Origin of the sequence: Paraburkholderia aromaticivorans, assembly GCF_012689525.1 — a bacterium.
Classification (GTDB): Bacteria; Pseudomonadota; Gammaproteobacteria; order Burkholderiales; family Burkholderiaceae; genus Paraburkholderia; species Paraburkholderia aromaticivorans_A.
This window is the reverse complement of the sequence record NZ_CP051516.1, coordinates 115,343-230,685: the sequence shown is the minus strand read 5'-3', so window position 1 is coordinate 230,685 and position 115,343 is coordinate 115,343. Positions and strand designations below refer to the sequence as shown.

The 115,343-nt window shown below is 62.0% G+C and carries 101 protein-coding genes and 1 tRNA gene (2 of these 102 running past the window's edge); 58 read left to right on the top strand and 44 right to left on the bottom strand.

All coding sequences use genetic code 11. From position 1 onward, the window contains the following. From can to bioB, 10 genes are all read left to right on the top strand, one after another. Positions 1-223 carry the 3' end of a carbonate dehydratase gene (gene can, locus HF916_RS29030; protein ID WP_168792356.1) on the top strand. 554 nt of this gene lie to the left of the window's left edge, so the window shows 223 of its 777 coding nt (coding positions 555-777); its start codon lies off the left edge, out of view; its stop codon occupies positions 221-223. Further along, complete coding sequence (locus tag HF916_RS29025) at positions 216-1,409, top strand: acetyl-CoA C-acetyltransferase (RefSeq protein WP_168792355.1); 1,194 nt, start codon at positions 216-218, stop codon at positions 1,407-1,409. The genes can and HF916_RS29025 overlap by 8 nt, the downstream gene beginning before the upstream one ends. A 45-nt stretch (positions 1,410-1,454) precedes the next feature. After that, positions 1,455-2,132: an SDR family oxidoreductase gene (locus HF916_RS29020; RefSeq protein ID WP_168792354.1), complete on the top strand. Its 678-nt coding sequence runs from the start codon at positions 1,455-1,457 to the stop codon at positions 2,130-2,132. Positions 2,133-2,201: 69 nt separating this feature from the next. After that, positions 2,202-3,332: an acyl-CoA dehydrogenase family protein gene (locus tag HF916_RS29015; protein ID WP_168792353.1), complete on the top strand. Its 1,131-nt coding sequence runs from the start codon at positions 2,202-2,204 to the stop codon at positions 3,330-3,332. Positions 3,333-3,339: 7 nt separating this feature from the next. After that, positions 3,340-3,789 carry a YchJ family protein gene (locus tag HF916_RS29010; RefSeq protein ID WP_168792352.1) on the top strand — a complete coding sequence of 150 codons (450 nt, stop codon included), beginning with the start codon at positions 3,340-3,342 and terminating at the stop codon, positions 3,787-3,789. 573 nt (positions 3,790-4,362) lie between these two features. Beyond that, positions 4,363-5,640: a dienelactone hydrolase family protein gene (locus HF916_RS29005; RefSeq protein ID WP_168792351.1), complete on the top strand. Its 1,278-nt coding sequence runs from the start codon at positions 4,363-4,365 to the stop codon at positions 5,638-5,640. Positions 5,641-6,859: 1,219 nt separating this feature from the next. Continuing rightward, entirely contained in the window at positions 6,860-8,221 is a 1,362-nt protein-coding gene (bioA, locus tag HF916_RS29000) for an adenosylmethionine--8-amino-7-oxononanoate transaminase (protein ID WP_168792350.1), read from the top strand. After that, positions 8,221-9,405, top strand: a complete 1,185-nt coding sequence (gene bioF / locus HF916_RS28995) for an 8-amino-7-oxononanoate synthase (protein ID WP_168792349.1) — start codon at positions 8,221-8,223, stop codon at positions 9,403-9,405. Before bioA ends, bioF begins: the two co-directional genes overlap by 1 nt. Next, positions 9,402-10,145 (top strand): dethiobiotin synthase, encoded by a 744-nt coding sequence (gene bioD / locus HF916_RS28990; RefSeq protein ID WP_168792348.1) that lies wholly within the window; start codon positions 9,402-9,404, stop codon positions 10,143-10,145. The genes bioF and bioD overlap by 4 nt, the downstream gene beginning before the upstream one ends. A 34-nt stretch (positions 10,146-10,179) precedes the next feature. After that, on the top strand, positions 10,180-11,262 hold the full coding sequence (gene bioB, locus HF916_RS28985; protein WP_168792347.1) for a biotin synthase BioB: 1,083 nt from the start codon (positions 10,180-10,182) through the stop codon (positions 11,260-11,262). A gap of 92 nt (positions 11,263-11,354) precedes the next feature. On the opposite strand, the gene HF916_RS28980 is transcribed toward bioB, so the two are convergent. Then, a complete protein-coding gene (locus tag HF916_RS28980) occupies positions 11,355-12,380 on the bottom strand; it encodes a sulfate ABC transporter substrate-binding protein (RefSeq protein ID WP_168792346.1) in 1,026 nt (341 codons plus the stop codon). 135 nt (positions 12,381-12,515) lie between these two features. Further along, entirely contained in the window at positions 12,516-13,118 is a 603-nt protein-coding gene (locus HF916_RS28975) for an RBBP9/YdeN family alpha/beta hydrolase (RefSeq protein WP_168792345.1), read from the bottom strand. 336 nt (positions 13,119-13,454) lie between these two features. Between HF916_RS28975 and HF916_RS28970 the strand changes: the two genes are divergently transcribed. The 6 genes from HF916_RS28970 to HF916_RS28945 all read left to right on the top strand — a co-directional run bounded on the left by HF916_RS28970 (position 13,455) and on the right by HF916_RS28945 (position 17,643). Beyond that, positions 13,455-14,396: a 2-hydroxyacid dehydrogenase gene (locus tag HF916_RS28970; RefSeq protein ID WP_168792344.1), complete on the top strand. Its 942-nt coding sequence runs from the start codon at positions 13,455-13,457 to the stop codon at positions 14,394-14,396. Positions 14,397-14,503: 107 nt separating this feature from the next. Beyond that, a complete protein-coding gene (locus HF916_RS28965; protein WP_168792343.1) occupies positions 14,504-15,430 on the top strand; it encodes a hydroxymethylglutaryl-CoA lyase in 927 nt (308 codons plus the stop codon). 54 nt (positions 15,431-15,484) lie between these two features. Then, positions 15,485-16,006, top strand: coding sequence for a YbaK/EbsC family protein (locus HF916_RS28960; protein WP_168792342.1), 522 nt, complete (start codon positions 15,485-15,487; stop codon positions 16,004-16,006). 13 nt (positions 16,007-16,019) lie between these two features. After that, entirely contained in the window at positions 16,020-16,244 is a 225-nt protein-coding gene (locus HF916_RS28955; RefSeq protein WP_168795689.1) for a DUF1289 domain-containing protein, read from the top strand. Next, on the top strand, positions 16,241-16,726 hold the full coding sequence (locus tag HF916_RS28950) for a MaoC family dehydratase (protein WP_168792341.1): 486 nt from the start codon (positions 16,241-16,243) through the stop codon (positions 16,724-16,726). The genes HF916_RS28955 and HF916_RS28950 overlap by 4 nt, the downstream gene beginning before the upstream one ends. Then, the gene (locus tag HF916_RS28945) at positions 16,723-17,643 is read left to right on the top strand and encodes an MBL fold metallo-hydrolase (protein WP_168792340.1); all 921 of its coding nucleotides are present in this window, start codon (positions 16,723-16,725) and stop codon (positions 17,641-17,643) included. The genes HF916_RS28950 and HF916_RS28945 overlap by 4 nt, the downstream gene beginning before the upstream one ends. 302 nt (positions 17,644-17,945) lie before the next feature. On the opposite strand, the gene HF916_RS28940 is transcribed toward HF916_RS28945, so the two are convergent. Beyond that, positions 17,946-18,845, bottom strand: coding sequence for a DMT family transporter (locus HF916_RS28940; RefSeq protein WP_168792339.1), 900 nt, complete (start codon positions 18,843-18,845; stop codon positions 17,946-17,948). Positions 18,846-18,959: 114 nt separating this feature from the next. On the opposite strand from HF916_RS28940, the gene HF916_RS28935 reads away from it, so the two are divergent. Then, entirely contained in the window at positions 18,960-19,430 is a 471-nt protein-coding gene (locus HF916_RS28935) for an Lrp/AsnC family transcriptional regulator (protein WP_132376280.1), read from the top strand. Between the two features lie 48 nt (positions 19,431-19,478). On the opposite strand, the gene HF916_RS28930 is transcribed toward HF916_RS28935, so the two are convergent. Then, a complete protein-coding gene (locus HF916_RS28930) occupies positions 19,479-20,369 on the bottom strand; it encodes an alpha/beta fold hydrolase (protein WP_168792338.1) in 891 nt (296 codons plus the stop codon). A gap of 282 nt (positions 20,370-20,651) precedes the next feature. Between HF916_RS28930 and HF916_RS28925 the strand changes: the two genes are divergently transcribed. Further along, on the top strand, positions 20,652-21,611 hold the full coding sequence (locus HF916_RS28925; RefSeq protein ID WP_168792337.1) for an NAD(P)H-dependent flavin oxidoreductase: 960 nt from the start codon (positions 20,652-20,654) through the stop codon (positions 21,609-21,611). Positions 21,612-21,958: 347 nt separating this feature from the next. On the opposite strand, the gene HF916_RS28920 is transcribed toward HF916_RS28925, so the two are convergent. The 3 genes from HF916_RS28920 to HF916_RS28910 all read right to left on the bottom strand — a co-directional run bounded on the left by HF916_RS28920 (position 21,959) and on the right by HF916_RS28910 (position 27,873). Next, the gene (locus tag HF916_RS28920; RefSeq protein WP_168792336.1) at positions 21,959-25,561 is read right to left on the bottom strand and encodes a methylmalonyl-CoA mutase family protein; all 3,603 of its coding nucleotides are present in this window, start codon (positions 25,559-25,561) and stop codon (positions 21,959-21,961) included. 82 nt (positions 25,562-25,643) lie between these two features. Then, the gene (locus HF916_RS28915) at positions 25,644-26,582 is read right to left on the bottom strand and encodes a LysR family transcriptional regulator (protein ID WP_116143216.1); all 939 of its coding nucleotides are present in this window, start codon (positions 26,580-26,582) and stop codon (positions 25,644-25,646) included. 205 nt (positions 26,583-26,787) lie between these two features. Then, positions 26,788-27,873: a porin gene (locus tag HF916_RS28910; RefSeq protein ID WP_168792335.1), complete on the bottom strand. Its 1,086-nt coding sequence runs from the start codon at positions 27,871-27,873 to the stop codon at positions 26,788-26,790. Between the two features lie 124 nt (positions 27,874-27,997). Here HF916_RS28910 and HF916_RS28905 point away from each other — a divergent pair, with 124 nt between their 5' ends. Continuing rightward, positions 27,998-28,210, top strand: coding sequence for a hypothetical protein (locus HF916_RS28905; RefSeq protein WP_168792334.1), 213 nt, complete (start codon positions 27,998-28,000; stop codon positions 28,208-28,210). 388 nt (positions 28,211-28,598) lie between these two features. On the opposite strand, the gene HF916_RS28900 is transcribed toward HF916_RS28905, so the two are convergent. Then, on the bottom strand, positions 28,599-29,144 hold the full coding sequence (locus tag HF916_RS28900; RefSeq protein ID WP_168792333.1) for a hypothetical protein: 546 nt from the start codon (positions 29,142-29,144) through the stop codon (positions 28,599-28,601). Between the two features lie 339 nt (positions 29,145-29,483). On the opposite strand from HF916_RS28900, the gene HF916_RS28895 reads away from it, so the two are divergent. The 10 genes from HF916_RS28895 (at position 29,484) to HF916_RS28850 (ending at position 41,985) form a co-directional block, all read left to right on the top strand. Beyond that, positions 29,484-29,630, top strand: a complete 147-nt coding sequence (locus HF916_RS28895) for a hypothetical protein (RefSeq protein WP_168792332.1) — start codon at positions 29,484-29,486, stop codon at positions 29,628-29,630. Between the two features lie 79 nt (positions 29,631-29,709). After that, positions 29,710-30,738: a bile acid:sodium symporter family protein gene (locus tag HF916_RS28890; RefSeq protein ID WP_168792331.1), complete on the top strand. Its 1,029-nt coding sequence runs from the start codon at positions 29,710-29,712 to the stop codon at positions 30,736-30,738. A 282-nt stretch (positions 30,739-31,020) separates the two neighbouring features. Next, complete coding sequence (locus tag HF916_RS28885) at positions 31,021-32,871, top strand: EAL domain-containing protein (RefSeq protein WP_168792330.1); 1,851 nt, start codon at positions 31,021-31,023, stop codon at positions 32,869-32,871. Positions 32,872-33,067: 196 nt separating this feature from the next. After that, positions 33,068-34,054 (top strand): LacI family DNA-binding transcriptional regulator, encoded by a 987-nt coding sequence (locus tag HF916_RS28880; RefSeq protein ID WP_168792329.1) that lies wholly within the window; start codon positions 33,068-33,070, stop codon positions 34,052-34,054. Next, a complete protein-coding gene (locus HF916_RS28875) occupies positions 34,051-35,334 on the top strand; it encodes an AGE family epimerase/isomerase (RefSeq protein WP_168792328.1) in 1,284 nt (427 codons plus the stop codon). Before HF916_RS28880 ends, HF916_RS28875 begins: the two co-directional genes overlap by 4 nt. Next, positions 35,331-36,248 carry a carbohydrate kinase family protein gene (locus HF916_RS28870; RefSeq protein WP_168792327.1) on the top strand — a complete coding sequence of 306 codons (918 nt, stop codon included), beginning with the start codon at positions 35,331-35,333 and terminating at the stop codon, positions 36,246-36,248. Before HF916_RS28875 ends, HF916_RS28870 begins: the two co-directional genes overlap by 4 nt. Before the next feature lie 121 nt (positions 36,249-36,369). Then, on the top strand, positions 36,370-36,600 hold the full coding sequence (locus HF916_RS28865; RefSeq protein WP_168792326.1) for a hypothetical protein: 231 nt from the start codon (positions 36,370-36,372) through the stop codon (positions 36,598-36,600). Between the two features lie 72 nt (positions 36,601-36,672). Continuing rightward, a complete protein-coding gene (locus tag HF916_RS28860) occupies positions 36,673-36,918 on the top strand; it encodes a hypothetical protein (protein ID WP_168792325.1) in 246 nt (81 codons plus the stop codon). Positions 36,919-37,148: 230 nt separating this feature from the next. Beyond that, a complete protein-coding gene (locus HF916_RS28855; protein WP_168792324.1) occupies positions 37,149-38,120 on the top strand; it encodes an ion channel in 972 nt (323 codons plus the stop codon). Between the two features lie 277 nt (positions 38,121-38,397). Next, on the top strand, positions 38,398-41,985 hold the full coding sequence (locus HF916_RS28850) for an indolepyruvate ferredoxin oxidoreductase family protein (protein ID WP_168792323.1): 3,588 nt from the start codon (positions 38,398-38,400) through the stop codon (positions 41,983-41,985). Between the two features lie 96 nt (positions 41,986-42,081). On the opposite strand, the gene HF916_RS28845 is transcribed toward HF916_RS28850, so the two are convergent. Then, positions 42,082-42,777, bottom strand: coding sequence for a copper homeostasis protein CutC (locus HF916_RS28845; RefSeq protein WP_168792322.1), 696 nt, complete (start codon positions 42,775-42,777; stop codon positions 42,082-42,084). A 56-nt stretch (positions 42,778-42,833) separates the two neighbouring features. Then, on the bottom strand, positions 42,834-44,102 hold the full coding sequence (locus tag HF916_RS28840) for an EAL domain-containing protein (RefSeq protein ID WP_168792321.1): 1,269 nt from the start codon (positions 44,100-44,102) through the stop codon (positions 42,834-42,836). Positions 44,103-44,477: 375 nt separating this feature from the next. On the opposite strand from HF916_RS28840, the gene HF916_RS28835 reads away from it, so the two are divergent. After that, positions 44,478-46,133, top strand: a complete 1,656-nt coding sequence (locus tag HF916_RS28835) for a Na+/H+ antiporter (protein WP_168792320.1) — start codon at positions 44,478-44,480, stop codon at positions 46,131-46,133. Positions 46,134-46,256: 123 nt separating this feature from the next. On the opposite strand, the gene HF916_RS28830 is transcribed toward HF916_RS28835, so the two are convergent. The 8 genes from HF916_RS28830 to HF916_RS28795 form a co-directional block, all read right to left on the bottom strand. Further along, positions 46,257-47,564: a solute carrier family 23 protein gene (locus HF916_RS28830; RefSeq protein ID WP_168792319.1), complete on the bottom strand. Its 1,308-nt coding sequence runs from the start codon at positions 47,562-47,564 to the stop codon at positions 46,257-46,259. Between the two features lie 352 nt (positions 47,565-47,916). Further along, on the bottom strand, positions 47,917-49,482 hold the full coding sequence (locus HF916_RS28825) for a methyl-accepting chemotaxis protein (protein ID WP_168792318.1): 1,566 nt from the start codon (positions 49,480-49,482) through the stop codon (positions 47,917-47,919). A gap of 423 nt (positions 49,483-49,905) precedes the next feature. Beyond that, on the bottom strand, positions 49,906-50,520 hold the full coding sequence (locus HF916_RS28820; protein WP_168792317.1) for a DUF2239 family protein: 615 nt from the start codon (positions 50,518-50,520) through the stop codon (positions 49,906-49,908). 89 nt (positions 50,521-50,609) lie between these two features. Then, positions 50,610-52,142 carry a sensor domain-containing diguanylate cyclase gene (locus tag HF916_RS28815; RefSeq protein WP_168792316.1) on the bottom strand — a complete coding sequence of 511 codons (1,533 nt, stop codon included), beginning with the start codon at positions 52,140-52,142 and terminating at the stop codon, positions 50,610-50,612. Positions 52,143-52,308: 166 nt separating this feature from the next. Further along, a complete protein-coding gene (locus HF916_RS28810; protein ID WP_168792315.1) occupies positions 52,309-53,010 on the bottom strand; it encodes an NAD(P)H-binding protein in 702 nt (233 codons plus the stop codon). A gap of 127 nt (positions 53,011-53,137) precedes the next feature. Then, a complete protein-coding gene (locus HF916_RS28805; RefSeq protein WP_240975748.1) occupies positions 53,138-53,332 on the bottom strand; it encodes an SDR family NAD(P)-dependent oxidoreductase in 195 nt (64 codons plus the stop codon). Between the two features lie 65 nt (positions 53,333-53,397). Further along, on the bottom strand, positions 53,398-54,273 hold the full coding sequence (locus tag HF916_RS28800; RefSeq protein ID WP_168792314.1) for an SDR family NAD(P)-dependent oxidoreductase: 876 nt from the start codon (positions 54,271-54,273) through the stop codon (positions 53,398-53,400). A gap of 57 nt (positions 54,274-54,330) precedes the next feature. Then, the gene (locus tag HF916_RS28795) at positions 54,331-54,903 is read right to left on the bottom strand and encodes a TetR/AcrR family transcriptional regulator (RefSeq protein ID WP_168792313.1); all 573 of its coding nucleotides are present in this window, start codon (positions 54,901-54,903) and stop codon (positions 54,331-54,333) included. 411 nt (positions 54,904-55,314) lie between these two features. On the opposite strand from HF916_RS28795, the gene HF916_RS28790 reads away from it, so the two are divergent. From HF916_RS28790 to HF916_RS52115, 6 genes are all read left to right on the top strand, one after another. Further along, positions 55,315-57,072 (top strand): methyl-accepting chemotaxis protein, encoded by a 1,758-nt coding sequence (locus HF916_RS28790; RefSeq protein ID WP_168792312.1) that lies wholly within the window; start codon positions 55,315-55,317, stop codon positions 57,070-57,072. A gap of 549 nt (positions 57,073-57,621) precedes the next feature. Then, complete coding sequence (gene hsdR, locus HF916_RS28785) at positions 57,622-61,086, top strand: type I restriction-modification system endonuclease (RefSeq protein ID WP_168792311.1); 3,465 nt, start codon at positions 57,622-57,624, stop codon at positions 61,084-61,086. A gap of 74 nt (positions 61,087-61,160) precedes the next feature. Beyond that, the gene (locus tag HF916_RS28780; RefSeq protein ID WP_168792310.1) at positions 61,161-62,618 is read left to right on the top strand and encodes a type I restriction-modification system subunit M; all 1,458 of its coding nucleotides are present in this window, start codon (positions 61,161-61,163) and stop codon (positions 62,616-62,618) included. Beyond that, on the top strand, positions 62,615-64,042 hold the full coding sequence (locus HF916_RS28775; protein ID WP_168792309.1) for a restriction endonuclease subunit S: 1,428 nt from the start codon (positions 62,615-62,617) through the stop codon (positions 64,040-64,042). The genes HF916_RS28780 and HF916_RS28775 overlap by 4 nt, the downstream gene beginning before the upstream one ends. 461 nt (positions 64,043-64,503) lie before the next feature. Next, complete coding sequence (locus HF916_RS28770; protein WP_168792308.1) at positions 64,504-65,994, top strand: hypothetical protein; 1,491 nt, start codon at positions 64,504-64,506, stop codon at positions 65,992-65,994. Between the two features lie 168 nt (positions 65,995-66,162). Next, on the top strand, positions 66,163-66,405 hold the full coding sequence (locus tag HF916_RS52115) for a hypothetical protein (RefSeq protein ID WP_431311475.1): 243 nt from the start codon (positions 66,163-66,165) through the stop codon (positions 66,403-66,405). Between the two features lie 493 nt (positions 66,406-66,898). Here HF916_RS52115 and HF916_RS28765 read toward each other — a convergent pair whose 3' ends face one another. From HF916_RS28765 to HF916_RS28730, 8 genes are all read right to left on the bottom strand, one after another. Beyond that, entirely contained in the window at positions 66,899-67,798 is a 900-nt protein-coding gene (locus HF916_RS28765; protein WP_168792307.1) for a hypothetical protein, read from the bottom strand. 24 nt (positions 67,799-67,822) lie between these two features. Then, a complete protein-coding gene (locus HF916_RS28760; protein WP_168792306.1) occupies positions 67,823-68,110 on the bottom strand; it encodes a hypothetical protein in 288 nt (95 codons plus the stop codon). A gap of 509 nt (positions 68,111-68,619) precedes the next feature. Next, positions 68,620-69,795, bottom strand: coding sequence for a hypothetical protein (locus tag HF916_RS28755; RefSeq protein WP_168792305.1), 1,176 nt, complete (start codon positions 69,793-69,795; stop codon positions 68,620-68,622). A gap of 240 nt (positions 69,796-70,035) precedes the next feature. Then, a complete protein-coding gene (locus HF916_RS28750; protein ID WP_168792304.1) occupies positions 70,036-70,314 on the bottom strand; it encodes a hypothetical protein in 279 nt (92 codons plus the stop codon). A 409-nt stretch (positions 70,315-70,723) separates the two neighbouring features. After that, on the bottom strand, positions 70,724-72,856 hold the full coding sequence (locus tag HF916_RS28745) for a DUF5906 domain-containing protein (RefSeq protein WP_168792303.1): 2,133 nt from the start codon (positions 72,854-72,856) through the stop codon (positions 70,724-70,726). Continuing rightward, complete coding sequence (locus HF916_RS28740) at positions 72,849-73,253, bottom strand: hypothetical protein (protein ID WP_168792302.1); 405 nt, start codon at positions 73,251-73,253, stop codon at positions 72,849-72,851. The genes HF916_RS28745 and HF916_RS28740 overlap by 8 nt, the downstream gene beginning before the upstream one ends. Next, positions 73,250-73,480, bottom strand: coding sequence for a helix-turn-helix transcriptional regulator (locus tag HF916_RS28735; protein WP_168792301.1), 231 nt, complete (start codon positions 73,478-73,480; stop codon positions 73,250-73,252). The genes HF916_RS28740 and HF916_RS28735 overlap by 4 nt, the downstream gene beginning before the upstream one ends. Positions 73,481-73,580: 100 nt before the next feature. After that, positions 73,581-74,234, bottom strand: a complete 654-nt coding sequence (locus tag HF916_RS28730; protein ID WP_168792300.1) for a hypothetical protein — start codon at positions 74,232-74,234, stop codon at positions 73,581-73,583. 226 nt (positions 74,235-74,460) lie between these two features. Between HF916_RS28730 and HF916_RS28725 the strand changes: the two genes are divergently transcribed. After that, on the top strand, positions 74,461-74,820 hold the full coding sequence (locus HF916_RS28725) for a hypothetical protein (protein ID WP_168792299.1): 360 nt from the start codon (positions 74,461-74,463) through the stop codon (positions 74,818-74,820). Here the strand turns inward: HF916_RS28725 and HF916_RS28720 are convergent. The 6 genes from HF916_RS28720 to HF916_RS28695 all read right to left on the bottom strand — a co-directional run bounded on the left by HF916_RS28720 (position 74,757) and on the right by HF916_RS28695 (position 78,729). After that, the gene (locus HF916_RS28720; RefSeq protein ID WP_168792298.1) at positions 74,757-75,974 is read right to left on the bottom strand and encodes a tyrosine-type recombinase/integrase; all 1,218 of its coding nucleotides are present in this window, start codon (positions 75,972-75,974) and stop codon (positions 74,757-74,759) included. The genes HF916_RS28725 and HF916_RS28720 overlap by 64 nt on opposite strands. 164 nt (positions 75,975-76,138) lie before the next feature. Beyond that, a tRNA-Ala gene (locus HF916_RS28715) sits at positions 76,139-76,214 on the bottom strand. 76 nt (positions 76,215-76,290) lie between these two features. Further along, entirely contained in the window at positions 76,291-76,641 is a 351-nt protein-coding gene (locus tag HF916_RS28710; RefSeq protein ID WP_168792297.1) for a c-type cytochrome, read from the bottom strand. Further along, entirely contained in the window at positions 76,638-77,435 is a 798-nt protein-coding gene (locus HF916_RS28705; RefSeq protein ID WP_168792296.1) for a BON domain-containing protein, read from the bottom strand. Before HF916_RS28705 ends, HF916_RS28710 begins: the two co-directional genes overlap by 4 nt. A 26-nt stretch (positions 77,436-77,461) precedes the next feature. Further along, positions 77,462-78,049 (bottom strand): phosphoheptose isomerase, encoded by a 588-nt coding sequence (locus HF916_RS28700; protein ID WP_168792295.1) that lies wholly within the window; start codon positions 78,047-78,049, stop codon positions 77,462-77,464. Between the two features lie 215 nt (positions 78,050-78,264). Next, the gene (locus HF916_RS28695; protein WP_431311449.1) at positions 78,265-78,729 is read right to left on the bottom strand and encodes a YraN family protein; all 465 of its coding nucleotides are present in this window, start codon (positions 78,727-78,729) and stop codon (positions 78,265-78,267) included. A 37-nt stretch (positions 78,730-78,766) separates the two neighbouring features. Between HF916_RS28695 and rsmI the strand changes: the two genes are divergently transcribed. Then, positions 78,767-79,645, top strand: a complete 879-nt coding sequence (gene rsmI, locus HF916_RS28690; protein ID WP_168792294.1) for a 16S rRNA (cytidine(1402)-2'-O)-methyltransferase — start codon at positions 78,767-78,769, stop codon at positions 79,643-79,645. Between the two features lie 127 nt (positions 79,646-79,772). Here the strand turns inward: rsmI and HF916_RS28685 are convergent, their stop codons facing one another. Next, positions 79,773-80,375, bottom strand: coding sequence for a septal ring lytic transglycosylase RlpA family protein (locus HF916_RS28685; protein ID WP_431311448.1), 603 nt, complete (start codon positions 80,373-80,375; stop codon positions 79,773-79,775). A gap of 637 nt (positions 80,376-81,012) precedes the next feature. On the opposite strand from HF916_RS28685, the gene HF916_RS28680 reads away from it, so the two are divergent. The 3 genes from HF916_RS28680 to HF916_RS28670 all read left to right on the top strand — a co-directional run bounded on the left by HF916_RS28680 (position 81,013) and on the right by HF916_RS28670 (position 82,832). Then, on the top strand, positions 81,013-81,657 hold the full coding sequence (locus HF916_RS28680) for an MBL fold metallo-hydrolase (RefSeq protein WP_168792292.1): 645 nt from the start codon (positions 81,013-81,015) through the stop codon (positions 81,655-81,657). Continuing rightward, complete coding sequence (locus HF916_RS28675) at positions 81,654-82,283, top strand: exonuclease (RefSeq protein WP_168792291.1); 630 nt, start codon at positions 81,654-81,656, stop codon at positions 82,281-82,283. The genes HF916_RS28680 and HF916_RS28675 overlap by 4 nt, the downstream gene beginning before the upstream one ends. A gap of 90 nt (positions 82,284-82,373) precedes the next feature. Then, the gene (locus tag HF916_RS28670) at positions 82,374-82,832 is read left to right on the top strand and encodes an Lrp/AsnC family transcriptional regulator (protein ID WP_012431468.1); all 459 of its coding nucleotides are present in this window, start codon (positions 82,374-82,376) and stop codon (positions 82,830-82,832) included. Between the two features lie 56 nt (positions 82,833-82,888). Here the strand turns inward: HF916_RS28670 and HF916_RS28665 are convergent, their stop codons facing one another. The 3 genes from HF916_RS28665 to HF916_RS28655 form a co-directional block, all read right to left on the bottom strand. Beyond that, positions 82,889-84,142 carry a cation diffusion facilitator family transporter gene (locus HF916_RS28665; RefSeq protein ID WP_168795687.1) on the bottom strand — a complete coding sequence of 418 codons (1,254 nt, stop codon included), beginning with the start codon at positions 84,140-84,142 and terminating at the stop codon, positions 82,889-82,891. 308 nt (positions 84,143-84,450) lie between these two features. Then, complete coding sequence (locus tag HF916_RS28660) at positions 84,451-84,753, bottom strand: H-NS family nucleoid-associated regulatory protein (protein WP_132376344.1); 303 nt, start codon at positions 84,751-84,753, stop codon at positions 84,451-84,453. A gap of 396 nt (positions 84,754-85,149) precedes the next feature. Then, positions 85,150-85,812: a HugZ family protein gene (locus HF916_RS28655; protein WP_168792290.1), complete on the bottom strand. Its 663-nt coding sequence runs from the start codon at positions 85,810-85,812 to the stop codon at positions 85,150-85,152. A 193-nt stretch (positions 85,813-86,005) separates the two neighbouring features. Here HF916_RS28655 and HF916_RS28650 point away from each other — a divergent pair, with 193 nt between their 5' ends. Together HF916_RS28650 and HF916_RS28645 are read left to right on the top strand one after the other, a co-directional pair. Further along, positions 86,006-87,217, top strand: a complete 1,212-nt coding sequence (locus HF916_RS28650; RefSeq protein ID WP_168792289.1) for an MFS transporter — start codon at positions 86,006-86,008, stop codon at positions 87,215-87,217. A gap of 259 nt (positions 87,218-87,476) precedes the next feature. Then, the gene (locus HF916_RS28645; RefSeq protein WP_168792288.1) at positions 87,477-88,811 is read left to right on the top strand and encodes a collagen-like triple helix repeat-containing protein; all 1,335 of its coding nucleotides are present in this window, start codon (positions 87,477-87,479) and stop codon (positions 88,809-88,811) included. A 164-nt stretch (positions 88,812-88,975) separates the two neighbouring features. On the opposite strand, the gene HF916_RS28640 is transcribed toward HF916_RS28645, so the two are convergent. The 3 genes from HF916_RS28640 to HF916_RS28630 form a co-directional block, all read right to left on the bottom strand. Then, a complete protein-coding gene (locus HF916_RS28640) occupies positions 88,976-89,992 on the bottom strand; it encodes a cupin-like domain-containing protein (RefSeq protein ID WP_168792287.1) in 1,017 nt (338 codons plus the stop codon). Positions 89,993-90,125: 133 nt separating this feature from the next. Further along, positions 90,126-91,271, bottom strand: coding sequence for a branched-chain amino acid ABC transporter substrate-binding protein (locus HF916_RS28635; protein ID WP_168792286.1), 1,146 nt, complete (start codon positions 91,269-91,271; stop codon positions 90,126-90,128). 423 nt (positions 91,272-91,694) lie between these two features. Continuing rightward, on the bottom strand, positions 91,695-92,798 hold the full coding sequence (locus HF916_RS28630; protein WP_168792285.1) for an NAD(P)H-dependent flavin oxidoreductase: 1,104 nt from the start codon (positions 92,796-92,798) through the stop codon (positions 91,695-91,697). 252 nt (positions 92,799-93,050) lie between these two features. Between HF916_RS28630 and HF916_RS28625 the strand changes: the two genes are divergently transcribed. Together HF916_RS28625 and HF916_RS28620 are read left to right on the top strand one after the other, a co-directional pair. Further along, positions 93,051-93,749: a dienelactone hydrolase family protein gene (locus HF916_RS28625; protein WP_168792284.1), complete on the top strand. Its 699-nt coding sequence runs from the start codon at positions 93,051-93,053 to the stop codon at positions 93,747-93,749. A 266-nt stretch (positions 93,750-94,015) separates the two neighbouring features. Next, on the top strand, positions 94,016-95,536 hold the full coding sequence (locus HF916_RS28620) for an amidase (RefSeq protein ID WP_168792283.1): 1,521 nt from the start codon (positions 94,016-94,018) through the stop codon (positions 95,534-95,536). 96 nt (positions 95,537-95,632) lie between these two features. On the opposite strand, the gene HF916_RS28615 is transcribed toward HF916_RS28620, so the two are convergent. From HF916_RS28615 to HF916_RS28600, 4 genes are all read right to left on the bottom strand, one after another. Continuing rightward, positions 95,633-96,925, bottom strand: coding sequence for an MFS transporter (locus tag HF916_RS28615; RefSeq protein ID WP_168792282.1), 1,293 nt, complete (start codon positions 96,923-96,925; stop codon positions 95,633-95,635). A 255-nt stretch (positions 96,926-97,180) separates the two neighbouring features. Further along, positions 97,181-97,492 carry a high-potential iron-sulfur protein gene (locus tag HF916_RS28610; RefSeq protein WP_168792281.1) on the bottom strand — a complete coding sequence of 104 codons (312 nt, stop codon included), beginning with the start codon at positions 97,490-97,492 and terminating at the stop codon, positions 97,181-97,183. Between the two features lie 252 nt (positions 97,493-97,744). Then, complete coding sequence (locus HF916_RS28605) at positions 97,745-98,851, bottom strand: NAD(P)/FAD-dependent oxidoreductase (protein WP_168792280.1); 1,107 nt, start codon at positions 98,849-98,851, stop codon at positions 97,745-97,747. Between the two features lie 420 nt (positions 98,852-99,271). Continuing rightward, positions 99,272-100,249, bottom strand: coding sequence for an AAA family ATPase (locus HF916_RS28600; protein ID WP_168792279.1), 978 nt, complete (start codon positions 100,247-100,249; stop codon positions 99,272-99,274). 268 nt (positions 100,250-100,517) lie between these two features. Between HF916_RS28600 and HF916_RS28595 the strand changes: the two genes are divergently transcribed. After that, complete coding sequence (locus HF916_RS28595) at positions 100,518-101,045, top strand: hypothetical protein (RefSeq protein WP_168792278.1); 528 nt, start codon at positions 100,518-100,520, stop codon at positions 101,043-101,045. Between the two features lie 88 nt (positions 101,046-101,133). Beyond that, the gene (locus HF916_RS28590) at positions 101,134-101,931 is read left to right on the top strand and encodes an endonuclease/exonuclease/phosphatase family protein (protein ID WP_012431452.1); all 798 of its coding nucleotides are present in this window, start codon (positions 101,134-101,136) and stop codon (positions 101,929-101,931) included. A gap of 28 nt (positions 101,932-101,959) precedes the next feature. On the opposite strand, the gene HF916_RS28585 is transcribed toward HF916_RS28590, so the two are convergent. Next, entirely contained in the window at positions 101,960-102,892 is a 933-nt protein-coding gene (locus tag HF916_RS28585; protein ID WP_206002049.1) for an aldose 1-epimerase, read from the bottom strand. A gap of 389 nt (positions 102,893-103,281) precedes the next feature. Here HF916_RS28585 and HF916_RS28580 point away from each other — a divergent pair, with 389 nt between their 5' ends. From HF916_RS28580 to HF916_RS28530, 11 genes are all read left to right on the top strand, one after another. Continuing rightward, complete coding sequence (locus HF916_RS28580) at positions 103,282-104,334, top strand: LacI family DNA-binding transcriptional regulator (protein WP_168795686.1); 1,053 nt, start codon at positions 103,282-103,284, stop codon at positions 104,332-104,334. Positions 104,335-104,447: 113 nt separating this feature from the next. Next, on the top strand, positions 104,448-105,467 hold the full coding sequence (locus HF916_RS28575) for an ABC transporter substrate-binding protein (RefSeq protein WP_168792276.1): 1,020 nt from the start codon (positions 104,448-104,450) through the stop codon (positions 105,465-105,467). 433 nt (positions 105,468-105,900) lie between these two features. After that, positions 105,901-107,475 (top strand): sugar ABC transporter ATP-binding protein, encoded by a 1,575-nt coding sequence (locus HF916_RS28570; RefSeq protein ID WP_168795685.1) that lies wholly within the window; start codon positions 105,901-105,903, stop codon positions 107,473-107,475. Further along, positions 107,465-108,502, top strand: coding sequence for an ABC transporter permease (locus tag HF916_RS28565; protein WP_240975746.1), 1,038 nt, complete (start codon positions 107,465-107,467; stop codon positions 108,500-108,502). Before HF916_RS28570 ends, HF916_RS28565 begins: the two co-directional genes overlap by 11 nt. Before the next feature lie 36 nt (positions 108,503-108,538). Continuing rightward, on the top strand, positions 108,539-109,498 hold the full coding sequence (locus HF916_RS28560; protein ID WP_168792275.1) for an ABC transporter permease: 960 nt from the start codon (positions 108,539-108,541) through the stop codon (positions 109,496-109,498). 648 nt (positions 109,499-110,146) lie between these two features. Continuing rightward, a complete protein-coding gene (locus tag HF916_RS28555) occupies positions 110,147-110,917 on the top strand; it encodes a ferredoxin--NADP reductase (RefSeq protein WP_168792274.1) in 771 nt (256 codons plus the stop codon). 432 nt (positions 110,918-111,349) lie between these two features. Continuing rightward, a complete protein-coding gene (locus HF916_RS28550; protein WP_168792273.1) occupies positions 111,350-112,228 on the top strand; it encodes a sensor histidine kinase in 879 nt (292 codons plus the stop codon). Positions 112,229-112,238: 10 nt separating this feature from the next. Next, positions 112,239-112,895 carry a response regulator transcription factor RqpR gene (gene rqpR / locus HF916_RS28545; protein ID WP_168792272.1) on the top strand — a complete coding sequence of 219 codons (657 nt, stop codon included), beginning with the start codon at positions 112,239-112,241 and terminating at the stop codon, positions 112,893-112,895. A 302-nt stretch (positions 112,896-113,197) separates the two neighbouring features. Further along, positions 113,198-114,589: an amino acid permease gene (locus tag HF916_RS28540; RefSeq protein ID WP_168792271.1), complete on the top strand. Its 1,392-nt coding sequence runs from the start codon at positions 113,198-113,200 to the stop codon at positions 114,587-114,589. A gap of 21 nt (positions 114,590-114,610) precedes the next feature. Next, complete coding sequence (locus HF916_RS28535) at positions 114,611-114,922, top strand: hypothetical protein (protein WP_168792270.1); 312 nt, start codon at positions 114,611-114,613, stop codon at positions 114,920-114,922. 368 nt (positions 114,923-115,290) lie between these two features. Further along, positions 115,291-115,343, top strand: partial view of a tlde1 domain-containing protein gene (locus HF916_RS28530; protein ID WP_168792269.1) — the 5' end (the start) only. The gene runs 316 nt beyond the window's last position; 53 of the gene's 369 nt are visible here — the first part of the coding sequence; the start codon lies at positions 115,291-115,293; its stop codon lies beyond the right edge, outside the window.

The following is a 115,343-nucleotide window of genomic DNA, read 5'->3' as shown; positions in this document are numbered from 1 at the left end:
ACACGGCTGGGCGTATGGCGTGCATGACGGCAAGGTGCGCAATCTCGGCATGACGATCGGCGAGCCGGGCGCGCTCGATGCAACCTATCAGAAGTGCGTTGCGGCGGTGTCGGCCAGCGGCGCACATCAGGCAGAGAACGACGTGGTCGCCGCCGATGCGGCTCAGCTCGGCGACGTGCCGGCTATCGTCGAAGGCGTAATCAAGGAGCTTAAACATGAGTGAGACAAAGATTGATCCGATCGTCATCGTGGGCGTGGCCCGCACGCCGATGGCGGCATTTCAAGGCGACTTCGCCGCGCTGACGGCGCCGCAATTGGGCTCCGCGGCGATCCAGGCGGCCGTGCAGCGCGCGGGTCTGAAACCCGAACAGATCGACGAAGTGGTGATGGGCTGCGTATTGCCCGCCGGTCTCGGTCAGGCACCGGCGCGTCAGGCCGCGCTCGGCGCCGGCTTACCGCTCGCCACCGGCAGCACCACGGTGAACAAGATGTGCGGCTCCGGCATGCGCGCGGCGATGTTCGCGCACGACATGCTCGCGGCGGGCTCCGTCGACGTGATCGTCGCGGGCGGCATGGAAAGCATGACGAACGCGCCGTACCTGCTGCCCAAAGCGCGGAGCGGCATGCGCATGGGCCACAGTCAGGTGATCGACCACATGTTCTACGACGGCCTCGAAGACGCCTACGAAAAAGGCCGTCTGATGGGCACCTTCGCTGAAGAATGCGCGGCCTCGTTCGACTTCACGCGCGAGGCGCAGGACGCGTTCGCCGTCGAGTCGCTCAACCGTGCGAAGCGCGCCAACGAAGACGGTTCGTTCGCCTGGGAAATCGCTCCGGTGAAGGTGGAGAGCCGCAAGGGCGATGTCACCATCGATCGCGATGAGCAGCCGTTCAAAGCGAACCTCGAAAAAATTCCGACGCTCAAACCCGCGTTCAGCAAAACCGGCACGGTGACGGCAGCGAACTCGTCGTCGATTTCCGATGGCGCGGCCGCGCTCGTCATGATGCGCGAGTCGACGGCAAAGCGTCTGGGCGTCGAACCGATTGCCCGCGTGGTCGGCCACTCGACCTTCGCGCAGGAACCGGCGAAGTTCACCACCGCGCCGGTCGGCGCGATTCGCAAGCTGTTCGAGAAGAACGGCTGGCGCGCGGACGAAGTCGATCTGTATGAGGTCAACGAAGCATTCGCCGTCGTGACGATGGCGGCCATGAAGGAACACCATCTGCCGCACGAGAAGGTCAACGTGAACGGCGGCGCCTGTGCGCTCGGCCATCCGATCGGCGCGTCGGGCGCGCGGATTCTTGTCACGCTGATCGGCGCACTGAAGAAGCGGGGGCTGAAGCGCGGCGTCGCGACGCTGTGCATCGGCGGCGGCGAAGCGACGGCGATGGGTATCGAACTGGTTTAACCCGCGTTTTCACGGCGCTCTGTTTTTGACGGCTTGAGGTATTCGATGAAGACAGTGTTGATCGTCGGTGCGTCGCGCGGCATCGGCCAGGAGTTTGTACGGCAGTACAAAAAGAGCGGTTGGCGCGTGCTCGCCACTGCGCGCGACGGCGCCGCGCTCGACGCGTTGAACGCACTCGGCGCCGAAACTTTTTCGCTCGACGTGAGCGCGCCCGAGGAAGTCGCCGCGCTCGGCTGGAAGCTCGACGGTGAACGGCTCGATGCGGCGATCCTGGTGTCGGGCGTGTACGGCCCGCGCACGGAAGGCATCGAGACGATCACCGCCGACGACTTCGACCACGTCATGCACACCAACGTGCGCGGGCCGATGCAGTTGATGCCGATCCTGCTGCCGCTCGTCGAAGAGGCCGGCGGCGTGTTCGCGGTGATCTCGAGCAAGATGGGCAGCATCGGCGACGCGAGCGGCACGACAGGGTGGCTGTATCGTGCGAGCAAGGCGGCGTTGAACGACGCGCTGAAACTCGCGTCGCTGGAGGCAAAACGCGCCGCGTGCGTTTCATTGCATCCGGGCTGGGTGCGCACCGACATGGGCGGCGCGCAGGCGGCGATCGATCCGGCGCGCAGCGTCACCGGCATGCGGGAGGTGCTGGCGCAGGCCGCGGCCGCGCACGACGAGTTTAATGGCCGCTTCTATCAATACGACGGCACGCTGCTCGACTGGTAAGCAGTTGTGTTGCATGGGACCAGAGTAAGCGCTAAAGCGCTAACTCCGATCGACACAGGAGACGCACTCATGGTGCTTGATCAGGATCACTTGATGGTCCGCGATGCGCTGCGCACCTTCGTGCGCGAAGCGATCACGCCGCATGCGGCAGCGTGGGACCGCGAGCGTACTTTTCCGCAGGATGTGCATCGGCAACTCGCCGAACTCGGCGCGTACGGCGTGCTGGTGCCGGAAGCATACGGCGGCGCCGGCATGGACGCGCTGGCGCTCGCGCTGATTCTCGAAGAGATCGCTGCCGGCGACGGCGGCACCTCGACGGCCATCTCCGTCAACAACTGCCCGGTGTGCAGCATTCTGCTGACCTATGGCAACGACGCGCAGAAACGCGACTGGCTGACGCCGCTAGCGCGCGGCGAAATGCTCGGCGCGTTTTGCCTGACTGAACCGCAGGCGGGTTCCGACGCATCCGCGTTGCGCACCACCGCCACACGCGACGGCGATGCGTATGTGCTGAACGGCGTCAAACAGTTCATCACGAGCGGCAAGAACGGCAACGTCGCGATCGTGATGGCCGTGACCGACAAAGCCGCGGGCAAGCGCGGCATCAGCGCGTTCGTCGTGCCCACCGACACAAAGGGTTACGTTGTCGCACGAGTGGAAGACAAGCTCGGCCAGCATTCGTCGGATACGGCGCAGATCATTTTCGAGGACTGCCGCGTGCCGGCCGCGAATCTGATCGGTGCGGAAGGCGAAGGCTACCGGATCGCGTTGTCGGGGCTCGAAGGCGGCCGCATCGGTATCGCAGCGCAAAGTGTCGGCATGGCGCGCGCCGCGTTCGAGGCGGCGCTGAGTTATGCGAAGGAGCGCGAGAGCTTCGGTGCGCCGCTCTTTTCGCACCAGGCCGTGCAATTCCGCCTCGCCGACATGGCGACGCAACTCGAAGCCGCGCGCCAGTTGATCTGGCACGCCGCGTCGTTGAAGGATGCCGGCCAACCGTGCCTGACCGAAGCCGCGATGGCCAAGTTGTTCGCCTCCGAAGCCGCCGAGCGCATCTGTTCGGCCGCCTTACAGATTCATGGCGGCTATGGCTATCTGAGCGACTTCCCGGTCGAGCGCATTTACCGCGACGTGCGCGTGTGCCAGATCTACGAAGGCACCAGCGACATCCAGAAAATCCTGATCGCGCGCGGTCTTGGCTGAAAGTCTGATGAATAAGCAACTGTTCTCAATGCAACGACCGTCCGACTGTCCCTGCGGCGGCGCCGCGCCCGATCAGCGCAGCGGTGCCAAGGCGCCGCGCTTCGCGCAGTGCTGCGGCCGCTATATCGACGGCGGCGAAGCAGCGCCACGGGCGCTTGAATTGATGCGTTCGCGCTATAGCGCGTATGTTGTGGGTGCAACGGACTACCTGCGAACGACGTGGACACCGCAAACCTGCCCCGCCGATCTCGACGTGGACATCACCGCACCCGACGCGCCGCGTTGGCTCGGACTGCAAATCAAGGCATTCGCTGAAACCGACGCCGATCACGCGACGGTCGAATTCGTCGCACGTTATAAGGTGGGCGGGCGAGCGAATCGGCTTCACGAGCTGAGCCGCTTCGTTCGCGCCGATGACGGCCGCTGGCGCTACGTCGACGGCGACGTCCGCGAATAAAGTCCCTTTCTGCCCCTTACAAAACGCCGCAGCACCCGTACGCCGCGCTCGCATATGGCCCTGATAGCAGGGCCAATTTTTTGTTGGCTCGATGCCACAAGACCCGCGCCGCGCCTGATTGCTTCGTTGCGCCAAACACTGGCGAGGCCTGCATGCAGTGGTTTGAGGCGACTAATCAGCACGCCGCAATTGTTGAGTCGCGGGTTCTCCTTGATTGCACAAAACAAAATTGTCGTGCCAGGATGAGGCTGTAGCTCCATGACGTCACGTTGCGAGAGCCGGTCCATACCAACTCCGCAAAATGCGCAGGAAGCCCTGCCGGGCACCAGACAGTGTGGTTCCGGCGGCGGTTTCAGGCAGCAGACGTGACGCTCATCATCGGCGCGTGGGGTCGCGTCGGCCGTTTGGGTTCATCCCGTGCGATCTCGATTAGCGTGCGTGCGCCTCTGGCGCACTCCGTACGCGAGTGTGTTTTTGTTTGTCGAAAACCTGCCCGAAAGGCAAATGTCAGCAATGACTTCCGATAGACAGGCACCACGGTGTTCAGGGCAGCTTTTTGAGGCAGGTACGTGAATGGTGTTCAGCAAGGTTCTGACGAAGTGTGCGGTGATCTGTGCAGCGGCTACATGCGCTGTCGCACTCGCGCACGCCGACCCGCTCGCGGACACCCAGGCGGGACCGTTGACCCGCGCGCACGTGCCGCGCATCGCGCTCGACGACGACGTCTATCTGCCCTCAGCAGGTCTGAACGAACAGATCATCCGCGTACCGATTGACGCAGCCGGCACGGCCAGCCTCGAAACGACGATCTACAAACCGGACGGCGCAGGCCCGTTTCCGATGATCGTTTTCAACCACGGCAAGATCCCCGGCGATCCGCACACGCAGGAACGCAGCGACCCGCTGCCGTTCGCGCGCGAATTCGTGCGCCGCGGCTACGTGGTGGTGGCGCCGAACCGCCAGGGTTTCGGCCATTCGGACGGCACGTATCAGCAGGACGGCTGCGACGTCGAAAAGAACGGCGTCGGCCAGGCCGGCGACGTGGCTGCGACAGTCGACTTCATGTCGAAGCAGCCTTACGTGGACGCCACGCATATCGTCGTGGCCGGTACCTCGCACGGCGGTCTTGCGACGATGGCCTACGGCGCGCAGGCTGTGCCGGGCGTGCGGGCGCTGATCAATTTTTCGGGCGGCTTGCGGCAGGACGCGTGCAGCGACTGGCAGGGCAACCTGACGCGTGCATTCGGCGCGTATGGCGAGAAGACCAAGGTGCCGTCGCTGTGGATGTACGGCGATAACGATTCGGTCTGGAACGCGCCGTTGGTGGCGGGCATGTACGCCGCGTATGGCGCGCACGGCGCGAGCGCGAAGATGGTGGATTTCGGCAACTACAAGAATGACGCGCACCGTCTGGTCGGCGACCGCGACGGCGTGCATGTCTGGTGGCCGACTGTCGAGGCGTTCCTGGCGCAAGTGGGCATGCCGACTGGTGTGCAGTATCGCGTGTCGGATCCGTCCATGCCTAAGGCTAGCGGGTTTGCTGCTGTCGATGCTGTTGACGCCGTGCCGTTTGTCGATGAAGCCGGACGTAATGGATATCGGAATTTCTTGCATCAGTTTCCTAGCCGGGCGTTTGCTGTTTCTGACTCAGGGGCTTGGTCCTGGGCTGAAGGTGGTGATGATCCGATGTCGGTCGCGGTCTCGAATTGTCAGAAGCAGAGTTCGGCGCCTTGCCGGTTGTATGCGGTGAATAATGCGGTTGTTTGGGGAGATCAGTCTTCGCAGACGGCTGATGGTGGGTCTTCTGGCGGCGGCGCCGATGCGCGGCGGGCTATTGCTAGTCGGGAATAGGGGTTAAGGGCTTTTGCCTGCTCGGCTTGTGGTGGTTGGTTGTCGTTCTCTGCGGTGTTGGCCTTTCCTTGCGTTGTTAGTGGTCTATTAGCGTCGCCCCTGTGCGGGGCAGGCACCTACTTTCTTTGCCGCGGCAAAGAAAGTAGGCAAAGAAAGCCGCTTCACACCGCCAGCTTATAAGCGGGTCCCCTGGCTTGGAGGGGGCAGTGGTGCATCTGGAATCTGTGCCCTCGCACATTCAACCCCAGTGACACAGCCGTCATTCTTGCGGCGGCGCTGCGCGCGCCGTCGCGGTGCTTCATCAAACGGTCGGGTGGCTCTTGCGCCAACAGTACTTTTGACTGGCCGCCCGTTTCTGCGCGTCGACGATCTTCGCGTCACCCACCTTCAATGTAGCAGCGCACTGCTCAAACCCGTGGCGGTTTTCTGCGTCTGCAATACTTGTCCGAGCGCTAGTGTTTCGTTGTGCCGGCGACATTTATCACGCCGTCAGCTGTTTCTTGCGCCGGCAATCCTCATCAGGCTGCCCACTGTTTCTTGAGACAACAGTCTTCTTGAATGCGGGCTCGTTCACCGGCGCACGTCCCAAACCACTCTCCCCTTCGGCGCCACGCCGAGGCGAAGCCGACGGCCCCCACGGAACATAACTAAAGCATCTGGTTTTAAGCACACCGTTCCGGCGAGTGCGCAGCGCGAGGCGGGAAGTATGACGGCTGTGTCACCAGCGCGGCATTTGCGAGAACACAGATTCCAGATGCACCACTACCGCGACTGCGCGAGGGACCCGCCTATAAGCTGGCGGTGTAAAGCGGCTTTCTTTGCCTACTTTCTTTGCCGCGGCAAAGAAAGTAGGTGCCCGCCCCGCACAGGGGCGACGCTAATAGACCACTAACAACGCAAGGAAAGGCCAACACCACCGAGAGCACAACCCAAATTCCAGCCAGTAAGTCGCAACAACTTTGCCGTCGTCAACTCCGCCGATCAGCGAGCTTCGCACAGAAACAGAAACCACCTGCCCCAAACATCGCCAAACCCCAGCGCCGCAGGCAAAAACGCCCATCGAACCCCTAGTGCACAGCACGAAATAAACCGCTAATCTCGACCCCGCGAGCCCGTCAAGGGCCGCGTACAGCGCAGGAACACGATGCGCATCACGCTCGAAAAGGCCCCAAAAAAGCCACGCCGCGCATCGGCAAAAAAGCACCTCTGGAGTACCCCTTTGGACAACCCAGCACCACCGTCAGCAGCCCCCGAAGACTGGATCGCCCGCAGCCTCCGCGCCGTCTGGCACCCCTGCACGCAGATGAAGCACCACGAACGCCTGCCGCTCGTGCCCGTCGCGCGCGGCCAGGGTGCGTGGCTCTACGACCGCGCCGGTCATCGTTATCTGGATGCCATCAGCTCCTGGTGGGTCAACCTGTTCGGTCACGCCAACCCGCGCATCAACGCGGCGCTGAAAGACCAGCTCGACACGCTCGAACACGCCATGCTCGCCGGCTGCACGCACGAACCGGCCATCGAACTCGCGGAGCGGCTCAGCGCGCTCACGAACAACACGCTAGGTCACGCGTTCTTCGCGTCAGATGGCGCATCCGCCGTCGAAATCGCGTTGAAGATGAGTTTCCACTCGTGGCGCAATCGCGGTTTCGCCGACAAGCAGGAATTCGTCTGCATCGCCAACAGCTATCACGGCGAAACCATCGGAGCCCTCGGCGTCACCGATGTCGCGCTCTTCAAGGACGCCTACGATCCGCTGATCCGCCACGCGCACGTCGTGGCATCGCCTGACGCGCGCCTCGCGCAAGCCGACGAAACCGCCGCCGATGTCGCCCGCCGCGCGCTCGATCACGTTCGCTCGCTGTTCGAAGCGCGTGCCTCGAAAATCGCCGCGTTGATCGTTGAGCCGCTGGTGCAGTGCGCGGCCGGCATGACCATGCACGACGCGTCGTATATCGCGGGATTGCGCGCCTTGTGCGACCAGTACGGCGTGCATCTGATCGCCGACGAAATCGCCGTCGGCTGCGGACGCACCGGCAGCTTCTTCGCTTGCGAACAGGCCGGCATCTGGCCGGACTTCCTCTGTCTGTCGAAAGGCATCAGCGGCGGCTATCTGCCGCTCTCGATCGTGCTGTCGCGCGACGAGATCTTCGCGGCCTTCTATCACGACGACACCGCGCGCGGCTTCCTGCACTCGCATTCGTACACCGGCAATCCGCTCGCCTGCCGCGCGGCGCTCGCCACGCTCGATCTGTTCGCGAGCGACAACGTGCTCGCCGTCAACGCGCAAAAATCCGCGAAGCTGAAGTCCGCGCTCGCGCCGCTCGCGGAGCACGAGCAAGTCCGCAATCTGCGTCAGTGCGGCACGATCTTCGCGTTTGACGCCGTGATCGACGATGCTCAGCAAGCCAAAACATTCTCGCGCCGCTTCTTCGAAAACGCGTTACAGCGCGAACTGCTGCTGCGCCCGATTTCGACCACGGTATATCTGATGCCCCCTTATATCCTCGACGACGAAGAACTCGCGCTGCTCGCCTCGCGCACGCGCGAAACCTTCGAAGCCACGCTCGCAGAGACCCGCTAATGCATCTGCTCGACACACTCACCGAAGGCCTGAAGGACATCGACGCGCGGGGCCTGCGCCGTCGCCGCCGCACCGCCGACACGCCGTGCGCGGCACACATGACCGTCGATGGCCGCGAGATCATCGGCTTCGCCAGCAACGACTATCTCGGCCTCGCCGCGCATCCGCTGCTCATCGCGGCGATCGCTGAAGGCGCGCAGCGCTATGGCGCGGGCAGCGGCGGCTCGCATCTGCTCGGCGGCCACTCGCGCGCGCATGCGCAACTCGAAGACGATCTCGCGGAATTCGCGGGCGGCTTCGTCGACAACGCGCGCGCGCTCTACTTCAGCACCGGCTACATGGCGAATCTCGCCACGCTCACCGCGCTCGCGGGCCGCGACACGACGCTCTTCTCCGATGCGCTGAATCACGCGTCGCTGATCGACGGCGCGCGCCTGTCCCGCGCCGACGTGCAAATCTATCCGCACTGCGATACCGAAGCGCTGAGGGCGATGCTCGAAGCCTCGGAGGCCGACGTCAAGGTGATCGTCTCCGATACCGTCTTCAGCATGGACGGCGATATCGCGCCGTTGCCGCGTCTGTTGGAACTCGCGGAACAGCACGGCGCCTGGCTGATCGTCGACGACGCGCACGGTTTCGGGGTGCTCGGCCCGCAAGGCCGCGGCGCGATCGCGCAAGCCGCGCTGCGTTCGCCGAACCTCATTTCGATCGGCACGCTCGGCAAGGCGGCCGGCGTCTCCGGCGCGTTCGTCACGGCGCATGAGACGGTGATCGAGTGGCTCGTGCAGCGCGCGCGTCCGTACATCTTCACCACGGCATCGGTGCCGGCTGCGGCGCACGCGGTGTCGGCAAGCCTGCGCATCATCGGTGGCGAGGAAGGCGACGCACGGCGCGCGCATCTTCAGCAACTGATCGAACGCACGCGCGCCATGCTGAAGGCCACACCGTGGCTTCCGGTCGACTCGCATACCGCCGTGCAGCCGCTCATCATCGGCGCGAACGAAGCCACGCTCGACATCGCGGCCACGCTCGACCGCGCGGGTCTGTGGGTGCCGGCGATCCGTCCGCCGACCGTGCCCGCCGGCACGTCGCGCTTGCGTATTTCGCTGTCGGCCGCGCACTCGCAAGCGGACCTCGACCGGCTCGAAGCCGGCTTGCAGCAACTCGGAGCGAAAGCGGCATGAGTAGCGCAGTTCAACACGCACTGTCCTTATTCGTCACCGGCACCGATACGGAAATCGGCAAGACGTTCGTCTCGACGGCGCTGTTGCGCGGCTTCGTCCGCGAAGGCCTGCAAGCCGCCGCGATGAAGCCGATCGCCGCCGGCGCATTCGAACTGAACGGCGTGCTGCATAACGAAGACGCGGATCAACTCGACGCCGCCTCGAACGTGCTGCTGCCGCCCGCAATGCGCACGCCGTATCTGCTGAAGGAACCGGCCGCGCCGCACATCGCGGCCGCGCTGGAAAACGTCACATTTGATCTCGACCATATCGTCGATTGTCACGCGCAGGCTCTAACGCGCGCGGAGATCGTGGTCGTGGAAGGCGTCGGCGGCTTTCGTGTGCCGTTGACAGCGACGCAGGACACCGCCGATCTCGCCGTCGCGTTGAAGCTGCCGGTCGTGCTGGTGGTCGGCATGCGGCTCGGCTGCATCAGCCATGCGTTGCTGACCGCCGAGGCGATCGCCGCGCGCGGGCTCACGCTCGCCGGCTGGGTCGCGAATCGCATCGATCCGGACATGACGTTCCCCGACGAAAACATCGCGTCGATCCGCGAGCACCTGGCACGTGAATACGACGCGCCGTTGCTCGGCATCGTGCCGAATCTGAATCCAGCGTCGCCCGAACTTGCGGCGGACCAACTCGACATCAACCGGCTTTTGCAGACGCTGCGGCACACGCAATCGCATACGCAGCGCTGAAAAACTCACATATCCCTCCATGAGGATTGACGACATGACGCAACTGAACATCGCTCCCACGCCCGCCGACACGGCCTCGGCCAACAACTCTGCCAATGCGGCGGCAACGAAGCAGGTCGCGCGCTGGCGCGTCGCCGACATCGTCGCGTTGTACGAACTGCCGTTCAACGATCTGATGTTCAAGGCACAGCAAACGCATCGCGAGCATTTCGACGCAAACACCGTGCAATTGTCCACGCTGTTGTCGATCAAGACCGGCGGCTGCGAAGAGGATTGCGCGTACTGTCCGCAGTCGGTGCATCACGACACGGGTCTGCAAGCCGACAAGCTGATGCCGGTCGACGAAGTGCTCGCCGCCGCCAAGGTCGCCAAGGAAAACGGCGCGACGCGTTTCTGCATGGGCGCGGCGTGGCGCAATCCGAAAGACCGTCACCTCGAACCGATCAAGGACATGATTCGCGGCGTGAAGGCCATGGGTCTGGAAACCTGCGTGACGCTCGGCATGCTCGAAACGCATCAGGCGCAAGGACTGCGCGAAGCGGGCCTCGACTACTACAACCACAATCTCGATACGTCGCCGGAGTTCTACGGACAGATCATTTCGACGCGCACGTATCAGGACCGCCTCGACACGCTCGAACGCGTGCGCGACGCGGGCATCAACGTGTGCTGCGGCGGGATTGTCGGCCTGGGTGAATCGCGCCGTGAGCGCGCCGGTCTAATCGCGCAACTGGCGAACATGGAGCCGTATCCGGAATCGGTGCCTATCAACAATCTGGTGCAGGTGGAAGGCACGCCGCTGACTGGCACCGAAGCGATCGACCCGTTCGAATTCGTGCGTACGATCGCGATCGCGCGCATCACCATGCCGCGCGCGATGGTGCGTCTGTCGGCCGGCCGCGAGCAGATGAACGAAGCGTTGCAGGCCATGTGCTTCCTCGCCGGCGCGAATTCGATCTTCTACGGCGATCAGTTGCTGACTACCAGCAACCCGCAAGCGGAAGCGGACCGCAAACTGCTCGAACGTCTCGGCATTCGCGCCGAGGCCGCGCAACAGATGCCGCTCGATCAAAGCGGCTGCGAGCATGGCTGCGATAAGCACGCTGCGCCGAACTGAGCGTATGCATCGCGTGAGTTAGTGCACGCGCGATAAAAAAGGCTGCCTCGTTTTTCGAGGCAGCCTTTTTGCTGACTTACGCGGCAGAAAATTTACTTCTTATCCACGATGATCTGATCGAACGTCCCGCCATCGGAGAAATGCGTTTGCTGCGCTTTCTGCCAGCTACCGAACATCTCTTCCACGGTGAACGTCTTGATCGGCTTGAACTCCGCCGCGTGCTTCGCGAGCACGGTCTTGTCACGCGGCCGCAGATGATGCTGCGCGATGATGTCCTGCGCGGCCGGCGACCACAGATAGTCGAGATACGCCTGCGCTTCCTTGCGCGTGCCACGCTTGTCGACCACTTTGTCGACGATCGACACCGGCGGCGCCGCCAGCAAACTCACCGACGGATACACCGCCTCGAAATTGCCTCCGCCCACGCCCGTGTCCATCAGCGCGACTTCGTTTTCGAACGTCACCAGCACGTCGCCGATGCCGCGTTGCGTAAACGTGGTGGTCGCGCCGCGGCCGCCCGTGTCGAGCACCGGCACGTTCTTGAAGATCTCTTTTTCGAAGTCGAGCGCCTGCGCATCGGTGCCGCCGTGCTGCTTGCGATAACCCCATGCGGCCAGATACGCGTAGCGTCCGTTACCCGAAGTCTTCGGATTCGCGATGATCACCTGCACGCCCGGCTTGGCGAGATCGTCCCAGTCCTTGATGTGCTTCGGATTGCCCTTGCGTACCAGGAACACCATCGTCGTGGTGTACGGCGCGCTGTCGTCCGGCAGACGCGCGCGCCAGTTGGCCGGCACCAGTTGACCTTTCTCGGCGAGCAGGTCGATGTCGTTCGGCTGGTTCATCGTCACCACGTCGGCCTGCAGGCCTTGCAGCACCGACAGCGCCTGGGCGCTCGACGCGCCGTGCGACTGGCGGATAGACACGGTCTCGCCGCTCTTCTGCTTGTACGCCGCGATAAAGCCGGCGTTGATGTCCTTGTACAACTCGCGCGTCACGTCGTACGACACGTTGAGCAACGACGCATCCGCGTGCGCCGTCGACATGCCCGCCAGCGCGAGCGTGATTGCCGTCGTGCCGGCTGCCAGCCAGCGCGATGTCCCCGTCTTGCCTGCCATCTTGTCCCCGCCTATCGATGATGAAAACCAGTGGCCACACGAACGTGCAGCGTGAAGCGGGATTCTAACGGATCGCTTACTTGGCCAGTGGCCCGTTCGCGCGCCACTCGATGCGCGAACGACGGCCCTGACCACTCATACGAACGCGTGCTGTACGGCCTCGAACGACTCCTCGCGAAAACGCAGCGGCGCCGCGCAGTGCACCAGCGTATCGACGAAATATTTGGCGCGCGGCCACGGACCGAAGCCGGCCGCGGTGTTGATATGCCCCGCGTCCCCGAGATTGACGAACGCGCTGCCGAAACGCTGCGCGAGATCGCGCGAACCGGCAAGCGGCATCCACGGATCGGTTTCGCTGCCGATCAGAATCGAGGGCACGCCGAGACGCCGCGCGTCGAACGCTCCCGCGAAGGCGAATTTCTGCGGACTCGCGGGCGCCACGAACAGCACACCGACCACGTCGTTCGCATACGAGGCCTGCTGCAACGCATACGCGGTCGCGAGGCAGCCGAAGCTATGCGCGGCCAGCACGAACGGCCCGCGCTCGCGCGCCAGCAGATCGCGCAACGATTTCGACCACAGCGCGAGGTCCGGCGCGTCCCAGTCGGCTTGCTCGACGCGCAGCGAGCGCGCGAACTGCCGCTCCAGCCAGGTCTGCCAGTGCGCGCCCTCGCTGCCGTGCAGACCGGGAACGGTGACGAGCCGCGGCGGCCATGTCGATTTGGTGCATGAAAGCATGTGTGTGCCTCGCTGCGGGAATCCGGGTAGTGATTGTCCCGCCGCGTGCCGCAAGGGCGAACCAAGTTTTTGTGCTTTGTTTATCGGACAACGGTGCGGGCAAATGCGCAGGTAAACGCACCGCCGATAGGGGCCGCGCGGCGGAAAGCTCACCGCCGACCCGCACGCCCGTACGCAAACGCGCGCGATTCGCGTCGAAAAAGTAGAATGAAGCCTATCCATAAAAGGAGGAGGCCTCATGCCGCAAGCGTCGTCCGCCACGCCGCAGCCGTCGCGCCGGTCATGCCGTGGCTTCTTCGTCTCCAGACCCGATCTCGCAGGCGCCTTCCGGACCGTATGAAAATCCTCTTCTACATGCCGCATGCCGACGCCGCCGCGTGGCTGCACGACTTCGCCCGCGCCCTGCCGGACGCCGATCTGCGTGAATGGCAGCCGGGCGACACCGCGCCGGCCGATTTCGCGGTCGTGTGGCGTCCGCCGCGCGAGATGCTGGCCGGCCGCGACGATCTGCGCGCGATCTTCAATCTCGGCGCGGGCGTCGACGCAATCCTCGCGCTCGAACACGAGCAGCCCGGCACCTTGCCGCGTAACGCCCAGTTGATCCGTCTCGAAGACACCGGCATGGCGCTGCAAATGGCCGAGTATGTGACGCACGCGGTGCTGCGCTATCTGCGCCGTTTCGACGAGTATCAGACGCTGCAAGACGAGCGCCGCTGGGAAGTACTCGAGCCGCATCCGCGTGACACCTTCACGGTTGGCGTGCTGGGACTCGGCGTGCTCGGCGCGCATGTCGCACAAACGCTCGCGGTGTTCGGCATGCCGGTGCGTGGCTACAGCCGCAGCCCGCGGCAGATCGACGGCATCACGACATTCGCCGGTGATGCTCAATTCGACGCGTTTCTCGACGGCGTGAAAGTGCTGGTGAATCTGCTGCCGCATACTCCGGATACCGGCGACGTGCTGAACGCGCGCACCTTCGCGAAGCTGGCGCACGGCGCGTATCTGATCAACGTGGCGCGCGGCGCCCATCTGGTCGAACAGGATTTGCTCGACGCACTCGCGAGCGGACAGCTCACCGCCGCCACGCTCGACGTGTTCCGCGAGGAACCGTTGCCACCGGATCATCTGTTCTGGCAGGAGCCGCGCATCACGATCACGCCGCATGTGTCCGCGCTGACGTTGCGCGAAGAAAGCGTGACCCAGGTCGCGCTGAAGATCGCCGCGCTCGTGCGCGGCGACAGGATCAGCGGCGTGGTGAATATCGAACGCGGATACTGAACCCATCGAATCCCATTGAAGGAGCGCCGCCCCGCGCTCGGCAACAAGTTGCATGGGACCAGAGTAAGTGCTAAAGCGCCAACTCTGATCGACAAAGGAGACACATCATGGCCCTACCCCAGCAAGTGAAAATCGTCGAAGTCGGTCCGCGTGACGGACTTCAGAACGAAAAAGATTTCGTGTCCACCGCGACCAAGATCGAGTTGATCAACCGTTTGTCGGCGGCGGGCTTCTGTAACGTCGAGGCCGCTTCGTTCGTGTCGCCGAAATGGGTGCCGCAGATGGCCGACGGCGCCGACGTCATGGCCGGTATCCAACGACGCCCGGGAACGATCTACTCGGTGCTGACGCCGAATCTGCGCGGCTTCGAGGGCGCGCTCGCCGCGCGTGCCGACGAGATCGTGATTTTCGGCGCCGCCAGCGAAGCGTTTTCGCAGAAGAACATCAACTGCAGCATCGCGGAAAGCATCGATCGATTCGCGCCTGTCGCGCAGGCGGCGAAGGAACATGGCCTGCGGATTCGCGGCAGCGTGTCGTGCGCGCTGGGCTGTCCGTATCAGGGCGAAGTGCCGGTGGCATCGGTGGTGGATGTGGTCCAGCGCTTCGCGGCGCTCGGCTGCGACGAGATCGATATCGCCGATACGATCGGCGTCGGCACACCGAAGCGCACGCGCGAAGTGTTCGAGGCGGTCACGCAGGTATTTCCGCGCGAGCGTCTATCCGGCCACTTCCACGACACCTATGGCCAGGCGCTCGCCAACATCTACGCGGCGTTGCAGGAAGGTATCGAGATTTATCACGCGTCGGTGGCGGGCCTCGGCGGCTGTCCGTATGCGAAGGGCGCGACCGGCAACGTCGCAACCGAAGACGTGTTGTATCTGATGAACGGCCTCGGTATCGAGACCGGCATCGACCTCGCGCAAGTCGTGGCGATCGGCGATTTCATCTCGACGTCGATCGGCCGGCCCAATGTTTCGCGCGCCGGTAAAGCGCTGCTCGCCAAAGCGCGCAGCGAAGCGGCCAATTGCGTTTGATGGCAACTCGACGCGGCCGCTCACCACTCACGCAATCAATCAGGACCTGAAACGATGACGGACCACGCTTCTCTCGAATCCGACGATCTCACCGCGCTGCCCGACTCGGCACGCCGCGTCGCGCTGCTGTTGCGCGAACGCGGTCACGCGGGCCGGATCGTGATGCTGCCGGAAACAGGCAAGACTTCCGCCGAAGCCGCGGCGGGCCTCGGCTGCTCGGTCGCGCAGATCGCCAAGTCGATCCTGTTTCGCCGCCGTGAGGACGACGCGCCGGTATTGGTGATCGCGAGCGGCGCGAATCGCGTCGACGAAAAGAAAGTCGCCGCACAAGTTGGCGATATTGGTCGTGCGGACGCGAAGTTCGTCCGCGAAAAAACCGGCTATGCGATCGGCGGTGTCTGCCCGATCGGTCATGCGACCGAGCCGGTCACGCTGATCGATGCCGATCTGCTCGAACTCGACAGTCTGTGGGCCGCCGCGGGTCATCCTCATGCGGTGTTCAATCTGACGGCGCAGGAACTGATTGCGCTGACGGGCGCGCCGGTGATCGACGTGGCGCTGCGCGAGACGGCGTGACGCGATGACGATGATGACAGCGGGCCTCGATAACGAAGATCAGCACGCCGTGCCGTCGCCTTGCATCAACGTGTGCAGGATGGATGCGTCGACCGGATGGTGCGAAGGATGCCTGCGCACCATCGACGAAATCGCCGGCTGGTCGTTGTTCGACGACGAAGCGAAGCGCGCGGTGTGGGACGCGATCGAGGTTCGCCACGCGGAGTTCATCGCGAGCCAGCCGAAGGTGCGACGATGAACGCCGCACCGCGCATCGTCACGGTTGGCGAAACGTTCAGTTCGACGCTGGCGCTGTCGGCGGAGTCGGTGAAATCGTTCGCCGCGCTCGTCAACGACTACAACCCGCTGCATCACGACGAAGCGTATGCCGCGCAAAGCCGCTTCGGCGGCCTGATCGCGTCCGGCACGCAACCGACCGCGCATTTCATGGCGCTGCTGGCAACGCACTATTCGACCTACGCGCAACCGCTCGGCCTCGAGTTCGATATCAAGCTCAAGAAAGCCGTCCATGCGAACGACACGCTCACCATCACGTGGCGCGTGAAGCATGCTTACTGGAAGCCGAGCCTGAACGGCGATCTGACGCATCTCGAAGGCTCGGTCGTGAATCAGCGTGGCGAGACCATGTTGATCGGTTCGTCGACGATTCTCGTGATGCCGAAACCCGAAGCGTCCGCGAAGGCAGACGCTAACGCTAACGCAATGCCCAATTCGCCATGATCACGCTGCCGGAATCGATTCGGGTTTTCGAACGCGGCTGGCTCTCGTCGAACAACGTGCTGCTGATGGACGACGCCTGCGCCGCGCTGGTCGATACGGGCTATGCCACGCACGCACCGCAAACGCTCGCCCTCGTGCGGCAAGCGCTCGGCGCGCGGCCGCTCGATCTGATCGTCAACACGCATCTGCATTCGGACCATTGCGGCGGCAATGCGCTATTGCAGGCGACGTGGCCGTGCCGCACCGTCATTCCCGCCTCGGAAGCCGGCGCCGTGCGCGACTGGGACGAAACGCGCCTGACGTTTCGCGCCACCGGCCAGACCTGCGAGCGCTTCACCTTCACCGGAACGATTGCGCCCGGCGCGCGCTCGCGGCTCGGCGCGCTCGATTGGGATGTGCTCGGCGCGCCCGGCCACGATCCGCATTCGCTAATGCTCTACTGCGCGGACGAACGCATCCTGATCAGCGCGGACGCGCTGTGGGAAAACGGCTTCGGCGTGATCTTTCCCGAACTGGAAGGCGAAAGCGGTTTCGCCGAGGAGCAGGCGGTGCTGGAAGCCATTGCGAGGCTCGCCGTGCGCCTCGTGATCCCCGGTCATGGCTCACCCTTCACGAATGTCGACCAGGCGCTTGAACGCGCGTTTTCGCGTGTTGCGTGGCTACGCGCCGATCCCGCACGCAATGCCAAGAATGCGCTGAAGGTGCTGATCGTGTTCAAGCTGCTCGAAGTCCGCGCGATGCGCTTCGACACCTTGCTGCACATGCTCGACGACGCCAGCGTGATGGGCGCCGCCGCGTCGATGCTCAAGCCGCGTGGCGAATGGCCCGCGTTGCTGAAAGAGATCGTCGAGGAGCTGGCGGCCAGGAATGGGCCGCTGGAAGTGGATGGTGCGCGCATCGTCGCGCGCGCCGCCTGACGCGCCGCCGCTACCGTCGCTACAAAAAGAAAGCCGCTCGACCCTTGCAGGCGAGCGGCGGAAATTCTGTCGGACGTGATCAGCGTCAAGACGCATGATACGCGCGCCTGTTTTTTGACCGCATCGGTGATTTCCCTACAGAAGTTTGACGCCCGCTTTCAAAGCCGCCTACAACACGTCACGTTACGAGGCCCCGTAGTTGCGTATCTTTCGAATCATTAGTCCACAGATATGAGTAATTTGCGCATCCGGTTACTCTGGAATCCGTAGCATTGTCACTCATCGCAACAGCATAACGCCCGTCAGGTCGACGACAGGCGCTTTTGCGGCACGATCCGCCAGCCGAGATTGACGCCGGCCGCCGCCACCAGAATCAGCACCGCCCCCAGCACCTGAATCCACGCGAGCGTTTGCCCGAACGCAACCCGGTCGACGATGATCGCCACCACCGGATAGATGAACGAGAGCGCGCCCGTCATCGAAGTCGGCAGCTTCTGGATCGCGCCGTAGAGCAGCACGTACATGAGGCCGGTATTGACGACGCCGAGCACGACCAGTTCGAGCCACTGCACGCCGCTTGTGGGCAACGCATCGAAGCGCACGAACGGCGCGAGCATCAGCACGCCGAGCGACACCTGGATCAGCGCGATCAGATGGGGGGGCGTGCCCTTAAGCCGCTTCGTAATGATCGACGACACCGCGTACATCGCCGCCGCGCCCACCGCGTATGCGACGCCGACCAGATATTGCCCCGGCACCGCCAGCACCGCCGGCTCGACCTTCACGACGAACACGAGGCCGATGAACGCGACTACCAGCCACAGCACCGTCGAGGCGCTGATGCGCTCGCGAAACACCAGCGCGCCGAGCGCCACCAGCATGAACGGCTGCGTGTTATAGACCGCCGTCGCCATCGAGATCGAGGCGCGCGAATACGCGGCGAACAGCAACACCCAATTGATGACGATCGCCGCGCCGCCGAGCAACGCGAGGCCGAGCATCTTCCACGAGAAGAGCTTGCGCTGAAACAGCCCAAGTAAGGCGCACACGAGCGCGAGCGTCGCGCCGCCGAAAATGCAGCGGAAGAACACGACATTGAACGGGCTTTGCTGCGACGACACCACCAGCCAGCCGATGGTGCCGGACATCAGCATCGCCATGGTCATTTCCGCGGCTCCGCGGCGGATTTCATTTGACGCCATGATTCGATCCTCGAATTGATTCCTGCATGACGAGCAGTGTAATTAATCCGATCGTCCGAATACATGGCTAAACTTAAGCGTTCTCGCGATGCGACCTAATAATCGAAGGCCGTGATGACCAAACGCCTTACTCCTCCGACGCCCGCCCTGCTCGACGATACGGACCGGGCACTCCTCGCCGCGCTCGCGGAAGACGCCCGTCAGCCGGTCAGCGAGCTAGCGCGTCAGGTCGGCCTGTCGGCGCCAAGTACGGCGGAGCGCGTGCGCAGGCTCGAAGCGCAAGGCGTGATCGAGCGCTTCACGGTGCAGATCGATCCGCGCGCGCTCGGCTACACGCTGCAGGCCGTCGTGCGCGTGAAGCCGTTGCCCGGCCAGTTGCATCTGGTGGAAGAGGTGATCCGGCGGATTCCGGAGTTCGTCGAATGCGACAAGGTGACAGGCGACGATTGCTTCATCTGCCGCCTGTATCTCCATTCGATCGAGCAGCTCGACGAGATTCTGTCGAAAGTCACCGAGCGCGCTGAGACCAGCACCGCGATCGTCAAGTCGACGCCAGTCGCGCGCCGCTTGCCGCCGCTCGGTTGAGCGAGGCGCGGGCGCGGCGTCGCGTATGAATGAAACGAACGGAGAGGCTTACTGTTCGACCGCTTCGAAGAAGGACAGCATTTCGGCGACCAGTTCGTCCGGCGCTTCCTCAGGGATGTAGTGTCCGCAAGACAACGCGCGGCCGCTTACGTCGCGCGCCACGTGGCGCCATTCCACCAGCGCGTCGAAGCACTTCTCGATCACGCCTTTGTCGCCCCACAGCACGCGCAGCGGACAGCCGATCTTGTGACCGCGCTCGATGTCGGCGCGATCGTGCTCCAGGTCGATGCTCGCCGACGCGCGGTAGTCCTCGCACATCGCGTGCACCGCGCCCGGTTGCGCGAGCGCCAAGCGATAGGCGTCGAGCGCGGCGGGATCGAACGGCGCGAGACCCGCGTGACGGCTGCCCATCACCGCGTCGACATACGCCGCCGGGTTCGCGCCGATCAGCGTTTCAGGCAGCGGCTCCGGCTGGATCAGGAAGAACCAGTGAAAGTAGTGCGTCGCAAAAGCGCGGTCGGTTGCCTCGTACATCGCGAGCGTCGGCGCGATGTCGAGCAGCATCAGACGCTCGACGGCGTCGGCATGATCGAGCGCCATGCGATGCGCGACGCGCGCGCCGCGATCGTGCGCGCACACGAGAAAACGTTCGAAGCCGAAATGGCGCATCACGGCGACCTGATCGGCCGCCATCACGCGCTTGGAATACGGTGTGTGCACGGCGTCGCTCGGCGGCTTGCCCGATGCGCCGTAACCGCGCAGGTCCGTGGCGATTACCGTGAAATGCTGCGCCAGTTGCGCGGCGCACTTTTGCCAGATCAGATGCGACTGCGGATGACCGTGCAGCAACAGAAGAGGCGGGCCCGCCCCGCCCTTCACTCCGAAAATATCGACATCGCCCACGGCGACGCGAAAAGGCGTGAAATTCTCGAAGGCCATGGCGTCTCTCTCGTGATTTTGGAGTCCCTGCATTGTAGAAGCCCAATGTGTCCACGCGAGGTGGGAAAGCCCACGCAAGCATAGAACCTGAACACTCCTTCCAACTGTTGTAAACGACCCAATCGAACGCGCTCGTCGCGCTTCGCCTATAATCGAACGACCGTTCTTAAATTTTCGGATGGCTGTGGCGGATGAAAGCGCCACAAGCCATGTGCCGCTAAACTCAGTCATCGCCGGGCGCGCAACGACGCACCGGCCCGCTCAAATCAGGAGACACGCACTATGGCATTGCCCGCCGTCCTGCAAAAACTTGCGCTGCCCGTCGTCGCTTCGCCGATGTTCATCGTCAGCTATCCCGAACTCGTGTTGGCTCAATGTAAGGCCGGGATCGTCGGCTCGTTCCCCGCGCTGAATGCCCGTCCGGCTGAGCTGCTCGACGAATGGCTCACGCAGATTCAGGCGCAGCTCGCCGAGCACAAGGCGGCCAATCCCGATGCGGTCATCGGGCCGATCGCCGTCAACCAGATCGTCCATCAGTCGAATACGCGGCTCGAACACGACGTGCGCGTGTGCGTCGAACACAAGGTGCCGATTTTCATCACGAGCCTGCGGGCGCCGGCGCGCGAAATCGTCGATGCCGTGCACAGCTACGGCGGCATCGTGCTGCACGACGTGATCAATCTGCGTCATGCGCAGAAGGCGCTGGAAGCGGGCGTCGACGGTCTGATCCTGGTGGCGTCCGGCGCGGGCGGCCATGCGGGCACGACCTCGCCGTTCGCGCTGGTCGGCGAAGTGCGGCGCATGTTCGACGGCCCGATCGTGCTGTCGGGGTCGATCGCCAACGGTGGCTCGATTCTCGCTGCGCAGGCCATGGGCGCGGACCTCGCGTACATGGGCACGCGCTTCATCGCGACCCGGGAAGCGCACGCGGTCGACAGCTACAAGCAGGCGATCGTCAATTCCACCTCGTCGGACATCATCTACACGAACCTGTTCACCGGCGTGCACGGCAACTACATCCGCGAAAGTATCTTGAACGCGGGGCTGGACCCGGACGCGCTGCCGGAATCGGACAAGAGCGCGATGAACTTCGGCAGCGACAAGGCGAAGGCGTGGAAAGACATCTGGGGCGCGGGTCAGGGCGTCGGTTTGATGGACGACGTGCCGAGCGTGGGCGAACTGGTGCAGCGTTTGACACAGGAATATGACGATGCGAAGGCGCGACTGGGGATTGCGCGCTGAGGTTGTGCACCCCGGCGTGATGCGGTCGGGGTTGCACGCTGCGCGTTAGCTTGGAGCGCCTCGGCGAAGGCGCTTGCTTCGGGCGCTTGCTTCGGGCGCTTGCTTCGGGCGCTTGCTTCGGGCGCTTGCTTCGGGCGCTTGATCCGAGGTGCTTGATCCGAGGTGCTTGATCCGAGGTGCTTGATCCGGGGCCCTTGATCCGAGGTGCTTGATCCGGGGCCCTTGATCCGGGGCCCTTGATCTGAGGCGCTTGATCTGAGGCGCTTGATCTGAGGCACTTGATCAGGACGGTCTTGCGCTGCGGCCCAGCTTCAGGCCGAGCCGCAGCGATTGCCGCGCAGCCTGACTTACATATTGCGGCGGTACTGCCCGCCCACTTCAAACAACGCGTGCGTGATCTGCCCGAGTGAGCAGACACGCACGACGTCTATCAGCACCGCAAAGACGTTTTCATCGTCGATCACCGCGCGCTTCAGGCGTTCGAGCGCGACGGGCGCCGCGTCGCGATGCTGCGCCTGGAAAGCGCGCAGACGTTGCAACTGACTTTGTTTTTCATCGTCGGTGGAGCGAGCCAGCGCGATCGGCTGTGGCGCCTCGTGCGGATGCGCGCTCAAAAACGTATTCACGCCGACGATCGGATACGAGCCGTCATGCTTGCGATGCTCGTACAGCATCGACTCGTCCTGAATGCGCCCGCGCTGATAGCCGGTTTCCATCGCGCCAAGCACGCCGCCGCGCTCGGTCAGCCGGTCGAATTCGGCGAGCACCGCCTCTTCCACCAGATCGGTCAGTTCCTCGATCACGAAGCTGCCCTGATTCGGATTCTGATTCTTCGCGAGTCCCCATTCACGGTTGATGATCAACTGGATCGCCACCGCGCGGCGCACTGAATCCTCGGTGGGCGTGGTGATCGCTTCGTCGAAGGCATTCGTGTGGAGCGAGTTGCAGTTGTCGTAGATCGCGATCAGCGCCTGCAGCGTAGTACGGATATCGTTGAAGTCGATCTCCTGCGCGTGCAGGCTGCGGCCCGACGTCTGTACGTGATACTTGAGCTTCTGGCTGCGTTCGTTCGCGCCGTAACGCTCGCGCATCGCAACGGCCCAGATGCGTCGCGCGACGCGGCCCAGCACCGTGTACTCCGGGTCCATGCCGTTCGAAAAGAAGAACGACAGATTCGGCGCGAAGTCGTCGATCGACATGCCGCGGGCCAGATAGGCCTCGACATAGGTGAAGCCGTTCGCCAGCGTGTAGGCCAGTTGCGAGATCGGGTTCGCGCCGGCTTCGGCGATGTGATAGCCGGAGATCGACACCGAATAGAAATTGCGCACGCCGTGCTCGACAAAGTACGCCTGAATATCGCCCATCACTTTCAGGCTGAATTCGGTCGAGAAGATACAGGTGTTCTGGCCTTGGTCTTCCTTCAGGATGTCGGCCTGTACCGTGCCGCGCACGTTTTCGAGCGCCGCGCGGCGCGTCGCGGCGAGTTCGTCGTCCGAGAGCGGATGGCCTTGCTGTGGGGTCGCGCGTGCGATCTGCTGATCGATCGCGACGTTGAAGAACATCGCGAGGATGGTCGGCGCGGGGCCGTTGATCGTCATCGAGACCGAGGTTTCCGGCGCGCAGAGATCGAAGCCGTCGTAGAGCGTTTTCATGTCGTCAAGCGTCGCCACCGAAACGCCCGAATTGCCCACTTTGCCGTAGATGTCGGGGCGCTCGTCGGGTTCTTCGCCGTAGAGCGTGACCGAATCGAAAGCGGTCGACAGACGTTTGGCCGGCATCCCCTCAGAGAGCAGCTTGAAGCGGCGATTGGTGCGTTGCGGATCGCCTTCGCCGGCAAACATCCGCGTGGGATCTTCGTTTTCGCGGCGGAAGGGGAACACGCCCGCGGTGAACGGAAAGTAGCCGGGCAGATTGTCGAGCATCAGCCAGCGCAGAATCTCGCCGTGGTCGACGAACTTCGGCAGTGAGACTTTGCGGACTTCAGATCCGGAAAGCGTCGTGACAGTGAGCGCGGTGCGGATCTCGCGGTCGCGGATGCGGACGACGTGTTCGGCGCCCGAGTAGGTGGCGACGGTTTGCGGCCAGGCGTCGAGGAGCGTGCGTTCGCGTTCGCCGAGGGAGGCGGTGCGTTGGGAAATTAGGGTGTCGAGTTGCGAGAGATTTTGGTTGGCGGTAGCGGCGGGTGTGGTCGTTTCAGGGTTTGCGGTTGAGGCTGAGTTCGCAGTCGCGTTTGTGCCTGAACCAGCGTTTGCACTTGCGGCGGCACCTGAGCTTGCAACTGCAAATGCACCTGCACCTGCACCTGCAGCCACGCCCGCCTCCCCGAGCATCCGGCGCGCCTCGACAAGTTGCCAGCGCTCGCGCGCCACGCGCGCTTGCGCGTCGGCTCGCTCGCGATAAGCGTGGACCGTCTGCGCGATATCCGCCAGATAGCGCACCCGCGCCGGCGGCACGATCGCGTTGCGGCCGCTCGAAAAGCGCAGACCTTCGGGCGCGGCCAGCCGGCCGCCGCCGGATCGCAGGCCGTGCTTGCGCAGCGCTTCGGCGACGTGCCGGTAGAGCGCGGTCACGCCGTCGTCGTTAAAGCGCGAGGCGATCGTGCCGAACACCGGCATCGCTTCCGGCGGCTTCGCGAAGTCGCCGCGATTGCGCTGCACCTGCTTGGCGACGTCGCGCAATGCGTCCGGCGCGCCTTTGCGATCGAACTTGTTGATCGCGACGAAACCAGCGAAGTCGAGCATGTCGATCTTCTCCAACTGGCTGGCCGCGCCGAACTCCGGCGTCATGACATACAGCGATTCGTCGACGAACGGCACGATCGCCGCATTGCCCTGGCCGATGCCGGATGTTTCGACGACGATCAGATCGAAGCCCGCCGCTTTGCATAGCATCAGCGCATCGGGCAGCGAGTCGGAGATTTCGCTCGACGCTTCGCGCGTTGCCATCGAACGCATGTAGACGCGCGCGCCGCCGCCCCAGTCGCCGATCGCGTTCATGCGGATGCGGTCGCCCAGCAACGCGCCGCCGGACTTGCGGCGCGACGGATCGATAGCGAGCACGGCGATGGTCAGGGCGTCGCCGTAGTCGAGGCGAAAGCGCCGGATCAGTTCGTCGGTGAGCGAGGATTTGCCTGCGCCGCCCGTTCCCGTGATGCCGAGGACCGGGGTTGAGGTTGCTGCTTTGGCCTGAGCGGATAGCTTTTCGCGGGCGGATGCGTCAACGGCACCTGCTTCGAATGCGCTGATGAGTTGTGCGAGACGGCGGAAGGTGAAGGATGCTGGGTCGGCCGCGTCAACCTCGCCACCCATATGCTCTGCGCGCGCCGCCTCGCCCACATGACTCGCCTTGCTGGACCGCTCGCGCGCGGCGGCCGCAGGCTTACTGCCGCCGTCATTGCCGCGCAAATCAAACCGCGGGAACCCGCGCTCCGAAAGCTCGTCCACCCATCCGACAAAAGGACTCTGCCCACCCACCACCTCCGCGCGCGCACCTTCGGTGCAGCGCGCGATCATATCGTCGATCATGCCTTGCAGCCCGAGCCGCTGCCCGTCCTGCGGCGAATAGATCTTCTCGACGCCGTAACGCTCGAGTTCCGCAATTTCCTCAGGGACGATCACCCCACCGCCGCCGCCGAACACCTTGATGCGCTCGCCGCCGCGTGCCCGCAGCAGATCGACCAGATAGCGGAAGTATTCGTTGTGGCCGCCCTGGTAGCTGGACACGGCGACGCCGTCGGCGTCCTCTTGCAGCGCGGCAGCGGCGACTTCATCGACGGAGCGGTTGTGGCCGAGGTGAATCACCTCGATGCCGCTCGCCTGCAGAATGCGCCGCATGATGTTGATCGACGCATCGTGCCCATCGAACAAGGCAGCCGCCGTGACAAAGCGCAGGCGCCGGCCCGCGGGCAGCTTGTGGCTGCCGGCGCGCTGCGGCGTGGACAGATCGGTCATGTCTCCCCCAGATCGTTACGCGTATGGGTGCTGCCAACCAGTATAGCGAAACGGGTCGGGGTGCCTCGCTGGCCTGGGCGGCCTAGCGCACCGCCAACGCCTTGATCTGTTCGAGCGACGGCCACAGCGACTCGTTCGCGAACCGCTCGGCGAGAAAGTCCACAAACGAGCGCACCTTGGCCGACAGATGTCGGCGGCTCGCGTAGACGACGTGAATGGGCAGCTCGCGCGGCGGCACGTCGTCCACCAGCAGCGGCACGAGACGCCCCGCGGCCAGATCGTCGCCGATCACTTCGGTGCCGAGCATCGCGATGCCCGCGCCTTGCAGCACGATCACGCGCTGCGCTTCCAGATGATTGACGATCAGATTGCCCGTCAGACGCACGCGCGGTGAGGCATCACCCGTGGCGGGCGCGATTTCGAGCGCCGACACGCCCGCGTATTGCAGATAGTTGTGGCGCGCCAGATCGGCGACGGTCTTCGGCGTGCCGTGCCGCTTCAAATACGCCGGCGATGCGCACAGCACGAGGTGCGCGGTCGCGATTTGCCGCGCGATCAATGACGACGACTTCAGTCCGCTCGGCGAAGCGCGGATCGCGACATCGAAACCCTCGTCGATCAGTTCGACCACGCGGTCCGACAAGGTCATATCGACGGTGACCTGCGGATACTGCGCGGCGTAGTCGGCCACCGCGGCCATCACGTGACTCAAGCCGAACGCCGACAGCGACGACACCCGCAAGCGCCCCTGCGGCACGACGCTTGCCGCGCCGACCACCTGCTCGGCCTCTTCGAGTTCCGTGAGCACCTGGCTCAGACGCTCGTAGTACTCGCGGCCCGCCTCGGTCGGCGCGACCCGCCGCGTGGTGCGGTTCAGGAGACGCGCGCCAAGTTGCTGTTCGAGGTGCATCACATGCTTGCTCGCCATGGCCGCCGACATCTCCATCCGCTCGGCCGCGCCGACAAAGCTGCCGACTTCGACGACGTGGCGGAACACTTTCATGCTGACGAGGGTATCCATCTCAATCGCTCGCTTCAGGAATCAATCGACGTCATTTTGCCGGGTTTATCAAAGACTGGTCGGCAAAACAGCTTCCCAAGGCATGAATACCTAGGCGCACATGCAAAAAAACCCGCCTTCCGAAGAAGACGGGCTTGGGAGATCAAGCTGATGCGACTGTCGCGCGAAGCCCGCAAGCAGGCGTCGCGCCGCGTGGCCGGGACGCTTAGAACTTCGCGCGCAGGCCGACGCCGTAGGTGTTGCCGCTCGACACGTTGTAGATGTGGTCGTACATGTAGGCCGCGTAGATGTCCGTGCGCTTGGACAGCGGATAGTCGTAGCCGACCGCTGCCGTCTGACGGGTCTGGTCGAAGCCGCCGCCATCGCGCGAGTAGGCGAATGACGCCATCACCGAGCCCGGGCCGAACGGCACCGTCGCGCCGCCTTGCGCCGTGTTCACGTGCCAGCTCGTGACCTGCTGGTAGTTGTACGTGTACATGTACTGGCCGAAGAACTTCACGAACTTCAGGTCGTACGACACGCCGACTTGCGCGACGCTCTGGCTCTTCAGGCCAGGAACGCCCGACGTGCCGAAGCTGCCCAGGTCGCTCGGCACGTTGTTGAAGTTCACGTACTGATACACCGCCGTGGCCGCGAACGGGCCGTGGAAGTACAGCACCTGGCCGCTCCACTTCTTCGCGCCGTTCTCGGTCGTGTTGCCGAGCGCGTACATGGCCGTCGCGCTCAAACCGTTGAAGTTCGGCGACGAGTACGACACCGCGTTGCTCCAGCCCGAATCGCCGGTCACGCCCTGATCCGTCGAGTAGGTCGGGAACGTGCCGAGACCCAGGTACGTGTGCCAGATCATCGGCGAGAACTGATACGAGTCGATGAACGGGTTGAACAAAATCGTCGACACGAACAGCGGCGTCGTCAGACGGCCGGCCGTCACCGTGCCGTAGGGCGACTCGATACCGACGTACGCGTTACGCGAGAACATCGTGTCGCCCGTGAAGCGGCCGTACTGGCCGTTTTGCGCCAGGAAGAACCCTTCCAACGCGAAGATCGCCTTGTAACCGTTGCCCAGATCCTCCGCCCCTTTCAAGCCCCAGTACGAAGTCGACATGCCGCCGCCCGAGACCTGCACCGCAGTCTTGCCGCCCGGAAATTTCTGCGCGCCGACCCATTCGTCGACCTGACCATAGAGTTGCACGCTCGATTGCGCAAAAGCAGACGATGCACTGGCCAGCAGAGCGGCACACGCGGTTGCCTTGAGGGTGGTCTTCAGCGCACCGCTGATGCTTGTTTTCATGGGTTCTCCTGTCTTTGTCAAAAAGGGTGTGGCTGTGCGAAAGGGGGAGCTCGCGCGAATCATTGTTGTTGTCCGTTCGATCATCGAGCCAATCTGGGCGGGACCATCTTTGCGGACCATTTTTATGAACAAAAATATCGTTGGTTATTGCCGGTATATCGGTCTGATTAGTTTTGTCGCTTATCGGCCTGATAAAGCCTCGGCCGACAGCACGCTCGCCGTGCCGCCGCAAGATTTGCCGCACCGCGCAAAGCGTTGCTCACCTTGCGGCCGACGGGTTGATAACGCCTCAGATGACACGCGGATGACGCACCGCGGCAGAAACGACCAAATTTGACGATGGGAGAGGGTGTGCTGCCGAGTGTTTTCAAAAAAGTGTGGCGTCGAAACGTCACATTGACCGCGGGCTTTAGGGGTGAAGGCGAGGCGGAAGTCCGCTGTCAAGCGGTTTGAAAGGCAGACGAAGTGGTGCGGCGGGGCGAAGCGGTGAGAATTTGGGAGGACGAAAAATGGGCAGAGACGCCTCGCATCCGGTTCGGGATGAAGTGTGCGTGAAGGCGGAGTCAGATACGCAATGGCCAGCATTCGAACAATGTCGAAGCGGCATGTCGAACTCAGAGAAGGGAGAAGGGAGACAGAAGTAGATGTGTGCGTGCGCAGCCTAAAAGGCAAACACTGGTCGCTCACGCAACCAACGCAACGCACGGCGCACGCAGCGCGAACGCCTAGTTCCGGTAAGGCGAGCCTTCCGATTGACGCGGATCGTCGGACTGGCGCTGCATGGCGCGCGGCGAGCCGCGTTCTTCGTTGTAGCGGGCGACGTCGGCGCGAATCGAACCGGCGCGAACCGGCGCATTGGCCGGTGGCCGGGGAACCGTATGAGACTCGGCACTAACCGGGGTGATGGCGCCGGCGTACTGCATGCTGCCGCGGCTGTCGCCGGCGTATCCGGCCGGTCCGGCGACACGGCGCACGCCCGGCTTGTAGACGTCGAAGCCGTCGGCGTAAGTTGCACCCGCGAAGTTTGCTCCGCCACGCGGCAGACGCGCGTTGTGATCAGCCATCGTATTGCGCGCCGGCGCTGCCGCGGCGCCGCCGTAGTCGCGGCCACCGTTATGCATGTCGCCGCGCACGGCGTGATTCGCAGCGGCATGCGAATAGCCGCCACCGCCGCCGTGCGGCACGCCTGGCGCTTTCGCATAGGCGAACGAGCACAGCGCAGCGATGACCGCGCCCAACGCCCAATGCCTCGTTCTCGACAACCCGTCCACCCAGTGACTCTCATGCCCGAAGACTTGCCTGAAGCCCACCGTTCGAGCTGCGACGGACTTGTTTTGGGACTGGCACGGGCGCAGCGACGAGATCGCGGCGCGGGGCATCCCGACGGCCTTTGAACCGTAATTTATGGGTGCCGGCAAAGGGTGTCGAGCCAAAAAGTGTTAGGCCTCGGACGCGGATGTAACACCTTGTTACTGCGACGTTTTTCTGCGACAGGGCCCTTGCGTGAAAACCCTGAAGCCACTTGCTTTCAATGACTTGGAGAGACCGTTTACGAACTCTTGTGTATGACGAATCGCGGGTGCATTTTCACCCTCAATTGTCAAAACTGCATGGACCAAACAGATCACGTCGCCAATACTGAAACGTGGATCATGGCGCTGGCCGAAATTTTCCAGAACGCGCCTTTTGATGCACAACCCTCATTAATCGATTCGGCAAATGAATTTGCATATTCAATTGAAAATCAACAACAATAGCGGCTTCCCATAGGCTGGGACGGCGGCTTCACGCGCGTGTCCCGCGCGCTTTTCCGCGTCACCGAATCGAGATTCCGACATGGCTCGCCCGAAACTGCTTCCCGACAACTTCACCCTGTGCCTCGTCGGCACCGTGATCTTTGCCAGCTTGCTGCCGGTTCATGGGCAGGCCGGCGTCGGGTTCAACTGGGTGACGAACGTGGCAGTCGGCCTGCTGTTTTTCCTTCATGGCGCCAAGCTCTCACGCGAAGCGATTATTGCGGGCGCGACGCATTGGCGGCTGCATCTTGTAGTGCTGCTGAGCACGTTCGCGCTCTTTCCGCTGCTCGGCCTCGCGCTTAAACCGCTCCTTTCGCCACTTGTCACGCCGGCGCTCTATGCGGGGGTCCTCTTCCTCTGCACGCTGCCGTCTACGGTTCAGTCGTCGATCGCGTTCACGTCCATTGCCAAAGGCAACGTGCCGGCTGCCGTATGCAGCGCGTCGGCCTCGAGCCTGCTCGGCATCTTCATCACACCCGCGCTCGTCAGCCTCGTCATCACCAATCAGGCGGCCGGCAGCGGCGCTTCGCCGTGGCATACGGTAGGCAACATCGTGCTGCAACTGCTGGTGCCGTTTGTGGCCGGGCAGTTGCTGCGCCCGTTGATCGGCAAATGGATCGAGCGCAATCGCGGCGTGCTCAAGTTCGTCGACCAGGGGTCGATCCTGCTGGTGGTGTACGGCGCGTTCAGCGAGGCCGTCAACGAAGGCCTGTGGCATCAGATTCCGCTCTCCGCGCTCGGTGGCCTGCTGCTGCTGTGCGTCGTGCTGCTCGCGCTGGCCCTGGCCGTGACGATTTTCGTCAGCAAACGGCTCGGCTTTAGCCGTGCGGACCAGATCACCATTATTTTCTGCGGGTCGAAGAAGAGTCTCGCCGCCGGCGTGCCGATGGCCAAGGTGATCTTCGCCTCGCATGCGGTCGGCGCCGTCGTCTTGCCGCTGATGCTGTTCCACCAGATCCAGTTGATGGTGTGCGCCGCGCTCGCGCAACGCTGGGGCGCGCGCGACACCAGCGGCGAGAACCTCGCCGCCTCGCGCGAGCGGACCGCCGCCGCCGTCGCGCGCCGGTGAATACGCGCGCAATGCAAACAGGACATTCATAAGCGCCCTCCCTGAGCGTCATTTGAAGAAAGCCGCCTCGCGCGGCTTTTTTGTTATTTCACGCGCAAACGCCGCCGCTGTCGCCTCGGCCGGATGGCATAGGCCGATTCCTGGCAACGCGGAACCGGCCTTCAGAATGACTCGACCGAACCAGCCACCGCACCACCCTGGTGCAACGGTTCATTAAAATTTCACTTAACTCCAGGCAAGCCCGGCCGATAAGCCGAAGGTCGAACGCTACGCCTACCTGCCATGCAACCTCGCTCGCCCTCCCGATCCGCCGCGCCGCGCATCGAGGAGTTGATCGCCCGGCGTGAGCTGTCCGCCGTGTTCCAGCCGATCATCGATTTCGAAGACGGCGCGATCCTCGGCTATGAAGGTCTGATCCGCGGCCCGGCCGGGACGCCGCTCGAAGCGCCGTTCGCCCTGTTTTCGCGAGCGCTTGCCGAGGGCTGCACGATCGAGCTCGAACGCGCCGCCGCGCGTACCTGCATCGAAGCGTTCGCGCAGCTCGACTTCGACGGCAAGCTGTTTCTGAATTTCAGCGCGGGCGCGATGCGCCAGTTGGCCGAGGCGCGCGACGACACGCTCGCGCTGCTGCGTCATCGCGGCGTCGACCCGCAACGGATCGTGGTCGAGTTGACCGAGCAAAGCACGATTCTGGATGTGGGCAGTTTCCTGCCGGTGATCACGACACTGCGCACAACCGGCGCGCAATTCGCGCTCGACGACTACGGCACCGCGAACGCCAGCATGAGCCTGTGGGTGCGTCTGCAACCGGACGTCGTGAAGATCGACCGCTTCTTCGTTCACGACATTGCCTGCGACCCGCTCAAGTTCGAGGCCGTGCGCGCGATGCAGCACTTCGCCAGCGCGAGCGGTGCGCGGCTCGTCGCGGAGGGCATCGAAAACGAAGCGGATCTGATCGTGGTGCGCGACATGGGGATCGGCTGCGGGCAGGGCTTTTTCTTCGGCCGTCCGCACGCGCAGCCGGCCCGCAAGGTGACCGACGACGCCCGCGACGCACTGCGCGCCGGCCACATCGCCGTGTTCCCCGAGACCACGCGCACGGTGAGCAGCGCGTCACCTTCCGGCGGCATGGCATCGGAAAAGATGCTGGTGCACGCGCCCGCGCTGCCGCGCCACGCAACCAACAACGACGTGCTCGAACTATTCAACCGTCTGCCCGACCTGCACGCGGTCGCGGTGGTCGAACAGGACGAGCCGGTTGCGCTGATCAACCGCCGCAGCTTCATGGACCGCTACGCGCTGCCGTATCACCGCGAGCTATTCGGCAAGCGCCCTTGCCTGCTGTTCGCCAATGCGTCGCCGGTCATCATCGAGAAATCGATGACCGTCGAGCAGATGGCCAAGCTCCTCGCAAGCGACGATCAGCGTTATCTCGCCGACGGCTTCGTCATCACCGACAACGGCAAATACGTCGGCCTGGGCACCGGCGAGAAGCTCGTGCGCGCAGTGACCGAGGTGCGCATCGAAGCGGCGCGCTACGCGAACCCGCTGACCTTCCTGCCGGGCAACATCCCGATCAGTTCGCACATTGCCCGCCTGCTCGGCAACGACGCCGGCTTCTACGCGTGCTATGTCGACCTGAACCACTTCAAGCCGTTCAACGACCAGTACGGCTACTGGCAAGGCGACGAAGTACTGAAATTCGCCGCCGTCGTACTCGCCGACGTATGCGACCCCACCCGCGACTTTCTCGGCCACGTGGGCGGCGACGACTTCCTGATCCTGTTCCAGAGCGACGACTGGCGCGAGCGCGTGCTGCGCGCGATCCACGTGTTCAACGAGGGCGCGCAGCGCTTTTATGCGCCGACCGACCGGCTCGCCGGCGGCATCCACGGTGAGGACCGGCGCGGCAATCCGACCTTTTTCGGTTTCGTGACGATGGCGATCGGCTGCGTGCGCGTCGAGCCGGCCGGCGGCCCGTCGCTCTATAGCAGCGAGGAAATTGCGTCCGTCGCGGCACTGGCCAAGCGGCGCGCGAAGCACGAGGCGAGCGGTTTCGTGCTGATCGATGCCGACGAAAGCGTGGCCTTGTTGCGCGGACAGGCCGAAGCCGCTCACGTCGCGCTGGAGTGAAGGCGCGGCGCCCAGAGTCGGTATCGGACATTGTTTAGCTCATTTTACTAAACAGCATATTTCAGGCCAACTCCAGCGCCTACGGGTATTTCCCGGTGTCGAGCGAGTGTTTTTCGGGCGGTTTTAGGGCTGTTTTACTATACAATCGCCCGAACCCAAACACCGTGCGGCCGCCCTTGCGCATCCGCCTGATTCGATGGCCACAACCATCCGCGACGTCGCCCGCGCGGCCAGCGTGTCGATCGGCACCGTCTCACGCGCACTGAAGAACCAGCCGGGCCTTTCCGAGGCCACTCGCGAGCGCGTCGTCGAAGCGGCGCGCAAGCTCGGCTATGACGCCGCCCAGTTGCGCCCGCGCATCCGCCGTCTCACCTTTTTGCTGCACCGTCAGCACAATAATTTCGCCGTCAGTCCGTTCTTTTCACACGTGCTGCACGGCGTGGAAGACGCCTGCCGCGAGCGCGGCATCGTGCCGTCCGTGCTGACCGCCGGCCCCACCGAAGACGTGATCCAGCAGCTGCGCCTGCATGCGCCGGACGCGGTGGCGATCGCGGGTTTCGTCGAGCCCGAAACGCTGACCACGCTGGTGGCGATGCAGCGCCCGCTCGTGCTGATCGACCTGTGGGCGCCCGGCATGCGCTCGGTGAATCTCGACAACGCCGCAGGCGCCACGCTCGCCATGCGGCATCTGTTCGACCAGCAGCGCAAGCGCGTCGCGTTCATCGGCGGCTCGCTCGCGCACTTCAGCATCGCGCAGCGCGCGCTCGGCTACCGGCGCGCGTTCTTCGAGGCGGGCTTGCTGTTCGACCCGTCGCTCGAAGTGACGATCGACGCCGGCCTCGACCCCGACAGCGGCGCCGCGCGTGCCATGCATCGATTGCTCGACGCGCCGGGCCCGCGCCCCGACGCCGTGTTTGCCTACAACGACGCCGCCGCGCTCGCCGCGCTGCGCGCGTGCCTCGCACGCGGACTGCGCGTGCCCGAGGACATTGCCATCATCGGTTTCGACGACATTCCCGCCGCCGCCCATGCCACGCCGCCGCTGTCGACCATCTCGGTCGACAAGGAAGCGCTCGGCCGGCGCGGCGTCGAGCTGCTGCTCGAAGACGCACCTGCCGAACTGGAAGTCCGTTTGCCCGTCCATCTCATTGCCCGTGCCAGTACTTTGGTGAAAACGCCATGACGCAATCCGATCCGCTTCACCCCGCCAACGGCGCCGCTACCGTGCCGCCCGTCGAGAGCTTCCGCACGCGCGATTTTCTGCTCTCGCATGTGCAGGACACGCTGCGCTTTTACGCGCCGAACGTGCTCGACCCGAGCGGCGGCTTTTTCCATTTCTTCCGCGACGACGGTTCGGTCTACGACAAAACCACGCGGCATCTGGTGAGCAGTTGCCGCTACGTCTTCAACTACGCGATGGCGTATCGCCAGTCCGGCGACCCGCAGCATCTCGAATACGCGCGCCACGGCTTGCAGTTCCTGCGAGAAGCGCATTGGGACGCGCAGCACGAAGGCTACGACTGGGAACTCGAATGGCACGACGGCAAGAAGCGCACGCTCGATGCGACGCGCCACTGCTACGGTCTGGCGTTCGTCCTGCTCGCCTATTCGCATGCGGCAATGGCCGGTATCGAGGAAGCGAAACCGATGATCGGCGCGACCTTCGAGCTGATGGAACATCGTTTCTGGGACGCCGCCGCAGGCCTCTACGCCGACGAAGCGTCGCCCGACTGGCGGGTCAGTTCGTACCGTGGGCAAAACGCGAACATGCACACCACCGAGGCGCTGCTCGCCGCGCACGAAGCGACCCGCCATCTCGTCTATCTGGATCGCGCGGAGCGGGTGGCGTCGAATATCACGCTGCGTCAGGCGAAGCTGTCTCAAGGTCTGGTGTGGGAACACTTTCACGCGGACTGGTCGGTCGACTGGCACTACAACGAGGAAGACAGCTCGAACATCTTCCGCCCGTGGGGTTTCCAGCCGGGGCATCAGACAGAATGGGCGAAGCTGCTGCTGATTCTCGAGCGCTTCCGTCCGTTGCCGTGGCTGCTGCCGCGCGCCATCGAACTGTTCGACGCCGCCATGACGCACGCGTGGGACGAAGACCACGGCGGCCTCTACTACGGCTTCGGCCCCGACGGCACCGTGTGCGACCACGACAAGTATTTCTGGGTCCAGGCAGAATCCTTCGCGACGGCCGCGCTGCTCGGCAAGCGCACCGGCAACGAACGTTTCTGGGACTGGTACGACGAGATCTGGCGCTATAGCTGGGCGCATTTCGTCGATCACAAGTATGGCGCGTGGTATCGCATCCTCACGTGCGACAACCGCAAATACAGCGACGAAAAGAGTCCGGCCGGCAAGACCGACTATCACACCATGGGCGCGTGCTACGAAGTACTGGCCCACGCGCTGCCCGACGGGGCGGCCGCTGCGCCCGAATCCGCGGAGCAAACAAAATGAGCAATCCCAGCGCGAACCACGAATTCCCCTTCTTCGTCTCAGCCGGCGACATCCTCACGGATCTCGTCCGCACCGGCGCCTCGCAATGGCTCTCGCGTCCTGGCGGCGCCGGCTGGAACGTGGCGCGCTGCGTGGCGCAGCTCGGCCTGCCTACCGCTTGCGCAGGCTCGCTGGGCGTCGATAACTTCTCCGATGAGTTGTGGAACGCGAGCGTCGCGGCCGGGCTCGACATGCGCTTCATGCAGCGCGTGGAGCAGCCGCCCTTGCTGGCGATCGTGCATCAGACGCATCCGCCCGCGTACTTCTTCATGGGCGAGAACAGCGCCGATCTGGCGTTCGATCCGGCACAACTGCCAGCGGGCTGGATAAGTCAGGTGAAGTGGGCGCACTTCGGCTGCATCAGCCTCGTGCGGCAGCCAATCGGCAACACGCTCGCCACCTTGGCTGCCGAGTTGCGTTCGCAAGGCGTGAAGATCAGTTTCGATCCGAACTACCGGAATCTGATGGAACACGGCTACGAACCCACCTTGCGGAAAATGGCCGCGCTCGCCGATCTGATCAAGGTATCGGACGAGGACTTGCGCCTGCTGTTCAAGACCGACGACGAAGCCGGCGCACTCGCGCAGTTGCGGGCCATGAATCCGGCCGCCACCGTGCTGGTGACGCGCGGACCGGAGACCGCCGTGCTGATCGATGGCGCCATGGTGACCGAGGCACGGCCGCCGCGCGTTGAGGTGGTCGATACGGTCGGCGCGGGTGATGCGTCGATCGGCGGCTTGCTGTTCAGCCTGATGACCGCGCCGCAGCGGGCGTGGCCGGAACACCTCGCCTTCGCGCTGGCCGCCGGCGCGGCCGCTTGCCGCCATGCCGGCGCGCATGCGCCGTCGCTCGATGAAGTCGTCGCGCTGCTGTAATTCTGTTGCCTTGTGCGGCGCGCATTGTCACCGGCATGGAGCGCCGTCAGGGCGGAGAACGGAACCTCCATCATCGTGCTAGGATGAAAAAACCAAAACCTTTGGAAGAAGGAGCGACGCCATGGAGGACATCACCTACACCAAAGGCATCTACACGGCCACTGCCTCGACGAGAGAAATAGAAAAAGACACCTGGCAGGGCGTGGTCACCCTCTCGCGCGACGAAGGCGACGCAACCGCCGATCAGGAAACCACGCTCTACGAAGTCGAAGCCACTTCGTCGACGCCGGAGGAAGCTCTTGAGGAAGCCAAAGCGCTTGCTCATCGCATTCTCGGGGAAATCGAACTTTAGGCAAAACCGGCGCCGCGCTTGCGCGTTTGCGTTCGCGCCGCGTCACCCTGAACCAACCGGTCGGAGGCGGTCATGGCTGAACAGCTCTTCCTCTACGGCGTGTATTCCATTCACGTCCGCCCACTTGAACTCAATGGCGCGCGCTGGGACGCGGAATTCGAAATCCGCCATCGCGAGAAAGCCGTCAAATCGTGGACCACGGTAGGCGGCGACAACGGCTACGGAGACGAAGCCGAAGCTGTCGCGGCGGCCCATCAGCAAGCCGTCGACGATATCGAACACGGCGCAGGCATTCCCAAGCCGCGAGCCTTTCCGTAAGTCCGAAGCGCGCGTGCTATGGCGCGTGCGTTCGATTGTGTGATCGCTTCCGGTGCGCGGCGCGACGGCAACCTCGCCTTAGTCGATACGCGTGGCTGACGCGGCGTGCATGAGCGACGGTCGCATGGCAAGGGTGTGCTTCGACGCGACCGTGCGCCACGCCCTCAATCACCTTCCGCGGACAAGGCGGCGTGCTACGCTTTGGCCGTTTTCATCCCCACGAGTTTGCGATGGCGACTGAACCGTCAGACCGTCCTTCCGGCTTCGGCGACGCCGAAGCACGCGCATCGACGCGCCGCCCGCAGGGCAGCCGCGAATTGCGTCTGGACGATCGCGTGGTCATCGATCACGGCACGCCGACGCCGCTCTGGCAGGATCTCTATCACCGCGCTCTCATCGTTCGCTGGCCGATTTTTTTTGTATCGCTCGCGGTCTTGTTCCTGCTGCTCAACGTCACGTTTGCCGCACTCTACATGCTGGGCAACGCGCCCATCGCCAATCAGTTTCCCGCCGGTTTTGGCGGCGCGTTTTTCTTTAGCGTTGAAACGCTCGCCACGGTCGGATATGGCGACATGCATCCGCAAACCGTTTACGCGCATTGGATCGCCACGCTGGAAATTTTCGTCGGCATGACCAGCATCGCGTTGGCGACGGGGCTGATCTTCGCGCGCTTCTCGCGCCCGCACGCCAAAATCATCTTTGCCCGTTACGCAGTGATCCGGCCGCTCGAAGGCCGCATGACGCTCATGGTGCGCTCGGCCAACGCGCGTCAGAACGTGATCGCCGAGGCACGCGCACGACTGCGCATTCTGCGCACGGAAACCACGGTCGAAGGTTTTACGTTGCGCAAACTCTATGACCTGACGCTGGTTCGCGATCAACACCCGGTGTTCAAACTGGGCTGGACGGTCATGCACATCGTCGACGAAACCAGCCCGCTATTCGGCGAGACCGCGGAAACGCTCAATGGCCGAGGCACGTTGCTGCTGCTCACACTCGAAGGCGTCGACGAGTCGACCTCGCAAACCATGCAGGCGCGCCACACGTGGTCGTGCGATCAAATCTACTGGCAGCACCGTTTCGTCGACATCATGACCGAGAAAGACGGCGTGAGCCATATCGACTACGCGCATTTCAATGAGATCGTGCCGCTCGACGGCGCGCCCGTCGCAGTCGCCAGCACTCCGCCGACGTCGCCATAATCAGGTCCGAACCGCACCAGGGCTTACCCGAATCCGCCTGTTGCGCGGCAGATCCATCTCAAAACTTCATTAAAACGCGCGACTCTTCGCGCCTATTTGCGACGGTCCGGTCAAAGTAGAAAAAATTCTCTCTCATTGGCGCTAAAAAATAGAGTCTCTTTCGCTGCGTCACCTTCGTGGTCCCCACCACCGCGCGCGGATGCATCCCGCAACTATGTTGCCTGGGATCGGAGGAAGCGCTGAAGCGCCAACTCCGATCGACAACGGAGACTCACCCATGACCGCTCGCCTGCCCATCGACGGCACGCCCGCATTGGCCGATTACAAGCTTTCCGATAACCTCACCGCGACGCGCGGCCGGATCTTCCTGACCGGTACGCAGGCACTGGTGCGTCTCGTGCTCATGCAGCGCGCCGCCGATAAGGCACGCGGCATGAATACCGCCGGCTTCGTCAGCGGCTATCGCGGCTCGCCGCTCGGCATGGTCGACCAGCAGTTGTGGAAAGCCAATAAACTGCTCACGGCGAGTGATATTCGCTTTTTGCCCGCCATCAACGAAGAACTCGGCGGCACCGCCGTGCTCGGCACGCAGCGGGTGGAATCGGATCCGGAGCGCACCGTCGAGGGCGTGTTCGCAATGTGGTACGGCAAAGGCCCGGGCGTGGATCGCGCCGGCGACGCGCTCAAGCACGGCAACGCCTTCGGCTCGTCGCCGCACGGCGGCGTGCTGGTGGTGGCGGGCGACGACCACGGCTGCGTGTCGTCGTCGATGCCGCATCAGAGCGACTTCGCGATGATGGCCTGGCATATGCCGGTCGTGAATCCGTCGAACATTGCCGACATGCTCGAATTCGGCTTGTACGGCTGGGAGTTGTCGCGCTTTTCGGGCGCGTGGGTCGGCTACAAGGCGATCTCCGAAACGGTCGAATCGGGCTCGACGGTCGATCTCGACGCGCTACGCACTGACTGGGCCACGCCGCAGGATTTCGCAGCACCGGCAGGCGGCCTGCACAATCGCTGGCCCGATCTGCCGAGCCTGACGATCGAATCGCGGATGCACGCGAAACTCGACGCGGTGCGCCACTTCGCGCGCGTTAACAGCATCGACAAATGGATTGCGCCGAGCCCGCATGCGAACGTGGGGATCGTGACGTGCGGCAAGGCGCATCTGGACCTGATGGAAACGCTGCGCCGCCTCGATCTGACGGTCGCCGATCTGGAAGCTGCCGGCGTGCGGATCTACAAGGTCGGCCTGTCGTTTCCGCTGGAGATGACGCGTATCGACGCGTTCGTCTCCGGCTTGTCCGAAGTGCTGGTGATCGAGGAGAAAGGCCCGGTCATCGAACAGCAGATCAAGGACTATCTGTACAACCGCACGCAAGGCACGCGGCCGATCGTGGTCGGCAAGAATGCCGAAGACGGCACGATGCTGCTGTCGTCGCTCGGTGAATTGCGGCCGTCGCGCATTCTGCCGGTGTTCGCCAACTGGCTCGCGAAGCACAAGCCCGCGCTCGATCGCCGCGAACGCGTGGTCGATCTGGTCGCGCCGCAAATTCTCTCGAACGCCGCGGACAGCGTCAAGCGCACGCCGTACTTCTGCTCGGGTTGTCCGCACAACACCTCCACCAAAGTACCGGAAGGTTCGATCGCGCATGCGGGGATCGGCTGCCACTTCATGGCGTCGTGGATGGAACGCGACACGACCGGTCTCATCCAGATGGGTGGTGAAGGCGTGGACTGGGCGTCGCATTCGATGTTCACGAAAACGCGCCACGTGTTCCAGAATCTCGGCGACGGCACCTACTTCCACTCGGGCATTCTGGCGATCCGCCAGGCCGTGGCCGCGAAAACCACCATCACGTACAAGATTCTCTATAACGACGCCGTCGCGATGACGGGCGGCCAGCCGGTCGACGGTAGCATCTCGGTGCCGCAGATCGCGCGCCAGGTGGAAGCCGAAGGCGTGTCGCGCTTCGTCGTGGTCAGCGACGAGCCGGAGAAATACGACGGCCATCACGATCTCTTTCCGAAGGGCACCACGTTTCACCATCGCAGCGAAATGGACACCGTGCAGCGCCAATTGCGCGACACCGACGGCGTGACCGTGCTGATCTACGACCAGACCTGTGCGGCGGAAAAACGCCGGCGCCGGAAAAAAGGCGAATTCCCCGATCCGGACAAACGTCTTTTCATCAACGAAGAGGTTTGCGAAGGCTGCGGCGATTGCGGCGTGCAGTCGAATTGCCTGTCAGTGGAACCGGTTGAAACGGCGTTGGGCCGCAAGCGCCGCATCGATCAATCGTCGTGCAACAAAGACTACTCGTGCGTGAACGGCTTCTGCCCGAGCTTCGTTACGGTGGAAGGCGGCAAGCTGAAGAAAGCCGCGGGCGCCGCATTCGATCCGGCGGCACTCGCCGCTCGCGTCGACGCGTTGCCGATCCCTGCAACGCATCTCGACGCTGCGCCGTACGACATTCTGGTCACGGGCGTCGGCGGCACGGGCGTCGTGACGGTCGGCGCATTGATCAGCATGGCGGCGCATCTGGAGGGCAAGAGCGCGTCGGTGCTCGACTTCATGGGCTTCGCGCAGAAGGGCGGCTCGGTGCTGTCGTTCGTGCGCTTCGCCGCGCGCGACGAGTGGCTCAACCAGGTGCGTATCGACACGCAACAGGCTGACGTGCTGCTCGCCTGCGACATGGTAGTCGGCGCAAGCGCCGATGCGCTGCAAACGGTGCGTCATGGCCGCACGCGCATCGTCGTGAACACGCACGCGATTCCGAACGCCACATTCGTGACGAATCCGGACGCGACGCTGCACGCCGACGCGCTGCTCGACAAGATGCGTCACGCGGCCGGCCCGGAGCGCATGTCGACGTGCGATGCGCAAGCGCTCGCCACACGGTTCCTCGGCGACACCATCGGCGCAAACATTCTAATGCTCGGTTATGCCTGGCAACTCGGTCTGGTGCCTGTGTCGTTCGGCGCGATGATGCGCGCGATCGAATTGAACAACGTCGCGGTGCAGATGAATCAGTTGGCGTTTTCGATCGGCCGCCTCGCCGCCGAAGATCCGGCCGCGCTCGAAGCGCTGTGGCAAGCGCGGCATCTCGCGAAGCAGAGCGTGCGCGTCGATACGCTCGACGAACTGATCGCGCATCGCGAAGGACGTCTGCAGACATACGGCGGCGCAAGCTATGTGAAGCGCTATCGCGCGCTGGTCGATGCGGCACGTCGCGCGGAAACCGCAGTGGACGCAAAAAGCGAGCGCGTGACGCGCGCGGTGGCGACCACGTTCTACCGCTTGCTCGCGGTGAAGGACGAATACGAAGTGGCGCGCCTGCATACGGATGCCGCATTCCGTGAAGCACTGGAAGCGCAATTCGAAGGCGTGGCCGGCAAGGACTTCGGCATCAAGTTCAATCTCGCGCCGCCGACGCTCACGCGTCCTGAACCCGGCAAGAATCCGGTCAAGAAAACCTTCGGTCAATGGATGTGGCCGGTGCTCGGCACGCTGGCAAAATTCAGCAGCCTGCGCGGCACGATGCTCGATCCGTTCGGCCGCACGCTGGAACGCAAGATGGAACGCGAACTTGCGGGCGACTACGAAACCACGATGCAGCGTGCGCTTGGCAAGCTCGACGCCGGCAAGCTGGAAGACGTCGCAAAGCTGGCCGACCTGCATGCTCGCGTGCGCGGTTATGGTCACGTGAAGCTCGCGAATCTGGCGGGTGTGAAGCGTGGCGAGCGCGATCTGGGCTCACGTTTGCAGATCGACGTAGCGACGGGTGAGTCGGTGCGGAAATCGCTGGAAGAGATGAAGGGCGCGGGGCAGTTGCGCGGAATTCCGGTGGTCGTGGCGAAGTAGGGTTTTGGCCACGTAGACGCAGATGAAAAAAAAATGCCGCTTTGAGAGCGATCTCAAAGCGGCATTTTTCTTTGCTTCGTTGGTTTAACTATCTGGTCATGCGTTCTTCAACAGGGCGCGGACCTTCGCAACCTTGTCAGCATCGACAGGCGCGAGACCGTTGCTGTCCACGCGCACGCCCGAGCCGAAATGGACCGCTTCGACTTGCGTCCTGCTCACAAAACCGGCGATGGCCTCGACCGTCAAACCCGCACCGGCCAATACCGTGCAATGTGAACCGGCCGCCTGCTGCACCAGCTCGCGGATCGTGGCTTCCGCGTGCAGCACTGAAGGTTGGCCACCCGAGGTCAACACATTCGTCACGCCTTCAAAACCAAGCAGCACGTCCAATGACTCGCGCAAATCGTGCGCTTCATCGAATGCACGATGGAAGGTGATAGCCAGTCCATCAGCTGCATCGATCGTACGCGCGAGGCCTTCGCGGTCGATCTCCCCCGCAGCGTTCAGCATGCCGATCACAACGCCATTCGCGCCTGCCACTTTCACCGCGCGTACGTCGCGCAGCATCACTGCGTAGTCGTCCGCGTCGTAGACGAACGAGCGGCTATGCGGCCGCACGATCACGTTCACGGGGATTTCGACCGCCGCGACCACCGCTTCAATCAAGCCGAGGCTCGGCGTCAGGCCGCCCTCGCCCATCGCGGTAACAAGTTCGAGACGGTTAGCGCCGGCTTGCGCGGCGAGGCGCGCGTCGGCAACGGTCGTGGCAATGATTTCGAGAAGGATGGACATAAGCGCGGCTGAGTGTCGTTAAAAAACTCGTTGAAAACGACATGATCTCAGAACTGCTATTCGTCCACCCAGTCGATATCGCCGCACAGCACGCAGGTCTGCTCGCCCACGCGCGTCGCCACCGAAAGCGTCACGCACGGCAACGCCTCGTTGATCGACAGATACGGCCGCGTCACATGCACGCGCTCCGGCGCATTGATCGCATCGCGGAAATACGGACGACGCAGCCAGTTCGCGCCTTGCGCGTCGGCGAGCGGTAGAAAGCGCGTTTCATGCGCCGCGCGATCGGCGCGCAGCACGACGTTGCGGCCCGCCTGCTTGCCCTTCGCATCGAGCAGGAAGCAGCGCGCGGCATGATCGAGCGCGAGAAAATTCCAGCACACTTCCTCGAGCGGTTCGCCAGCCGCGAGCCGTTCCGCCGCCCGCTCGAAAGCTCGCACGTACGGTGCGAGCCGGCTGGCATTGCGGCGCTCGCGCGCGTCGGCCTGATCGCGATAACGCTCGGTGAGTTCGTTGATGCACGTCGTCGCGTGCAACGCATCGGCCGCGCCTGGGTTCGGACGGCCGAAGAAAAAGCCCTGCACGAAGTCCGCATTGCAGGCGAGCGCCATCTGCGCTTCATGCTCCGTTTCCACACCCTCGACCAGCACCAGCTTGCCCGCTTCGTGCAGCAAGGCCACGAGACCCGGCAGGATCGTCGCCATGTCGGCGCGATGCGCGGCGTGCGACAGCATGATGCGGTCGAGCTTGACGATGTCGGGATTCAGTTGCCAGATCCGTTCGACGTTCGAGTGGCCCGCGCCAAAATCGTCGAGTGCGATCAGGAAGCCGCGCTCGCGGAACTGGCGCACGGCGTCGGCGAGACGCTCCAGGTCTTCAGCGCGATGCTCGAGCACTTCGAGCACGATGCGCCGCGGTGGCAGATCGACCCGTTTCAGTGTGGCCAGCAAGGCGGCGGCGAGATACGGATCGGTGAGCGCGCCCGGATGCACGTTCAGGAACAACCACTCGCGCTCCGCGCCGAGTACCTTGAAATTCTCCAGATGCAGCGTCTGGGCCAGCTTGTCGACCTGCAGCACATCGCCGAGGCGCGCGGCCTCGCCGAATACGTCGAGCGGCGACACGGGCCGGTCGAGCGCGTCGTGCGCACGCAGCAGCCCTTCGTAACCGACCGCCCGCATATGCGACAGGCTGAAAATCGGTTGAAACACGCTGCTCAGCGTGAGTTCGCCATGCTGCACCGTAAAACGTTCGAGCCCCGACGTCATCTCGACACCGAAGCCATGTGGCGCGCTGGCCGTCCTTTCCTGTTGCGCAATCGTCATGCAAGTCCTCTCACGCGAGAGCCGGGCCGGTCCGAACGCGGAAGCGAACAACCTCGGCGCCGTTCTCTCAAATGTGCGTCATCGATATACCTTAAGCAAGCTCCATGCGCACGCTGACGCACATTCCAATGAAATTTGTCCGGAAGATTGACCCGTGTAAGGGAGCATGCGCCGCGCGTGGGCGTGGCGCGCACCGTTAAGGTGCGCCGCGTCGTAATGACTACGCCTGCGTCTCGCTGACAGCGTTGCATGTCGGCCTGAGCGCTGCGTCACGCTTGGTCGGGCTAAACTTGGGCCTTACGCTTCGTCAGCATCGCGTGGCCGTATCGTCGAAGATCATCGAAGTCTTACCGTTATATCCCCAGAAATAGACCGATGGACATTGTCTTTACCGTATTGATTCTTTTGCTCGCCGTCGCCGCGTCGGGCGTCGTCACCCGCATCCTGCCGATCGCGTTGCCGTTGCCGCTCGTGCAGATCGCGATCGGCGCATTGCTCGCGTGGCAGAAGCTCGGCTTGCACGTCACCTTCGATCCGGACATTTTCATGATGTTGTTCATTCCGCCGCTGCTGTTCGCGGACGGTTGGCGCATTCCGAAGCGCGAGTTCTTCATGGCGCGCCGCTCGATCCTGATGCTCGCGCTCGGCCTCGTCTTCATGACGGTGCTGGTGGTCGGCTACTTCGTGCACGCGCTGGTGCCGTCGATCTCGCTGCCGGTCGCGTTCGCACTGGCCGCGGTGTTGTCGCCGACCGATGCGGTGGCGCTGTCCGGCATCGCCGGCAAGGGCAAGATTCCGGGGCGGCTGATGCATATCCTCGAAGGCGAGGCGTTGATGAACGACGCGTCCGGACTGGTCGCGTTGAAATTCGCGATTGCCGCGGCGCTGACCGGTGTGTTTTCGTTGCGCGACGCGTCGATCAGTTTCGTGATCATCGCCGTGGGCGGCCTCGCGACGGGTGCGGCGGTGAGCTGGCTGTTCGGCTTCGTGTCGGCTCACTTTCTGAATCTCACCGAAGAAGGCGACCCGGCGCCCGGCGTCGTGATGACTCTGCTGATTCCGTTCGCCGCCTATCTGGTCGCCGAGCGTTTCGAGTTGTCGGGCATTCTGGCCGCGGTCGCCGCCGGCATGATGATGAACTACACGACCATTGTGACTGCGGGGCCGGCGTCATCGCGAGTGCGCGCCAGCAGCACGTGGACGATGATCGAGTTCGTCTTCAACGGTATGGTGTTCATTCTGCTGGGGCTGCAATTTCCGCACATTCTCGGCCGGGCATTGCTCGACGCGCACGAGACCAGTAACGCTCAGGTCTGGCGGCTGATCGGCTACATCGCCGCCGTGGCGGGTGCCCTGTATGCGATGCGCTTCGTGTGGGTGTGGCTGCTGCGCTGGTTCGCGAGCCGCAGCGCCGCGAAGCAAGGCATGGCGAATGCCGTTCCGGGCTTGCGTACGGCCGGGGTGACGACGGTGGCCGGCGTGCGCGGGGCCGTGACGCTTGCGGGCGTGTTGTCGTTGCCGGAGGTGTTGCCGGGCGGCGCCCCGTTGCCGGGCCGCGATCTCGCGATCTTCATCGCATCCGGCGTGATTCTGGTCTCGCTGATCGTGGCGGTGGTGGGCTTGCCACTGTTGCTGAGCGGCTGGCGCCGCGGAAAGGATCCGCATGCCACCGAGGAAGCGCTCGCCCGGACCATGGCCGCGCAAGCCGCGATTCGCGCGGTCGACGAGGTGCACGACAGGGAGTGCGCGAATCTCGATGAGTCAGCCTCGGCGTATGCGGCGGACGTCACTGCGCGGGTGATGGACCTCTATCGACGCCGCCTCGCCACGCTCAACGAAGAACGGGAACCACGCGAACTGGCGCGCCGCGCCGATGCGCTGGAGTTCAGAATGAAGCTCGCCGCTATGAGAGCCGAGCGCAAAACGTTGCTGGCGCTGCGCAGCAGTCAGGAGATCAACGACGAGACGTTGAACAAGCTGATGCGGGAAGTGGATTTGTCGGAGACTGCGCTGACGGCGCGGAGAAAGTAACGCGCTGCGTGGTTGTGATGCCGGCGACGCAGTGCGCTTTCTTCGATCGAAACAACGTGCGAAAGAAAAAGCCTGCGCCGCCGACGAACCCACAGAGACGAGTGGTTCGGCGCGCGAGAAAACTCACGCCACCGGACCTTGCGCCGGCTTCCTTCTCAGGAGAGCGTAGAGAATGATCGCGCCGAACGTCGCGGTGCCGATGCCGCCGAGACCGAAGCCGCCGAGCTTCAACGAGAAATCGCCGGCGCCGAGCACGAGCGTGACCGCGGCCACGATCAGATTGCGGTTGTCGGAGAAGTCCACCTTGTTGACGACCCAGATGCGCGCGCCGGTCACGGCGATCAGCCCGAACACGACGATCGACACGCCGCCCAGCACCGGCCCCGGAATGGTCTGGATCACCGCGCCGAACTTCGGCGAAAAACCCAGCACCAGCGCGATCAACGCCGCGATCACGAAGACCAGCGTCGAATAGATCTTGGTGACGGCCATCACGCCGATGTTCTCGGCATACGTCGTCACACCGGTGCCGCCGGCGAAGCCGGACACGATCGTCGCGAGTCCGTCGCCGAGAAATGCCCGGCCGACGTAGCGATCCAGATTCTGGCCCGTCATCGCGCTCACCGCCTTGATATGCCCGAGGTTCTCCGCCACCAGAATCACCGCGATCGGCGCGAGCAAGGTCATCGCCTGCACGTTGAACACCGGCGCCGTGAAGTGCGGCATGCCGAACCACGCGGCGTTCGCGACGATGGCGAAATCGATCGGCTTACCCATGCCGAGACCGTTCGTGACGATCGCGTAGATCACATATGCCATCAGCAGACCGACCAGAATCAGCAGACGCTGCAACATGCCGCGTGCGAACACCGCGACCGCGCCCACGCACAGCACAGTGACGAGCGCCATCCACGAATCGAAGTTGCTGCCGCTCACACCATGCACTGCGATCGGCGCCAGATTCAAACCGATCACGCAGACGATCGCGCCCGTCACCACCGGCGGCATCAGCGCCTCGATCCATGTGGTGCCGACCGCCGACACGATCAGGCCGATGAGCGCGTACACCACGCCACACGCGATGATCCCGCCCAGCGCGACCGGAATGTTCAGGTTCGGGCCGTGGCCGCCGTAACCCGTGACCGCGATCACGAGACCGATGAACGCGAAGCTCGAGCCGAGATAGCTCGGCACGCGGCCGCCCACCAGCACGAAAAACAACAGCGTGCCGATGCCCGACATGAAGATGCACAGGTTCGGATCGAAGCCCATCAGCAACGGCGCGAGCACCGTCGAGCCGAACATCGCGACGACGTGTTGCACGCCCATGGCGAACATTTGGGGCCACGCGAGCCGCTCGTCGGTACCGACGATGCGGCCCTCGGCAGCCGCGGACTGGGCGCGCCAGCGGGGGAAGTAGGAATCGGCCATGGCGGGGGTTCTCCTCTGTTCGGCGCTATTTATGGTGGCGCGGCGCCGGCACAAGGCGCCGCCCAGGAATTAGGCGCGAGTGTACGGAGTGCCATTGGGCCTGGCAAGCTCGGGGAAATGCGCGGCGAGGTAGGCGGTGAATGCGGCAGCAGGCGGCGTGGTGCTGCCCGCGTTGGTTGCGGCGGCCAAAGCCGACGCTCGTTGTCGCTGCGGCGTAGCCGCGTTGCATGCAACGCCAAAGCCGACGCTCCGTAACGACGCGGGATAGCCGTATTGCATGGAGCGGCGTGAGGCGCGCGCTCGCTGGCGACCCGGGCGCGATCCAGCGCGCCCATGAAGATCACCGGCGCCTTCAGCCGTGCCGCGCTTCCAGCGAAAACACCGTCACAGCCGCCTGCAACTGCCTCGCCTGATCCGCCATCGACGCCGCAGCAGCAGCCGCCTGCTCGACCAGCGCCGCGTTCTGCTGGGTCACGTCGTCCATCTGCGCGACGGCGCGATTGACTTCCTCGATGCCGGTGCTCTGCTCCCGCGACGCCGACGAAATCTCGCCCATGATGTCGGTCACCCGTTTCACCGCGTGCGTGACTTCGGCCATCGTTTGCCCGGCTCGCTCGGCGAGTTCAGCGCCGCTGCCCACGCGTGCCGTCGAGCTTTCGATCAACTCCTTGATCTCCTTCGCCGATACCGCGCTGCGCTGCGCGAGCGAGCGCACTTCGCCCGCCACGACCGCGAAGCCGCGCCCCTGTTCGCCGGCACGCGCCGCTTCCACCGCCGCGTTCAGCGCGAGGATGTTGGTCTGGAACGCAATGCCTTCGATCACCGCGATGATGTCCGTCATGCGCTTCGAGCCGGCCGCCAGCTCGCGCATCGTTTCGACCACGTCGCCGACAAGGTGGCTGCCGCGCGCCGCGACTTCCGACGCGCCGTGCGCCACGCCGCCCGCCTGCTGCGCGTTCTCGGCGTTCATCTTCACCGTCGACGTCAGCTCCTGCATGCTCGACGCCGTTTCCTGCAGCGCCGCGGCCTGCTCTTCGGTGCGTTGCGACAGATCAGTATTGCCCTGCGCGATTTCGCCCGACGCCATCAAAATCGATTCGCTCGACTCGCTGATGCCCGACACGATCCCGGCCAGCCGCTCACGCATATTGCGCAACGCGAACAGCAAGCTGTGTGCGTCGCCCATGCGGGTGTCGACGCGCACGCTGAGGTCGCCGTCCGCGATACGGTTGGCGATCTGCATCGCGTAATCCGGTTCGCCGCCAAGCTGCCCGGCCAGACGACGCGCGATCACCATGGCGAGGAGCATGCCCGCGACGATCGCGCCCAGCACCAGCACGCTCATGACGATGCGCATGTGTTGATAGCCGGTGGACGCTTCCTGCTGCGCTTCGTTGGCTTGCCGGCGGCGATAGTCGATCAGCGCCGTGATGCGATCGCGCAGCGCCTCGCTCGACGCAATCGCACGACGCACCAGTTCGTTGTTGTCGACGCCGGCCGGAATCGGTTCGAGGCCGATCTGCTGATGCACGATGCCTTCCCACACCGCCGACTTGCGCAGCACGTCGTCGAACATCTCCTGGCCCTTGCCCGTCTCGATCGTCGCGCGATACTGGTCGTAGGCGGCGTGCATCTCCTTGAGCGAGCCGACAATGCTGTCCTTCAACTTTTGACGGCCGGCGTCGTCGGTGGCGTAGCCGAGATTTGCGGCGGCCAGATCGGAATCGATCTTGTGGCGGTTCGCCTCTTCCATCCAGTACAGGCCGTCCATGTGTTTATCGCAGATAGCGTCGGTAATGCCGTGCATCGACGACAGCGTACTCAGCGACGTCGCGCCGATCACGACGCAAAAACCAATCACCACGGCAAACGCCAGCAGCAGTTTCCTGAACACAGGCATGCGGTCGAACCACTTCATTTCACCATCCTTCACGAGTCACGACGGGACGCTCGCGCCGCCACGCCGTCGCGAACATTCGCGATCTGTCGGATACGTAGCGACGCTCCCACCTCATTTACGGCGGCCATCACGGAGACTTGATGAGGGAAATGTCAGGAATAACCGGGACAGGATGTTGTAAGCAATGCCTAGCACACGCGGCCCGAACGCGAGACGCCATGCGGACGGCTTATCGGCGACAAGTTTGGGATTCGTCTGATGTATAGGGGTGGGGCAAGCTCTTAGACTTGTTCTGCTGCGTTGACCCCCATGAGTAAGCGCATGCGATGTAGTTGTAACTCTCCGACTTTTCCGCTCACGCTTCCCCGGTGTGAGCGGTTTTTTTTGTCTCTGCGATTCGGTGCTCCCGTCGCTTGCAACGGCGCTGCGATTTGCTTGCCTTTACGCAAGCGTCGCGAAAGCGGGGTTTGCGAGTCGCAAGGTGTAGTCGCGCACGTCCTGCGGCCATGCCGCGACGATCTCGTCGAAACGCGGACGGTCGTCGGCGTACAACGCACGGGTCGCATCTTCATAGCGCGGCAGATCGCCGGCCAGCGCGGTCATGAAGCGATACACGGCTTCCTGCGCCGCGCGCTGGCGGTCCTTGTTCTCGCCGGCCACGCGCGCCGCGTCGACCAGTTTGCGCAGCGCAACCGACGCACCGCCCGACTGTCCATTCAGCCAATCCCAATGACGCGGCAACAACGTGATTTCTCTCGCCACCACACCAAGCTTGGGCCGGCCACGGCCGCGTGGCGTGTCCTCTGTGGCGTCGTCGGGAGCGTGAGTGGTTTGGGTGCCGTCATCCTGGCTCGCTAACCGCGCGACGATCTCGTCGGGCGTGCCGCGCAGATCGAATTCGACCGGCCGGCTGGTGACGTCGTCGAAGACCAGGACCGGCGCCTGTTCACCGCGCGCGAACACTTCTCTTACCGCGAGCGCCACGTCGGGCAGCGCGCCCGACGCGATGCGGTGATGGCCTTCGAACGCCGTGCAGGTCGGTGAATGGACGGTCATGACAAACTCCAAAAGAAGAATTTGTCGAATTATATCCGGGTTAAATTCAAATGCAAGATATTTACCCGGGTAAATTTATACTGCGTCCCTTAGACGGAATTGCGCGCTTCGGCGCCCGGTGCCACCGTGGCGCCGCCGGTGGGCGACGCGCGCGTCACAGTGCGATAGCACAGCACGCGATTGCGGCCCGCATCTTTGGCTTCGTATAGCGCGTCGTCGGCGGCGTTCAGGAGGGCGCGGCTCGTTGCAAATGCCTGGCCTCGCGTAGTAGCGATGCCGACGCTCACGGTCAGCACATGGTGCGAGCTCGCCACGTGGCGAAGCTGAAGCGCCTGAACCGCGGCGCGAATCTTCTCGGCGATGAAAGCTGCGCCGGTTTCGTCGGTGTCCGGCAGCAGCACGGCGAACTCTTCGCCGCCGTAGCGCGCCGCTGTATCGCCCGGACGCCGCACGCTCTGCGCGATGCAGCGGGCCACGGCCGTGAGCGCGTCGTCGCCCGCGGAATGGCCGTACAGGTCGTTAAAGCCCTTGAAACTATCGACGTCGATCAGCAGCATCGACAGCGGCCATGCGTTGCGCTGCGCGCGACGCCACTCATCTTCCGCGTGTTCCTCGAAGGTGCGGCGATTGTTCAGGCCGGTCAGCCCGTCGGTACGCGCCAACACGCGCAACTCTTCTTCGGCCGCGCGGCGATGCCGCAGCTGGTGCGAAAACAGGACCGCCAGCGCGATGATCGTCAAGTCGAGCGCGGCGATCAGCGAGCCGATGATCCACGCGCGGCGCCGCCATTCCACGTAGATATCGCGCGTGGACAGCGCGACGTCGAGGATCAGCGGATACATGTCGATATGCCGGAACGCGTACCAGCGCTCGACGCCGTCGATCGCCGCCGTGCCGAAGAAATCCCCGCTCGGCTGCTGGATGAAGCGCGAGTAATTGGCGGTGCCGGTCAGATTGATACCGATGATTTTCGGATCGAACGGACGCCGCATCAGCATCGTGCCGTCGCTCAGCATCAGCGCCATCGAACCGCCGGCGCCGAGATTCATGCCGGCGAACAGGCTGCGGAAATAGGTGAGGCGCATGGTGCCGGCCACCACGCCGCCGAAACTGCCGTCCGGCCGCGTGATGCGCCGGCTCAGCGCGATGCTGATTTGCTTGCCGCTGACCTTCGGCATGAACGGGTGGCTGATGTACAGACCGACGTTGGGCGAGTCCCGCTGCACTTTGAAGTAATCACGGTCGGCGAGATTGACGCTGCGCGGCGGCGTGGCTTGCGAGTCGAACCTGATGTTGCCGGCTTCGTCGGTCACGAGGATCGAGCCCATGTCTTTGGCGCTCGCCGAGCCGTCGAACAGCACCATCTGGCGGATGGCCGGATCCAGGTCCAGCACGCCGGGCTGTTTCAGGCCGTCGATCACCGCGCGCAGCGAGAGATCGTAAATCTCCAGATTGCGCGACACGTCGCGCTCGACCAGCAGCGACACGTTAAAGACCGAATCCTGGGCGCGCCGCAATGCGTCGTCGCGCATCTGCGCCAGCACCCACACGGCGATCGCAAGAATCGCACTGGCCAGCACGATACTGATCGCAATCACGATGTTCGGTCGGCGCGTCACCATGGGCTTTTCTTTCGAACATGCGCTGACCTACGCGCGTGAAGAAGAGGGCCGCGTCCGGACCGGCGCGGGCCGTGAACCGGTAGCGTACCAGACGATTCGCCACGCCGAACCATCGAAAAGACGGGTTTTTGCCGGGTCGGGCGAGCTTGACACCGCTCGCCCGTGCTCAGCCGGTGTGCAGATCTAGCGCGGGCCGTGATACGGACCGGCTCAACGCGCGGATGTCGGCGGTCTCGAGGACCGCTTTGTCAGCGCCGTGGCGGGCGACCGCCAGCATGGCGAGACCGATGTCTTCGGTGCTCAGAATCTGGTTCGGGAAGAGCGCACGCAGCGTCGACAGGAAAGGCCGGGCCAGCGTGTAGAACAATTGGTACGAGCGGGTTTTGGAGCGCGCACCGTTCAGCGGTTGAATCACGCCCGGCCGGAACAGGTAGACGCCCTTGAACGGCAGCCGCTGCAACGCATTCTCGGTCCGGCCCTTGACGCGCGCCCACATGCTGCGGCCTTGCTCCGTGCTGTCGGTGCTCGCGCCGGACACGTAGACGAAGGTCATCTGCGGATTGAGACGGACGAGCGTCTGCGCCGCCGCCAACGTGAGGTCGTACGTGAGGCGCGAATACTCCGCCTCCTGCATCCCCACCGACGACACGCCCAGGCAGAAGAAGCACGCGTCGAAACCCGTGAGCGACGCTTCCACCGCGCGCAAATCCATCAGGTCCGGCTGAATCACTTCGATGAGCCGCGGGTCGAGTTGGTCGCTGCGAGTGCGGCCGACCGTTTGCACCGTTTCGACGTCGGGCGCGCGCAGGCACTCGCGCAACACACCTTGCCCGACCATGCCGGTCGCGCCAAAAATGAGAACCTTCATGATGCATGCTCCATGGTCGCGCACGGCCAGCGCGCGTTAGTCAGTGCTTCGGATATCGCCCACATGTGGGCGGCGACCGCCTTGTTCTGCGCCGGGCGGGCAATCTGCGCATCGCCCGGCGGGCCTTTCAACTCGAAGAGGCCGCGCGGATCGCGACGAGTGCGGCTTGCGCTTTCTGCTCGTTGCGTCCGATGAGCACGACGTCCGCGCCCGCGTTGGCCGGCGCGAGCGCCGTCTCGAAACCCAGCCCGCCGGTCACGCCCGTGATCACCGTGAGACGGCCGGTCTGAGGCGGAATGTCCGCAGTGGTCCAGTTCGCCATATTCATCGTCCTCATGGTTGCGTTTGGTCGGTCTTCGCCTATGGCCCAGTTGTCCGGCTAGCCGCTCAAGCCTGAGTCGATGCGTTCGGAAACGACGGCAGCGGCGACGGCGCGGAGAAGTCCGTCGACTCGCTGACGGCACGCCACGCCTGTGCGTCAGCCGCGCGCGCCTTCTCGCCCTCTCCACAGTAGTGCAATGCGTCGGTGCCCAGCAAAAGATGCGCCGGCAAAGTATCGTGATAGGCGAGCTTGAGCACCACTTGCGCGACCTTGGCCGGATCGCTGGCTTCATGGCCGATGTACTGCGACAGCATATCCACTACGGCGCCCACCGACGGCACGTAATCTGGCCACAATTCCGGCGTCGCGCCGGCCGCCTCATTGCCCCACTCCGTTTTCATGCCGCCCGGTTCGAGCGCGGTGACGTGGACGCCGAACGGCGCGAGCTCCTGGCGGATCACCTCGGTGAAGCCGCCCACGGCCCACTTGGCAGCCTGATAGGCGCTCAAGCCGGCAATCCCCACGCGCCCGCCCACCGAGGAAATCTGGACGATGTGGCCGGCGCGCTGCTGTCGCAGCACCGGCAACGCCGCGCGCGTCACGTTGACGACGCCGTAGAAGTTGGTGTCGATCTGCGCCCGGAAATCCTCCTCGGAGCTTTGCTCGAACGGCACCAGATGCCCGAAGCCCGCATTGTTGACCACCACGTCCAGCCGGCCGAACGCGTCGACGGCGGCTTGCACGGCTTGGCGCGCCGCCTGTGGATCGGTGACGTCGAGCGCGACCGCGCGGACCCGCTCGCCATGACGCGCCGACAGATCCGCCAACTGACGGGGGTCGCGCGCCGTCGCGACCACCTGCTCGCCTGCCTGCAACGCTGCTTCGACAATTTCGCGCCCAAGTCCACGGGCGCTGCCGGTAACCAACCAGACCTTAGCCATACTGCACTCCTTCAATTTCATTGAGCAAGTAATCACTCATTAATAGGACAAAAAAACTTAGTGGCGAGCGATCGCGTTCCAGAACGCGTCGAAGCCCGCCTTGCGATAACGCTCGGCCTCAGCCGGTTCCCGAGCGATGAAGTCCATGGTCGTTTCCGCCAAAGCGCCCATGATCGCCGACAGAAAAGCCGGCGGATGATCCCGCAATGCGCCGCTCGCCACGCTTGCCTGAATCATGTCGTTGATGTCCGCGAACGACTGCATGCCCGTCGCCCGCGTGTGGTCGGTCAATCGCTCCGACACGGCCAGTTGCGCCATGGCGCGACGCTTGTTCGGGTGCGCGACGCCCCAGTCGACAAATTTGTTCCACACGTACTGCGCCCGCTCGCGCACGGTGGCGTGCTTCGGATAACCGGCCACCATCACTTCGCGCAGTTCGGCCTTGATGTCGAGGTACAGGACGTTCAGCAAGTCGTCTTTGCTGTCGAAGTACGTGAACAGCGTGCCTTCCGCCACGCCCGCCACTTTGGCGATGCGCGAGGTGGGCGCACCCAGTCCCTGCTCGGCGATGACCTCGGCAGCGGCAGCAAGGATGGCGTTACGTTTGTCTTCGCTCTTGGGACGGGCCATGCGGGTTCGGTTTTGCTAAACGAAATAAATGAGTGATTGCTCAATCATATAGAGGAACGGCGACCCGTTCAAGCGATTTCTCCACCTCTCGCTCAATGCAATGTTTTCATCACGCGCCTAAAGATATTCATTTAGCACGAAATCCCACTTTCCTCGGTCATCGCGTGCAAGCCTTGTAGAGATATACCCGATCTGCCTTCAGTACACGAGCGTGCGAACCGATATCCGGTAAATGGGATACCCGTTTTGTGTCTTACGCCGATGCGCTTTCGTTCATGCATCGACTGAGACACCGAACGGATAGACCGCGCGAGGCCGCCGCGATGTACGGCGGTCACATAGACGCTCCCATGCCCGGACCTGAGAGTCCATTGCGAACGCATCCACGTTTCGTTATTGGAGATAAAAATCGTGACATTGAAGCACCTCACCATTAAAGCAAAACTCATTGCCGGTTTCGGCATGCTGTCTCTTATCGTCGTCGCCGTTTCCGGGCTTTCCCTGCAAGCGCTCAGCGACTCAACCGATAGCTTTTCCAGCTTCGTGCACGGCATCAACGCACGCGCGGACATGGCGGTGCAGGTGCGAACCGCGGTCGACCGCCGGGCTATCGCCGCGCGTAACCTCGTGCTCGTGACCAAACCGCAGGACCTCGAATTAGAGAAAGCCGATGTGCTGCGCGCGCACGAAGACGTGCAAACCGATCTGAAGAAGCTCAACGACATGATCGCGACCGCAACCGACACGTCGGAGAAAGCGCGCAGTCTCGTCGCCGAGATCAATCGGGTGGAGGCTTCGTATGGACCGGTCGCCACCGACATCGTCAATCTCGCGCTGACCAACAAGCGCGACGAGGCGATCGTCAAGATGGACGATCAATGCAGGCCGTTGCTCGCCGCGCTGATTCGCGCGACCAACGCGTATGCCGACTACACGCATGCGCGCCAGGAACAGATGATCAACGACTACGCGGCGCACTACGAGAACCAGCGCAATCTGCTGATCGCGATCAGCCTGGTCGCGGTGGCGCTCGCGATCGGCGCATGCGTGCTGATCACGCGCGCGGTGACCGGACCGCTGCGCCAGGCGATCGACGTCGCGCGCACCGTGTCGGAAGGCGATCTGCGCACGCGCATCGTGGTCGACGGCAGCGACGAAACCAGCAAGCTGCTCGGCGCCCTGCGCGAGATGAACGAACGGCTGACGACGATCGTCGGACGCGTGCGCGACAGCAGCACGAGCATCGCCGGCGCGGCGCGCGAGATCGCCGCGGGCAATATGGATCTGAGCCAGCGCACCGAACAGCAGGCAGCCTCGTTGCAGGAAACGGCGTCGAGCATGGAGGAACTCACTTCGACGGTGAAGCAGAACGCCGACAACGCGCAGCAGGGCAGCATGCTGGCCGCGAATGCTTCGTCGGTCGCGCAGAAAGGCAGCGAGGTGGTCGGCCAGGTGGTGAACACGATGCACGACATCAGCGATAGCTCGACCAAGATCGCGGACATCACGGGCATCATCGAAGGCATTGCGTTCCAGACGAACATTCTGGCGCTCAACGCGGCCGTCGAAGCCGCGCGCGCCGGCGAGCAGGGCCGCGGTTTCGCGGTGGTGGCGAGCGAAGTCAGAAGCCTGGCGCAGCGTTCATCGAGCGCGGCCAAGGAGATCAAGGATCTGATCGCCACCTCGGTGGGGAAGATCCGCGACGGGTCGGCACTTGCAGGTGAGGCGGGCAAGACGATGGCCGAAGTCACTCAGGCGGTGGCGCGGGTGACGGACATCATGTCGGAGATCGCGGCGGCTTCGAGTGAACAAAGCCGCGGCATCGAGCAGGTCAATCTTGCGATCACGCAGATGGACAATGTCACGCAACAGAATGCCGCTTTGGTGGAAGAAGCGGCGGCGGCATCGCGGTCGATGGAGGATCAGGGGCAGCAGTTGAATGAGGCTGTGGCGTTCTTTCAGATTTTGAATGGTGGTGGGGCGGGGGGGTTTGTTTTGGCGGCGCCTTTGCGGAAGGAAGCGGTGCGGCAGGAGCGGGTTGTCGCGCCTGTGCGGCGGGTTGTGCGGGCGACGGTTGTGCCGGTTGTCGCGCCGGGTGCCGCGTTGGCGACGGCTGCGGGCGCGGCTGCGGCTGCGGTCGGTGCGGATGATGGGTGGGATAAGTTTTGAACGTGCTTTTCTGCTTGAGCGCCGCGTTTGTGTGGGTGGCGCTCACGCAGGATATGGCTCGGGAGGCTGAGCGGCTTAATGCGAAAAGCTCGGGCTGGAAACGCGAAAACCGGCGTGTAGCCGGTTTTCGGGTGATGACAAATCTTAGTGGTGGGAGGAGGACTATCAAACTGCTCCGTCAAATCCATAACTGGCAATGATTTGCTACATATGACATCTTAAAATACCCCCAAAAATACCCCCAACCCGGCCGCACTGCCGATCTCGATCGGCGCGCTGGTTGTGCGCGGGCGCTGGTGATCGGCCGAGAATCGACGCCTAGTAATTCTTTTTTGCCGAACACCCCCTCCGAGGGGGCGAGCCAACTGCAGGGGGCGGGGTGGTCTCCATGGTGGCCCATAGATTTTTCGGCAAAAAAGCCCATAGTTACAGTTGTTGCTATTTCGGCTACTTACAGACTTGCAAGCGCTGAGTCGCGCTAGTCACCGTTCTCAGGCGCGCGGGTTTCGCGTAAAGTCCGTCAGACAAATTACTACAGACGAACAGACCGTGAGCCAGACCGGGAATTTCAGCTTTCTAGCCGAGCATTCGCCCCTCCTCGCGCAGCTCGGCGCTGCCGCTGAGCAGACGTTCGCCAGCGACCCGAATACAACCCTCATCAAGCTCCGTCAGTTCGGCGAGGCGATGGCCCAGGACCTGGCCGCACGCTTTGGCGTCGAGTTCGACCAGACAACGAAGCAGTCGGACCTCCTTTTTCAGCTTGATCGAGAGGCGGGTCTCGACAAAACGATCCGTGGGCTATTCCACACGCTCCGCGTCGAGGGCAACAAGGCTACACACGAGTTTAGGACCCAGCATAAGGAGGCGATGGACGGCCTGAAGGTCGCTCGCGCGCTCGCAATTTGGTTCGAAACGTCATTCGGGAAGCAGGGTAGCGCTTTCAAACCGGGCGCATTTGTGCCACCTGAAGACCCCAGCAAGCATCTGCGCGACCTTCAGATCGACATCGACCAGCTCAAGGCACAACTGAAGAGCGCGTCGCAATCCCTCGAAAGCAGTCAGCATCTCGCAGATCTCGTTGCGCAAGAGAAGGAGACGTACGAGACGCTCGCGCTGCAGATGGACGTTGAAGCGAAAACGTACAAGGAGCTTGCGTCGGAGCAGGAAGCGGCGCTGAGGAAAGCACAACAAGCTTTCGACGCCCAATTGAAGGCACTGCAGGACCAACTTGATGCGAAGCAGGTCACTCAGGCGAGGATCAGCACACAGAAAGCTACACTGCAACTTGTGCTCTCCGAAGACTTGACACGCATTCTCATCGACAAGCAGTTGATGGAAGCAGGATGGGACACGGATTCCGTGGAGCTAAAGTATTCAAAGGGCGTGCGCCCGGAGCCGGGAAAAAACAAAGCCATCGCGGAATGGCCGACCCACGAAGGTCCGGCCGACTACATGTTATTCGCAGGCATGATGCCCATTGCCATCGTAGAGGCGAAGAGGCAAAGCAAGGTGGTGGCAGATACTATCCAGCAGGCGGAGCGATACTCGCGTGGTTTGAAGCTCACGCCAGAGCTAGTCGCACCGTGGCAAGTGGCAGGGCAGGCGGGGCCGTGGCCCGATGGTCAAAAGGGCTCCTTCAAAGTCCCGTTCGTGTATTCGTGCAACAGTCGCCCTTACATCAAGCAACTAGCAGAGCAGAGCGGCACGTGGTTCCGTGACGTTAGAGCACCCTCGAATCTATCCAGTCCTCTCGCAGGTTTCCATCAGCCGGACGGTCTAATTGATCGGCTGAAGCGAAGCAAAGAAGACGCCGAAGCGAAGCTCGCGTTAGAAGGTTTCGACTATCTTCGGCTGCGCGATTACCAAGTCAAGGCAATTCAGGCCGTCGAGGAGGCGCTATCTGACGGGCAGCCCGCGGCGCTCGTTGCGATGGCTACTGGCACGGGCAAGACGCGCACCATCATTGGCCTTATGTACCGCCTATTGAAGGCAGAGCGCTTCCGGCGCATCCTCTTTCTCGTCGACCGCACAGCCTTGGGGCAGCAGGCGACTGACACCTTTGACGAAGCATTGCTCGAACAGAATCAGCCGCTCTCGAAAATTTATAACGTCGCGAAGCTCGGCGATATGGCAGCAGAGGCAGAAACCCGTGTTCAAGTTGCCACGGTTCAGGCGATGGTTCGGCGCATCCTCCAATCTGATTCTCCACCAGGTGTTGACGAATTCGATTGCATCATCATTGATGAGGCGCACAGAGGCTATACGCTCGATCAGGAGATGACGGAAGGTGAGCTTGTGATGCGCGATCAAAATCAATACCTGTCCAGCTATCGTCGCGTGCTCGACTATTTTGATGCGGTGAAGGTTGCGCTAACTGCGACGCCCGCGAAGCACACCACTGAGATATTCGGAAAGCCCGTCTACACGTATTCGTATCGCGAGGCCGTTGCGGACGACTGGCTGATCGACCATGAACCTCCAATTCGATACGAGACGCTTCTTTCAAAGAACGGTATTAGCTTCGCGAAGGGCGAGACGGTCACAGCAATCAATACCTCAACGGGTGAGATAGAGTTGTCGGAGTTGGAGGATGAGTTGAGCTTTGGCGTTGATGCATTCAATAAGAGTGTCATTAGTGAGCCGTTCAACAAGGTCATCTGCGACGAGTTGGCGAAGGAGTTGGACCCGTTCGGAGACGAGAAAACACTCATCTTCTGCGCTACCGATATGCACGCAGAGATGGTGAAGCGCTTACTTGGCGAGGCCTTCAAAGAGCAATATGGCGACTCGTACAACGAGGCAGCAGTCGAGAAGATAACCGGCCAGTCAGATAAGGTTAGCCAGCTCATTCGACTATATAAAAACGAGAAGTATCCTAGCATTGCCATCACGGTTGATCTGCTGACTACGGGCATCGACGTGCCAACAATCTCCCATCTCGTGTTCCTGCGCCGAGTGCGTTCCCGAATCCTCTATGAGCAGATGATCGGCCGTGCAACGCGCCGATGTGATGAAATCGGCAAGACCGTTTTCAAGATTTATGACCCGGTAGACATTTACGCTGCGCTTCAGGATGTATCAACGATGAAGCCGCTAGTTAAGGATCCGAACGTCACGATGGAGCAACTGATCGGGGAGCTTATCGACCCCGCCAGCATCGACGCGCCGGGCAGTGCGCCGGATCGCACGCACGCTCACGAGGTACTCGATGCGCTGAGCCAAGGCTTGATGCGTGTGCTTCGAAAGGCAACGCATGCAGCGGAGAAGAGGCCTGCCTTGCACGAGCGACTCGCACAGCTTGAGCAAGTCTGGGGCGTACAGCCAAGCAAGCTTCACGAGTATTTGCATTCGTTGGGACCGGCTGGTGCAGCGGACTTTGTGCGTGAGCACATGCAGCTTTTGGAGCAGCTTGGGGAGGTGAAGCAACTTGTGGGCACTGGGCACATGCCGATCATCTCCGAGCACGCTGACGAGCTCGTGCTGCGCGAGCAAAGCTATGGCGAATACGGACGCCCGGAAGACTACCTCGATAGTTTCAATCACTTCATCCACGAGCAAATCAATCAGTCGGCTGCCTTATCGGTTGTCGTGAATCGCCCAAAGGACCTGACACGTGCAGAGCTGAAAGAGGTTCGCATGTTGCTCGACCAGCACGGCTTTACCGAGGCACGAATCAAGAGCGCATGGCGACAGCAAACAAATCAAGAGATTGCCGCCAGCATCGTTGGCTTCATCCGACGGGCCGCGCTGGGCGAGGCTCTTATATCGTTCGATCAGCGCGTAGCTCAAGCGATGGAAAGCATCTACAAGCTTACAAATTGGACGCCCGTGCAGCGCACATGGCTCGGTCGACTAGCGAAGCAGCTCGCGCACGAAGTCGTTGTCGATCAGCAATTCGTAAACAGCACGTTCGCGAACGACGGTGGTGCGAAACAGCTCGATAAGATGCTCGGCGGCAAGCTGGATACTGTGCTGCAAGGCCTAGCGGAAGCGTTGTGGCCGCAGGTGGCATAATTTAGTCCGAAATCTTCGCAGATCGTCACAGGCTGCTCTTTCGCCGGCCTGCCAACCCTTTCTGATTGGACCCCATGAGCAATAACGATATCGTCCAGAAACTGTGGAACCTATGCGACGTTCTACGCGACGATGGCATTAATTATTCAGACTACGTTGCTGAGCTGGTGCTCCTCCTGTTCATCAAGATGGAATATGAGAACGCCCAGAGTGGTGTGCTCAGCAAGCATAAGTTGCCTGAGGGTGCACGTTGGACCGATCTGACCGAAAAGAGCGGCTTGAACCTCTTGAACCACTATCGGGCCACTTTGCTTTCCCTCAGCCAGAGCACCGATCCGTTGATTGCGGCGATCTATGCTGACGCGCAGACAAGCCTGAAGGAGCCTCGCCATCTTGAGCAACTTGTGAAGAGTCTCGATGGTATCGATTGGTTCTCGGCGAAGCGGGACGGACTGGGTGACCTATACGAAGGCTTGTTGCAGAAGAACGCCAGCGAGACGAAGTCGGGCGCCGGGCAATACTTTACGCCGCGCCCCTTGATCGACAGCATCATTCACCTCACCAAGCCGCAGCATGGCGAGACGATTCAGGACCCGGCGGCCGGTACCGCAGGCTTCCTGATAGCAGCAGACGCCTACATCAAATCGCACACCGATAACCTGTACAACCTCAACGCCAGGCAGCAGACGTTCCAGCGTAACAAGGCGTTTCTCGGTATGGAGTTAGTGTCCAGCACGAGACGGCTCGCGTTGATGAACTGCATGCTGCATGGCATGGAAGGCGACGATGAGGGCGTAGTGCACATTGGCAATACGCTAGGTAATGCCGGTGCATCCTTGCCCAAGGCTGACATCATTCTCAGCAATCCGCCGTTCGGTACGGCGAAGGGTGGCGGCGGTCCGACGCGCGACGATCTGACCTATGCAACAGGCAACAAGCAACTGGCATTCTTGCAACACATTGTTCGCCACCTAAAAGACGGTGGTCGTGCCGCTATTGTGTTGCCTGATAACGTTCTGTTCGAAGCGGGCGTTGGTGCGGACATTCGTCGTGATTTGATGAATAAATGCAACTTGCACACAATTCTTCGTCTGCCGACCGGCATCTTCTACGCGCAGGGTGTCAAAACCAACGTACTGTTCTTCACGAAGGTAGGCCAAGCGGCAACGGAGAGCACCAAGGAGGTGTGGGTATACGATCTCCGGGCGAATGCGCCGAGATTTGGCAAGCGTACACCGCTGACCCGCGAGTACTTCGCTGAATTCGAGGGGGCATATGGCGAAGCCGCAGACGGAACCAGCACGCGAGTCGATCAGGGCGACAGTGGCCGTTTCCGCTCGTTCAGTCGTGAATGGATTAAGGCGCGTGAGGACAGCCTCGATATAGCTTGGCTCAGGGACGAAAGCGCAGATGAGGCTGGGGAGTTGCCCGACCCAGGTGTGTTAGCTCAGGAAGCGATGGCCGAGCTGGGCGGTGCGATTGCAGAACTGGAGGCGATATTGAGCGAGCTGGGTGAGGAGGCGTCGAGATGAGCGGGCTACCTCGTGGCTGGATTGAGTCGACGCTAGGTGCGTTGGTCGAGTACGTAACAAGCGGGTCGCGCGACTGGTCGAAATACTACTCAACTCAAGGCGCTCTGTTTGTCCGAACCCAAGACATAAACCAGAACAAGCTCTGCGAATTGGGCCAGATAGCGCGAGTTAGCCTGCCCCAAAAAGTCGAGGGAAAGCGCTCGTTGATCAGGCAGCATGACCTACTAGTGACCATTACCGGCGCAAACGTCGGGAAGTGCGCTCATGTGACGCACCCAATACCTGAGGCATACGTGAGCCAGTCTGTTGCCCTGGTTCGACTTCGGGACGAATTGCTCGCATCGTTCATTCATAAGCAGCTTCTCGCGCCGGTTGAGGGAACAGTTCAAACGGCCTTGGAGAACAGTGCTTACGGAATGGGTCGTCCGGTGTTGAACCTAGAAAACATCCGCGAAGTTCCGATAAAGCTGGCCCCGCAGTCAGAGCAAAAGCGCATCGCCGACAAGCTCGACACCGTGTTGGCGCGCCTAGGTGCATGTCGTCAACGGCTCGATTGCGTGCCAGCGATTCTAAGACGCTTCCGCCAGTCGGTGCTTGCCGCTGCTTCCTCTGGACGGTTGACAGAAGAATGGCGGGATTCCCACGTTTCCAGCAGCGTCCCGTGGACTGGGTACCCGTCAAAGCCGCTAGCTGAATTGCTGGACGAACCTTTGCGCAACGGCAAGTCCGTTAGGGATGGATCAGGTATGCCGGTCCTCCGCCTTACGGCTATTAAGGATGGTCGAATCGATACCGATGCGACCAAGTATGGCGATTGGTCGGGTATCGATATCGATCGCTTCCTCATCAAACCCGCTGACTTCCTGGTCTCGCGGGGTAATGGGTCGCGTACTCTAGTGGGACGAGGCGGCCTAGTAGACCTATGCCCGACAAGCATCGCCTTTCCTGACACGATGATTCGAGTCCGCGCTAATCAAGGACTAATGTTGTCGCACTTCATGCGCCTGCTGTGGGACACACCTGCTGTGCGCAATCAGATCGAAGCTGCGGCAAGGACGACTGCAGGCATCTGGAAGATTTCGCAACAAGATCTAGATAAGCTCGAACTGCCTGTGCCGGAGATACCTGAACAAGCCGAAATCGTCCGTCGCGTCGAAAGGCTCTTTGCTTTCGCCGACCGTGTCGAAGCACGTCTCGCCACCGCCCGCAATGCCGCCGAACAACTTACGCCTGCACTGCTCGCAAAGGCCTTCCGTGGCGAGCTGGTACCACAGGACCCGCACGATGAGCCAGCGGCAGAATTGCTGAAGCGATTGGCCGAGCAGCGTTCAGGTTCTGGCGCAGCCGTAAAGAATTCGCGCGTGAAGAGAGGCAGTCATGCGATGTTAAGCGATAAGGAAAGTCCGGTCGCTGAGCCGAGCTAGCCTTTGGACGGCAATCAAGGAACCTAGGATAGCCTCAGCACTTCGGACGCCTTCGCGCCCCCGATCATACCGACCGCACGCTGTGAAAATAGGGATCAGCGCCGGTCGGCCATCTACAGCCGCTCGTCCATTCCTTGGATCTGCCAGTTGAACGTCGGCTCCTGCGCAGCCGACTATTCTGCATCGATGCGGGTCACCCCATCATGGGCCAGACCCACCATAGCGGCCGTTCAGGCGATGTCAGTATCGCGCGCTCACGAATCGTACCTATCGACCCTTATGAGATCTTCGCCTTTCTACATAGCCGACATTCAGTTCACCTCTCTCGTTGATGGAGATCGATCGCAGATGTGCCGGGGGATTTGGTTCGGCTCTCCTGCTTCAATAGCCTACGAGAGGTAGGTGTTCAAGGCTATCGCCTATGAGATGATGAAGGGTCTAGATTGCCCCCTTGGCCTTCCATGCGAAACATCGTCAAAGCACAGTCATTTACTGAGTCTGAGCGGCTACTCGCCAAGCTAGCAGAGAAAGCGTTTTTGAGCTTGTGGGCTTTCCCAAATGTCTACAAGGATGAAGGCCTTACCAAAGGCCAGGGCGAAGAGCTGTGTGACTTGCTGGTGGTCTTTGGGGATCACGTCATCATTTTCAGTGACAAGGGGGAAGTCGCCTATAAGCAAACCGAAGACATCAATGTTGGCTGGCGTCGATGGGTAAAAAGGGCGTACCTGAAAAGCTCGTATCAAGTCTATCAAGCTGAAAAGTGGATCCGTGAGTTTCCGAATCGAATTTTCTTAGATAATAAATGCACCTCTCCTTTCCCAGTAACTTTCCCTCCAGCAGATAGAATTAAGATTCATCGAGTAGTAGTTGTAAGGGGAATCACCAAGGCTGCGAGCGAATACTATAACGATGATAGCGGTACATTGGTGATCAAGCCCGACATTGTGGGGGATGAGCATTTCCAAACACCATTTCTCATTGGCCGTCCATCTGCTGACAAAGGCTATGTTCATCTTTTTGACGAAGTAAGTATTGAGGCGGTCTTTAGTGAGCTAGACACGATTTCTGACTTCACAACTTACTTGTCTGCAAAGGAAGAATTCATTGATGGCGGCAACCTACTTGTAGCACCTGGTGAAGATGATTTGCTTGCTTACTATCTGTCTAGTTATGAGGATTTTGAGAACAAAGGTATTCCATATTTCGTCATACCTGTTGACGTGCGAATGGTCACCGTTGCACCAGGCTACTACAAGAACGTGAAAAGGTCCGATGTCTACTTGCAGATGAAGAGCATGAAAAGGCCTTCATACTTCTGGGATAACTGTATCGAAACCATGGGATCTGGTGCATTCACCGGGCAGTGGCGGGAAACGAATGGAAATACCTATGATGAGGAAATCACTGTTCTTCGCTACATGGCCGGCGAGCATCGGATTGCTAGAGCAGCACTTTCAGTTGGTGTTGGCGAGATACTGAGTCGCCCGTTTCCTGATACTGAAAAACTGCCTCGAGTCAGAGTGCTGACTTCCCCCACAACTTCAAACAAAGCCTATGTTTGGATGGTTTTGCCTCGAACCCCTGAGCTAGCAGACTATGAGACATATCGACAAGCAAGGAAGAACTGGCTTGCTCACTACTGCTATGCCTGCAAAGATGCTTTTCCTCAGCACAACATCATTGTTGGAATTGCCTGTGATGCCATCAATCATGAAGGTGCCAGTGAGGAGCTCATCTATGTGCATACAGACGAATGGAGTGAAGCTGAGTATGCGGAAGCAAAGCGAATTAGAAAAGAAATGGGGCTGTTCAGGAAAACCATCCAATCTCGCTTGACCTATGAACAGTCGGGCGATGGAAGTGAGGTAAGGCCTATTAGAAAACCGGCACCCAGCGTTGCGAAACGGAATGCTGAGAAAAAAGAAAGAAAGCGCAAGAGAAAGAAAAAGTAAAATTCCGCATTGATCCAGAAACTATGGCCTGAGTTTTCTCATCTCAGTCTTCCTTATTGAAGTCAGAAATAGCGAGATTTATTTTCATCATCGTATCGCGTCACTGCGTAATAGCAGCAGTTGCTGGTTCCCGACCACGGCCGCAAGGTCACCACTGCCTCGCCGTCAATGCGCTTTGATGGCAGGTTTGTTGTCCGTGAAAGCGATGAAGTCTCGTGTCCCAAACACGGCATAAGACCCAAATCGCATCATTTATGTGCGATGCGTCGACGTAGCCGTCTCGCCGTCATACTCGGAAGCGGCCGCTTCCAAAACGGCATTTGGCGTGACTACGAATGGCGACTCCGGCTGAGCATTTGCGGCCACCACGTTGGCGCGGACGACGGCTGGTATCCAGCAAGCTACCGCTGAATTGGCACAGGCACTGACGTCGGGAGTGGGCCGAGACCGCGTCAAAACTCAAAATCACTGGGTTTTAGGGGGTCTCTTTACCCCTCCTGATGTGCTGCGAGGCCGATATAGAGCATTCTAACAAGCCACTTTTTGCGCTGAGCCGAAACGGCGTGCGTTTTGACACAGTCTGGGCCGTCTTGTGCCGCTCGCATCGGTGCCGTGTGCGGCCGTCCTCCGACGACCGCGTCGGACCGGGGGCAGCCATGCAGCGTCATTCGCCCTCACCGCCGCCTGGACGTTTCGATGCCAGCGCCGCCCCGAAAAGCAGCCCTTCGGTCAGCGATGATACGAGTCGCATCATTCCGATAAACGGACGCTCGGTACCAGCCAGCTCCCAACGTCCGGTTTCCGCCTCCTCGGATGTGTAATTCCGATCCGTTTCGGTCCTTACACACCGTTCAGCGTCAACAGCCGCTTTTGAGATGCTCTGAGTTAATCGAAAATTGTTTCACTATTTTAGCTCAATCCGCTGAGCAGGGATAGCATTTAGAATCCAGCACTCTTGGTGAACATAGAGCAACGCCAATTGCGACTGATACTGAGTATACGCAGCTTCCATAGCAACCTGCGTTGCCAAATTCTGATTTGCGTTATATGCCTCTCTCGCCTTTACCCATTTTTCCTGGAGATCGACTGAATTTGCCAAAACCGTTGCCTTAACATTTTTATTCACATAATTCGATTGAACACCGGCATATTTATATGAATCAATAATTGTTAGCGCACCATCACCATCCACGTCAATTGGATTTGAGAACCACTTAAATGCATGAAGCAAAAAAAGATTTGCCTGCCAAGGAAGGGTCGCGCCTGACACGAAAGCTTCCTGAGTCGAACAACTCAGACTTTCGTGTAGATTCGTTGCGCCCATAAAGATCACCTCAGGGTCGCTAACGCCGTTCGCATCTGTCTTCCGGCCTGCGCCAATGTAATTAAAGTTTCCGGCGAAGCACTGGCCCAAGTACACCATCGCTCGTTCGAGACCGGGAGACGACTTGATACAGTTGAGCAGTTTATAGGGGGTGATCGGTGGTGCTGCGTCGATGCCAAGTAGACCGCCATGCCCAGTGATAAACATGACCATGTTCTGGTATTTGTTCACCGCCTGATCAACAAAGAAATCTTTCGATTCCTTTACCGTGAACGCGGAGTTAGTGCCATTTTTTAATATTTTTTCTATCGACGCCCTGTCCTTGCCATCCACATAAATATAGATGTCGGCAATATTTATGCCGCCGGTTTCAAGGCAGAAAAGGCCAAATGCCAAATCCATAATATGCCGATACTCAGCAGTATCCGCACTGACTGAAAGAAAAAGCACCCACTTCGTGTTGCCACCAATTAAACTCATTATTATCGGCACCCCGTAGTTTTTCTATCTTGCAACCCCAGCAACGATCGAATTACTTAATGATTTTGGCCTCGGAAGATCCGAGAAATAGAATAATTCATCTATTTCCAGATTATCTTCGTCATCATCGACCTTCTGGAGAATTTTTCCTCTATTACTCAATTCGAATATGCTCGAAGCTGTCTTAAGATAAAAAGCCACTTCGTTGTGACCATCCGTCTTAAAAAGCAGCCATTGCCCCAAATTTACGCACTCCTTCACGGACTCATCTATTTCCGGCAATTGCTCTGACAAAATATCGTTCAATTTCATTTCATTCTCCTGACTTTTCATGGGCCGACCTAGAAGTCCAAAGAATCTATCAAATCTCGTCATCGATAGAATTGCGCTAACTCTACGGCACAGCAAAACCGGCGACAGTGTGACACAGATCCAATTTAGTCTAATTGTCTCGTGCACGTAAGCGCGTAATCCCCCATAGCCACCACAACTGTGACGCATAGCAAGCCGTGTTCCGCTCCAGCGCGGAAGCGACAAGGCGGCTATACATACGCCCTACACTGGTTAACGACAGCACCAAGGGATTCTGAACAACACTTGCTGAGTCGGGCTTTGCGCCCATTGGGACATATCGATGTGGTCACGGCCGCCGCTTTATATTGGAATCAGCCGTCTGGGTGCGCAGGATTAAACGGCGGCAGTGGGTCGATCGCGTTCGGCCTTTCGCGACTGACAGCGACCAACAATATTCGTCGAAGGAGTGCCCGTCGGCAACGTTGGGGCAGCGATGGCGACCGCCGAGCTGTCGGCAGCTTGGGCGACTACTCCGCTTCCTCCTCGTACGCGTCAAGCACAGTATCCGACATGTGTGAAAGGTGCTCTTGCTCGGCCAACTTGTGAAGATTGGCATACGACAGATATGTGCAATATTCGGCGAGCGGACCTTTTTCGAGAAGAGAAAAAACCGGGCGCCGTATCTCCTGAAAGACCTTATCCCGCCTTGTCTCAGGAGCGACGATGTGAAGCTTGATGTTCATGTTGGGCTGAAGCGCCACAAGATCGGCCATGCGCAGAATGCCGGAATAGACCGAGGTCGTATGCTCGACCTCAAACGCGCGGACGATCGATCGCCCCTTGAGCCACAAAACGTCAATCTGCTCGATCGTCCGTAGAGTTGTCTCGTCGTAGTTGAGCGGCAGTCGGTCAAGCAGCGCGCCCTCCTCATTGGCCCATTCCCGGAGAACGCCGCCTCGATCAGCGCGGGGAATCCAGATCTTCATTCCCATCTTGGCGCCAATATTGGCGACTTGCGCCTGCATGCGGATGGATTCGCGTGCCTCCGTCTCCGGAATCCTTTCGGTCGGCTCGATTGCAGTTGTGTCCTCGGGGACGCTGACCGCGACGACCTTGTCGGGGCGATTTACGGTGTGCGTCGCAAGGTTGCGTCTGTCCTGCTCGTCAATAGGATACGACTTGCCCTCGATGGCCTGGGCAGTCAGCAGTTCCGCGAGGAAGGCTCCGTCCTGTTCACCAAGTTGCACCAGGCTACTTCTAACCTTGCCGGTCCACGCGATACCGCCTTCTTTCAGGTCGCGCGTGAATGACAATCTCTCCCACACTGATCGGTCGTGGATCGGAATGCCTTTGTCGATGTCAAGCCAGACAGTCGGGCGCACCCGGAATCGCACTATGAACGGGTCGTTTTCGGGAAGGAATATGGGCTTGTCATCGATGAATGGTCCTTCGACGACTTCAAGCAGGCCAAACCAGCGGGAGAGCTTCGTCAGGTAGCAAACGAACACATCGCCGGGTTTGATTTTCTGCGCCACGTTTTCGTGACGGCGGCGAAATCCTGAAATGTCGCGAGACGAACGGGCGAACGCCTCATAGGTTTCAGGTGAGAACAGATCGATGAAATATGCCACCTGCATAGCCCCCGTCTTCGCGTCCGTCGGTTCGTCCGCCGATATTTCACTGTGCAGCCAGACCGGCGGCATGTTTGTCTGCCGCTGGGTCGCCCTGCGTGTTTGTCCCGATCAATAGTGCGGTATTAAGTCGATTCGGCGAAACTCGGGTTTACACGCTTCGGCGTGCACAGCAGCGATCTGCTATCGGAGTCGCTTTATCGAATCCGCGAGACCGTGGTGCCGCCGCTGGGCGAGTTGGAGTACTTTCGGAAAGCGCCAAGCCCGTCGAAGCAGTCGGCCTATCATGCCGGTCACGCTATGGCGTCGAGCTCAGCGTATCCAATACGCGATCGTTTCGCCTTCATATCGCAACCGCTTCAGGGTGTACCCCAAGCGCATCATCGCATTCTGCAGGCAGCGGGGAGCAGCATCGAATTGCTGGTGCAACACGTTCATCGGGTGTGGCCCGTTGCGGTCCCCCTCCGGCAGCGTCGCTATCCAATTGCCAACTTGCACATGCAGGGATTCCTTTTGGGTCAATTCAATGCCTGAAGTTTGGGCTGCAAGCTTCTGCAAATACGCAGGCATCTTGGGCGAGAATTGCTGCATTTTTCTCCCTCAGTATCTGACTAAAGTTGAGCGTATCTTGCGATGTGCACGTGTGCAAGCAACCTGCCAAAGCTTATATATCCACGCATCCGCCTCCCCGTGCCACGTGGGAGCTCCCTTGTTTTGATTTTATAATTTATATATAGAAATATCTTGCACACATGCACAAAAGAGACAAGGAGCAATGGTGGTGGTGCTCCCCGGCGTGCAAGCAGTTGGGCATGGTCGTGAGCATATGCACGCCAGAATTAAAAATCCTGGCCCCCACCTTTCTGACAACGTGTTTTGAGATAAACCGGTTCGAGCACGACGACGAGGCCCGTCTTTGTGGGTGGCGTGCATGCACTTTCCTTGTCCATGCACGAGAGCAACATCATTGTCTTCCCATGGTTATCGACAAACCGCATCTCTATCGTGCACCGGGCAATTTCAGCGGCTTCGCAGCTTCGATCGCCCAGGCCGAGCTCGGCTGCTGTGACCAGTGCGTGTAATTATCGAGAGCATAGACAACCGGCTGCGCTCCAGCGAGACGAACCCGTTTGTTCTGTATTCCTGACTTTGAGAGCGCGCGCCCCATCACCTCGACAGTCGCTTTCTGCTTGGTGCTCCATTCATAAGCCAGGCAGAGCTCTACGGCGGAGAAAAGCTCCCGTCCGTGTTGCTGTGCGACGGTGCCGGAAACGAACGTCTCCAGCAGCCACTGTTCAGGACCAGAACGGGACGCGTCAATCATGGCACGCTTGCTTCTCGTCATGGGCGCATGTCCTTTCGGATCGAATCCGTTAAGGTCGAGCGTTTGAAGGTAGTGCAGCAACGCGGGCAACCCGGCGGGGCTGTCACGCCAGTTGGCGAAGTCACGGTAGAACGCGTCGGACAATCGCTGGCTGGTAATCTCGAATACGCTAAACCGGCGATCTTCGGCTGACAGGTGAACAGCGTCGGCGTTGTTGCCCAAGAAAACGAAGTCCGTTACGTTCCGCAACACCACACTCGGCTGATTTTTCTGCTCCGTCACAATTTCACTCGATGTAATCCACGTTTTGATCAGGTCTGCAGCCTGCTGGTTGCCGTGCCTTCCTGTCTCGTCAGAAATGATCAGGAGCTTGTCACGCATCCAGGCGTTAAACTGCTTTCCCAATTGCCCGGGTTGAGCAACGCATGCGTGGCGCCCGAACAACCGTGCAACCGCTTCGAATACCAGATTTTTACCCAGCCCTTGCGTCCGCGACCAGCACACGATTGCCGAATGCTTCTTGGCACCGGGATGTTGTATCGAATGTGCTAGCCATTGCTGAATCCACCGGCACGCGCTCTGGTCCGGGAAAAGGTGGGCCATCAAAGTGAGCCAAGGACTGGCGTCACCTGCCGCTGGCGCGATAGCGAATCCTTCCCACAGATTCAATGCTCCGTCTCTCGTGATCGCGGCTTGCTCCGGCTCGAATGCAAGACGGAAATGTTGTCTGCGCTCCGGCGATTTGAGCCACGCGGCTCCCAGTTCGACGTACGTTTTACCTGACAAAACTTGCTGGTTGCCTTGATCGATCCGGAATGCGGCCACCGCCACAAATTCCCTTGAGGCGGTTCGCCAGATTGCAGGCGGGGTTTGAATCCACGCAAATTGTTCGTTTAAGCGACGCAGCGCGGCTTCGAGTGTATCCGCTGCCGTCGCACGCGCCTCGGCTTCGCGTTTCGAAACACTCGCGCAGATTGTGCGTACCTCCTGGCGATCCAGTGGCGGCTTGCACCTGGCGACATTGTGCGTCTGAACCCGTTCGAACAGATCTTCCCCGGCTAACCCGTTGTGCGCGAAATGACCGGCCACGCGCGTCAGTCCATCGTTGCGGCTGCCCTCCGAAATATCAGCGTCAAGGTCAACTTTTCCTGCACTCAGATTCGATCCCAGAGCAGCAACCTGAAGTGATTGCGCGCCAGCGATGGAGTTGACGGTACCCGGATCAGCGCCCGTTGCCGCAGCGCTGACGTTGGCAAGGAACGCATCGGGGTTAAGCCAGGTACCCTCGTTATGCACATGAAATGCGTCTGATGCACGCTCAGGATGCACCGATGGCAGATAGTAAAAGCGCGACAGATCTTTGCATGCCTTGTCCGCACGACCACCTGTCAATTCACGGGTTGCTGCAGACCAGAATCGGAACCATTCAGCCGGGAATACATCGCGCATGAGGGGGAGGATCACTCGCGAACAGTGCTGCGTGGCTGTGTGGCTATGGGTGCTATAGGCCACCCATTCGTATTGACTGATTGCGCCACGAATTGCATCCAGCGGGACGTCATCCAGATCAAGCACAAGGCAACTTATGGCAACGACGTTGATGTCTGCGCGTGTCGTTCCGGGCTTGAAGCGCACAGGAGAAAAGCCAGGAACCCGATCCTTGTGCGGATTAGCCAAATGCGCTTCAAACATCCGGCGAACCTTGGGCCAGCGAAGGTCTCCTGCCCGTTGAGGCATAGTTTCCGTCAATTTCGCGAACAAGGAAAAAGCAAGCAGGCGGTCGGAACACGATGGCTGGATTTCAGTCATCTTCGCTCCCTTCAAAATTGATGAGGAGCGGGAGGCCGCCGAGTCTCACCACCTCAGCGCCCAGTTCGCGGAAGACTATTGCTGCGGATACCCAGCTCGCCTCCGGAACGAACATGCCGCTTGTTTCACCCAGATTTTTCGTTGTGCACTCCACCATCGTCAAACCTGCGGCGCAGGCGTTGCACACCGCTATGATCTCGACGCCGACGATTTTTTTCTCTTTTCTGCGAATGTTCGTTCCGAACCGAAATCCATCGTGTTGAGCGCCACAGCTGCCGCAAGTAGTTAAACGACCAAACGCGTGAAACAGAGGTAAGGCGGATGGCAGGGTCGCGAAAACGTCTTCCACGAACTGCTGTGCAGTGTAGCGGTGGGGGTTCCGTGTCGTGTACGTCATGCGCCGTCTCCCGCCGCTTCCTGAATGAGTTGGCGGATGGCTTCTACACGCCATACCGTGATGCGTGCGCCAAGCGTTTTGACCGATGGCGGATAGCGTCCCGTGCGGACGCCTTCCCACCAGGTGGATTTGCTGACAGGGATAAGTGCGGGGATGGGCGGGTTTGCCAGGGGGTCGCCGATGATCTGGCGGAGACGCAGGTAACCAGTTTCGGGGAGTTGGTGCATTTCGTGCCGTCCTTTGATGGTTGTACAACGTCCCCATCGTATTTCTTAGGACCACGAAAATCTGGTAGCTCGATGCACCCGCGTTTGCGGGCGTTTGCCGCTACCAGATATCAATCGCGTTCTTTTTTGCTTGGATGACGATATTCTTCCACGTCACGTCGCTGAAACGAAGTCCAATGTCATCGCCAATCGCTTTAAGAATGTTCACCGCATCGCTGGTGTAGCCAAAGTTCGCATTGTAGGTGGCGACAACTTTGATCCCATATTTATTGGCAACGCGAAGGACGTTGATCGCCATTTCTACCGCCACTTCGTGCTGTATTTCGCTGGTCTTGGGTTTGGTGGGCAGTCCGTTTATTGTTGGTTCTGCACGCTTAACGTGGTCGATCAATCTTGAAATTTTGTCCGCAACTTCGAGCGGGTCCGTTTCGATTTCGAAGAGTTTGCTTAAATCAACCGAGAGAGAACGCAACTTGCGATTTGCTTTCGTCAATAAATTGAGCAAATCCCTATGCTCCGCGTGAAGCTCCGCTTTCGTGAGATCGAGTTCATGAAACATCAATTCGGAAACTGATCGGTGGGCTTGGGCGAGCACTTCATTTACGAAGGCGACGGCGGGGTGGACGAATACAGTGCAGTCCACAGCGCTGTGCTGAGAGTAAAAAGTGGAAAGATTCTGTTTGAGGCCTTCAGAGAAGTCTCTCGTTTTCTTTCCGGCACCATCCCCGACATATTTAGCTCTCGCAGTCGTCATCTTGTCTCCTTTGCGCGCCCCCCCTTGAATCAGAAACCGCACCAGTCGGCCAGGGGCATCCCGATTTTCACCCCGTCGGGGCACGGATCAAGAAACGCCAAGCCGCTTGCTCGCGGAACAATATTACCTACGTGACACCTTCAACCGAATCCAGATAGTCCGCCCACGGCTGCTCCATCTCCCGTTGTTTCGATAGGGACACACAATCGATTTTGCCGCCGCCGCGATGGCCCGCTTTCAACTCGCGGACCCAAACGCGGCTTTGTATATCGCACCGCACTGGACGTCGATGGATTGTACTACTAATTATTTAGCGCTCGATGTGCTCGATGTGCTCGATGTGCTCGATGTGCTCGATGTGCTCGATGTGCTCGATGTGCTCGATGTGCTCGATGTGCTCGATGTGCTCGATGTGCTCGATGTGCTCGGGTGCTCGGGCGCGCGTCAGCGGGCGAAACAGCGATTTGAAGGGTATCCAGGTGGGCGTTTTAGGGAGTCGTGTAGCCGGGTTCAGCCATTTTTTTATCCCGCTGACCCAAACTTTCCCTCAACAATCCGCGCGCCCGCCTTCAGCCGGTCAAGGTAGTCGGCCCACTGCTGCATCATGACCCGGCGCTCGCTCAGAAATCGGGTGCGGTTATAGGCCGCGCCCAGGGCATCGGGCACCTTGTGCGCAAGCTGGTGCTCGATTACTTCAGGCTTGAAGTGAAGTTCCTCATGCAGAATCGTGCGCGCCATTGCCCGGAAGCCGTGTCCGGTGATTTCGGTCCTGGTGTCATACCCGAGACGCCGCAAGGCGGCGTTGACCGCCGCCCCGCTCATTGGCTTGTGCGGATCGCGGCCAGGGAACACGTAGCGCCGCTGTCCGGTCAGGGCATGCAGTTCGCGCAGGATCGCCACCGCCTGTACCGGCAGCGGGACGAGATGTTCCGTCCGGGTCTTGGTGACCAGATAGCGCCATTCGGCTTTGTCGAGATCAAAGGCCGCCCACTCCGCCGTGCGCAGTTCGCCGGGCCGCACAAAAAGCACGGGCGCGATCTGCAGGGCGCATTTGACGACGAACGTCCCCCTGAACGCATCGATGGCGCGCAGGAGTTCCGCAACCTCGGCCGGATCGGTGATGGACGCAAAGTTTTCATGTGTGACGGGCGCGAGCGCCCCGCGCAGGTCGCCTGAAGGATCGCGCTCGGCGCGTCCCGTCGCCACCGCGTACCGGAAAACCTGTCCGCAGTTCTGCTTGGCCCGCAGGGCCGTGTCGGCCGCCCCCCGGTCCTCGATCCGGCGCAGGACCGTCAGCAGTTCGGGAGCAGTGATTTCCGCGATGGGCCGCGCCCCGAGCCAGGGGAAGACATCCTTGTCCAGCCGCTGGATGATCTTGCTGGAATGGCTTTCGGCCCACGCGGACCTGAACTTGGCAAACCATTCGCGGGCGATCACCTCGAACGAGTCGGCCGCGCGCCCCAACTTCGAGGCTTTCTCGGCCTTCCGGTTCTCTCCTGGATCGACACCTTTCGCCAGTTGCTTGCGGGCATCATCGCGCCGCTCCCTGGCATCCTTCAGGCTCACAGCGGGGTAAGCACCAAGGGCCAGCAGCTTCTCCTTGCCGCCGAACCGGTATTTGAGGCGCCAGAGCTTGCCGCCCGTTGGGGCGACGAGCAGGAACAGGCCGCCGCCGTCGAACAGCTTGAGCGGCTTCTCGCCAGGTTTGGTGTTCCGGATCGTTGTATCAGTAAGGGCCATTGGGGGTATCACCCTCTGGCGGCATGCCGGATACCCCTAGAAGTACCCCAACATACCCCCGGATGTCAGTGGATCATACCGGACATTATAGGCCACAAAAAACCCCGCGCGCCTTTGCAGCTGCGGGGTTTCCGGACTTTCCTGGATTACCTTGGATTTGTTCCTGGTGGAGAGGAGGAGGATCGAACTCCCGACCTTCGCATTGCGAACGCGACGCTCTCCCAGCTGAGCTACCCCCCCAACGTGCAAACAATTCTAGCACAAGCATTTTCCGTTTTGCCAAGCCCGCCGGAGCCAGCCAAACAGCAACAAACCATCACCTGGAAGGCGCACCCGCAAGCACCCAATCCACCACCGCACGAATGTCCGCATCGCTCATCGACTGATGCGCGGGCATCGGAATCATGCCCCACACGCCGGAGCCGCCGTCCTTCACCTTGCGCGACAATTTCGCCGGCGCTTGCGCGTCGCCCTTGTACTTCGCGGCAATCTGCTGGAACGATGGGCCGACCAGTTTGCGGTCCACCGCATGACATCCCATACAGGCATTCGCGTTGGCGACCAGTTGACCACGTGGCGCATCGGCGGCTCGCGCAGCCGGTGCGGCAACACCCGCCAGCGCGCCAAGCATCAGCCCGCTGACTACGGCGGCAACACCGCGCATCATGGCGTCGTCGCCTTCGGGTTACCTGGATGCACGGCGTTCGAATTGGTGACCGGCGCGGGCGCCTGCTGTTCGAGCGGCCGCGAACTCACCGACGAATCAGGAATAGCGCCGACGGTCGGCGCGCTCGCGTCCGGTTGCGAAGCCGCTGCTACAGGCGCAGTCCCTGCTGCCGCGGCAGCCGCCGCGGCTTCCGCCGGCTGGATGTACTGGAACACCTTCACGACCTGCACCACGCCCGGCACACGGCTCGCGACGTCGGCGCCGCGATTGCCTTCGTCCATGGTGACGAGGCCCATCAGATACACCGAGCCACGCTCGGCCACCACCTTGAAGTTGTTCGCCGAAATGTTTTTTTCGGCGATCAGCGCGGTCTTCACACGCGTCTCGAGGTAAGTGTCATTGGTGCGCGACGAGAACGAACTGGCCGGCATGATCGTCAGTTCGTTGACGATCGTGCTGACGTTGTTCAGGCTACGCACGATGGTCTCCGCGCGTTGCTTCGACACGTCCCCCGCCACTTCGCCGGTCAGCAGCACGCGGCGATTGAACACCGCCACATTGACGTGCGCGTTGTCGGGCAAGTTCTGGCTGATCTGCGAGAGCGCCTTCACCTGCAACTCACGATCCTCCGTCTGCGCGCCGAGCGTGCGCCGGTCGGTCGCCACCAGCGCGCCGCCGCCCGCCGCGCCGGCAACGGCGAGAAAGCAACCCTGCAACGTTGCGGACAGCCCCGCCGCGAACCCAACCACCAGCACGGTTCTCACCAGTGTCTTCTTGACGCGGAATACGCTCATCAACTAGCTCTCCTTCGGAATCAGTCTCAGTCTTCGCCCAGCAACATGGCATCGATGCCGTCGCACAGACAATGGATGGTCAGCAAATGCACTTCCTGAATGCGCGCGGTGCGATCCGACGGCACACATACATGGATATCGGTATCGCTCAATACTTCCTGCATGCGTCCGCCGCCCTTGCCGGTCAGCGCGACCACGATCATTTCGCGCTCGTGAGCGGCCTCGATCGCGGCGAGCACGTTGGCGGAACTGCCGGACGTGGTGATCGCCAGCAGCACGTCGCCCGGCTGGCCGAGCGCCCAGACCTGCTTCGAGAAAATCTGTTCGAACGAATAGTCGTTGGCGATGGCGGTCAGCACCGATGTGTCGGTGGTCAGCGCGATCGCCGGCAAGCCGGGCCGCTCGCGCTCGAATCGGCCCATCAGTTCGGCAGCGAAGTGTTGCGCGTCGGCCGCCGAGCCGCCATTGCCACACGCGAGAATGCGATTGCCATTGGCCAGCGCGGCGAACATCGTGTCGATCGCAGCGGCGATCGGCATCGACAGGGTTTCGAGGGCTTCGAGTTTGACTGCCGCGCTGTCGCGGAAGTGTTGTTGAATGCGTTCGACTGACATCGAGTCTCTATCTTCTACCGCGAATGGCCGCACTGCGCGGCCGTGTTGTGAAGTCGTATTGCGAAGTCGTGCCGCTCCGATGAACCTGGCCAGCAACGCCGTGCAGGCACGCAAACCATCGCTTATTGCACTGCTTCCTGCGTTGTCGACGTCGCCCCGTGGCCTGCACGCGAGCGCAAGTTTATCGCACTCACGCGCGTTCTCCCCGCCAGGCGTCAGACTTCGTCGGCACGGAACGCGTCGCGCAACCACACGAGCCGGCCGGCCTCGAACGCAATCACGTCGAACCGGCATGCGGGCTGATCGCGCAAATGCGAGGCCCGCGTCGCCAGAAAATACTGCGCGGCGCGCACGATGCGCTGCTTCTTCTGCCACCCGATACTCGCCGCCGCGCCACCATATCGCCGCTGCGCACGCGCGCGAACCTCGACGAACACCAGCGAGCCGTCCCGCTCGCGCATGATGAGATCGATCTCGCCGCGACGGCACGACACATTGCGCGCGACGAACCGCAAACGCTGGCGCTGCAAAAATTCCTGCGCACGCAACTCGAAAGCCGCGCCGACGAGTTTGGACCCGACGAGTCCCGAAAAGTTGTGCGCCGTGGCGAACGCGCCGATCGGCGCCGCCGCGCTCACGGCCGGTCCACCGCGCGGGTCGCGTGACACTGCGTGGCACAATGGCGGCCTCGTTCCGTCTGTTTGCGTCTTCTGCCTCATGACTCCTCTCTCCGAACTCGCGCAAGGGCAGCAGTACCCTACTGCCGCGCTGTATGTGGTGGCCACGCCGATCGGCAACATCGCCGACGTCACGCTGCGCGCGTTGCATGTGCTCGGACTGGTGGACCGCATCGCCGCCGAAGACACCCGCAACACCGGTCAGTTGCTCGCGCGCTACGGCATCTCGAAGCCGCTCGTCGCCGTGCATCAGCACAACGAACGGGCCGCGGCACTGCGTCTGATCGAGCATCTGCAAGCGGGCGAACGCGTGGCCTACGTGTCCGATGCGGGCACGCCGGGCATCTCGGACCCCGGCGCGAAACTCGTCGATGCGGTCCGAGATGCCGGCTTTCCCGTCATCCCGCTGCCCGGCGCGAGCGCGCTCGCGACCGCGCTGAGCGTGGCCGGCGACTGGGTCGCGACGTTCTCGTTCCTCGGCTTCCTGCCGCCGAAGGCAAAAGCCCGCGCCGCAACGCTGCAGGCGCTCGCAAGCCATCCTCACGCGATGGTGTTCTACGAAGCGCCGCACCGTATCGTCGAAACGGTGCAGGCGCTGGCCGACGCATTCGGCGGCGAGCGCAAGCTGCTCATCGCACGGGAATTGACGAAGTTACATGAAGCGCTGCATTGCGGCACCCTGGCCGAAGGGCCAACGTGGCTCGCCGCCGATCCGAACCGGCAACGCGGCGAATTCGTGCTGGTGGTGGAAGGCGCGCAGCCGGAAGCCGCCGGCGAACACGATCACGACGCGCTGCTAGGCATTCTGCTGGAGGAGTTGACGGTGAGCAGCGCGGCCAAAGTGGCGGCGGCCATCACCGGAGCGTCGCGCAACGCGCTGTACACGCGCGCCTTGGCGCTGAAGAAAGACGAAGAGTAAAGCTGACGGACAAACGAAAAGGGCCGCGCAATGCGGCCCTTCGTTTTTCTGCGGACACAACCCAAGAGGCCGCCGTGCAGCGCGGCGCTACGAGGAGCGCGCCAGAAGCGCGCTCGCCGCCGCTACATCACTTCTGGGCGATCGAATCCGAGTTCGACGCCAGCATTTCATTACCCGCAGCGCGCGCTTCCTGCTGCGTCACACTTTCAATCTCCACCCGCGCCGTGCCTGCGTGGCGCATGTCGAGCACGGACGCGGCAGCCATGGACAGATCGATCACGCGGCCGCGCGCATACGGACCACGATCATTGATACGCACGACGACCGAGCGCGACGTGGCCGGATTGGTCACGCGCACATAGGAGCCGAGCGGCAACGTACGATGCGCCGCGGTCAGCGCGTGCATATCGTAGCGTTCGCCGTTGGCGGTGCGGCGGCCATGGAAGCCACGGCCGTACCACGAAGCGCGGCCGGTCTGATGAAAGTCCGAGATGCCGGAACCGTCATCGGTAAGAGGCTTTGCATCGGCCAGCGACGAGCCTTGGGCGGTCGCGTCGGAGGCCGGCGCGCTACCGAAAGCTTGCGGTCCGAAGGAGCCCGCCTGCGTCAATTTCGTGCTTTGCGGCACGCCGCTATCCGACGTGCTACCTGCGCCCGGAGGCGTGGCGCAACCCGCCAGCACAAAAAAGGCAAAAAGAGTCCCCAGACCACGGGATAACCGAGTTTTCATAAGACGTGCAATCACATTGTCGAGCCGCATCACGCAAACTTGAGCGTGTTGCCTGCGACTCCGGCGGCAATGGACGACAACGCGCCGCGCAGACGAGCGCAGAACGTCAAAGCCCGGATGCGGCTCACTCAGCCGCTACCGCACGGTTAATTTTCACGTCTGGCGCAACCTGTCCCCGGCAGCCTGACCAGACCCCACATGCCGCCATCGAACGTGGCAAACACGTTCTTGCGCGCGAAACTCAGCGTGCAGGAACGGCGGCGTAGGCCCCACCCAGCGTCACGGCAGTTAAGTCCGTAGCAGGCGCGCGGCGCCTGGCTGGGCAAGACGTGTGCATCGAAAGCATCGATACTTGATGGCCGTCCAAAAGTGCGACAGCCCATACTTGAGTGGCGATCCGCGTGCCCATTTTTGATGGGGACGCACCGCCTTGTGGCACGCACAGTTCCCTGTGCATGAGGTGCATTATACCTAAAACAGAATTCCGGGTTGGCAAGCGACTGAAAACCTTGATGAATTTTCACGCATGCTGCAAAAATGAGCAGCCCAAAGCCTGCTGCGTCGGGGCTTCAGCACCCTCGGCGAACGTGGGCGAGAGGCCGGTACAATCAACGTTTTTCCAGCGGCGCCGTCATCCATGAAAGTCACCTTGATCCCCGTCACGCCGTTCCAGCAGAACAGTTCGCTGCTCGTTTGCGAGGCAACCGGACGCGCGGCCGTCGTCGATCCGGGCGGCGACCTCGACATCATTCAGGGCGAAATCGCGCGGCAGAACGTGACGGTCGAAAAAGTTTTTCTGACGCACGGTCACATCGATCACTGCGCGGGCGCGAAGACGCTGGCCACGCACTACGGCGTGCCGATCGAAGGCCCGCATCCCGACGAACACTTCTGGCTCGACAAGCTGCCGGATCAAAGCACGCGCTTCGGCTTTCCGGCCGCCGAAGCGTTCGAACCGGATCGCTGGTTGCAGAACGGCGAGAGCGTGCAGTTCGGCGACGAAACGCTCGAGGTCTATCACTGCCCGGGCCATACGCCGGGCCATGTGGTGTTCTTCAGCCGCGCGCATCGACTCGCGCTGGTGGGCGACGTGCTGTTCGCCGGCTCGATCGGGCGCACGGATTTTCCGCGCGGCAATCATGAGGATCTGGTGCGCTCGATCCGTGAAAAACTTTGGCCGCTCGGTGACGACGTTACCTTCGTTCCGGGCCACGGTCCCACTTCGACGTTCGGCGCAGAACGCCGCACCAATCCGTACGTCGCCGACGGAGTCGAGGCATGAGCAGCGAAATCTACGTGAGCACCGATGTCGAAGCGGACGGCCCGATCCCGGGTCCGCATTCCATGCTCAGTTTCGCCTCCGCCGCCTACACGGAAGACAAGCAGTTGATCGCCACCTTCTCGGCGAATCTGGAGTTGCTTGAGGGAGCCAAGGCGCATCCCGTGCAGGAAGCGTGGTGGAAGACGCAGCCCGAAGCATGGGAAGCCTGCCGCAAGGACTTGCAGACGCCGGCGGCCGCATTGGCGGCGTATGTCGACTGGGTTGAAGCGTTGCCGGGCAAACCCGTGTTCGTGGCGATGCCGGCCGGCTTCGACTTCACTTATATGTTCTGGTACATGATGCGGTTCGTTGGCCGCTGTCCGTTTTCCTGGTCGGCGCTCGACATCAAGACGCTGGCCTTCGCCATGACCGGCCTGCCGTACCGCAAGAACATCAAGCCGCGCTTTCCCAAACACTGGTTCGACGAACATCCGCATACGCATGTGGCGCTGGACGACGCGATCGAACAAGGCGCGCTTTTCTGCAACATGTTGAAGGATCTGCGCGCAAGTCAGGCGATCACGCTCGCAGCGGGTAAAGATGGGGACGGCACAGGACAAAACGCCGCTGAGGAACCGGCAAATTAGGTAATCTCCCTCGTCGAAGCCGTTTTACATTGCGTTTCGTTTTCGCGCCCTCTACCATGCGTTGATACGGCGACGCAAACGGAGGCGCAGTTGACACTCGATACGTTCTCACAAAAAATCCTGCGCCTATTGCAGCTCGACGCACGCCGCTCGGTGCAAGAAATTTCCGACCAGGTCGGCCTGTCGAGCACGCCATGCTGGCGGCGCATCAAGGACATGGAGCAATCGGGGGTCATCCAGCGCTACACGGCGCTGCTGGATCGGGAAAAGCTCGGGCTGCACGTGTGCGCCCTCGCGCATATTCACCTCACGCGGCACACCGAAGGCGGCGTGGAACAGTTCGAGCGGGAAATCGCCACCTGCCCGGAAGTCACCGAGTGCTACAGCACGACCGGGGAATCGGACTACATCCTCAAGATCGTCGCGCCGGATATCAAGGCGTACGACAGCTTTCTGCACGAACGCATCTTCAAGATTCCCGCCGTCGCGCAGGTTCGCACGAGCGTGGTGCTGCGCGAGATCAAATTCGATACGCAACTGCCGCTGTGATCCGTTGATGGCTTAACGACGCCACGCGGCAGCATGCTCGCGCGGCGCCGCGGGTATCAAGTCGCGCTGTGCGGTTCCGTCGCCTTAGTACGTTCTTCAATGGCCACGCCGGCTTTGGCGCCGAGCGTCGCCGGATCGGCTTCCGCGGACACCGCGTCCAATTCCTGTAGCAGTTCCACTCTGCGCGCGCCCAGGCGAGTCTTGAGCGCCGCCAGATCTATCCGCCCAAGCCGTTGCGTTTCGCTGTCCAGCGCGCCCGACGACAACGCATCCGGCAGCACAACTTCGACATCCAGTCCCGTGCTCAGGTAGTGGATATTCACCGCCGCCGCCTTCACGCCGTGAGGCGCCAACGCGGTGTTCACCTCCGCGATCACCCGCTCGCGAGTAGGCAGATTGAAGAGCGGACGCGCAAGCGCATCGTTCTCGGGATCGACATGAATCAACGCGTCGAGCACGCGGTTGTCCGTCAGCACGCGCAGACGCGCCGACTCGGCGATGTAGTGTCCCTCGGATACCGAGATCAGCGGATCGACCAGAATGTGCGCGTCGACGAGCGCGAAGTCGCCCATCTTGCGCGTGCGCATTTCGTGCACGTCGCGTACGCCGGGCGTCGAGAGCAGCAGCGCGCGCATGTCGGCGGTGGCGGCGTTGTCGAGCGCGCGGTCGGAGAGATCTTGCAGCGCGTCCCAGCCGAACATCCAGCCCATGCGCGCCACCATGAAGCCGACGATCGCCGCGGCAATCGGATCGAGCAGTCGCACGCCGGCAAGGCTGCCGACAATACCGATCGCGACCACCAACGACGACGCCGCGTCGGAGCGCGCATGCCAGGCATTGGCGATCAACATGGCGGAACGCACGCGTTGCGCCGCGCGCAGCATGTAGCGAAACAGACTCTCTTTGGAAATCAGAACCAGCACCGCGACCGCGAGCGCGCTCATATGCACGGCGGGGATGTTTTGCAAATCGGCGAGACGCGTTCCGGCTCGCCACAACATGCCGACGCCCACTGCGATTAGGAGCGCGCCCAAAAATAACGACGCCACGGTTTCATAGCGGCTATGTCCGTAATTGTGATCTGCGTCAGGCTTTGCGCCGCTGTGCCGATTGGCAATCAGCACGACAAAATCGGAAATCAGATCGGCGAGGGAATGGACACCGTCGGCGACCAATGCCTGCGAGTGCGCAAACACACCGATGACGATTTGCAGCGTCATCAACACCGTATTGAGCGCAATACTGACAAAGGTACTTTTGCGCGCAACGCGATGTTTTTCGGCGGATTGGGCAGCGGTGGCGGCAGGCATCTCAGAAGCGGCATGAAAGTTCACTTCTTGCATTCTACCCGGCGCATCTCGAAACGCGCTGGAGATGTCTAAAAAAATCCTTTTAAATCAGCCGCTTATCTAAACGAAAAGCATTCGCGTTCAAGCTTGGTGGAGTTCACGCGACAAAAACCACGGCATTGGTTGTGGCAATAAAAAACCGCGTCCTCGACGGTACGCGGTTCTCTTTCGCAACGGCAGACGCTATAAAGTGCATCTGATTGAAGCTATTCGTATGACTTGATGGCCAGAAGCATTAGTTGCTGGCAAAGAAGCGGCTGGCCAAAACATTACTTCTGGATCAGAAACTTCTCACGATCCAGACCTGCGATCCAGCGCGGCGGCTTGCCACGGCCCGACCACGTGCTGCCGCTATCCGGGTCGCGATACTTCGGTGCGACACCTGCGCGCGGACGCGCGGCTTTAGCACCCTTGGCGGCACGACCGCCGCCGAGTTCTGTCAGAGAAATGCCGTAGTCGGTCATTTTCTGCTTGATCTCATTCAACACTTCAGCGTATTCGCGCGACTTCGCTTCTTCGATCTGCTTTTCGAGCTTCTCGCGCTGGGCGAGTAGTTCCTTGTAGGAAGACATAGGTTCCCTTTGTGGTTTGGATAAATGACTGCCAGTCTTAAGCCAGCTTGCCCTTTGAAGGTGGATCATGCCTCGGAATTTGATGGCGAGATTAACACAAAATAGAAAGATTACAGAAGAGAGTGCGTAAAATTAATCCGAATTCGTTTCAAAAAATTTCCGTCGACCACCGAACTACATCACTCCCTTTCAAATAGCTGATTTCGCATTTTGCTGAAAAACGCAGTCGGCATCAGTAATTACGGGATTGACTATCAAAAAATGAAATTTAAGATTGCGATTTGGCATCAACATTTCACGCCATGAGAGCTTTAACATGAGACGTCGTAACCTATTGCGACAGGCGGTCTGCGCTGTTATTACGCATGAGTGTTTTCCCCAAACGGCGGGAAACAACTAATTCACGTAGCGCTGCATGCAATCTTCTAGCGCCGCGCGTAAGGTTTCAGTATTGGGTTGGGCATCGTCGAAGGGAAAACGGCTGCGTTCACCGTTCAGTTTCAGATCCACGCCATATCGATCGACGCCAAGCAGCTGAAATTCACCCTTACTGCCGGAGTGAGCCGCGAATTGCGCGATCAGCGCGTTCTCTTCATCGAAACCGAGTGGCGGCAATGGATCGAGTTCATCGCCGGCAAGCCACCCCATTGCACCGAAGCCGCCGATATAACGCAGCCGCTCGAGCCTCATAACCCAGAAAGTGAAGTCGCCGAGCACGAGGTAGCGCTCCGCGTCGGGGTGATAACGCAGATAACGCTGCACCACTTCGGGCGTCGAGTCGACCGGTTCGAAGGTGCCGAGCAAGGTGACACGCTGGCCGCTCAGCACGTCGCCGTCGGGGGCGTCGACGGCCAGAAAACCGGCGCGCGGGTCGGCGTGCAGGTTATGGGTATGCTCGGCGAGCCGGCTCACGAGGATCGTCGGACGATGTTGCAAGTTCGGCGCGAACGGCAGCACGGACGGATAAGGGAAACCTTCCGGCTGGCGCGCGTGCGTGGCGAGCGTGCCGACAGCGGCTGTGTGCAGCAGATGCAGCGGAGCGTGAGCGGGAATATTCAAGTGCGTGTTCCTCGATAGATGAGCGGCGAATCACAAAAACCGGCAAGCGGACCGCCCGACGCCTGGCACGTCCAGGCTGAACAATCGCAAGTAGGCGGATTGCGCCTTCCAAGCATAAGACAGCATGCTTCGTTAGAATCGGAAATTCGCTTTCAACGCGCTTTCTCGCGCGTCACCCCTCCTCGAGATTTCCGTGTCAGACCGCTCCTCCGAATTCGCCGCCCTTCCCGCCGCTCACCGCGACCTCTCCGATACCGCGCGGCAGCGAGCCCGTATTGCCACGATGGCGGTGTTCTTCATCGCCGGCATGATGTACGCGTCGTGGGGAGTGCACGTGCCGACGGTGCGCGACCGTTTTCATCTGAACGCCGCACTGCTCTCGTTTGCCTTGCTGGCCGTCGCCGGCGGCTCGATCGGCGCGATGGCGGCCAATGCTTCGTGGATCGCGCGGGTCGGCACGCGCCGCGCCTGCCTCACGGGCGGCCTCGTGATGGCGGTGTGCGCGGCGCTGATTCTGGTGGTGCCGGCTTACTGGCTGCTGCTGGTCGTGCTGGCCACCTTCGGCGCGGGCATGGCCACGCTCGATGTCGCGATGAACGCCGAGGCGAGCGCCGTCGAGAAAGCGCTCGGCAAGCCGATCATGTCGTCGTTGCACGGCATGTTCAGCGTCGGCGGGATGTTCGGTGCGGCGGTCGGCGGCGCGCTGCTGTCGCGCGGCATGGCGCCGGCGGTGCATCTCGCGCTGGCTGCCGCGGTCAGCGCGCTCGTGCTGATCGCCGCCTGTCCTTCCGTGCTGCCGCACGTGCCGCATGCCGATCATCCCGACTCCGCCACGCCGCGCGCGAATCGCTGGCGCTCGCCGGCGTTGTGGGCGCTCGGCGCGATGGCGCTGGTCGCGCTGATCGCGGAAGGCGCGATGTACGACTGGGCGACCGTCTATATGCGCGATGTCGTGCTGGCCACGCCCGCGCTCGCGAGCGCGGCCTACGCTGCGTTCTCGGGCGGGATGGCGGCCGCGCGATTTGCCGGCGACGCGGTGCGCGCCCGCTTCGGCGCGCCGCAACTGGTGATGGCAAGCGCGACGCTCGCCTGCGTCGGGATGGTCGGCGCGCTGCTGCTGCCGAATGCGGTTGCGGCGCTGATCGGCTTCACGCTGATGGGTCTTGGGCTCGCGAACATGATGCCCGTGCTGTTCGCGGCGGCAGCGAGCGTCAAAGGCATTCATCCGGCGGAAGGACTCGCGCATGTTGCCGGGCTGGCGTACTTCGGGCTGCTGCTTGGGCCGGTGATCATCGGCGCGGTGACGCAGGTGACCAGTTTGCCGATCGGGTTGTCGGTGGTCGCGATCTGTTCCGCGTTGATCGCGCTCGTCGGTCCGAAGGTGTTGCGGCGTTTGAAGATCTGACGCGAAGGCGCGCCGCTGCTGCGTCGTCGCGTGCGGCGGCATACGAAACGCGCTCGCCTTGCGTTACGTTACGCATCGGCCGCGCGCTGAGGTGTTCCGCGACACATCGGTTGAATGAAGCCTGGCCGGCTTCTGCTCTCATGTGGCCAACACGTTGATTCATATGCATTTCTTTCGTTAGACGGCCACGCAGATAGAAATGGCATAGGCCTTGCAATTAGTTCCCCCAAGTAATGACCAAACTACGGGGGACCGGACCATGAATCGCAAATTCAAGCTGACGGCGATCGCCATGTGCGTCGCGTTGATGATCATCCTGACGGGATGCGGAAGCACCTTGACCAGGCCGGGCGTGGGGAGCGGATCGGGCGACGGGACGCCGACGCAGACGCCAACGCCAACGCCCACGCCCACGCCGACTCCCACGCCGACTCCCACGCCAACGCCAACGCCGACGCCGACACCGACACCGACGCCCACGCCAACTCCGACGCCCACCAGCGCCAACCCCGTCGGCGTCGTCGTGCAAAACACCGGCAACGTCGTCACCGCCGTCGGCCAAACCGTCTCCGCCGTCGGCGGCCAGATCGGCCTCACGCCGATTCCGGGCGCGAATCCGGTGACCACCACGGCGCTCGGCAATGTCGTGTCGAATCTCGGCAACGGCGTGACCGCAGTCGGTACGGGCGTGGCGAACGGCTTGAGCCAGTTGGGCAATTCCACCGATCCGCTCGGCAGCGCCGTCTCGACGGTCGGCAACGCCGTTAGCGGCCCGGGGACGCAACTCGGCTCGCAGTTGACGAACGGCCCGATCCAGCAAGTCACGCAGACGGTCAGCACCGCGATCACGCCGATCACGAGCACGCTCGTGCAGACGACGCAAACCGTCGGCGACACGACCGGTCTCGGCGCACCGCTGAACGGACTGCTCTCGACAATCGGCCCTGGCCTCGACAGCGCCGGCGGCAAGCTCAGCGGCGCGACCGGCAATCCGATCGGTGACAATCTCGGCAACGTCGTCACCAAGCTCGGCGACACGGTCACGTCCGCGGGCGGCCTGCTGACGGCGGGCGGCTCCGGTAGCAGCAATCCGCTCGGCGGCATCACGGGCATTCTGAATCCGGGCAGCGGCGGCGGCGCGGGCTCGCCGCTCGCCCCGCTGACCAGCATCCTCACCGCGCTGCCCGGCACCTTGAGCGGCGGCCTGACGGGCGGCAGCGGCGCCGGCAGCCCGCTCGCGCCGTTGACCAACGTGGTCGGCACCTTGACCGGCAGCCTCGGCGGAGCGGGCTCGGGCAGTCCGCTTGCGCCGCTCACCGGCGTCGTGAGCTCGGTTACGGGCGCATTGAGCGGCGCGACGAGCAGCGGCGGCAATCTGCTCGCACCGGCGACATCGGTGGTGTCGACGCTGACCGGCGCGCTGGGCTCGGCCACGGGATCCGGTAGCAGCGGCGGAACCGGCAACCCGCTCGCACCGATCACCGGCCTCCTGACCACCGTCACCGGCACCTTGAGCGGCGCGGCGACGTCCGCCGGCGGTGCGACTGGCGGCAACTTGCTCGGCGGTCTGGGCGGCCTCGCTTCAAAGAAGTGACGAACAAGAATAACGACAGCACGTAGCGGCGCGATAAAAACAGGCGTCGAAGGGGGGCGGCGAGCCGGGCAACCGGCTCGCTGTTTTTTTATCGGCACGTCGGGCTGCGCGAGTCACACTCTAACTACGCAGCGCCGACGAGCCGCGCTCGCTTCATCCGCGCGTCACAGTTCGTGATACGTATCGTAGTGACGCGAGAAGTCGTTGCCGCGCAGAAAATTGGTGAAGGTCATCGTCACCGATGCGTCGAGTCCTTCCACGAAATGCCACCAGCCGATCGGCAGAAACAGCAATTCGCCGGGCGCGAGCGTGCATTCGATCAACTGCGCTTGCCGCATCGACGGGAAACTGTCGTAGTCGATCGCTGCGCCGTCCACTAGCGAATAGCAATGCAGATGGTTCGCCATATGCGGCGTGTCGGACAGCGGCACGAGTTTGATCTGTTTGCGGCCAATCACCTGCGCCATGAAATTGTTGGTCAGGTCATGGTGAAACGGCGTCTTTGTGCCAGCCGGTCCCATCCAGAAGAAACCCTTATCGGGAGACGCGGCGTCGAGATATTCGTCGATTGGCGGCACGTCGGACCATAACGCCGCGAGCGCCGCGCGATTGTGCGAGGTGTTATTGGCGGTCATGTAGAAATCGTTAGTCGGCCCGCTCTGCTCGACGAGGTCGACATAATGGGCAAAGCGCATCATGCGCCTGAGCTTGGGCTGATTGATTTCGTAATTCGCGTCCGATTCGCGGCCGAACTGCACTTCCACTTCGCAATCGCCGCACTGCTCGCGAAGGTAGTTCCAATTCCATCGCGAACGCGCAGGCCAAAAATCGAATGCACCGGTGATGATCACCGGCCGGTTCTGAAAGTAGTACTGCTCAAAGAACGCGTCGCACGATAACCGTTCGCGCCGTTCGATCACACCGCTCGCCGCGCGCATGCGATTGAGCTCGCCGTACACCGACAAAATCCATTCGCGCTTACGCAAACGATTGCGCAGACGCGTTGCACCGTGAAAATAAGGACTCGCGAGCGCCGCGTCGATTTCTCGAGTGGCATCGCCCGCGTCGAAACCGTGGCCGACCAGCGCGCCATGCAACGCGGATGACGGTGCATCGAGCAGCAGATTTTCAGCGATCCAGCGGCGCCATGCGTCGTCGAACGAACGGGTCACAGGGGTCACGGCAGTCTCTCCGAACGATGGGGATCCGCAAAAAGAAACCGCAAAAGAAAAAGCACGCGGACCTTGCGGCGCGCGTGCCTTTTAAACCATGCAACCGAAGACAGACAACACGCTGCCTTCGGTCACGCGATTTTTACATCTTCACTACGTCGAGCAGCGTCTTCTTGCCACTCTTGTAGTTGTACAGCGAGATCACGCCGTGTTGAAGGTCACCCTTCGAGTCGAACGTGGTTTCGCCGATCACACCCTTGTAGTCCGTGCTCGGCATTGCTGCCAGGATCTTCGCCGGATCGGTCGAGTTCGAACGCTTCATAGCGTCAACGATGATATACACAGCGTCATACGTGAACGGTGCGTAAATCTGGATCGGCTGACCGAAACGCTTCTGATACTTGGCGAGGAACGCCGAGCCGCCAGCCATCTTCTCGAGCGCCATACCGGCTTCCGAGCAGACGATGTTGTCGGTTGCGTCGCCAGCCAGGTCCGACAGCTTGTCGGTACACACGCCGTCGCCTGCCAGCACCTTCGCGCGCAAGCCGAGCTGCTTGGCTTGCTTGGCGAACGGGCCGCCGGTGGCGTCCATGCCGCCGTACATGATCGCGTCCGGGTTTTCGCCCTTGATCTTCGTCAGAATCGCGCGGAAGTCGACAGCCTTGTCGTTCGTCGCGTCATGCGACATCACGTTCAGGCCCAGCGACTTGGCGGTCTTTTCGAATTCGTTTGCCAGACCCTGGCCGTAGGCGGTCGAGTCGTCAACGATCGCGACGCTCTTCACTTTCAGACCCTTCGCTGCGTAGTTAGCCAGTGCCGGACCTTGTTGCGCATCGGTCGCCACGACGCGGAACGTCGTCTTGAAACCTTGTTGCGTGTAGACCGGGTTCGTTGCGGACGGCGAGATCTGCACGATGCCTGCATCGCTATAGATCTTCGAAGCCGGGATCGACGTGCCCGAATTCAAGTGGCCGACCACTGCGACGACCTTATCATCGACCAGTTTCTGGGCGACTTGAGTTGCCGTGCGCGGGTCGGCTGCATCGTCTTGCGCATCGAGTTGCAGCGTGATTTTCTGGCCACCGATCGTCAGGCCCTTGGCGTTGATTTCTTCAACTGCCAGGCGCGCGCCGTTTTCGTTGTCTTTACCCAGGTGAGCGATACCGCCAGTCAGCGGTGCAACGTGACCGATCTTGACGACCGTGTCGGCTGCAGCCGAAGTTGCCAACGTCGCGAACAGCATCGCCGCAGCGCTGATCGGCAACAACTTTTGAATCTTGATGTTCATGTAAGTCTCCAGTTTCGGTCCCAAAAACAACGTAATCGCCCTGTGCCCCCGCTTCCCCTACACGTGTCGCTCAGTCCCGTGGACGACCACGCCGGTTGCATCGTTCATGCACTTGGCCAGCACGCTCACCGGACTGTTTGTGGCAGGCGGCAAACCGTACTTGCGCGCAAGTGTAGGCCATCAAATTAATTTGTGGGGCTTTTTTGAGGAAGTGGGATGAACACTAATAGCGTTTATCCAACAGGCACTGATCCGGACTGGAGAGAGTGACTGGAAAGCACCAGCCCATGCGGGTTTCCGCTATGTGAGGCTTTCGTCTAACAGCATGGCCTAAAGCTTTTAGCGTGTTAAACCGTTAATCATCCGAATAGGCTTCGTGCTTGAAAAGCAGGCACGTCCGGACCCCGTCCGGATCGTGCTGAATCAGCGTTTGAACGCGGCGATGCGCGCGGTCGCGTCGCGCCATTCGTGTTCGAGTTGACCCATCAGTTCGGCGGCGCCGAGACCTTCGCGGCGGGCGCGGCCTAAAGGCGCGCCCTGGCCTGACCATAGCGAGAGATAGTCGCCGTTTTCCGCGCGGCTCGCGGTTTGCCGCAACTCCTGCGTCAACGCGTTTTGCACCGGATACGGCGCGACCTTCTGCGCCGCTTCGCTCAAACGCTGCATCAATGGATTGCGTATGCCGCGCGCATGGCGGCCGGTGATCGCGCGCGTGACCGAAGTCGACGTGTCGGACATGGACCGCACGCGGGTTTTCCATGCCTGTGGAATCGCGCTCTCGTGGCAGGTGAGAAACGCGGTGCCCATCACCGCGGCTTGCGCGCCGAGCGCGAGCGCGGCGACGATGCCGCGTCCGTCCATGATGCCGCCGGCGGCGAGCACCGGCAGCCCGGTCGCGTCGACGAGTTGCGGCACGAGCGCCATCGTGCCGACCAGCGCGTCTTCGAATGCGCCGATGAATGTGCCACGATGCGCGCCCGCCTCCGCACCTTGCGCGGCAATCGCATCGGCGCCCGCGTCGCGCCAGGCCACACCTTCGGCAGCATGCGTCGCGGTGCCTATTACATATAGACCGTTCGCGTGCAGACGGGCGACGTCGTCGGCCGGGAGCAAGCCGAATGTGAAGCTCGCCAGCGGCACGCGCAATTCGATCAGCGTGTCCAGTTGCGCGCGGAAATCCGGCGCGTAGCGCGCGAGCGGAGCGCCCGGCGGCAAACCGAGGTCGTGGCGCAAGGGATCGATGGCTTCGAGCGCGGTACGCACGGTCGCGTCGTCGGGCGTGGCCGGTTCGAGCACGAACAGATTCACGCCGAACGGACGATCCGTCAGCGCGCGGATCGCCGCGACTTCGCTCGCGATCTTCTCGGGCGAGAGCGCCGCGCCCGCCAGAAAACCGAGACCGCCGGCGTTCGATACCGCGGCGACCAGCGCCGGCGTCGTCGCGCCGCCCGCCATCGGCGCCTGTACCACCGGCACGCGCAACCCGAAACGCTCCGCAAACGGCGTCACAAAACTGCCTTCACTCATGATGGATTCCTTTCCCGTCAATGCGCTCGCGACACTAGCGAGCCAATACGCTTCAATGTACCGAGGCGGCCCGCGCGGGGAAAATGAATTATCGAGAACGTTTCAATCCCCTTACGAGATTTCCACCGCATGGAGCCCCGCTGCACGGCGTTTCTTTTGATGGCAAACTGACCGCCCGCTTCAGGTATTCAGGCCTCTGGCGTTCATTCAGACCGACCTCGCACAGCCGCGCGCGAGTCAATGGAGAGCAACATGAGCACCACTTCCCAATGGATCGACATTCCCGCCGGTAACGACAGTTTCGGCGGCTACCTGGCGTTGCCCAAAGGCGGCAAGGGACCGGCCGTCATCATCATTCAGGAAATCTTCGGCGTGAACAGCCATATCCGTTCGGTCGCGGATCAGTACGCGCAAGACGGCTACGTGGCGCTCGCACCGGACGTGTTCTGGCGCGTGCAACCGCGCGTGGAATTGACGTATGACGGCGCCGATCGCGAGAAAGGCATCGAGCTGATGCAGAAACTCAAACTCGACGAAGCCGTGTCCGATATCGGCGCAGCCGCTGCCGCGCTACGCGCGATGCCGGAAGTGACCGGCAAGGTTGCGGCAATCGGTTACTGCTTCGGCGGCCGGCTCGCGTATCTGGCTGCGGCGCAAGGCACGCTCGACGGCGCGGTCGCCTACTACGGCGGCGGCATCCAGAACCAGCTCGACGAAGCCGCGAAGATCAAGGTGCCGATGCAATTCCACTACGGCGAACTCGACGCGCATATCCCGCTGTCGGCCGTCGGTGAGATTCAGGAACGCTTCGCCGGTCGCACCGACGCCGAATTCAACATCTATCCGAACGCCGATCACGGCTTCAACTGTTCGGACCGCGCATCGTATAACCAGCGTGCCGCCGCGTTGGCGCATGGCCGCACGCTCACGTTCCTCGGCGAACGTCTGTAACGCGCGGTTCTAGTTGGCGCGCTTGTGTGTGCCGCTATTCGCGTCGATTAATTGCGCGCGCCCATTGCGCTTTTTTGTTGGCGCTTTTGATTTGCGCCAGTAACTCGCGTGCGTAACTCAGTTACTCTCTCAAAGACGGCGTGTCGGTGGCACGCCGTCTTTTCCATGTGTGACGATCAATCCAGGCGACGGTACCTCGCGGCGCGGTTCATCGCGCGCATGGACTGCCGGCCGATTCAACACTCGATAGCGAGGGCTCATTCGTCGTGCACTCAGATTATCTCGCCCATGACGCCACCGGCCTCGCCGAACTGGTACGCAAGCGCAAAGCAAGCGCGCGCGAGTTGCTCGACATCGCGATTTCACGGACGGAAGCCGTCAATCCTGCGATCAATGCGATTGTCCTGAAGGACTACGATGCAGCCCGTCAACGCGCATCACGCGACGACGCGAGCCGTGCGAACGGCGCAAACAACGCCGATGGCGTCAGCGCGCAAACAGCGCTGGCCGGCGTGCCGTATCTGATCAAGGATCTCGGCGCGCCGGTCGCCGGACTGCGCATGGCCATGGGCAGCCGCCACTACCGCCATTTCATTCCCACCGAAGACGCGCCGGTGGTCGCACTGGCGAAAGCGGCCGGCCTCAACATCTTCGCCAAGACCAGCACGTCCGAACTCGGTCAGATGCCTTATACGGAGCCCGAACTGTTCGGCGCGTGCCGCAATCCGTGGAATCTCGACCATACGCCTGGCGGCTCGAGCGGCGGCGCGGCGGCGGCAGTTGCCGCCGGCATCGTGCCGCTCGCACATGCGTCGGACGGCGGCGGGTCGATCCGCATTCCGGCGTCATGCTGCGGACTCTTCGGCCTCAAACCTTCACGCGGACGTGTGCCGCGCGCGACTGCGGCGGTGGCGTCCGGTGAACTCGGCGTCGATCATGCGGTGTCGCGCAGCGTACGCGACAGTGCATTGCTGCTCGATCTGCTTGGCGGCAATGTCGACCGGCCGCTCGGCGCGCCGGGCACGTTTCTGAGCGCGAGCCGCGAGCCGTGCAAGCCGCTGAATATCGCGTACGTCACCGAGCCTATGCTCGCGCCGTCGCTTTCCGCCGACGCGCGCGCCGCGCTCGACGACGCCGCGCAACTCGCCAGCTCGCTCGGCCATAACATCGAACCGGTGTCGCTCGGCATCGATTTCGCGGCGGTTCGTCATGCGTTCCTCACGCTCTGGTCGGTCACAGCGGAAGACCTGGTGCTGAACGCCGAGCGCATCAGCGGCCGCAAACCGCTACGCGCCGAATTCGAAATTTCGACGTGGACGATGGCGCATGTAGGCCGTAAACTCGGCGAACGCGGACTGCCTGCCGCGCTCGAAGAACAGCGCCGTATCACCGAACGGCTCACCGATCTGCTGAATCGCTACGACGTGATTCTGTGCGCCACGCTCGCCGCGCCGCCGATCAAGATCGGCGAGATGCAGCCCACTTCGGCGGAACGGATGCAGATGCGCGCCGTCACCACCATGCCGCTCGAAGCGCTGATGAAGAAGGTGCTGACGGAAGCCTCGAACAAGGCGTTTACGTGGGCCGGCTGCACGGAACTGTTCAACCTGAGCGGCCAGCCGGCGATGTCGGTGCCGCTCTACTGGAATGCGCGTGGGCTGCCGGTCGGCGTGCAGTTCGCGGCGCGCGACGGTGGTGAAGCAACGCTTCTGCGTCTGGCCGCGCAGCTCGAAACAGCGCGGCCGTGGTTCGACAAGCGGCCGCCGTTGATACAGGCACGCAACTAGGCGAAGACACTGCCGGCGGCGAGAGAAGGTGTCGTGGCAAAGTGACTAAAAGAGCCCGCAGCCGGCGTCAAAGCCTGGCTCAAACCCGTCCGCCGTTCAGGCCGGTTTGCGATGCGCGTCGAGATCCGCGTGGCGCTTGCCCGGAATGCAGGCCACCGCGACGATCGACAACGCCAGTCCGCCCATCACGTAGTAAGTCGGCGCGAGGGGCGAGCCGGTCGTGTTGATGAGCCACGTCACGACGAACGGGCCGAAGCCGCCGAACACCATCACCGCGATGTTGTAGGCAAGCGATAAACCGGTCGAGCGCACGTTCGCCGGAAACAGCTCTGCGATCAGCGCGCCGAACGGCCCGTAATAGCCGGACAACGTGATCGACAGCAGCGCCTGCACGAGAATCAGTTTCGACACGCTCGGCTCCGCCGCGAGCCACGCGAAGAGCGGGTAAATGATCACGAGCGTAATCACCAGCGACCACAGCGACAGCCCCTTGCGCCCGATCCGGTCCGACCATGCGCCGGCCAATGGCGACAGCACCGTCAGCAGCAGGTTGCCGACGATCACCGCGTAAAAGGATTGCGCGAACGGCAGCTTGAGTTGATTGACCGCGAAGGTCGGCAGATAGCTGATCAGCACGTAAATCGTCACCGTGAGCGCGATCACCGAGCCGAGTCCACAGAGCACGTCGCGGGTGTGAGTCCTGAAGACTTCGCCGAGCGTCGCGCGCCGCGCGGTTTTTTGCGCGAGCAGAAACGCTTCCGAATCCGCGAGATGCCGGCGGATATAAAAGCCAATTGGACCGATGATCAAACCCAGAATGAACGGCACGCGCCAGCCCCAGGATTTCAATGCCTCGGGCGACAGTCCGCGCGTGATCAAGGCGCCCACCAGCGCGCCGAGCAGCAGCGCCGCCGCCTGGCTCGCCATCTGCCAACTGCCGTAGAAGCCGCGCTTCGAAAACGGCGCCGCTTCGATCAGCAACGCCGTCGAACTGCCGAATTCACCGCCGGCGGAAAAGCCTTGCAGCGAGCGTCCGACTACGATCATCAACGGCGCGCCGATGCCGATCGCCGAATACGGCGGTGCGATCGCCAGCACCAGAATGCCGAGCGTCATCAGCGCGATGACGAGCGACAACGCCGCTTTGCGTCCCGCGCGATCCGCGTAGAGTCCGAGTACGATGCCGCCGATCGGCCGCATGACGAAGGCGACGCCGAACGTCGCGGTGGCGAGGAGCAACGACGAATAGTCGTTGCCGGCGGGGAAGAACAACTGCGCGATCACCACCGTCAGAAAACCGAACACGGTGAAGTCGTACCACTCGAGTGCATTGCCGATCACAGCCGCGACGACGGCTCGCGTATGAAGGCTCCTTGACGCTGGTGTCATTCGGATCTCCAGCCTGCCAAAAGTATCCTGTAGTGCGTCGTTTTAGTGCAATGCCGTATTAGCGCGAGCGAGAAAAAAGAGCGCGAGACGTAGAGGTCGCCTTGGAGTGTAAAGAGCGCACAAGCGGTTTTCAAGCAGCAAAAAGACGTCTGCCGCGCGGGGTGGCAGACGTCTGAATGATGGGACCTCGAATGCGCACTGCCATGTTGCGGCGCATTTCGCGCAACACTGAGCGCGTGTGCGGCTGATGGGTAATCAGGCCTTCTTGTTATATGCGCTGCACCAACCCTTACTCGCGACCTGCTTGCCGGCGAACATCGGGCAGCCGCCGTAGGCGTCGGTCGGCTTGGCCTGGTAGAAACTGCAGTTGCCGCAGTCCTGGCCCGCTGCGTACTTGGCGAATTTCGCCTTATCGACTTTACTGGCGTCTGCCTTGTAGCCGAGTGCTTGCGCGGTCGGATCGGTTTCGGAGACTTTCGGTGCGTCGGCGAATGCCTGGCGCGACAGCGCAAAGGTGGACGCCACACCAATGCTGGTGATCAAAAACGTACGACGGGAAGGTTTCATGGGGACTCACTCCATTTATATTGACTGATCGCCGTTCTAGTGACAGCGGTCCCCAAGGATAGCAATGAAGCCGTCACGCGTGACGGTCCAAATGATAGAGATAACCGAATTGGTACGACTCTGCGTCTGAATGTCGCGCGGAATGCGAATCGATCGCAGGCGAGGTGAGCGCTCCCGGTGAAGCGCGCGATGCGCGAACCGCGCACGAGTCGAGCGCTCGCAGTGAAACCGTCGCTGCGAACCGCGCTCAAATCACGCGCGTCCGCTCAACTCGCACACTCGCTGCGCGATCGCGAGCGACGCCGTCAATCCCGGCGACTCGATACCGAACAGATTGACGAGTCCACGCACACCATGCGCGGCCGGACCTTGAATCACGAAGTCGGCGGCAGGTTCGCCCGGACCGGAAAGCTTCGGACGAATCCCCGCATACGCGGGCTGCAATGCGTCGTCCGGAAGCGCGGGCCAATAGGCGCGAATCGCCGCATAAAACGATTCCGCGCGACGCGGATCGACGTCGTAATTGATCGCATCGACCCATTCGACATCGGGACCGAAACGCGCCTGGCCGCCGAGGTCGATGGTCAGATGCACGCCGAGCCCGGCCTCGTTCGGCATCGGATAGATCAGGCGGCTGAATGGCGCGCGCCCCGAGATGCTGAAGTAGTTGCCGCGCGCGAGATAGAGCGGCGGCACATGGCGCGCGTCGAGTCCGCGGATCCGGCGCGCCAGTGCATTCGCCTGCAAACCGGCGCTGTTGATCACGCAAGCTGCGCTGATCGTGGTCGGTGCGCCGCCGCCCACCTTGATGATGAAGCGGCCGTTGCTCGCTTCCATCGCTTCGACCGGCGCGTGAAACGCACACACCGCGCCGTCGCGTTCGGCGTCTCCCTGCAGCGCCAGCATGAATTGATGACTATCGACGATGCCCGTCTGCGGCGAGAACACCGCGTCGACACATTCGAGCGCGGGTTCGAGCGCTTGAGCCTGGTCGCCGGTGATTCGCATCAGGTCGAGCACACCATTGTCGCGGCCTTTGACCATGATGCTTTCGAGCTGAGGAATCTGGTTGCGTGACGTGGCCACCAGCAATTTGCCGCAACGTGAATGCGGCACGTTGCGCTCGACGCAGTAGTCGTAGAGCATCTCGCGGCCGCGCACGCAAAGCGCGGCTTTGAGCGAGCCGCGCGGATAGTAGATGCCCGCGTGAATCACCTCGCTGTTGCGTGAGCTGGTGCCCACGCCGATCGCTTCGGCCGCTTCCAGCACGATCACGTCGCGGCCTCGCGCCGCCAGTGCGCGCGCCACCGCGAGACCGATCACGCCGGCGCCGATCACTACACATTCGATTTGGTCCATGTCCCTTGACGCGGCCAACGTCGCCGCGCGCTACCTCGTTCACCCGATCAAGATGAAGACAGGGTGCGGCTTTCGCGCGACTTACACCGCTCGCTGCCGAACGCACCTGTCCATTCGCAACCGCTACGCAAAATTGTACGACGCCTTACAGACACAAATGCCCGCAGTCGGTAATGACTGCGGGCATGCGGTCTTGAGCGGGTCTCAAACATAGCGGCCGGACTTAATTAGTGTACGCCGTCGGGGGTCGCGGCGCTCGCTTCTTCGTATGTGGGACGAATGTGAGGCGCTGCCGAGGCTGCATCTCACTAATAGCAATAATTGCCGCGGCATTCAGTGTGTTTCGGGCAGAGATTCCTGGTTTTGGCCGCAAAAAAGCCGCCCGAAGGCGGCTTTCCTACGAAAAAGTGGCAAAGATGCTCAAAAACCGATGGGTTTTCGCCGGTTTCCGTGGTCCAGGCGAATGTCGCCCGCTTCGACATGATCCCGTCCGTCGATACGCGCCGCGCCGAAGCCGTTGAGAATCGCGCGGCGCATTTCACGCGGCGACGCCCGCATCAGCGCATCGAGCGCGGCGTCGCCGAGCACCTCGGGAAACCGCAGGCCCCAGTTGTGCGCGCAGCGGATCTCGTCGTAGATCGCCTGCGCGATACGGCGCGCGCCGTCGCGATCCGGCGGCGGAATCTCGTACACGTTCATCCGGTTCAGGATCGGCTCGGGAATCGAGCGTTCGTCGTTCGCCGTCGCGATCCAGATCACATGGCCGGCGTTGATCGGAATCTCGGCGAATTCGTCGATGAAAGTCTGCGCCGTGTCGTGCTCCAGCAACGCATACAACGCGCCGAGCGGATCGTATTGCGAATCGCCGGTGGCCTTGTCGATTTCGTCGACGGCGATCACCGGATTTGCGTAACTGCCGTTCACGAGCGCATCGAACACCTTGCCGGGTTTCGCGTTCTTCCATTGCGACGAGGCACCCGACAGAATCCAGCCCGCGGTCAGCGAACTCATCGCCACGTACTGATACGCGGTGCCGAGCAGGCGCGCCAACTGCTTGGCGAAGTGAGTCTTGCCGATGCCGGGGTCGCCGAGCAGAAGGATCGGCATCAGTTCGAGCCGGTCTTCCGTCTCGAGACACAAGGCGACCTGTTTGCGGATGTCGTCGAGCGGTGCGGAAAAGTTGGGCAGCGCGTCGATCAGATCGTCGATCGACGGCATGCGGTTCGGCTTCACGCAAAAGCGCAGATTACCGATTTTCAGCATCTTTTCGTAGGTTGCGCGCAGTGCTTCGTTCGCGCCTTCACCGAGATCGTTCAGCGCGGTTTCGACCTGATCGAGGTCGTACACCCTGCTGAAAGATGCCACGGCGATTTCTTGTTTGACCATTGCTGTTGTCATCGCTCACCCCGTCTGGCTGGTCTTGCTGCTGCGGCGCCTGATGGGCACCGTTTCAGGTCCAGTGTAACGAGGACATATTCGCGTGCAAGCCAGCAGTCTCGCGACTCTGCTGCTAACAGCGGGTTGTTTTTGGTGATTCCCAGCCTTATCTGAAATGGATTGTTGCTGAACCCGGCCCCGTTTGACGTGTCAGAAAGGCGTTGCGCCCATCGGGGGTAAGATGGCCTTCTGACTACGCGGCCGGATCTCGTGACCGGAGAATTCTTCTATGTGGAAAACCAGTATCGTGGCCGTGTTGCTCGGCACTTCGTTGCTTGCGAATGCACAACAAGGCGCACAGCAAAGCGCACCACAACGCCCAGCGCAGCAGGTCGTGCAATGGCAGTTGCAGGTCATGCGCGACGGCCAGCAAATCGACGCGTTCGACGGCACCACCACCGTCGGCCAGGCGCGTACGGACACGCATCATCAGATGGTGCAGCATAGCGTCGGCTGCAAGGATCAGCCCGCCGGCAGTATCGATCTGGCGCGCACGCTGACCGTCTCGCCGCTGCAGGCGGATGCGAGCGGGGTCACCTTGTCGATCGACGCGCAGGAAACGTTTGAGGAAAACGCCGCGCGTCAAACCGATACCGGCTGCAAGCTGCCGCCGCAACCGCGCCAGGTGAGCGCGAGCCATCCAGGTCTGAAGGTGGCGACGGGGCAATGGGCCAGTTGGACCATCGTCGACAAAGACCCGAACCTGGTCTACCGCGTGCGTGCGAGTCTCGCGGACAGCGCAAACACGGCAAACTGATCGAACTGATGCAAACAACACGCATCAGAACACGCAAACGGCACGCGACTAACCAACGCCCCCAACCAGAACACGTGGACAACGCGGCATGCGAAACCCCGAAGAATTGATCCGCGAGAGCGTAGCGCCCAAGGATTTCGTTGCGGTGAGCTGGAACCTGCATAAAGGCCGCACACCGCTCGGCTTTCAGGCCTGGCAGGCCATGCAACGCTGGGTGCAATCGACCCACGCGGACGCCTATTTTTTACAGGAAGCGATGGCGCGACGCATGCCGTCGCCGGTGCTGGCGAGCAGTTTCGGCTCACCGCTCGCCGATCCGTTGAGCGATGTATGGCATTGTCAGGCCACTGAAATCGCGCGGGCGCTCGAACTCGAAATCGCGCTCGGACCGAACGTTTTCAAACCGTCGTGGCGGCATGGCAATGCGATTTTGTCGCCGCATCCGCTGGATCTCGGCGGACGCTGGGACATCTCGGCGCATCGCTTCGAAAAGCGCGGTTTGCTGGTGGCGCGCGCGACTTTCGGTGGTCATTCCGTCACGCTGCTGTGCGCGCATCTTGCGCTTACACGCTCGGCCCGCTTGCGTCAGATGAACTGGATCGCGCACTGGATCGCGAAGGAAGCGCCCGAAGGTCCACTTGTGTTGGCCGGCGACTTCAACGACTGGCGCAACGATTCCGTGCCGCTCTTCGGCGAACATGGTTTGCAGGAAGTGGCCACGCTGCTCGGCGAGTCGGGTCGTACCTTTCCGGCTTTCTCGCCCGCACTCGCGCTCGACAAGATGTTCGTGCGTGGCATGAAGCCGATCGAATGGATCCAGCCGACGCAGGAAACCGCGTGGCTCTCGGATCACTTGCCGTATATGGCGCGCTTGCGAGTCGAATAGACGCTAACCCGAGCGCACGCGCCGCACGTTAGTCCTTGTGCGGCGTCCATTTCAACGTCGCGGCAATCTCCTCGCCCGGCTGCAACACGCAGCCGCCCACATGCTCACGCAGGCCGACCGCGTTGAAGCAATCCGTGGTGTTCGTCACCGGTTCCACGCACAGTTGCGCGTCGTTGGCAGGCGCGAACACCACCATGTGATCGAACGGCGCGTCGGCCGTCATCGTCAGTCGACGGTGTTCGTCGGGCCACGCAATGGTCGCCTCGCGCGACCAGTTCGCGAAGTTGTTGTCGAGATCGAAAGCGTCCGGCGACATACCTTCGCGCAACGCGTTCACAGCGGGATGCGGACCGAGATGCGTCGGCAATACGTCGGCGTCGGCGTGCCACATGGCTTCCACGTCGGCGTACACGCGAGTCTGCGCAGTGCGCGGATAGTACGGGTGATGCCCCATGCCGAACGGCATCGGCTGCCCGGCCAGGTTTTGCGCTGACAGCGTGATACGCAATGCACCGCCGCTCAACTCGATACGCTGCCGCGCGCGATAGCGAAATGGCCAGTCGCCGGGTATGCGCGCATCCGGCTCATGTTCGAAGTGCAGTTCCACCGAGCTTTCGGTACGCGCCCCGACTTGCCAGGGATGCCGCCACGCATTCCCATGCAGCGCGTGGGCGAAACGCGTGTCGTTGCCGGCGAGATCGATCGTGCGGCCGTCGAAGTCGAAACGCGCGTCGCGAATCCGGTTGCAGTAGGGAAAGAGCGGAAAGCTCGCCATGCGCAGCGGATCGCGTTCAGCGAACGCCGCCGCCGAGGCCGGCCGCAGCCAGTGCAACGGACCGTCGGGCGTCGTTTCATAGAAGGCTGCCAGCGCGCCGCCTACTTCGGGCGCGATCACGGCACGCAGCGCGCCAGCCGAGAGCGTGACGACCGTGGCCACGACCGCGGGATCGTCGAGCCACATGAGTCCGGTCGCGAGCGGCCGGATCGAATTCAAGGAAACGTCGCGCATGGTCAGAAAAGGCGGTGCCTCGGGCGGATGGCGGCATGAACACGCATCGGTGTCTCCTATGACGTGCCGCGCACAGCGCGCGGCCGGCGAACTGTCAGAATCCGCGCGACCGAGAATCGCACGCCAGAGCCCAACCGTCAATATTATTAGTAATAAATTTGTCGGACAGGGCATGATGCAGGAGGCGAATCAAGCCTCCCAAATGACGGGTTACCGCGCGTTGCCGTGCGCATATTATTAGTGGTACCGTCAAGCACCAAGATGCCCACGGCATGCCCCAGCTTTAGCGCCGCTGCAGCGCGGCCCGCACAATGAAAAAATCGACTCAACGCCGTCCGACCATGACCGATATCGCCAAGCTCACTGGCGTGTCGCAATCGACTGTCTCGCTGGTGCTGAACAACGCGACCGGCGCGAAGTTCTCGGAGACTACCCGCAACAAGGTGCTGAAGGCCGCGCACGACCTCGGCTACCGGCTGTCGCTGCGCGAGCCGGTGTCGGCCTCGGCCGATGAACGCAATCTGATCGTCTATCTCGCCGACGAGATTTCCACCAGTCCGCATCCGGTCGTAAACATCGACGGCGCGCGCGATGCGGCCTACGCCAGCGGCAAGATGCTGGCGGTCTATTCGACGCACGGCAACGCCGACATCGAGAAGCAGGTGCTGGATACCACGCTGTCGAATCCGCATGTGTTCGGCGTGATCTACGCGACCGTCTATACGCGCAAGGTGACGCCGCCGGCGGCGCTGTCGCAGGTGCCGACGGTGTTGCTCAACTGCTATACGGGCGAAGGCGGGTTTTCGTCGGTGGTGCCCGCCGAAGTAGCCGGCGGCCATCTGGCGACCGACTATCTGCTGCAAGCCGGACATCGGCGGATCGGTTATATCAACGGCGAACCCTGGCAGGATGCCTCGAAGGACCGTCTGAAAGGCTACCGCACCGCGCTCGCGACCGCCGACCTGCCCTACGCGCCGGAAATGGTGCGCGACGGCGACTGGAGCTCGGGCCTCGGCTTCGAACTGACGCTCTCGTTGATGCGCGAGCCCAATCCGCCGACCGCGATTTTCTGCGCCAACGACCTCACCGCGATCGGCGCGATCGAAGCCCTGAAGCAACTCGGCCTGCGCGTACCCGAAGACGTCTCGGTGCTCGGCTACGACGACCAGGAAATCGCCCGCCACACGCATCCGCCGCTCTCGACGGTCGTGCTGCCGAACTACGAACTGGGACGCTGGGCCGTCGAAACCTTGCTGCAGGAAGAACACAACCGCGCCGCCGGCGCGCCGGTTCGGCATCGCATGGTCAAGCTCGACGGTCCGCTCGTCGAACGCGGCTCGGTCAGGGTAATTACCGAGGCAAAAAAGCCAATAATTAATATTATTAGTGATTGACCGATAATAATTCTGGATGGAATAATCGGCACGTCCGGTAGGGCAGATCAACGCCGGCCGGCAGGAGAAATTAAAAGCAAATACACCTACCTCACCAGGTACTGGAGGAAGACATGGCGTCGCTCAACACGCAGTCGCGCAGACACGTGCGCAAGCAGCAGATTCGTCCGCTGGCGGGTTCGCTGCTGGCTCTGGCAATCGGTTTCGGCGTCGCCACCGCGCACGCCGACGACGCGCTGCCGAAGTTGCCCAGCAAGACCCCGCTGAAGGTCGGCTTCGCGCAGACCGAAAGCAACAATCCGTGGCGTCTGGCGGAAACCAAGAGCTTCAAGGACATCGCCGCGAAATGCGGCTGGCAGTTGGTCATGACCGACGCCAACAGTTCGAACTCCAAGCAGGTATCGGACATCCAGAACATGATCGCGCAGCACGTGGATCTGCTGGTGTTCCCGCCGCGCGAAGAAAAGCCGCTTGCGCCGGTCGTGCTGCAAGCCAAGAAGGCCGGCATTCCGGTGATCCTGGTCGACCGCGATGTCGATCAATCGGTCGCCAAAGCGGGCCGCGACTACATTACGTTCATCGGCTCGGACTTCATCGATCAGGGCCATCGCGCGGCTGACTGGCTCGTCAAGGCGACGGGCGGCAAGGCGAAGGTCATCGAACTCGAAGGCACCACCGGCGCGTCCGCCGCGAACGATCGCAAGAAGGGCTTCGACGAAATCATCGCGAAGAATCCGGGCATGACGATCATCGCGTCGCAAAGCGGCGATTTCGCGCGCGACAAGGGCCGCCAGGTCATGGAAACGCTGTTGCAGGCGCATCCGGACGTGACCGCGGTCTACGCGCATAACGACGAAATGGCGCTCGGCGCGATCGCCGCGATCAAGGCCGCCGGCAAGCAGCCAGGCAAGGACATCCAGATCGTCACGATCGACGGCACCAAGGGCGGCATGGACGCGATCGCGGCCGGCGAACTCGGCGCGAGCGTGCAGTCGAGCCCGTTCTTCGGCCCGCTCGCCTGCGACGTCGCACAGCGTTACGCGAAGGGTGAAAAGATCCCGACGTGGGTCAAGGTCTCCGACCGTTTCTACGACAAGAGCAACGTGCAGCAGAGCATGCAGTACGGCTATTGAACTGGACGCATTGCTGTATGCGCGGTTTTGAAGTTTGAGCGCCGTGCCTTAGCGGAGCGTCCACGCGCTCCGGCGGCGCTCCGAAGGAAGTCCCCCGCCCCGAAGCAGGTCCCTGTTTAAGGCATCGGAATCGGGGGATTGCCTCGCAGGACGTCCCCGCCCCGAATCTGTCTCCTCGGGGGGCGGGTGACGGGAAGGGTTCGGAGCGACGCGTTCGTGGCAGCACGAGCCGTCGCTTCGCTTTTATGCGGCGTAACATGATTCGACGACACCGCCACCATCAGAGCCCGAACGAAGGGCCGCACCGGCTCGCACGTGCAATGCCTAGCGCGCACGCGGCAAATAAAGCAGCACACGCATCAGGAGGACACCCGTGACGGAATCCGGCACGCAGACGCCACACTCTCCCCTTACCCATTCGCCGCTGCTCGAGATGCAGGACATCGGCATCAGCTTCGGCGGCGTACCCGCGTTGCGCAGCGCCAATCTGAGCGTCGCCGCCGGCGAAGTGCATGCGCTGATCGGCCAGAACGGCGCGGGCAAATCGACCATGATCAAGATCCTGACCGGCGCGTACCGGCGCAGCTCGGGCAGTGTGCGTTTCGAAGGACGCGAAGTCGATTTCCGCACGCCCAAGCAGGCACGCGAAGCCGGCATCAGCACGATCTATCAGGAGATCAACCTGGTGCCGTTCCGCTCGGTGGCGGAGAACATTTTTCTCGGCCGCGAGCCGCGCCGCTTCGGACTGATCGACTGGCGCGCGGTGCAGCAACGCGCCGCCGCGCTGCTCGAATCGTTCGGTTTGCAGATCGATGTGAAGAAACCCGTCGGCCGCTATTCGACCGCGATCCAGCAGATGGTGGCGCTCGCGCGGGCGGTGTCGTCGGATGCGAAGATGGTCATCATGGACGAGTCCACGTCATCGCTCGACGAACGCGAAGTGGAACTGCTGTTCACCGTGGTGCGCAAGCTGCGTGACGACGGCCGCGCGGTGATTTTCGTGTCGCACCGGCTCGACGAACTGTACGCGCTGTGCGACCGCGTCACCGTGATGCGCGACGGCCAGACGGTCGCGCAAAGCACGATGGCCGACATGGACAAACTGCAACTGGTCACGACGATGCTCGGCCGCACGCTGGCCGCCGTCGTGCAGGACGACGCCGAGGCGCGCGAAGCGAACCTCGCGCGGCGCGGCAAGCAGGCGATTGCGGTCACGCATGTGAGCGCGCATCCCAAGGTGAGCGACGTCTCGCTGGAAGTCCACAGCGGCGAAGCAGTCGGCCTCGCGGGCCTGCTCGGCTCGGGCCGCACGGAAACCATGCGCCTGATGTTCGGCGCCGATCCATTGGAGCAAGGCACGCTCTCGATCGGCGGCGAGAATGTGGCGCTGAAGTCGCCACAGGATGCCATCGCGCGCGGTCTCGCCTATCTCACCGAAGACCGCAAGGCCGAGGGCATCGTCCCCGAGCTCTCAGTGCGCGACAACCTCACGCTCGTCTGTCTGCGCACGCTGGCGAAGAACGGCGTGGTCGACGTGAAGAAGCAGCAGGCGATCGTCGATCGCTTCATTGCGTCGCTCGGCATCAAGCTGCGCTCCGCCGATCAGCCGATCCGCGAACTGTCGGGCGGCAATCAGCAAAAGGTTCTGCTGGCGCGCTGGCTTGCGGCCGAGCCTTCTCTGCTTCTACTCGACGAACCGACGCGCGGTATCGACGTCGGCGCCAAAGCGGATGTGGCGAAGATCGTGCGCGAGTTGCGCGACGCGGGCCTCGCCGTGCTGCTGTCCGCTTCCGAACTGGAAGAACTGACCGCCGTGGCCGATCGCGCGGTGGTGATCCGCGACGGCCGCACAGTCGCCGAACTGAACGGCGCCGACATGAGCGAGAGCGCGATCATGGACGCCATCGCCTACGGCAGCGACGGCCATTCGCAACTGGCCGAAGCCGCGCAAACGGCAAGCGCAGCACACATCGAAGACGCGTTGGAGGGCGACCGTCATGGCGCTTAAGTTGCACACCGAATCGTTGCATACCGAGCCGCGGCTCGGCGAAACCGCCCAGCAGATGACGGCCGCGCCGCCCGCCACCCCGGCAACGACGGTGCGTAAATGGCGCCACCTCGCCATGCAGCGGGAAGTCATTGTTCTGCTCGCGATGGTGCTCTTCAATCTGATCTTCACGCCGCACTTCTGGTCGCTGCAAACCTTCAACGTCAACATGACGCAGGTGGTGACGATCGTGATCGTCGGTATCGGCATGACGCTGGTGGTGGCGACAGGCGGCATCGATCTGTCGGTGGGCGCGTCGATGGCGATCTCCGGTGCGCTCGCGCCGATGCTGTTCCTGAACATTGCCGGCCCCGGCGGCATCGCGCTCGCGTTCGTGCTGCCGGTGCTGGCCGCCGCACTGTGCGGCGTCTTCAACGGTTTTCTGGTGACGAGGTTATCCGTTCAGCCGATTGTCGCAACGCTGGTGCTGTTCATCGCCGGACGCGGCATCGCGCAAGTGGTCACCGACGGCAGCTTGCAGGCGTTCAATACGCCCGCCTTCCAGTGGATTGCGCTCGGCAAGGTCGCGGGCGTGCCCTTCCAGGTGCTACTGATGCTGGCGCTGGTCGCCGTGTTCGTGTGGGTCGTGCGCAAGACGCTGTTCGGCCAGTATCTGCTGATCACCGGCGGCAACGAAAAGGCCGCCTATCTGTGCGGCGTGCCCACGGCCACCGTGAAGTTGATCGCCTACACGCTCTGTGCGGCGCTCGCAGGACTGGCCGGGTTGATCTCGATCTCCGTGAATTCGTCCTCGGATGCGAACGTGGTCGGACTCGGCGTCGAGCTCGATGCGATCGCGGCGGTCGCCGTCGGCGGCACGGCGCTGACGGGCGGCAAAGCGTATATCGGCGGCACGCTGATCGGCGCGCTGATCATCCAGTTGCTGCGCTACACGCTGCTCGCGCACGGCATTCCGGACGCGGCGGCGCTGGTAGTGAAAGCCGGCATCATCGTCGCGGCGGTGTATGTGCAGCGGCGCTCGCGGTAACTCACGCGCCTCAGAGAAAATTCCGGACTCGAAGCGATGAAAAAGAATCTTCCTATCCTGCTCGCACTGGCCGCGCTCGTCGTATTCGGCCTCGTGCGCTACGAGCATTTCGGCTCGGCGTACAACATCACGTCGTTCTGGCGCTACAACTCGATGTTCGCGCTCATTTCGGTCGGCATGGCGTTCGTGATCATTACGGGCGGCATCGACCTGTCAGTGGGTACGGTGGCCGCGCTCGCGAGTGTCGTTGCTGCGCTGACCAGCGTGTACGGCGGCTGGGTCGCCGTGCTGGCGGGATGCGCCGCAGGGCTCGCGGTGGGCGTGCTGAACGGACTGATCATCACGCGGCTGAAAATCCTGCCGTTTATCGTCACGCTCGCGACGAGCCTCGGCGCGCACGGCGTCGCGCTGCTGCTCGGCAAGAACGATGCGGTGTCGATTGCCGCTGAGTCGAACTTCGGCAACTTCGGCCAAGGCGATCTGTTCGGACTGCCGATTCCGGGCATCGTCGCGGCGGCGGCGGCGCTGGCCGGCTGGCTCGCATTGCGTAGCACGCGCTTCGGCCGGCATTCGCTGGCGATCGGCGGCAGCGAGGAAGCCGCGCGGCTGATGGGCCTGAACGTCGACCGCACGCTCGTGATGGCGTATGCGGTGAGCGGCCTGCTCGCCGGCATGGCGGGCGTGATCCTCGCCGCGCAGTTCGGCGCGGGACAACCCAATGAAGGCGTCGGCTGGGAGCTGTTCGCGATCTCGGCGGTCGTGCTCGGCGGCACGTTGCTCACAGGCGGCGAAGGCTCGATCGCGATGACGATTGCCGGCGTGTTGCTGCTCGGTCTGGTATTTAACCTGCTGAACTTCGAGAACGGGCTGGGGTTTATCAGCTTGTCGGCGTACTGGCAGTCGGTGATTCGGGGCGTTTTCCTGCTGCTGGTGATCGTGTTGCAGGCTCGTGTGCTGAAGCAGCGCGAGAAAAAGCGGGTTGTGGCTGCGGCTTGAGCGGCTGATTCACGGGGCGTGGCTGATCGATACAGAGTGAGTTCGCTGCGATTGCAGGCTCACTTTCGCGACCTTCGGAGTAATCAAAACTGAAAATGCCTGAGTCCTTACCACAATTGGGATTCTGGCGTTTTTATCAACCGCTTATCCGCCATTGTGTACCAACCCCGGCACGGTCAGGGCAGACTAGACAGAACCCACGCCATGCGCACGCCGCGCGCCGTTTCCTCACCGTTCGTTACGCTTTTGCCAGTTTTATCAGCAGGGTCAATGCTGCAGCGCACGGCGGGTTTCGGTATCATCCTGAAAATGTTGCCCGCGCGGCGCGCCTACCCGGCGCATCCCAGACAACCGATGGCAGCCGCCTTGCGCGGCATTCGCCCATCGCCGCACCCCTGCTGAAGCGCGTAGCCGCACCACGCCAACGTATTCCGCGGCGCCGATCGCAAAGACAGCCGGCGCCGACGCTTCCAGGTCCGGTAACCCGCTTCACCACGCTCAACCGCCGCGCCGCAGCCCTCAGGCAGCGGGCGCGGTAAAATAGCGGATTGCGCGTGATTCCCGTATGGGTTAGCGCAGCATCGCCCTTGCCGTGCCGGCCGGCTCAAAACGACTGGCCGCCCTTGTTTTCGCACTATCCAAGAAGCCATGAGCAACCTGAATTCACAAACCGTCCTGAGCGTCCATCACTGGACCGATACGCTTTTCAGCTTCACCTGCACGCGCGATCCGTCGTTCCGTTTCGAAAACGGCCAGTTCACGATGGTGGGCCTCGAAGTCGACGGCAAGCCGCTGATCCGCGCCTACAGCCTCGCGAGCGCGAACTACGAAGAGCACCTCGAATTCCTGAGCATCAAGGTGCAGGACGGCCCGCTCACGTCGCGTTTGCAGCATCTGAAGGTCGGCGACGAAGTCCTGATCGGCAAGAAGCCGGTCGGCACGCTGATGGCCGACAACCTGCTGCCGGGCAAGACCCTGTGGCTGTTGTCCACCGGCACGGGCCTCGCGCCGTTCATGTCGATCATCAAGGATCCGGACATTTACGAGCGCTACGAGCGCGTCGTGCTCACGCACACCTGCCGTTTCGTCGACGAGCTGGCGTACAAGGAATACATCACGGATCACTTGCCGGCGCACGAGCATCTGGGCGAGCTGGTTCAGGAAAAGCTGCTGTACTACCCGACTGTTACGCGCGAAGCGTTCCAGAACCGCGGCCGTATCACCGAGCTGATCGAAACCGAAAAGCTGTTCGCCGACCTCGGCGTGCCGGGCTTCTCGCTTGAAAACGACCGCGTCATGCTCTGCGGCAGCCCGCACATGCTGCGCGACACGCGCAAGCTGCTCGACGACGCAGGTTTCCAGGAAGGCAGCAACAACTCGCCGGGTCACTACGTGGTCGAAAAGGCCTTCGTCGGCTGAGTCACGTTCCGATCTTCCGGCCCGCAGTCGCGAAATCAGCAAAAGGAGCCTTCGGGCTCCTTTTTTTTGCCCAGTTACAATTTGGCGTCCTTGGACTGACATTCGGCGTCGGTATTCTTCCTACAAACCCGGTGTTGCAATTCATCAACCATTGCGTGAAATGTAGGCGCTAACCCTTGGTGTGACTGCATTTTTTCTTTTAATGAGATATCATCGCGGCGCATCATCAGTCGAATCGACACGCCTGTCGTGGCCTATCCGCCATGTTACTGAATGTAAATTTCGTTACGTCATACTGTAGCGATTCGTCCGTTGCGCCCTAAGCGCGACGGCCTGCACCTGGAGGCTAGAGACCCACATGCGTTCTTTCGTCTTCGCGCCGCCGTTGCGCACCCGCGTCGCTGTCCACAGCGCTTCCTGATAGGGACAGTCATGGATACGTCGACTGTCGTCCCGTTCACCGCCCCTCTTACTTCGTCACCGGCACGTGACGGATTCGACGCGTCCACCGCGGCCGAGCCCGTTGCGCTGACTTCGCCGGCCGAACGGGAACTCGCGAGGCTGCGCGCCCGGGTGCGCGAACTCTCGGCCGAGCTGGTTCAGGCGCAGGAAGCCGCTTGCCGCCATGTGGCGCGTGAGTTGCACGATGGCGTGGGCGCCGAGTTGACGGCGACGCGTTTCGCGCTCGCCGGCGTCGAAACCTGGCTGCCCGCCGACGCGCCGCCGCAGTGCGCCGCCGCGCTCGCCGTGGCGAACCGGTCGCTCGACGCCGTGTGTGAGGCCAGCCGTCAGGCTGTCGCGGAACTGCATGCGCCGTCGCTCGAGGCCGGCATTGTCGGCGCGCTGGCGCATTGGACCGGCGACTTCGCCGCGCGCACGCAACTGCGCACGAGCTTCGTGTGTGCCGCCGACGTGCGTCTCACGCGCCTGCCCGCCGACGCCGCACTGGCCGTGTTCCGCGTCGCGCAGGAAGCCCTGAACAATATTGCCAAGCACGCGCGCGCCGAATCCGCCGACGTGCGGATCGAAACCAGCCGCCGTCACCTCACGCTGATCATCAGCGACGACGGTGTCGGCGTCACGCGAAATGCCCGCAGCCGCCTTGGCCATTTCGGCCTGAGCGGCATGCAGGCGCGTTGCGCGGCTTTCGACGGCACGCTGCGCGTGAGCGCCCGGCGCGCCGGTTCGGAGCGCGGCGAGAACAACGAGAACGGCAAGGCGTCGCGCGGCACCCTCGTTCGCGCGCGCTTTGCCTGGGACGCGATGCTGGCGCACGCGCCGCGTGCGGCCCGGCACGCGCTGCAATCGTGAGTACGCCATCATGAGTCTGCGCATTCTGCTCGCCGACGACCACGCGGTGGTTCGCCAGGGCGTCCGCCAGTTGCTGCTCGACCGCGGCGTGGCGCGCGAAGTCACCGAAGCGCAAAGCGGCGCCGAAGCGCTCGACGCCGCTGCCCGGTACGCCTACGACGTGGTGCTGCTGGACATTTCGTTGCCCGACATGAACGGCGTCGAAGTGCTTAAACGTCTGAAGCGCAAGGCGCCGCGCGCGGCCGTGCTGATGTTCTCGATGTACCGCGAGGACCAATATGCCGTGCGCGCCCTGAAGGCGGGCGCCGCCGGCTACCTGTCGAAAACCGTCGACGCCGCGCAGATGATCGGCGCGATCAAGCAGGTCGCGGCGGGCCGCAAATACGTGAGCCCGGCGATGGCCGAGGCGCTCGCCGACTACGTTTCCTTCGACGGCGAACAATTGCCGCACGAAAAGCTCTCCGACCGCGAATATCAGACGCTGTGCATGCTCGCGTCGGGCAAGCGGCTGACGGATATTGCCGTCGCGCTCTCGCTGTCGGTGAAAACGGTCAGCGTGTACCGCACCCGGCTGCTTGAGAAAATGAAGCTGCGCAATAACGCCGAACTGACGTTCTACGTGATGAGCAACCGGCTCATCGACCTGAATCCGGCGATGGCGGGCTGACGTCCCTCGACGCCCGGCGCGGCGCTACGTCGCTGTGTCGCTGAACAACTCGCCCTTGCCGAGGCTCATTTGCAAGAGAGCGATTCCCGCCTGGTTGGCCGCGCATCGAGCGAAGGCTTTGCGGCCATTGCTTGTCCGGCGGACGAAGGCGCCGCCCGAATCACGTCAGCCGGGGATTTTCGGCACTACGTATCAGCGTTAAAAAGCATGTCCCAAAATAGTGCAAGGGCATGCATCCGTTAAAATTGCGGGTTTTCCGACATTCGGCGCGCAACACGCGTGCACTACTGGAGGCCCCGCCAATGTCCCTTTTTCGCAAAAAGAGCGTCGAGCACATGATCGCCGCGAGTGCTCAGAACGCCGGCCTCAAGAAAGCGCTCGGTGCGCTCGATCTGACCTTTCTCGGTGTCGGCGCCATTATCGGCACCGGCATTTTCGTGCTGACCGGCACGGGCGCCGTGCAGGCCGGCCCGGCGCTGATGATCTCGTTCCTGATCGCGGCGATCGCCTGCGGCTTTGCCGCGCTCGCCTATGCTGAATTCGCCTCGACGATTCCGGTGGCCGGGTCGATCTACACCTATTCGTATGCGACGCTCGGCGAACTGACCGCGTGGATCATCGGCTGGGACTTGATGCTCGAGTATGGGCTTGCCACCTCCGCGGTGTCGGTGGGCTGGTCGGGTTATCTGCAATCCTTGCTGTCGGGCTTCGGCGTATCCTTGCCGGTGGCGCTGACCGCGGCGCCGGGCGCGTTGCCCGGCCATGACACGCTCTTCAACTTGCCCGCCTTTCTCGTGATGATGGCGATCACCGCGCTGTTGTCGGTCGGGGTGCGCGAGTCGGCGCGGATCAACAACGTCATGGTCGCAATCAAGGTCGTCGTGGTGTTGCTGGTGATCGGCGTGGGCGTGTTTCACGTGACGCCGGCCAACTGGCATCCGTTCATGCCGAACGGCTGGAACGGCGTGTTCGGCGCGGCGGCGGTAATGTTCTTCGCGTTCATCGGATTCGATTCGGTGTCATCCGCGGCGGAAGAGGTGAAGGATCCGAAGCGCGATCTGCCGATCGGGATCATTGCATCGCTGGGCGTTTGCGCGGTGTTGTACGTGGCGGTGGCGGCCGTGGTGACCGGCATCGTGCCGTCGGCGCAGTTCGCGAATATTTCGCACCCCGTGTCGTATGCGTTGCAGGTGGCGGGGGAAAAGTGGGTGGCGGGTTTTATCGACCTTGGCGCCGTGCTGGGCATGCTGACGGTGATTCTGGTGATGGCTTATGGCCAGACGCGCGTGATTTTCGCGATGTCGCGGGATGGGTTGTTGCCGGCGAGGCTTTCGCGGCTGCATCCGCGGTTTGCTACGCCGTTTTTTACTACTTGGCTTGTTGGGATTTTCTTTGGGTTGATTGGCGCGCTCGTGCCGTTGAATGTGTTGGCTGAGCTGATCAATATCGGTACGTTGGCCGCGTTCTCGATGGTGTCGATAGCGGTGCTGGTTTTGCGGAAGACGCATCCGGATTTGCCGAGGGCGTTTCGGTGTCCTGGCGTGCCGGTTGTGCCGGTTTTGGCGGTGGCCGCCTGTCTGTTTTTGATGGTCAATCTTCAGGTGGTTACCTGGGTCGCGTTTGTGGTTTGGTTGCTTGTTGGGATGGTTATTTATTTTGGGTATTCTCGGCGGCATTCCAAGTTGAGCATGTGATTTTTTGGCCTCTTCCTAAGCTTGCATGCCCCGTTTCATCCGGCTGATGGCGCCACGCGGCCGATGCTGTTCGAAGCGCTGGGCGTGCTGCAACCGCGCCCCGTTCTACTACTGCTTGACCGCGGCCATATCTGCAACACCACGGTAGCCGCAGTCGCTCAACGCGAGATTCCGTTCTGCATGCGCGTCGATGCGCATGACTGGAAGTGCGTCACCACGACGATGAATGCGCCGGTCGTCCTATCCGTGTGTACGTACTGGGAGCGCTCAAGCCCGTTCTCGGCGCGTGCCTTCCGCGGATCCAGTGCTGCATGGAAAATCTCACGCAGTTAACTTGCGGTGTTCAGCCAGAACCGATGTCGCATACAGCCCTCACACTCGTATCCCACACCGATCAGAAAAGCAAAGCCGCACTTTTCATCTTACGTACAACCTCGCTTGAGGAAGGCTTAAGTTAAGAGCATGGGTTCGCACCGTGCCAGTTTCGTCGGCTCGGGTTAATGCGATATTGGGGCAGGCGTGAATACGCGGTATCAGTTGATGCAGTAAGCTGTTGACGCATCGTTCGACTCGCAATTCAATCAAACGGCATATCTCAAATACTAGTGCGCATGCTGATTATTAAAAATTCCTGATTAATTCTATTTTTAAGACACCAGTGCCAGTAGCATCATCGTTTCTCTTTGAAATGAGGTTGAAAAATGCCGTGGAAGTACAGCCAAGCGACTGGCGTTATATCTCATGACGGAAATTC

What these genes read in the sequence shown, in the direction of transcription:
- HF916_RS52115 (WP_431311475.1), top strand. Translation starts at nt 66,163, where the DNA reads ATGCGCTTTGATGGCAGGTTTGTTGTCCGTGAAAGCGATGAAGTCTCG.
- HF916_RS28765 (WP_168792307.1), bottom strand. Translation starts at nt 67,798, where the DNA reads ATGAGTTTAATTGGTGGCAACACGAAGTGGGTGCTTTTTCTTTCAGTC.
- HF916_RS28720 (WP_168792298.1), bottom strand. Translation starts at nt 75,974, where the DNA reads ATGGCCCTTACTGATACAACGATCCGGAACACCAAACCTGGCGAGAAG.
- HF916_RS28595 (WP_168792278.1), top strand. Translation starts at nt 100,518, where the DNA reads ATGTGGAAAACCAGTATCGTGGCCGTGTTGCTCGGCACTTCGTTGCTT.
- HF916_RS28610 (WP_168792281.1), bottom strand. Translation starts at nt 97,492, where the DNA reads ATGAAACCTTCCCGTCGTACGTTTTTGATCACCAGCATTGGTGTGGCG.
- HF916_RS28740 (WP_168792302.1), bottom strand. Translation starts at nt 73,253, where the DNA reads ATGACGTACACGACACGGAACCCCCACCGCTACACTGCACAGCAGTTC.
- HF916_RS28940 (WP_168792339.1), bottom strand. Translation starts at nt 18,845, where the DNA reads ATGGCGTCAAATGAAATCCGCCGCGGAGCCGCGGAAATGACCATGGCG.
- rqpR (WP_168792272.1), top strand. Translation starts at nt 112,239, where the DNA reads ATGAGTCTGCGCATTCTGCTCGCCGACGACCACGCGGTGGTTCGCCAG.
- HF916_RS28645 (WP_168792288.1), top strand. Translation starts at nt 87,477, where the DNA reads ATGAATCGCAAATTCAAGCTGACGGCGATCGCCATGTGCGTCGCGTTG.
- HF916_RS29015 (WP_168792353.1), top strand. Translation starts at nt 2,202, where the DNA reads ATGGTGCTTGATCAGGATCACTTGATGGTCCGCGATGCGCTGCGCACC.
- HF916_RS28845 (WP_168792322.1), bottom strand. Translation starts at nt 42,777, where the DNA reads ATGTCCATCCTTCTCGAAATCATTGCCACGACCGTTGCCGACGCGCGC.
- HF916_RS28975 (WP_168792345.1), bottom strand. Translation starts at nt 13,118, where the DNA reads ATGCTTTCATGCACCAAATCGACATGGCCGCCGCGGCTCGTCACCGTT.
- HF916_RS28805 (WP_240975748.1), bottom strand. Translation starts at nt 53,332, where the DNA reads ATGGCGAACTGGACCACTGCGGACATTCCGCCTCAGACCGGCCGTCTC.
- HF916_RS28550 (WP_168792273.1), top strand. Translation starts at nt 111,350, where the DNA reads ATGGATACGTCGACTGTCGTCCCGTTCACCGCCCCTCTTACTTCGTCA.
- HF916_RS28540 (WP_168792271.1), top strand. Translation starts at nt 113,198, where the DNA reads ATGTCCCTTTTTCGCAAAAAGAGCGTCGAGCACATGATCGCCGCGAGT.
- HF916_RS28935 (WP_132376280.1), top strand. Translation starts at nt 18,960, where the DNA reads ATGACCAAACGCCTTACTCCTCCGACGCCCGCCCTGCTCGACGATACG.
- HF916_RS28905 (WP_168792334.1), top strand. Translation starts at nt 27,998, where the DNA reads ATGAACAAAAATATCGTTGGTTATTGCCGGTATATCGGTCTGATTAGT.
- HF916_RS28585 (WP_206002049.1), bottom strand. Translation starts at nt 102,892, where the DNA reads ATGTGGCTCGACGATCCCGCGGTCGTGGCCACGGTCGTCACGCTCTCG.
- HF916_RS28685 (WP_431311448.1), bottom strand. Translation starts at nt 80,375, where the DNA reads ATGAAAACTCGGTTATCCCGTGGTCTGGGGACTCTTTTTGCCTTTTTT.
- HF916_RS28600 (WP_168792279.1), bottom strand. Translation starts at nt 100,249, where the DNA reads ATGACAACAGCAATGGTCAAACAAGAAATCGCCGTGGCATCTTTCAGC.
- HF916_RS29025 (WP_168792355.1), top strand. Translation starts at nt 216, where the DNA reads ATGAGTGAGACAAAGATTGATCCGATCGTCATCGTGGGCGTGGCCCGC.
- HF916_RS28735 (WP_168792301.1), bottom strand. Translation starts at nt 73,480, where the DNA reads ATGCACCAACTCCCCGAAACTGGTTACCTGCGTCTCCGCCAGATCATC.
- HF916_RS28590 (WP_012431452.1), top strand. Translation starts at nt 101,134, where the DNA reads ATGCGAAACCCCGAAGAATTGATCCGCGAGAGCGTAGCGCCCAAGGAT.
- rsmI (WP_168792294.1), top strand. Translation starts at nt 78,767, where the DNA reads ATGACTCCTCTCTCCGAACTCGCGCAAGGGCAGCAGTACCCTACTGCC.
- HF916_RS28755 (WP_168792305.1), bottom strand. Translation starts at nt 69,795, where the DNA reads ATGCCGCCGGTCTGGCTGCACAGTGAAATATCGGCGGACGAACCGACG.
- HF916_RS28830 (WP_168792319.1), bottom strand. Translation starts at nt 47,564, where the DNA reads ATGGCCGATTCCTACTTCCCCCGCTGGCGCGCCCAGTCCGCGGCTGCC.
- HF916_RS28745 (WP_168792303.1), bottom strand. Translation starts at nt 72,856, where the DNA reads ATGACTGAAATCCAGCCATCGTGTTCCGACCGCCTGCTTGCTTTTTCC.
- HF916_RS28835 (WP_168792320.1), top strand. Translation starts at nt 44,478, where the DNA reads ATGGACATTGTCTTTACCGTATTGATTCTTTTGCTCGCCGTCGCCGCG.
- HF916_RS28910 (WP_168792335.1), bottom strand. Translation starts at nt 27,873, where the DNA reads ATGAAAACAAGCATCAGCGGTGCGCTGAAGACCACCCTCAAGGCAACC.
- HF916_RS28825 (WP_168792318.1), bottom strand. Translation starts at nt 49,482, where the DNA reads ATGAAGTGGTTCGACCGCATGCCTGTGTTCAGGAAACTGCTGCTGGCG.
- HF916_RS28870 (WP_168792327.1), top strand. Translation starts at nt 35,331, where the DNA reads ATGAGCAATCCCAGCGCGAACCACGAATTCCCCTTCTTCGTCTCAGCC.
- HF916_RS28725 (WP_168792299.1), top strand. Translation starts at nt 74,461, where the DNA reads ATGGCCCGCTTTCAACTCGCGGACCCAAACGCGGCTTTGTATATCGCA.
- HF916_RS28635 (WP_168792286.1), bottom strand. Translation starts at nt 91,271, where the DNA reads ATGAACATCAAGATTCAAAAGTTGTTGCCGATCAGCGCTGCGGCGATG.
- bioD (WP_168792348.1), top strand. Translation starts at nt 9,402, where the DNA reads ATGAGTAGCGCAGTTCAACACGCACTGTCCTTATTCGTCACCGGCACC.
- HF916_RS29010 (WP_168792352.1), top strand. Translation starts at nt 3,340, where the DNA reads ATGAATAAGCAACTGTTCTCAATGCAACGACCGTCCGACTGTCCCTGC.
- HF916_RS28840 (WP_168792321.1), bottom strand. Translation starts at nt 44,102, where the DNA reads ATGACGATTGCGCAACAGGAAAGGACGGCCAGCGCGCCACATGGCTTC.
- HF916_RS28615 (WP_168792282.1), bottom strand. Translation starts at nt 96,925, where the DNA reads ATGACACCAGCGTCAAGGAGCCTTCATACGCGAGCCGTCGTCGCGGCT.
- HF916_RS28565 (WP_240975746.1), top strand. Translation starts at nt 107,465, where the DNA reads ATGGCGCTTAAGTTGCACACCGAATCGTTGCATACCGAGCCGCGGCTC.
- HF916_RS28580 (WP_168795686.1), top strand. Translation starts at nt 103,282, where the DNA reads ATGACCGATATCGCCAAGCTCACTGGCGTGTCGCAATCGACTGTCTCG.
- HF916_RS28885 (WP_168792330.1), top strand. Translation starts at nt 31,021, where the DNA reads ATGCAACCTCGCTCGCCCTCCCGATCCGCCGCGCCGCGCATCGAGGAG.
- HF916_RS28705 (WP_168792296.1), bottom strand. Translation starts at nt 77,435, where the DNA reads ATGAGCGTATTCCGCGTCAAGAAGACACTGGTGAGAACCGTGCTGGTG.
- HF916_RS28945 (WP_168792340.1), top strand. Translation starts at nt 16,723, where the DNA reads ATGATCACGCTGCCGGAATCGATTCGGGTTTTCGAACGCGGCTGGCTC.
- HF916_RS29020 (WP_168792354.1), top strand. Translation starts at nt 1,455, where the DNA reads ATGAAGACAGTGTTGATCGTCGGTGCGTCGCGCGGCATCGGCCAGGAG.
- HF916_RS28760 (WP_168792306.1), bottom strand. Translation starts at nt 68,110, where the DNA reads ATGAAATTGAACGATATTTTGTCAGAGCAATTGCCGGAAATAGATGAG.
- HF916_RS28950 (WP_168792341.1), top strand. Translation starts at nt 16,241, where the DNA reads ATGAACGCCGCACCGCGCATCGTCACGGTTGGCGAAACGTTCAGTTCG.
- HF916_RS28730 (WP_168792300.1), bottom strand. Translation starts at nt 74,234, where the DNA reads ATGACGACTGCGAGAGCTAAATATGTCGGGGATGGTGCCGGAAAGAAA.
- HF916_RS28960 (WP_168792342.1), top strand. Translation starts at nt 15,485, where the DNA reads ATGACGGACCACGCTTCTCTCGAATCCGACGATCTCACCGCGCTGCCC.
- HF916_RS28925 (WP_168792337.1), top strand. Translation starts at nt 20,652, where the DNA reads ATGGCATTGCCCGCCGTCCTGCAAAAACTTGCGCTGCCCGTCGTCGCT.
- HF916_RS28860 (WP_168792325.1), top strand. Translation starts at nt 36,673, where the DNA reads ATGGCTGAACAGCTCTTCCTCTACGGCGTGTATTCCATTCACGTCCGC.
- HF916_RS28815 (WP_168792316.1), bottom strand. Translation starts at nt 52,142, where the DNA reads ATGGTGACGCGCCGACCGAACATCGTGATTGCGATCAGTATCGTGCTG.
- HF916_RS28915 (WP_116143216.1), bottom strand. Translation starts at nt 26,582, where the DNA reads ATGGATACCCTCGTCAGCATGAAAGTGTTCCGCCACGTCGTCGAAGTC.
- HF916_RS28560 (WP_168792275.1), top strand. Translation starts at nt 108,539, where the DNA reads ATGAAAAAGAATCTTCCTATCCTGCTCGCACTGGCCGCGCTCGTCGTA.
- HF916_RS28675 (WP_168792291.1), top strand. Translation starts at nt 81,654, where the DNA reads ATGAGCAGCGAAATCTACGTGAGCACCGATGTCGAAGCGGACGGCCCG.
- HF916_RS28955 (WP_168795689.1), top strand. Translation starts at nt 16,020, where the DNA reads ATGACAGCGGGCCTCGATAACGAAGATCAGCACGCCGTGCCGTCGCCT.
- HF916_RS28770 (WP_168792308.1), top strand. Translation starts at nt 64,504, where the DNA reads ATGCGAAACATCGTCAAAGCACAGTCATTTACTGAGTCTGAGCGGCTA.
- HF916_RS28850 (WP_168792323.1), top strand. Translation starts at nt 38,398, where the DNA reads ATGACCGCTCGCCTGCCCATCGACGGCACGCCCGCATTGGCCGATTAC.
- HF916_RS28555 (WP_168792274.1), top strand. Translation starts at nt 110,147, where the DNA reads ATGAGCAACCTGAATTCACAAACCGTCCTGAGCGTCCATCACTGGACC.
- bioB (WP_168792347.1), top strand. Translation starts at nt 10,180, where the DNA reads ATGACGCAACTGAACATCGCTCCCACGCCCGCCGACACGGCCTCGGCC.
- HF916_RS28820 (WP_168792317.1), bottom strand. Translation starts at nt 50,520, where the DNA reads ATGACCGTCCATTCACCGACCTGCACGGCGTTCGAAGGCCATCACCGC.
- HF916_RS28965 (WP_168792343.1), top strand. Translation starts at nt 14,504, where the DNA reads ATGGCCCTACCCCAGCAAGTGAAAATCGTCGAAGTCGGTCCGCGTGAC.
- HF916_RS28875 (WP_168792328.1), top strand. Translation starts at nt 34,051, where the DNA reads ATGACGCAATCCGATCCGCTTCACCCCGCCAACGGCGCCGCTACCGTG.
- HF916_RS28800 (WP_168792314.1), bottom strand. Translation starts at nt 54,273, where the DNA reads ATGGCTAAGGTCTGGTTGGTTACCGGCAGCGCCCGTGGACTTGGGCGC.
- HF916_RS28710 (WP_168792297.1), bottom strand. Translation starts at nt 76,641, where the DNA reads ATGATGCGCGGTGTTGCCGCCGTAGTCAGCGGGCTGATGCTTGGCGCG.
- HF916_RS28890 (WP_168792331.1), top strand. Translation starts at nt 29,710, where the DNA reads ATGGCTCGCCCGAAACTGCTTCCCGACAACTTCACCCTGTGCCTCGTC.
- HF916_RS29005 (WP_168792351.1), top strand. Translation starts at nt 4,363, where the DNA reads ATGGTGTTCAGCAAGGTTCTGACGAAGTGTGCGGTGATCTGTGCAGCG.
- HF916_RS28680 (WP_168792292.1), top strand. Translation starts at nt 81,013, where the DNA reads ATGAAAGTCACCTTGATCCCCGTCACGCCGTTCCAGCAGAACAGTTCG.
- HF916_RS28795 (WP_168792313.1), bottom strand. Translation starts at nt 54,903, where the DNA reads ATGGCCCGTCCCAAGAGCGAAGACAAACGTAACGCCATCCTTGCTGCC.
- HF916_RS28750 (WP_168792304.1), bottom strand. Translation starts at nt 70,314, where the DNA reads ATGCAGCAATTCTCGCCCAAGATGCCTGCGTATTTGCAGAAGCTTGCA.
- HF916_RS28920 (WP_168792336.1), bottom strand. Translation starts at nt 25,561, where the DNA reads ATGACCGATCTGTCCACGCCGCAGCGCGCCGGCAGCCACAAGCTGCCC.
- HF916_RS28895 (WP_168792332.1), top strand. Translation starts at nt 29,484, where the DNA reads ATGGACCAAACAGATCACGTCGCCAATACTGAAACGTGGATCATGGCG.
- HF916_RS28780 (WP_168792310.1), top strand. Translation starts at nt 61,161, where the DNA reads ATGAGCAATAACGATATCGTCCAGAAACTGTGGAACCTATGCGACGTT.
- HF916_RS28865 (WP_168792326.1), top strand. Translation starts at nt 36,370, where the DNA reads ATGGAGGACATCACCTACACCAAAGGCATCTACACGGCCACTGCCTCG.
- HF916_RS28700 (WP_168792295.1), bottom strand. Translation starts at nt 78,049, where the DNA reads ATGTCAGTCGAACGCATTCAACAACACTTCCGCGACAGCGCGGCAGTC.
- HF916_RS28970 (WP_168792344.1), top strand. Translation starts at nt 13,455, where the DNA reads ATGAAAATCCTCTTCTACATGCCGCATGCCGACGCCGCCGCGTGGCTG.
- HF916_RS28810 (WP_168792315.1), bottom strand. Translation starts at nt 53,010, where the DNA reads ATGAAGGTTCTCATTTTTGGCGCGACCGGCATGGTCGGGCAAGGTGTG.
- HF916_RS28855 (WP_168792324.1), top strand. Translation starts at nt 37,149, where the DNA reads ATGGCGACTGAACCGTCAGACCGTCCTTCCGGCTTCGGCGACGCCGAA.
- HF916_RS28575 (WP_168792276.1), top strand. Translation starts at nt 104,448, where the DNA reads ATGGCGTCGCTCAACACGCAGTCGCGCAGACACGTGCGCAAGCAGCAG.
- HF916_RS28625 (WP_168792284.1), top strand. Translation starts at nt 93,051, where the DNA reads ATGAGCACCACTTCCCAATGGATCGACATTCCCGCCGGTAACGACAGT.
- HF916_RS28605 (WP_168792280.1), bottom strand. Translation starts at nt 98,851, where the DNA reads ATGGACCAAATCGAATGTGTAGTGATCGGCGCCGGCGTGATCGGTCTC.
- HF916_RS28630 (WP_168792285.1), bottom strand. Translation starts at nt 92,798, where the DNA reads ATGAGTGAAGGCAGTTTTGTGACGCCGTTTGCGGAGCGTTTCGGGTTG.
- HF916_RS28660 (WP_132376344.1), bottom strand. Translation starts at nt 84,753, where the DNA reads ATGTCTTCCTACAAGGAACTACTCGCCCAGCGCGAGAAGCTCGAAAAG.
- HF916_RS28980 (WP_168792346.1), bottom strand. Translation starts at nt 12,380, where the DNA reads ATGGCAGGCAAGACGGGGACATCGCGCTGGCTGGCAGCCGGCACGACG.
- bioF (WP_168792349.1), top strand. Translation starts at nt 8,221, where the DNA reads ATGCATCTGCTCGACACACTCACCGAAGGCCTGAAGGACATCGACGCG.
- HF916_RS28775 (WP_168792309.1), top strand. Translation starts at nt 62,615, where the DNA reads ATGAGCGGGCTACCTCGTGGCTGGATTGAGTCGACGCTAGGTGCGTTG.
- HF916_RS28570 (WP_168795685.1), top strand. Translation starts at nt 105,901, where the DNA reads ATGCAGGACATCGGCATCAGCTTCGGCGGCGTACCCGCGTTGCGCAGC.
- HF916_RS28930 (WP_168792338.1), bottom strand. Translation starts at nt 20,369, where the DNA reads ATGGCCTTCGAGAATTTCACGCCTTTTCGCGTCGCCGTGGGCGATGTC.
- HF916_RS28665 (WP_168795687.1), bottom strand. Translation starts at nt 84,142, where the DNA reads ATGCCTGCCGCCACCGCTGCCCAATCCGCCGAAAAACATCGCGTTGCG.
- HF916_RS28880 (WP_168792329.1), top strand. Translation starts at nt 33,068, where the DNA reads ATGGCCACAACCATCCGCGACGTCGCCCGCGCGGCCAGCGTGTCGATC.